Annotated in this window: 110 protein-coding genes and 2 tRNA genes (2 of these 112 cut by a window edge); 31 read left to right on the forward strand and 81 right to left on the reverse strand. The window is 54.4% G+C overall.

Annotated features, from left to right (window positions below; genetic code table 11):
- From pheT to galE, 10 genes are all read right to left on the reverse strand, one after another.
- Positions 1-929, reverse strand: partial view of a phenylalanine--tRNA ligase subunit beta gene (pheT, locus tag KSP9073_RS14200; RefSeq protein WP_108843631.1) — the beginning only. It extends 1,456 nt beyond the left edge of the window; the window shows 929 of its 2,385 coding nt (coding positions 1-929); the start codon lies at positions 927-929; its stop codon lies off the left edge, out of view.
- Positions 930-953: 24 nt separating this feature from the next.
- Positions 954-1,973 carry a phenylalanine--tRNA ligase subunit alpha gene (gene pheS, locus KSP9073_RS14205; RefSeq protein WP_108843632.1) on the reverse strand — a complete coding sequence of 340 codons (1,020 nt, stop codon included), beginning with the start codon at positions 1,971-1,973 and terminating at the stop codon, positions 954-956.
- Between the two features lie 169 nt (positions 1,974-2,142).
- On the reverse strand, positions 2,143-2,493 hold the full coding sequence (gene rplT / locus KSP9073_RS14210) for a 50S ribosomal protein L20 (RefSeq protein ID WP_086622909.1): 351 nt from the start codon (positions 2,491-2,493) through the stop codon (positions 2,143-2,145).
- A gap of 33 nt (positions 2,494-2,526) precedes the next feature.
- Positions 2,527-2,721: a 50S ribosomal protein L35 gene (rpmI, locus tag KSP9073_RS14215; RefSeq protein ID WP_086622910.1), complete on the reverse strand. Its 195-nt coding sequence runs from the start codon at positions 2,719-2,721 to the stop codon at positions 2,527-2,529.
- A gap of 94 nt (positions 2,722-2,815) precedes the next feature.
- Positions 2,816-3,361, reverse strand: coding sequence for a translation initiation factor IF-3 (gene infC, locus KSP9073_RS14220; RefSeq protein ID WP_086622911.1), 546 nt, complete (start codon positions 3,359-3,361; stop codon positions 2,816-2,818).
- A gap of 26 nt (positions 3,362-3,387) precedes the next feature.
- Positions 3,388-5,286: a threonine--tRNA ligase gene (gene thrS, locus KSP9073_RS14225; RefSeq protein ID WP_108843633.1), complete on the reverse strand. Its 1,899-nt coding sequence runs from the start codon at positions 5,284-5,286 to the stop codon at positions 3,388-3,390.
- A 261-nt stretch (positions 5,287-5,547) separates the two neighbouring features.
- Positions 5,548-6,483 carry an OmpA family protein gene (locus tag KSP9073_RS14230; protein WP_108843634.1) on the reverse strand — a complete coding sequence of 312 codons (936 nt, stop codon included), beginning with the start codon at positions 6,481-6,483 and terminating at the stop codon, positions 5,548-5,550.
- Positions 6,484-6,820: 337 nt separating this feature from the next.
- On the reverse strand, positions 6,821-7,285 hold the full coding sequence (locus KSP9073_RS14235; RefSeq protein WP_133241036.1) for a DUF2489 domain-containing protein: 465 nt from the start codon (positions 7,283-7,285) through the stop codon (positions 6,821-6,823).
- Positions 7,286-7,399: 114 nt separating this feature from the next.
- On the reverse strand, positions 7,400-8,536 hold the full coding sequence (locus KSP9073_RS14240; protein WP_108843636.1) for a glycosyltransferase family 4 protein: 1,137 nt from the start codon (positions 8,534-8,536) through the stop codon (positions 7,400-7,402).
- A 215-nt stretch (positions 8,537-8,751) separates the two neighbouring features.
- Positions 8,752-9,762, reverse strand: a complete 1,011-nt coding sequence (gene galE / locus KSP9073_RS14245) for a UDP-glucose 4-epimerase GalE (protein ID WP_108843637.1) — start codon at positions 9,760-9,762, stop codon at positions 8,752-8,754.
- Between the two features lie 199 nt (positions 9,763-9,961).
- Here galE and KSP9073_RS14250 point away from each other — a divergent pair, with 199 nt between their 5' ends.
- Positions 9,962-11,419, forward strand: coding sequence for an SLC13 family permease (locus KSP9073_RS14250; RefSeq protein ID WP_108843638.1), 1,458 nt, complete (start codon positions 9,962-9,964; stop codon positions 11,417-11,419).
- A 125-nt stretch (positions 11,420-11,544) separates the two neighbouring features.
- Here KSP9073_RS14250 and gltS read toward each other — a convergent pair whose 3' ends face one another.
- The 4 genes from gltS to KSP9073_RS17895 all read right to left on the reverse strand — a co-directional run bounded on the left by gltS (position 11,545) and on the right by KSP9073_RS17895 (position 18,535).
- Positions 11,545-12,732 (reverse strand): sodium/glutamate symporter, encoded by a 1,188-nt coding sequence (gene gltS, locus KSP9073_RS14255; RefSeq protein WP_108843639.1) that lies wholly within the window; start codon positions 12,730-12,732, stop codon positions 11,545-11,547.
- A 293-nt stretch (positions 12,733-13,025) separates the two neighbouring features.
- A complete protein-coding gene (locus KSP9073_RS14260; RefSeq protein WP_108843640.1) occupies positions 13,026-14,771 on the reverse strand; it encodes a methyl-accepting chemotaxis protein in 1,746 nt (581 codons plus the stop codon).
- 161 nt (positions 14,772-14,932) lie between these two features.
- Complete coding sequence (locus KSP9073_RS17890; protein ID WP_108843641.1) at positions 14,933-16,678, reverse strand: methyl-accepting chemotaxis protein; 1,746 nt, start codon at positions 16,676-16,678, stop codon at positions 14,933-14,935.
- A 153-nt stretch (positions 16,679-16,831) separates the two neighbouring features.
- Positions 16,832-18,535: a methyl-accepting chemotaxis protein gene (locus tag KSP9073_RS17895; protein ID WP_108843642.1), complete on the reverse strand. Its 1,704-nt coding sequence runs from the start codon at positions 18,533-18,535 to the stop codon at positions 16,832-16,834.
- A gap of 260 nt (positions 18,536-18,795) precedes the next feature.
- Here KSP9073_RS17895 and guaD point away from each other — a divergent pair, with 260 nt between their 5' ends.
- Together guaD and KSP9073_RS14280 are read left to right on the forward strand one after the other, a co-directional pair.
- Positions 18,796-20,112 carry a guanine deaminase gene (gene guaD, locus KSP9073_RS14275; RefSeq protein WP_108843643.1) on the forward strand — a complete coding sequence of 439 codons (1,317 nt, stop codon included), beginning with the start codon at positions 18,796-18,798 and terminating at the stop codon, positions 20,110-20,112.
- A 78-nt stretch (positions 20,113-20,190) separates the two neighbouring features.
- A complete protein-coding gene (locus tag KSP9073_RS14280) occupies positions 20,191-21,588 on the forward strand; it encodes a uracil-xanthine permease family protein (RefSeq protein WP_108843644.1) in 1,398 nt (465 codons plus the stop codon).
- An 18-nt stretch (positions 21,589-21,606) separates the two neighbouring features.
- Here KSP9073_RS14280 and KSP9073_RS14285 read toward each other — a convergent pair whose 3' ends face one another.
- The 5 genes from KSP9073_RS14285 to KSP9073_RS14305 all read right to left on the reverse strand — a co-directional run bounded on the left by KSP9073_RS14285 (position 21,607) and on the right by KSP9073_RS14305 (position 29,352).
- Positions 21,607-21,972 (reverse strand): hydroxyisourate hydrolase, encoded by a 366-nt coding sequence (locus KSP9073_RS14285; RefSeq protein WP_165814266.1) that lies wholly within the window; start codon positions 21,970-21,972, stop codon positions 21,607-21,609.
- A gap of 228 nt (positions 21,973-22,200) precedes the next feature.
- Positions 22,201-25,428, reverse strand: a complete 3,228-nt coding sequence (locus KSP9073_RS14290; protein WP_108843646.1) for an efflux RND transporter permease subunit — start codon at positions 25,426-25,428, stop codon at positions 22,201-22,203.
- A 15-nt stretch (positions 25,429-25,443) separates the two neighbouring features.
- Positions 25,444-26,721, reverse strand: coding sequence for an efflux RND transporter periplasmic adaptor subunit (locus KSP9073_RS14295; RefSeq protein WP_108843647.1), 1,278 nt, complete (start codon positions 26,719-26,721; stop codon positions 25,444-25,446).
- Positions 26,722-26,961: 240 nt separating this feature from the next.
- Positions 26,962-27,792: an AraC family transcriptional regulator gene (locus KSP9073_RS14300; RefSeq protein WP_165814267.1), complete on the reverse strand. Its 831-nt coding sequence runs from the start codon at positions 27,790-27,792 to the stop codon at positions 26,962-26,964.
- Between the two features lie 843 nt (positions 27,793-28,635).
- Positions 28,636-29,352: an RNA polymerase sigma factor FliA gene (locus tag KSP9073_RS14305; RefSeq protein ID WP_108843649.1), complete on the reverse strand. Its 717-nt coding sequence runs from the start codon at positions 29,350-29,352 to the stop codon at positions 28,636-28,638.
- Positions 29,353-30,306: 954 nt separating this feature from the next.
- On the opposite strand from KSP9073_RS14305, the gene KSP9073_RS14310 reads away from it, so the two are divergent.
- From KSP9073_RS14310 to KSP9073_RS14330, 5 genes are all read left to right on the forward strand, one after another.
- Positions 30,307-31,140, forward strand: a complete 834-nt coding sequence (locus tag KSP9073_RS14310; protein ID WP_108843650.1) for a flagellin N-terminal helical domain-containing protein — start codon at positions 30,307-30,309, stop codon at positions 31,138-31,140.
- Between the two features lie 469 nt (positions 31,141-31,609).
- The gene (locus KSP9073_RS14315) at positions 31,610-32,443 is read left to right on the forward strand and encodes a flagellin N-terminal helical domain-containing protein (RefSeq protein ID WP_108843651.1); all 834 of its coding nucleotides are present in this window, start codon (positions 31,610-31,612) and stop codon (positions 32,441-32,443) included.
- 106 nt (positions 32,444-32,549) lie between these two features.
- Positions 32,550-34,064 (forward strand): flagellin N-terminal helical domain-containing protein, encoded by a 1,515-nt coding sequence (locus tag KSP9073_RS14320; RefSeq protein ID WP_207771481.1) that lies wholly within the window; start codon positions 32,550-32,552, stop codon positions 34,062-34,064.
- Between the two features lie 348 nt (positions 34,065-34,412).
- Positions 34,413-34,892, forward strand: coding sequence for an OmpW/AlkL family protein (locus KSP9073_RS14325; RefSeq protein ID WP_165814268.1), 480 nt, complete (start codon positions 34,413-34,415; stop codon positions 34,890-34,892).
- A 106-nt stretch (positions 34,893-34,998) separates the two neighbouring features.
- A complete protein-coding gene (locus tag KSP9073_RS14330; RefSeq protein ID WP_108843654.1) occupies positions 34,999-36,138 on the forward strand; it encodes a GGDEF domain-containing protein in 1,140 nt (379 codons plus the stop codon).
- A gap of 75 nt (positions 36,139-36,213) precedes the next feature.
- On the opposite strand, the gene KSP9073_RS14335 is transcribed toward KSP9073_RS14330, so the two are convergent.
- Entirely contained in the window at positions 36,214-37,110 is an 897-nt protein-coding gene (locus KSP9073_RS14335) for an ATP-grasp fold amidoligase family protein (protein ID WP_165814269.1), read from the reverse strand.
- 646 nt (positions 37,111-37,756) lie between these two features.
- Here KSP9073_RS14335 and KSP9073_RS14340 point away from each other — a divergent pair.
- Entirely contained in the window at positions 37,757-38,008 is a 252-nt protein-coding gene (locus tag KSP9073_RS14340; RefSeq protein ID WP_243409266.1) for a flagellar protein FlaG, read from the forward strand.
- A gap of 70 nt (positions 38,009-38,078) precedes the next feature.
- Here the strand turns inward: KSP9073_RS14340 and fliE are convergent, their stop codons facing one another.
- On the reverse strand, positions 38,079-38,396 hold the full coding sequence (gene fliE, locus KSP9073_RS14345; protein WP_108843971.1) for a flagellar hook-basal body complex protein FliE: 318 nt from the start codon (positions 38,394-38,396) through the stop codon (positions 38,079-38,081).
- Positions 38,397-38,667: 271 nt separating this feature from the next.
- Between fliE and fliF the strand changes: the two genes are divergently transcribed.
- From fliF to fliR, 13 genes are all read left to right on the forward strand, one after another.
- Positions 38,668-40,419: a flagellar basal-body MS-ring/collar protein FliF gene (gene fliF, locus KSP9073_RS14350; RefSeq protein WP_108843657.1), complete on the forward strand. Its 1,752-nt coding sequence runs from the start codon at positions 38,668-38,670 to the stop codon at positions 40,417-40,419.
- Positions 40,406-41,410: a flagellar motor switch protein FliG gene (fliG, locus tag KSP9073_RS14355; protein WP_108843658.1), complete on the forward strand. Its 1,005-nt coding sequence runs from the start codon at positions 40,406-40,408 to the stop codon at positions 41,408-41,410. Before fliF ends, fliG begins: the two co-directional genes overlap by 14 nt.
- Complete coding sequence (locus KSP9073_RS14360; RefSeq protein WP_108843659.1) at positions 41,403-42,095, forward strand: flagellar assembly protein FliH; 693 nt, start codon at positions 41,403-41,405, stop codon at positions 42,093-42,095. Before fliG ends, KSP9073_RS14360 begins: the two co-directional genes overlap by 8 nt.
- Positions 42,096-42,122: 27 nt before the next feature.
- Positions 42,123-43,499, forward strand: a complete 1,377-nt coding sequence (gene fliI / locus KSP9073_RS14365; RefSeq protein ID WP_207771482.1) for a flagellar protein export ATPase FliI — start codon at positions 42,123-42,125, stop codon at positions 43,497-43,499.
- 61 nt (positions 43,500-43,560) lie between these two features.
- Positions 43,561-44,007, forward strand: a complete 447-nt coding sequence (fliJ, locus tag KSP9073_RS14370; RefSeq protein ID WP_108843660.1) for a flagellar export protein FliJ — start codon at positions 43,561-43,563, stop codon at positions 44,005-44,007.
- A gap of 30 nt (positions 44,008-44,037) precedes the next feature.
- A complete protein-coding gene (locus tag KSP9073_RS17700; protein ID WP_207771483.1) occupies positions 44,038-45,492 on the forward strand; it encodes a flagellar hook-length control protein FliK in 1,455 nt (484 codons plus the stop codon).
- A 273-nt stretch (positions 45,493-45,765) separates the two neighbouring features.
- Entirely contained in the window at positions 45,766-46,254 is a 489-nt protein-coding gene (gene fliL / locus KSP9073_RS14380; protein WP_108843661.1) for a flagellar basal body-associated protein FliL, read from the forward strand.
- 6 nt (positions 46,255-46,260) lie between these two features.
- Positions 46,261-47,268, forward strand: coding sequence for a flagellar motor switch protein FliM (gene fliM, locus KSP9073_RS14385; protein WP_108843662.1), 1,008 nt, complete (start codon positions 46,261-46,263; stop codon positions 47,266-47,268).
- Positions 47,261-47,770: a flagellar motor switch protein FliN gene (gene fliN, locus KSP9073_RS14390; RefSeq protein ID WP_108843663.1), complete on the forward strand. Its 510-nt coding sequence runs from the start codon at positions 47,261-47,263 to the stop codon at positions 47,768-47,770. The genes fliM and fliN overlap by 8 nt, the downstream gene beginning before the upstream one ends.
- 46 nt (positions 47,771-47,816) lie before the next feature.
- A complete protein-coding gene (gene fliO, locus KSP9073_RS14395; protein WP_108843664.1) occupies positions 47,817-48,362 on the forward strand; it encodes a flagellar biosynthetic protein FliO in 546 nt (181 codons plus the stop codon).
- A complete protein-coding gene (fliP, locus tag KSP9073_RS14400) occupies positions 48,359-49,141 on the forward strand; it encodes a flagellar type III secretion system pore protein FliP (RefSeq protein ID WP_108843665.1) in 783 nt (260 codons plus the stop codon). The genes fliO and fliP overlap by 4 nt, the downstream gene beginning before the upstream one ends.
- A 70-nt stretch (positions 49,142-49,211) precedes the next feature.
- The gene (gene fliQ, locus KSP9073_RS14405; protein WP_108843666.1) at positions 49,212-49,481 is read left to right on the forward strand and encodes a flagellar biosynthesis protein FliQ; all 270 of its coding nucleotides are present in this window, start codon (positions 49,212-49,214) and stop codon (positions 49,479-49,481) included.
- Between the two features lie 11 nt (positions 49,482-49,492).
- Positions 49,493-50,275, forward strand: a complete 783-nt coding sequence (gene fliR / locus KSP9073_RS14410; RefSeq protein WP_108843667.1) for a flagellar biosynthetic protein FliR — start codon at positions 49,493-49,495, stop codon at positions 50,273-50,275.
- A gap of 215 nt (positions 50,276-50,490) precedes the next feature.
- Here the strand turns inward: fliR and flgL are convergent, their stop codons facing one another.
- The 11 genes from flgL to flgB form a co-directional block, all read right to left on the reverse strand.
- On the reverse strand, positions 50,491-51,432 hold the full coding sequence (gene flgL, locus KSP9073_RS14415) for a flagellar hook-associated protein FlgL (protein ID WP_108843668.1): 942 nt from the start codon (positions 51,430-51,432) through the stop codon (positions 50,491-50,493).
- Between the two features lie 11 nt (positions 51,433-51,443).
- On the reverse strand, positions 51,444-53,066 hold the full coding sequence (gene flgK / locus KSP9073_RS14420; protein ID WP_108843669.1) for a flagellar hook-associated protein FlgK: 1,623 nt from the start codon (positions 53,064-53,066) through the stop codon (positions 51,444-51,446).
- 105 nt (positions 53,067-53,171) lie between these two features.
- Positions 53,172-54,305: a flagellar assembly peptidoglycan hydrolase FlgJ gene (gene flgJ / locus KSP9073_RS14425; protein ID WP_108843670.1), complete on the reverse strand. Its 1,134-nt coding sequence runs from the start codon at positions 54,303-54,305 to the stop codon at positions 53,172-53,174.
- Positions 54,305-55,432, reverse strand: coding sequence for a flagellar basal body P-ring protein FlgI (locus KSP9073_RS14430; protein WP_439330966.1), 1,128 nt, complete (start codon positions 55,430-55,432; stop codon positions 54,305-54,307). The genes flgJ and KSP9073_RS14430 overlap by 1 nt, the downstream gene beginning before the upstream one ends.
- Before the next feature lie 18 nt (positions 55,433-55,450).
- Positions 55,451-56,119 carry a flagellar basal body L-ring protein FlgH gene (locus KSP9073_RS14435; RefSeq protein ID WP_439330956.1) on the reverse strand — a complete coding sequence of 223 codons (669 nt, stop codon included), beginning with the start codon at positions 56,117-56,119 and terminating at the stop codon, positions 55,451-55,453.
- Positions 56,120-56,173: 54 nt separating this feature from the next.
- Positions 56,174-56,956 (reverse strand): flagellar basal-body rod protein FlgG, encoded by a 783-nt coding sequence (gene flgG, locus KSP9073_RS14440; protein ID WP_108843976.1) that lies wholly within the window; start codon positions 56,954-56,956, stop codon positions 56,174-56,176.
- A 72-nt stretch (positions 56,957-57,028) separates the two neighbouring features.
- Entirely contained in the window at positions 57,029-57,775 is a 747-nt protein-coding gene (locus KSP9073_RS14445; protein ID WP_108843671.1) for a flagellar basal body rod protein FlgF, read from the reverse strand.
- Between the two features lie 212 nt (positions 57,776-57,987).
- Complete coding sequence (gene flgE / locus KSP9073_RS14450; RefSeq protein WP_108843672.1) at positions 57,988-59,214, reverse strand: flagellar hook protein FlgE; 1,227 nt, start codon at positions 59,212-59,214, stop codon at positions 57,988-57,990.
- Between the two features lie 81 nt (positions 59,215-59,295).
- Positions 59,296-59,982 carry a flagellar hook assembly protein FlgD gene (locus KSP9073_RS14455; protein ID WP_108843673.1) on the reverse strand — a complete coding sequence of 229 codons (687 nt, stop codon included), beginning with the start codon at positions 59,980-59,982 and terminating at the stop codon, positions 59,296-59,298.
- Between the two features lie 23 nt (positions 59,983-60,005).
- Positions 60,006-60,410: a flagellar basal body rod protein FlgC gene (gene flgC, locus KSP9073_RS14460; protein WP_108843674.1), complete on the reverse strand. Its 405-nt coding sequence runs from the start codon at positions 60,408-60,410 to the stop codon at positions 60,006-60,008.
- Positions 60,411-60,431: 21 nt separating this feature from the next.
- Positions 60,432-60,854, reverse strand: a complete 423-nt coding sequence (gene flgB, locus KSP9073_RS14465; RefSeq protein WP_108843675.1) for a flagellar basal body rod protein FlgB — start codon at positions 60,852-60,854, stop codon at positions 60,432-60,434.
- Between the two features lie 209 nt (positions 60,855-61,063).
- Here flgB and flgA point away from each other — a divergent pair, with 209 nt between their 5' ends.
- The 3 genes from flgA to KSP9073_RS14480 all read left to right on the forward strand — a co-directional run bounded on the left by flgA (position 61,064) and on the right by KSP9073_RS14480 (position 62,687).
- A complete protein-coding gene (gene flgA / locus KSP9073_RS14470; protein ID WP_108843676.1) occupies positions 61,064-61,774 on the forward strand; it encodes a flagellar basal body P-ring formation chaperone FlgA in 711 nt (236 codons plus the stop codon).
- Between the two features lie 140 nt (positions 61,775-61,914).
- Positions 61,915-62,193, forward strand: coding sequence for a flagellar biosynthesis anti-sigma factor FlgM (gene flgM, locus KSP9073_RS14475; protein WP_108843977.1), 279 nt, complete (start codon positions 61,915-61,917; stop codon positions 62,191-62,193).
- A gap of 38 nt (positions 62,194-62,231) precedes the next feature.
- Complete coding sequence (locus KSP9073_RS14480) at positions 62,232-62,687, forward strand: flagella synthesis protein FlgN (RefSeq protein ID WP_108843677.1); 456 nt, start codon at positions 62,232-62,234, stop codon at positions 62,685-62,687.
- A 171-nt stretch (positions 62,688-62,858) separates the two neighbouring features.
- On the opposite strand, the gene KSP9073_RS14485 is transcribed toward KSP9073_RS14480, so the two are convergent.
- From KSP9073_RS14485 to KSP9073_RS14640, 32 genes are all read right to left on the reverse strand, one after another.
- Positions 62,859-63,293 (reverse strand): flagellar protein FlhE, encoded by a 435-nt coding sequence (locus KSP9073_RS14485; protein WP_108843678.1) that lies wholly within the window; start codon positions 63,291-63,293, stop codon positions 62,859-62,861.
- The gene (gene flhA / locus KSP9073_RS14490; protein ID WP_108843679.1) at positions 63,290-65,374 is read right to left on the reverse strand and encodes a flagellar biosynthesis protein FlhA; all 2,085 of its coding nucleotides are present in this window, start codon (positions 65,372-65,374) and stop codon (positions 63,290-63,292) included. Before flhA ends, KSP9073_RS14485 begins: the two co-directional genes overlap by 4 nt.
- Positions 65,375-65,443: 69 nt before the next feature.
- Positions 65,444-66,610: a flagellar biosynthesis protein FlhB gene (flhB, locus tag KSP9073_RS14495; RefSeq protein WP_108843680.1), complete on the reverse strand. Its 1,167-nt coding sequence runs from the start codon at positions 66,608-66,610 to the stop codon at positions 65,444-65,446.
- A 129-nt stretch (positions 66,611-66,739) separates the two neighbouring features.
- Entirely contained in the window at positions 66,740-67,408 is a 669-nt protein-coding gene (cheZ, locus tag KSP9073_RS14500; protein WP_108843681.1) for a protein phosphatase CheZ, read from the reverse strand.
- Positions 67,409-67,438: 30 nt separating this feature from the next.
- Positions 67,439-67,828 (reverse strand): chemotaxis response regulator CheY, encoded by a 390-nt coding sequence (cheY, locus tag KSP9073_RS14505; protein ID WP_090129602.1) that lies wholly within the window; start codon positions 67,826-67,828, stop codon positions 67,439-67,441.
- A gap of 63 nt (positions 67,829-67,891) precedes the next feature.
- The gene (locus tag KSP9073_RS14510; protein WP_108843682.1) at positions 67,892-68,953 is read right to left on the reverse strand and encodes a protein-glutamate methylesterase/protein-glutamine glutaminase; all 1,062 of its coding nucleotides are present in this window, start codon (positions 68,951-68,953) and stop codon (positions 67,892-67,894) included.
- Positions 68,950-69,567 carry a chemoreceptor glutamine deamidase CheD gene (locus KSP9073_RS14515; RefSeq protein ID WP_108843683.1) on the reverse strand — a complete coding sequence of 206 codons (618 nt, stop codon included), beginning with the start codon at positions 69,565-69,567 and terminating at the stop codon, positions 68,950-68,952. Before KSP9073_RS14515 ends, KSP9073_RS14510 begins: the two co-directional genes overlap by 4 nt.
- Positions 69,564-70,409, reverse strand: a complete 846-nt coding sequence (locus KSP9073_RS14520; protein WP_108843684.1) for a CheR family methyltransferase — start codon at positions 70,407-70,409, stop codon at positions 69,564-69,566. Before KSP9073_RS14520 ends, KSP9073_RS14515 begins: the two co-directional genes overlap by 4 nt.
- 28 nt (positions 70,410-70,437) lie before the next feature.
- A complete protein-coding gene (locus KSP9073_RS14525; RefSeq protein ID WP_108843685.1) occupies positions 70,438-72,243 on the reverse strand; it encodes a methyl-accepting chemotaxis protein in 1,806 nt (601 codons plus the stop codon).
- A 175-nt stretch (positions 72,244-72,418) separates the two neighbouring features.
- Positions 72,419-72,907: a chemotaxis protein CheW gene (gene cheW / locus KSP9073_RS14530; RefSeq protein WP_108843686.1), complete on the reverse strand. Its 489-nt coding sequence runs from the start codon at positions 72,905-72,907 to the stop codon at positions 72,419-72,421.
- 67 nt (positions 72,908-72,974) lie between these two features.
- The gene (cheA, locus tag KSP9073_RS14535) at positions 72,975-75,056 is read right to left on the reverse strand and encodes a chemotaxis protein CheA (RefSeq protein WP_108843978.1); all 2,082 of its coding nucleotides are present in this window, start codon (positions 75,054-75,056) and stop codon (positions 72,975-72,977) included.
- Positions 75,057-75,150: 94 nt separating this feature from the next.
- On the reverse strand, positions 75,151-76,098 hold the full coding sequence (motB, locus tag KSP9073_RS14540) for a flagellar motor protein MotB (protein ID WP_108843687.1): 948 nt from the start codon (positions 76,096-76,098) through the stop codon (positions 75,151-75,153).
- Between the two features lie 3 nt (positions 76,099-76,101).
- A complete protein-coding gene (motA, locus tag KSP9073_RS14545; protein WP_108843688.1) occupies positions 76,102-76,983 on the reverse strand; it encodes a flagellar motor stator protein MotA in 882 nt (293 codons plus the stop codon).
- Positions 76,984-77,312: 329 nt separating this feature from the next.
- Positions 77,313-77,876 (reverse strand): flagellar transcriptional regulator FlhC, encoded by a 564-nt coding sequence (flhC, locus tag KSP9073_RS14550; RefSeq protein ID WP_108843689.1) that lies wholly within the window; start codon positions 77,874-77,876, stop codon positions 77,313-77,315.
- Complete coding sequence (flhD, locus tag KSP9073_RS14555; RefSeq protein WP_341476567.1) at positions 77,866-78,222, reverse strand: flagellar transcriptional regulator FlhD; 357 nt, start codon at positions 78,220-78,222, stop codon at positions 77,866-77,868. The genes flhC and flhD overlap by 11 nt, the downstream gene beginning before the upstream one ends.
- Before the next feature lie 353 nt (positions 78,223-78,575).
- Positions 78,576-78,863 (reverse strand): EscU/YscU/HrcU family type III secretion system export apparatus switch protein, encoded by a 288-nt coding sequence (locus tag KSP9073_RS14560; protein ID WP_108843691.1) that lies wholly within the window; start codon positions 78,861-78,863, stop codon positions 78,576-78,578.
- Positions 78,860-79,942 (reverse strand): flagellar hook-length control protein FliK, encoded by a 1,083-nt coding sequence (gene fliK / locus KSP9073_RS14565; protein ID WP_108843692.1) that lies wholly within the window; start codon positions 79,940-79,942, stop codon positions 78,860-78,862. Before fliK ends, KSP9073_RS14560 begins: the two co-directional genes overlap by 4 nt.
- Positions 79,943-79,944: 2 nt before the next feature.
- The gene (gene fliT / locus KSP9073_RS14570; protein ID WP_108843693.1) at positions 79,945-80,295 is read right to left on the reverse strand and encodes a flagellar protein FliT; all 351 of its coding nucleotides are present in this window, start codon (positions 80,293-80,295) and stop codon (positions 79,945-79,947) included.
- Position 80,296: 1 nt separating this feature from the next.
- Positions 80,297-80,713 (reverse strand): flagellar export chaperone FliS, encoded by a 417-nt coding sequence (fliS, locus tag KSP9073_RS14575; protein ID WP_108843694.1) that lies wholly within the window; start codon positions 80,711-80,713, stop codon positions 80,297-80,299.
- Positions 80,714-80,739: 26 nt separating this feature from the next.
- Positions 80,740-82,092 carry a flagellar filament capping protein FliD gene (gene fliD, locus KSP9073_RS14580; RefSeq protein WP_108843695.1) on the reverse strand — a complete coding sequence of 451 codons (1,353 nt, stop codon included), beginning with the start codon at positions 82,090-82,092 and terminating at the stop codon, positions 80,740-80,742.
- 88 nt (positions 82,093-82,180) lie between these two features.
- Positions 82,181-83,020, reverse strand: a complete 840-nt coding sequence (cysQ, locus tag KSP9073_RS14585; protein ID WP_108843696.1) for a 3'(2'),5'-bisphosphate nucleotidase CysQ — start codon at positions 83,018-83,020, stop codon at positions 82,181-82,183.
- A 209-nt stretch (positions 83,021-83,229) separates the two neighbouring features.
- Complete coding sequence (locus tag KSP9073_RS14590) at positions 83,230-84,051, reverse strand: glycosyltransferase (protein ID WP_108843697.1); 822 nt, start codon at positions 84,049-84,051, stop codon at positions 83,230-83,232.
- A gap of 129 nt (positions 84,052-84,180) precedes the next feature.
- Positions 84,181-85,230, reverse strand: a complete 1,050-nt coding sequence (locus KSP9073_RS14595; protein ID WP_165814270.1) for a glycosyltransferase family 4 protein — start codon at positions 85,228-85,230, stop codon at positions 84,181-84,183.
- 15 nt (positions 85,231-85,245) lie between these two features.
- On the reverse strand, positions 85,246-86,304 hold the full coding sequence (locus KSP9073_RS14600) for a hypothetical protein (RefSeq protein WP_108843699.1): 1,059 nt from the start codon (positions 86,302-86,304) through the stop codon (positions 85,246-85,248).
- An 11-nt stretch (positions 86,305-86,315) separates the two neighbouring features.
- Positions 86,316-87,218 carry a glycosyltransferase family 2 protein gene (locus KSP9073_RS14605; RefSeq protein WP_108843700.1) on the reverse strand — a complete coding sequence of 301 codons (903 nt, stop codon included), beginning with the start codon at positions 87,216-87,218 and terminating at the stop codon, positions 86,316-86,318.
- Positions 87,219-87,231: 13 nt separating this feature from the next.
- Complete coding sequence (locus KSP9073_RS14610; protein ID WP_108843701.1) at positions 87,232-88,734, reverse strand: lipopolysaccharide biosynthesis protein; 1,503 nt, start codon at positions 88,732-88,734, stop codon at positions 87,232-87,234.
- A gap of 9 nt (positions 88,735-88,743) precedes the next feature.
- Positions 88,744-89,904 (reverse strand): glycosyltransferase family 4 protein, encoded by a 1,161-nt coding sequence (locus KSP9073_RS14615; protein ID WP_108843702.1) that lies wholly within the window; start codon positions 89,902-89,904, stop codon positions 88,744-88,746.
- Positions 89,904-90,722, reverse strand: a complete 819-nt coding sequence (locus KSP9073_RS14620; protein WP_133241037.1) for a hypothetical protein — start codon at positions 90,720-90,722, stop codon at positions 89,904-89,906. Before KSP9073_RS14620 ends, KSP9073_RS14615 begins: the two co-directional genes overlap by 1 nt.
- A gap of 160 nt (positions 90,723-90,882) precedes the next feature.
- Complete coding sequence (locus KSP9073_RS14625) at positions 90,883-92,169, reverse strand: exopolysaccharide biosynthesis polyprenyl glycosylphosphotransferase (protein WP_108843704.1); 1,287 nt, start codon at positions 92,167-92,169, stop codon at positions 90,883-90,885.
- Positions 92,170-92,239: 70 nt separating this feature from the next.
- Positions 92,240-94,474 carry a polysaccharide biosynthesis tyrosine autokinase gene (locus KSP9073_RS14630; RefSeq protein WP_108843705.1) on the reverse strand — a complete coding sequence of 745 codons (2,235 nt, stop codon included), beginning with the start codon at positions 94,472-94,474 and terminating at the stop codon, positions 92,240-92,242.
- A gap of 129 nt (positions 94,475-94,603) precedes the next feature.
- Entirely contained in the window at positions 94,604-95,722 is a 1,119-nt protein-coding gene (locus KSP9073_RS14635; RefSeq protein ID WP_108843706.1) for a polysaccharide export protein, read from the reverse strand.
- Between the two features lie 629 nt (positions 95,723-96,351).
- The gene (locus tag KSP9073_RS14640) at positions 96,352-96,735 is read right to left on the reverse strand and encodes a histone-like nucleoid-structuring protein, MvaT/MvaU family (RefSeq protein WP_108843707.1); all 384 of its coding nucleotides are present in this window, start codon (positions 96,733-96,735) and stop codon (positions 96,352-96,354) included.
- 439 nt (positions 96,736-97,174) lie between these two features.
- Here KSP9073_RS14640 and dinB point away from each other — a divergent pair, with 439 nt between their 5' ends.
- The gene (gene dinB, locus KSP9073_RS14645; RefSeq protein WP_108843708.1) at positions 97,175-98,218 is read left to right on the forward strand and encodes a DNA polymerase IV; all 1,044 of its coding nucleotides are present in this window, start codon (positions 97,175-97,177) and stop codon (positions 98,216-98,218) included.
- A 30-nt stretch (positions 98,219-98,248) separates the two neighbouring features.
- Here the strand turns inward: dinB and purU are convergent, their stop codons facing one another.
- The gene (gene purU / locus KSP9073_RS14650; RefSeq protein WP_108843709.1) at positions 98,249-99,103 is read right to left on the reverse strand and encodes a formyltetrahydrofolate deformylase; all 855 of its coding nucleotides are present in this window, start codon (positions 99,101-99,103) and stop codon (positions 98,249-98,251) included.
- A 123-nt stretch (positions 99,104-99,226) separates the two neighbouring features.
- Between purU and KSP9073_RS14655 the strand changes: the two genes are divergently transcribed.
- Entirely contained in the window at positions 99,227-100,873 is a 1,647-nt protein-coding gene (locus KSP9073_RS14655) for a ribonuclease J (protein WP_108843710.1), read from the forward strand.
- Between the two features lie 92 nt (positions 100,874-100,965).
- On the opposite strand, the gene KSP9073_RS14660 is transcribed toward KSP9073_RS14655, so the two are convergent.
- The 12 genes from KSP9073_RS14660 to KSP9073_RS14715 form a co-directional block, all read right to left on the reverse strand.
- The gene (locus tag KSP9073_RS14660) at positions 100,966-101,256 is read right to left on the reverse strand and encodes an H-NS family histone-like protein (RefSeq protein WP_108843979.1); all 291 of its coding nucleotides are present in this window, start codon (positions 101,254-101,256) and stop codon (positions 100,966-100,968) included.
- A gap of 125 nt (positions 101,257-101,381) precedes the next feature.
- Positions 101,382-102,371 carry a GTP 3',8-cyclase MoaA gene (moaA, locus tag KSP9073_RS14665; RefSeq protein ID WP_108843711.1) on the reverse strand — a complete coding sequence of 330 codons (990 nt, stop codon included), beginning with the start codon at positions 102,369-102,371 and terminating at the stop codon, positions 101,382-101,384.
- A complete protein-coding gene (moaE, locus tag KSP9073_RS14670; RefSeq protein WP_108843712.1) occupies positions 102,368-102,820 on the reverse strand; it encodes a molybdopterin synthase catalytic subunit MoaE in 453 nt (150 codons plus the stop codon). Before moaE ends, moaA begins: the two co-directional genes overlap by 4 nt.
- Before the next feature lie 22 nt (positions 102,821-102,842).
- The gene (gene moaC, locus KSP9073_RS14675; RefSeq protein ID WP_108843713.1) at positions 102,843-103,646 is read right to left on the reverse strand and encodes a cyclic pyranopterin monophosphate synthase MoaC; all 804 of its coding nucleotides are present in this window, start codon (positions 103,644-103,646) and stop codon (positions 102,843-102,845) included.
- Positions 103,643-104,878, reverse strand: coding sequence for a molybdopterin molybdotransferase MoeA (locus KSP9073_RS14680; RefSeq protein ID WP_165814271.1), 1,236 nt, complete (start codon positions 104,876-104,878; stop codon positions 103,643-103,645). The genes moaC and KSP9073_RS14680 overlap by 4 nt, the downstream gene beginning before the upstream one ends.
- On the reverse strand, positions 104,871-105,437 hold the full coding sequence (mobB, locus tag KSP9073_RS14685; RefSeq protein ID WP_108843715.1) for a molybdopterin-guanine dinucleotide biosynthesis protein B: 567 nt from the start codon (positions 105,435-105,437) through the stop codon (positions 104,871-104,873). The genes KSP9073_RS14680 and mobB overlap by 8 nt, the downstream gene beginning before the upstream one ends.
- A 73-nt stretch (positions 105,438-105,510) precedes the next feature.
- Positions 105,511-106,092 (reverse strand): molybdenum cofactor guanylyltransferase MobA, encoded by a 582-nt coding sequence (mobA, locus tag KSP9073_RS14690; RefSeq protein WP_108843716.1) that lies wholly within the window; start codon positions 106,090-106,092, stop codon positions 105,511-105,513.
- An 8-nt stretch (positions 106,093-106,100) separates the two neighbouring features.
- Positions 106,101-106,730 carry a uracil phosphoribosyltransferase gene (gene upp / locus KSP9073_RS14695; protein WP_108843717.1) on the reverse strand — a complete coding sequence of 210 codons (630 nt, stop codon included), beginning with the start codon at positions 106,728-106,730 and terminating at the stop codon, positions 106,101-106,103.
- A gap of 150 nt (positions 106,731-106,880) precedes the next feature.
- Positions 106,881-107,582, reverse strand: a complete 702-nt coding sequence (gene ung / locus KSP9073_RS14700) for a uracil-DNA glycosylase (protein WP_207771485.1) — start codon at positions 107,580-107,582, stop codon at positions 106,881-106,883.
- A gap of 2 nt (positions 107,583-107,584) precedes the next feature.
- Positions 107,585-108,073 (reverse strand): xanthine phosphoribosyltransferase, encoded by a 489-nt coding sequence (gene gpt / locus KSP9073_RS14705; RefSeq protein ID WP_108843718.1) that lies wholly within the window; start codon positions 108,071-108,073, stop codon positions 107,585-107,587.
- A gap of 44 nt (positions 108,074-108,117) precedes the next feature.
- A complete protein-coding gene (locus tag KSP9073_RS14710) occupies positions 108,118-108,669 on the reverse strand; it encodes an adenine phosphoribosyltransferase (protein WP_108843981.1) in 552 nt (183 codons plus the stop codon).
- A 126-nt stretch (positions 108,670-108,795) separates the two neighbouring features.
- On the reverse strand, positions 108,796-109,404 hold the full coding sequence (locus KSP9073_RS14715; protein ID WP_108843719.1) for a riboflavin synthase subunit alpha: 609 nt from the start codon (positions 109,402-109,404) through the stop codon (positions 108,796-108,798).
- Positions 109,405-109,681: 277 nt separating this feature from the next.
- Between KSP9073_RS14715 and KSP9073_RS14720 the strand changes: the two genes are divergently transcribed.
- From KSP9073_RS14720 to KSP9073_RS14735, 4 genes are all read left to right on the forward strand, one after another.
- Positions 109,682-110,725: a methionine ABC transporter ATP-binding protein gene (locus KSP9073_RS14720; RefSeq protein ID WP_108843720.1), complete on the forward strand. Its 1,044-nt coding sequence runs from the start codon at positions 109,682-109,684 to the stop codon at positions 110,723-110,725.
- Positions 110,706-111,359 carry a methionine ABC transporter permease gene (locus KSP9073_RS14725; RefSeq protein WP_108843721.1) on the forward strand — a complete coding sequence of 218 codons (654 nt, stop codon included), beginning with the start codon at positions 110,706-110,708 and terminating at the stop codon, positions 111,357-111,359. Before KSP9073_RS14720 ends, KSP9073_RS14725 begins: the two co-directional genes overlap by 20 nt.
- Before the next feature lie 117 nt (positions 111,360-111,476).
- Positions 111,477-112,295 carry a MetQ/NlpA family ABC transporter substrate-binding protein gene (locus KSP9073_RS14730; protein ID WP_108843722.1) on the forward strand — a complete coding sequence of 273 codons (819 nt, stop codon included), beginning with the start codon at positions 111,477-111,479 and terminating at the stop codon, positions 112,293-112,295.
- A gap of 67 nt (positions 112,296-112,362) precedes the next feature.
- Entirely contained in the window at positions 112,363-112,845 is a 483-nt protein-coding gene (locus KSP9073_RS14735; RefSeq protein WP_108843723.1) for a free L-methionine (R)-S-oxide reductase MsrC, read from the forward strand.
- An 83-nt stretch (positions 112,846-112,928) separates the two neighbouring features.
- Here the strand turns inward: KSP9073_RS14735 and KSP9073_RS14740 are convergent.
- The 4 genes from KSP9073_RS14740 to KSP9073_RS14755 form a co-directional block, all read right to left on the reverse strand.
- Positions 112,929-113,005 (reverse strand) — tRNA-Val (locus KSP9073_RS14740).
- Positions 113,006-113,051: 46 nt separating this feature from the next.
- Positions 113,052-113,128, reverse strand: a tRNA-Val gene (locus KSP9073_RS14745).
- A gap of 249 nt (positions 113,129-113,377) precedes the next feature.
- A complete protein-coding gene (gene glpK / locus KSP9073_RS14750; RefSeq protein ID WP_108843724.1) occupies positions 113,378-114,886 on the reverse strand; it encodes a glycerol kinase GlpK in 1,509 nt (502 codons plus the stop codon).
- Between the two features lie 52 nt (positions 114,887-114,938).
- Positions 114,939-115,343, reverse strand: partial view of an MIP/aquaporin family protein gene (locus KSP9073_RS14755; protein ID WP_207771486.1) — the 3' portion only. 324 nt of this gene lie beyond the right edge of the window; the window shows 405 of its 729 coding nt (coding positions 325-729); its start codon lies off the right edge, out of view; its stop codon occupies positions 114,939-114,941.

The following is a 115,343-nucleotide window of genomic DNA, read 5'->3' on the forward strand; positions in this document are numbered from 1 at the left end:
CCCTCTGCATCGGCAATCAGGAGGGTATTGTCTTCAAGCGCCACCTTCTGTCCATCAAGCAGGGTCAATGACTCACCGGCGCGGGCATTACGCACTTCGATATGGCCCTGGAGTCGATCCAGATCGAAGGCATGCATCGGCTGTCCCAGCTCAAGCATCACGTAATTGGTAATGTCCACCACAATATCGATGGAGCGCAGGCCGCAGCGACGCAGATATTCTGTCAGCCACAGAGGAGAAGGCGTACTGACATCAACATCGCGGACAATACGCGCACTGTAGCGTGGGCATGCACTGGCATTGTCCAGACGAACCTCAAAGCGCTCATCGACCTGCGCTGCCACGGGCGCAACCCCGGGCGTTTTGACTTCAACCCGATTGAGCACACCAATCTCGCGTGCAAGCCCCATAACACTCAGGCAGTCGCCACGATTGGGGGTAAGATCAACATCGATACTGTGGTCGTCCAGCCCAAGCCACTGCCTTAAATCTTCGCCTATGGGTGCATCGTCCGGCAGCACCCAGATGCCCGGAGACTTTTCCTCGACCAGGCCAAGCTCTGACTCGCCGCAGATCATGCCGTGAGAGGCCACACCCCTGAGCCTGGCTTCCTTGATGGCGAAGTCGCCGGGCAGTACAGCACCGGGCCTGGCCAGCGCCACCTTCTGACCGGCGGCCACATTGGGCGCGCCGCACACGATTTGTTGAAGCTGGCCGCTGCCGTCATCGAGCTGGCAGACGCGCAAACGATCGGCATCAGGATGCTGAGCGGCCTCTTTAACCTGTGCAACCACGACGCCTGAAAACGGGGCGGATACCAATTCAATGGCATCCACTTCCAGCCCTGCCATGGTGATCTGATCGGCAATCGCCTGCACATCCTGCGCCACATCAACCCATTGACGCAGCCACTGTTCGGAAACTTTCATCTTGCCTCGCTATACCGAAACGAATTACTGGAACTGGCGGAGAAAGCGCAGATCGTTATCGAAGAAAAGCCGCAGATCATTGACGCCATATCGCAGCATCGCCAGACGCTCGACGCCCATACCAAAGGCAAAACCGCTGTAGCGCTTCGAATCTATATCGACGTGGTCAAACACATTGGGATGCACCATGCCGCAACCCATGACCTCAAGCCAACCGGTATGAGAACACACCCGGCACCCTTTGCCACCGCAGTTAACGCACTGAATATCGACTTCTGCCGAAGGTTCGGTAAACGGAAAGTAGGAGGGACGAAAGCGAACATCGAGCCGGTCACGTTCAAAAAAGGCTTTCAGAAAAGCTTCAATGGTGCCCTTGAGATCGGCAAAGCTGACGTTCTCGTCTACAAACAGTCCTTCTACCTGATGGAACATGGGGCTATGAGTGAGATCGGAATCGTTACGATAGACACGCCCTGAACACACCAGTCGCACTGGCGGCTCCTGATGCTCCATGGTGCGGATCTGAACCGGAGACGTGTGCGTGCGCAAGACATGGCGCGCATCGAAGTAAAAGGTGTCATGCATGGCGCGGGCAGGATGATGCGCCGGGATATTCAGCGCCTCGAAGTTATGATAATCGTCCTCGATCTCGGGCCCTTCGGCGATGTCATAACCAATATTGGCAAAACACTGCTCGATACGACGCAGCGTCTGGGTAATGGGATGCAGACCACCCGACGACTCCCGCCGACCCGGCAGGGTGACATCCACCTTCTGTTCTGCAAGCCTGGCCGCCATGGCACTGGCTTCCAGCGCCGTCCTTTTGGCATCCAGTGCGGCTTCAACCTGTTGCCTTGCCTGATTGATCACTTCCCCGGCGGCGGGTCGCTCCTGCGCCGGCAGTTTTCCCAATCCTTTCAAAAGGGCCGTCACCTCGCCCTTCTTGCCCAGATAGCGGACACGAATATCTTCCAGTGCCCTGATATCTTCGGCAGCGTCAATGGCTTCGACTGCCGTCGCTACTACTGTGGAGAGATGCTCCATCCGTCTTGCTCCATGAAAAACGGCAGATTGCAGATACCAGGAAAGCTCTGCACGTTGATCCTGTTATCAGGGATCTGACGATAAATTGTTGCCACACAAAAAAACAAGGGAAGAGCGACGGCTCTTCCCTTGTAGCACTTCGGCAGGTGACATCAAGTCACCAGCACCATCAGGCAGCCTTGGCTTGCTCGACGATGGAACCGAAAGCCTGCTTTTCGTGAACGGCCAGATCAGCAAGGATCTTGCGGTCGATCTCGATACCGGCCTTTTTCAGACCGTTAATGAAGCGGCTGTAGGACATGCCATGAGTGCGAGCTGCAGCGTTGATACGTGCAATCCACAGCGCACGGAACTGACGCTTTCGCTGACGACGGTCACGATAGGCATACTGACCTGCCTTGATAACCGCCTGCTTGGCGACACGGAAAGTACGCGAACGAGCACCGTAGTACCCTTTAGCCTGCTTCAAAATCTTCTTGTGACGACGACGAGCGACGACACCACGCTTTACACGAGCCATGAAAACCTCCTGACTTCAGTTGTTTAAATCGACTTAGATATAAGGGAGCATGCGCTCGATCAAACGGCGATCGGCATCATGGATCTGCTTCATACCGCGCAGCTGACGCTTACGCTTGGTCGATTTCTTGGTCAGGATATGGCTGCGAAAGGACTGCTTGTGCTTAAAGCCCTTGGCAGTGCGTTTGAAGCGCTTGGCCGCACCGCTGTTGCTTTTGATCTTCGGCATGAGAATAACTCCGCACGATATTTTTTAGAAAACCCGAGGCCGACATGTTGAGCCATCCATGATGGCTCAACATGCCCGTTAAACTGCCCACGGATCACTTTTTCCTGGGGGCCAACATCATGATCATTTGCCGGCCTTCCATCTTCGGACGCGATTCTACAACAGCAAGGTCTTCCAAGTCATGTTCTACACGCTCCATGAGCTTGCGTCCGATGTCCTGGTGCGCCATTTCGCGACCACGGAATCGCAACGTGACCTTGCCCTTATCGCCTTCCTCAAGGAAACGCGTCAAATTCTTGAGCTTGACCTGATAATCACCTTCGTCAGTGGCCGGCCTGAATTTGACTTCCTTGATCTGAATCTGCTTTTGCTTCTTCTTCTGAGCAGATTTCTGTTTTTTCAGTTCGAACTGATGCTTGCCGTAATCCATGATCTTGCAAACGATCGGATCGGCATTGGATATCTGCACGAGATCAAGCCCAGCTTCTTCAGCCTTGGCAAGCGCCTCATTCATGGGCACAACACCCAGCTGCTCGCCCTCGCTATCGATAAGCCGAACTTCATCCGCACGAATACGGTCATTTATGGGTGCGCGCTTTTCCTGAGGGCGCCCACGTTGGTTATTTCGCTTGATCGTCAAGTCTCCATTGCTGAAAAGAAATGCTGCTATCTACGCTCGGTATCGAGTCTGGCAAGAAATTCGGGAACTGTCATCGTTCCCAGATCCTCACCGGTCCGCGTTCGGACAGCAACGCTATTTGACTCCACTTCCTTATCACCAACTACCAGCAGATAAGGCACTTTCTGGAGTGTATGCTCACGAATTTTAAAACCGATCTTCTCATTCCTCAAGTCTGACTTGACACGAAGACCCGCTTGTTGCAATTGCTCGGTCAGCGCCGAGGCATAAGACGCCTGCGCATCGGTGATATTAAGCACAGCGATCTGCTCTGGAGAAAGCCACAGAGGCAAGGCGCCTGCATGATGCTCCAGCAGGATACCGATAAAGCGCTCGAAGGAACCGATGATGGCACGGTGCAGCATGACCGGTGTATGACGATTGCCATCTTCACCTACATATTGCGCACCAAGACGGCCGGGCATCATGAAGTCAACCTGCATGGTACCTACCTGCCACTCCCGGCCCAGACAGTCACGCATATGGTACTCGATCTTGGGGCCATAAAAGGCACCCTCTCCCGGCAGCTCCTGCCAGGTGACGTCACAGGCCGTCAGTGCCGCCCGCAGCGCGCCCTCGGCCTTGTCCCAATCTTCATCACTGCCGATACGCTTTTCAGGGCGCAGCGCAATCTTGACGTCGATATCGCTAAAGCCAAAATCTTCATAGACCTTGAGCGCCTGGCGGTGGAAATCGGTCACCTCAGGTTCAATTTGACGCTCTGTACAGAAGACGTGACCGTCGTCCTGGGTAAAGGCACGCACCCGCATGATGCCATGCAACGCGCCCGAAGGTTCGTTGCGATGACAGCCACCAAACTCGCCGTAGCGAATGGGCATTTCGCGATAGCTGTGCAGGCCGGAATTGAATACCTGAACATGTCCAGGGCAGTTCATCGGCTTGAGCGCGTACTCGCGCTTTTCCGACTCGGTAAAGAACATGTTTTCCGAATAGTTGTCCCAATGACCGGACTTTTTCCAGAGACTGACGTCCATGACCTGCGGGCAGCGAATCTCCTGATAGCCGCCGCTGTGATACACGCGACGCATATACTGCTCGACTGCCTGCCAGATGGCCCAGCCTCGCGGATGCCAGAACACCATACCGGGCGACTCTTCCTGCTGATGGAAGAGATTGAGCTGTCGGGCAAGCTTGCGGTGGTCGCGCTTTTCCGCTTCCTCAAGCCGCTTCAGATAGGCATTCAACTGCTTCTTGTCCGCCCAGGCCGTGCCATAAATGCGTGTCAGCATGGTATTGGAGGCATCGCCGCGCCAATAGGCGCCGGCCAGCTTTAAAAGCTTGAAGGACTTGAGATGCCGGGTATTGGGAACGTGAGGTCCCCGGCACATGTCCGTGTATTCCTTGTGATGATAAAGGCGAATGGTCTCGCCTGCTGGAATACGGGAAACGATATCCTGCTTGTAGGGTTCGTCTCTGGCGACAAAAGCCTCCATGGCCTGATCGCGGTCGACGTACTTCCTGTCAACGTCATACCCTTCGTCGATCAGTTCGCGCATGCGCTTTTCGATCTTTTCCAGATCATCGCTTGAAACAGACTGCCCAAAATCGATGTCGTAATAAAAGCCGTCATCAATGACAGGACCAATGGCCATTTTGGCTTCGGGGTACAGCTGTTTGACGGCATGTCCAATGAGATGCGCACAGGAGTGGCGAATAATCTCGAGCCCTTCCTGGTCCTTCGCAGTCACGATGGCAACGGTTGCGTCATGGTCGACAACGTCGGCCGTATCGACCAGCTGTCCATCTATTTTGCCGGCAATGGCCGCTTTTGCCAGACCGGCACCGATGGACTCGGCAATTGCCATAATGGATACGGGAGATTCGAATTGACGCTGGCTACCGTCAGGAAGCGTGACGATGGGCATAGGAGTTCCTTCCTTTTTCAGTGGTGACCGCTACCAGGAGTCACTTGAGGTATTACATTGTCAGCACGACACAGGGAATGCGTCATGGAACTGGCAGGCGTGAGGCAAGCTATAAGCCGGCATGCAAACTAACAAAGAGTGACGAATGACGTCCAGCTAATAACTGAACATTGCAACAGTCGCTGGCATCTGACACACAGCATTTATATAAAAAAGAGGGCGCCGAAGCGCCCTCTTTTATCAGATCCAGATCAGCAGGATTTACTGATTGCTGGAACCGTTCTGGCCGGTACGATCCATCACCTTACCGTCATCACCCAGCGGATGAACTTCAGTACGGCGGTTTTCTGCACGACCTTGAGCAGTATCGTTACTGGCTACCGGATTCTGCTCGCCGAAGCCGAGGGCTTCCATGCGATCAGCTGATACGCCCTGAGAAATCAGATACTGGCGAACGGATTCTGCACGACGCTGAGACAGATCCTTGTTGTAGGAATCGCTACCGACGGAATCGGTATAACCTTCCAGGCGAACGCGAACCTGTTCATTGCTGTTGAGCTTCTCGGCAACATCATTAAGCGTTTGTTCTGCATTGGACTTGAGCTTCGCAGAATCAAATTCGAAGTTGACGTCGCGCAGTACCAGCGATGCCGGGCAACCCAGTGCATTGACCTGAGTACCTGCCGGGGTGTCCGGGCACTGATCCTGATAGTCCGGTACGCCGTCACCATCGGAATCCAGCGGGCAGCCGCGTGAATCGACTTCTACACCAGCCGGGGTACCCGGGCACTGGTCGAGATAGTCCGGTACGCCGTCACCATCAGTATCGATCGGGCAGCCCTTGGCATCAACGGCAACGCCGGCAGGTGTACCCGGGCACTCATCACGAGAATCCGGCACGCCATCGTTGTCAGAATCCATTTCACGGCTATCGCCGCCCGAGCAAAGCAGGGCACCTGCTGTTGCACCGGCAGTTGCGCCGACGGCAGCACCAGTCTCTTCATCGTCATTGCTGCTGACACCGTAACCGAGGCCACCACCGATCAGGCCACCAGCCAGACCGCACACGAAAGGAGAAGAGTACCAGGAATCGCCGCTGGAAGAAGCGCCAGAGGATTGAGAACCTGAGCTGGCGCAGCCAGCGAGACCCATTACGAGAGCAGATCCCAGCAGCAAGCCAGTTGTTGATTTATTCATGCAAGACTCCTTCTTTTTTGCAACGCTAGGGCAACGATGTTGTTACTAAGCGGTTCCGAGTATAGGCAACGCCAACAGCTCTAGAAAGTTTTTCTTCTACTGCCAGAAAAAGCACCCAAGAGGCATTGGAGCACGCTATTGACCACCCTGCTTTGGTCATTTGGGACAACTACACGATGCCATGATGAAAAACGCGTCACCGGCAATCCATTGTGACGTATTCGAACACTGTTTTCGCACTGAAAGCGATGAAAGTCAAACGCTGTTTATTGCATTGATTAAATTTCAGGTTAATTGTTTCTAACTTTAAAAAAATAAATCCTGCCCTGAATATACTTTATCGATGCGCCAAAACGTTATCCGTTCGACCTACCAACTTGCGCGCAGCCTGAAGAATAGCCGTTTCGTGTTCGCTGACAACCTGCAGCCTATGCCGGTCTTCCTGCATTCTTTCGCGCGCCGTCAGTGCCGAGCGGGCCTGATGGGTATGCAAATGAGAGGCGCTATCGCTGACCTTCGCAATCACTGCCAGTTCATCATCCTTCCACCAGCCGGTATCAAGAATATCGATAATGACTCGGGCACGCAGACACCCTTCCATCAGGTCCATCTGGCCTTCCTGCATGGCCCGACCTATAACGTTGAGATTGGACAGGCACTGATATTCGGCTTGTGCCTGCTCCTGAAGCTGATGTTGCCGACGCCGACTCAGCTCGCGGGACATGCGCCAGATGATCAGCAGCAAAACGCCGACAATCACCAGCGCCATACATAAAAGCGTCATTGCCCAGATGTGTGACACGATAAATATCACTCCTCGGTATTGGTCCGCCGATAAATCTCATGAAGACTGCATTGATGGGCATGCATTCGAAGGCAAATAGTCACAGGAGAACAGTATTGGCGACACGTCCGTTTATTCAGCGCCTAACGCCTTGAACTCGGCGATCAGCTTTTCCTGCTGCTGCTTGTGGGAATAGTTTTTTGCAAGTGCTGATAATTCCTCGCTCAACACATGGCGCCTATCACTATTTTCAAGAAGCTCACGGGCATTTTGTGACCATTTGCGAGTATCCATGGCATTGAGGACAAGTTCAGGATAGCGATTTTCCAGAATCTCGGCACACCCGACGCCAGATGAAAGCATGACTGGCGTACCGCACGCCATGGCCTCCAGTGCAACGCGTCCAAATTCTTCAATGTGCGCAGGCAACATAAAAATATCCAGGGCGCCATACAGTCTTTCTACTTCGCTTACGGTAGAGCGCCAGATAAATCGCCCGGCGATACCAAGCCTTTGAGCCAAATTCTGGTATGAAGACGCATCATCCTTGCCAACGACTAGAAAGCGACAGCGATCAGGCAGCATTTGATCAAGCTCGGCGGCCAGCTTCACAAAGCCTTCCACGTTGCGTTTTGTAAAATTGCCCGAAGTGACCACCCCGACCAGAAACTCATCAGGCATCACGCCCAGAGACTGACGAATGTCTTCTCTGCCAGCATGGGCTCGCTCTGGATTGAACTGAACGGGATCATAACCGGGATAACTGATATCGATTCTGTCAGACGCGATGTCATAACGGGTCGTCAGATCGTTGCCCATCATTTTTGAATTGACAGCAACTCGACGAAAGCGCTTGCCCCTGAGCACATGATCATGGATGGCAGCCACTTCATGATGCTCTGGAAGCCCATGACCATGTATGGCCTGGCTCGCCAGATGCACACAGTTATGCAGATACACCACATCAGGTGTTTCCACATCGCCATGGCTGATCAGCAGAGCCGGTGAATGTCGGCTCACCCATGCCTGGACACGACGATTGAACCAGAAACGACGGCGCGCCCCCTTGAATGGCCAACGCCAGGTTTTCACCAGTTTTGCACCCGCGCGCTCTACCAGAGCGGCATTACCTCGCTCAGCAATGATCACGACCTGATACCCCAGGGCGATCAATGCCGCCGTCTGTTCAAGTGCATTGCGACTGGCACCGGTACTCTTTTCTACCTGGCGGATGGCTACGGCGGCCAGAGGTCTTGCATGTTCCGTCATTTAAAAGGCACTCAAACAGCATTATCAGCGAAGATGTTTTCACTGGCAGTAATGAACATCCACCGCGCCGACACCTACGTCAGCGCATTGGCGCCAGTATTCGGCCACTATGCATGACCGGTTAGACATCATGATAACACCAGGCTTTTCCCGGACCACTAATCCCTTGTTACCGCAGTCTGTATCACCTTATGGGCACCCGGATCATGCGGGCTTTAATCACTGTACCCATTGGGATTTTTCTGTTGCCAGCGCCAAGTGTCTGCCATCATTTTTTCAATACCAAACTTGGCTGCCCAACCAAGTACCTCTTCGGCATGAGCCGGGTCGGCGTAACAACGTGCGATATCACCGGCACGCCGGGGATAAAACTCATAGCCAACCTTCCGGTCGCTTGCCTTTTCAAAGGCCTGCACGACTTCAAGTACGCTGTAGCCCTTGCCGGTTCCAAGATTGAAGGTATGCACACCATCATGTCTGCACAGATACGCGAGTGCCTTCAAATGCCCTTGTGCCAGATCCGTGACATGGATGTAGTCGCGAACGCCCGTGCCATCGATAGTGTCATAATCATTGCCGAATACAGCCAGCACTTCGCGGCGACCGATCGCCACCTGGCTGACAAAGGGCACCAGGTTGTTGGGAATGCCGTTGGGGTCTTCGCCGATCATGCCGCTGTCATGGGCACCTACCGGGTTGAAATAGCGCAGTACGGAAATGCGCCACTGCGGATCCGAGACAGCAAGGTCCTGCAGGATCTCTTCGACCATCAACTTGGAGCGGCCATAGGGATTGGTCGCCGCAGTGGGGAAATTTTCCTGAATAGGGACCGATGCCGGATCGCCATAAACGGTGGCAGAGGAGCTGAACACCATTTTTCTGACGCCAGCACGTGACATGGCACCGCAAAGGACAAGCGTGCCGTTAACATTATTGTCGAAATAGTCGAGCGGCTTTTGAACGCTTTCCCCTACGGCCTTGAGCCCGGCAAAGTGAATGACCGAGTCAATCTCGTGCTGGCTAAAAACATCATCGAGCAGTGCGGCGTCCCGAATGTCCCCTTCAATCCAATGCACTTCTCTGCCTGTCAGCACGCTGACTCTTTCCAGAGATTTTTTATTGGCATTACAAAAATTATCCAATACCAATACGTCCTGACCTGCTTCCAGCAGTGCCAAAACCGTGTGTGAGCCGATATAGCCGGCACCTCCGGTGACAAGAATCATTTGTCTTCCCCTTGATGTGTGAATCACTAAAACGGCTGGGTGCACATTATTGTGCATAAAAATTCGATGGCTATGGTCGACGAAAGGCGCAAATACAATCGTCTTATACTTCATTATAAACATTAATAAAGTCGAGGGTTTATGCTGATCCATCGGTTATCTGTACCCAAAAACTCAACTCATGAAATCGGGAAAAAAGATGCCTGACAAGACGACGGATACCGACCAGCCATCCCCTCCGGGCAAGGCACCTGTTATCGGCCTTTGGCTGGGTCTACTATGGGTTTTGATGGTGTTGATTATACCCGCGCCACAAGGCATGTCGGGTAGCGCCTGGCACTGTATCGGTCTCGCGCTTCTGATGGCCACGTGGTGGTCTACAGAGGCCATTCCCATTCCGGCGACTTCACTGCTGCCCATCATTCTGGCCCCTGCCATGGGCATTGGGAGCCTCAAAGACGTCACTTCAGCCTATGCAGATCCCATCATTTACCTCTTTTTGGGTGGCTTCCTGCTGGGTCTGGCCATGCAGCGCTGGAATCTGCATCGTCGCATTGCATTGCGAATCCTGATTATTGTGGGATCTGACCCCAAACGCCAGATTGGCGGATTCATGCTGGCCACGGGATTTATCAGCATGTGGGTTTCCAATACGGCAACAGCCATCATGATGCTGCCTATTGGCACCTCTGTCATCGCCCTGCTCTCTACCAGCAATGAAAGCGAAGTACGGCGATACGCAACGACCCTGCTGCTGGCAATCGCCTATTCCGCCAGCATCGGCGGCGTCGCCACATTAATAGGCACGCCGCCCAATGCGCTACTGGCCGGCTATCTGTCCAATAATCAGAATATCGATATTGGCTTTGCTCAGTGGATGATCGTTGGCTTGCCGGTATCCATTGCCATGATGCTTCTGGCCTGGTGGTGGTTGACCCGAGAAGACTTTGATCTTGGACAGGGTGACGCCGGCGACAACCTTTTGAAAGAAGAGCTGGCCAAATTGGGCGCCATGAGTTCGGCCGAAAAACGGGTCGGCATTGCCTTTCTGGTCGCCGCTGCCGCTTGGATTGTTCGCCCCCTTCTCAACAACCTTGGTCTTGACTGGCTCAGCGATACCACCATTGCCATGACAGTGGGCATTGGCCTCTTTTTGACGCCATCGGGCACCAGCAAAAAAGAAAAACTCATGGACTGGGAAAGCTCTTCATCGCTTCCCTGGGGCGTATTGCTGCTGTTCGGGGGGGGGCTGGCGCTGGCCGGCATTATTCAGAGCTCAGGACTTGCGTCATGGATTGCAGAGCAGCTTTCACTGTTTTCGGTTTTCCCGCTGGTCGGGCTGATTGCCGTTGTCGTGCTGGTGATCATCTTCCTGACAGAAGTCACCTCCAACACCGCCACCGCTGCTGCCTTTTTGCCGTTGCTGGGTGCACTGGCCATTTCTCTGGGGCTCTCGCCACTGCTCATTACTGTACCAGCGGCGATCGCCGCAAGCTGCGCCTTCATGATGCCTGTCGCAACCCCACCCAACGCTATCGTGTTCGCAACCGGCCAGATGAAAATTCAATCCATGATTCGCGCCGGCCTGTTTTTGAATCTTGCCGGCACCGTCATCATCACACTGCTGGTATATATGCTGGTGTCCCTGCTCTGGTAAGCGCCTGAGTACCCAATCAAAAAAACCGTCTGCTGCTGGCAGACGGCTTTTTTATATGACAGCTTTTATTATTTTTAGAAACAGACATTCACTCCCTTTTGCCGCGGGCGCAAAAGCAAGTCATTTCACGTAAAGAACAGGAACCCCTTTATGATCAAGGCATTGGCAATATCAATCAAAAATCCGCCGACAACCGGGACAATAATGAAGGCAAGCCGTGAAGGGCCGAATCGTTCGGTTACCGCCTGCATGTTGGCAATGGCGGTGGGCGTCGCGCCCATGGCAAAACCGCAGTTGCCTGCCACCAGAACAGCAGCATCATAACCGCCCCCCATGACCCTGAAGGTCACCTGCGTGGTATAGAAAAAGACCAGTGCCACCTGCACTATCAAGATGACCAGCATGGGCAGGGCGAGATTGGCGAGATCCCATAGCTTGAGGTTCATCAGCGCCAGCGCCAGAAACACGGAAAGCGCCACGTTACCGACCGTGTTATTGGCATCATCATTGACATGATAAAGACGACTGATGCGAAGCACATTGCCGATAATCACGCAGGAAAACAGCACCCATACAAAGGTCGGCAGACTGAACGGCGTATTTTCAAGAACGCCATGAAAAAAGGTACCGGCCACAAGCCCCGCAAAGAGACAGCACAGCACACGAATCATGCTGCCCACGTCAGTTCGTTCATCCTTGCCAGCAAGATCAGCGACATCGGCCTGATCATCGCTTTCAATTTTCATCCCCTTCTTCCGGGCCCGTCGAATCAAAAATGACGCTGTAGGCCCGCCCACCAGAGAGCCGAACACCAGCCCGAACGTTGCCGCGGCCATTGCCAGCGCCATGGCACTTTCAACCCCATAATTGTTGGTAAACACCTCGGCCCATGCCGCCCCGGTGCCGTGCCCTCCGGACATGGTGATCGAACCACCAAGCAGCCCCATCACGGGTGACAAGCCAAACAGGGTAGCGATACCGACCCCTACGATGTTTTGCAATACCAGCAGGCCCACCACGAGCGCAAAGAAAATCAGCAATTTCGAACCACCGGCACGGATCAGGCCAAAATTGGCGGAAAGGCCGACCGAGGCGAAAAAAACCAGCATGAAGGGTTCCTGAAGGCCATCAAAAAAGGTGATTTCAACCCCAAACCCCCGCAATGCGGTGACCACTAGCGTGGCAAGGAGGCCACCGACCACCGGTACGGGTATGTTGAATTCACGCAGAAAGCGCACATGCTTGACGCACTGCTGACCAAGCACCAGCACCACAATGGCGATAAAGAGCGTCGTTATGGGACCCGGCGTCATAATGATTCCTGTAAGTTATTGATGTCATACACTGCAACGCCAGAAAGGCAGGCCCGAGTATAAGTCATCCGCCCCTTTCGGACCCAGCCTCATGGATGATCCCCGCGGTTTCGAGATTCTTCACTCCATGCCAAAACAAAATCATGATTCGATTAAACCTTTGCCTTCAGGTTACAGGGTCTCTCCTTGTTAAATACAATATTGATCATATTCATCGGCTAGTCATGACATGAAAAAGGATCGCCGCTTGCGCGGCGATCCTTCTATTCATTATCTGTCAGCAATCACACCTGCTAAAAGGTTTCCCACTCATCAGCATCACTGGTCGCCGCGGGTGCCTTGTAGCTCTGACTCTTTGCCGGTGTTTTAAGCTCGGTAGAAGCCCTAGGAGCCGTCGAATGCTTTGAGGCAGCCGATGTCGACGGATTATGGCCAACCGACCTTTCCATGATGCGGCTGGCGACCGGCACGGCGGAATGCCCCATCGCCCCGCCACTGGAGACCTTGAAGAACGCCACCTGCTCGCGCAGGACCCGCGCACTGTGCTCCATGGAACGGCTCGCTGCGGCCGCCTCTTCCACCAGCGCGGCGTTCTGCTGAGTCACACTGTCCATCTGTGAGATGGCCTGATTGACCTGATCGATACCGGTCGACTGCTCGCGGCTGGCCGCGGCAATCTCGGCGACGATATCGGTCATCTTGTTGATGCTTTCAACAATCCCCCCCAGCGTCTGGCCCGAGCGGTTGACCAGCTCGGCGCCGTTGGCCACCTTGGCCACGCTGTCATTGACCAGCGTCTTGATCTCACGAGCCGCATCAGCACTGCGGCTCGAGAGCGTGCGTACTTCGCTGGCGACCACAGCGAAACCACGGCCCTGCTCGCCGGCACGGGCGGCTTCGACCGCCGCGTTAAGCGCCAGCAGGTTGGTCTGGAAGGCGATCGAGTCGATCAGCCCGACAATCTCGGCAATCTTCTGACTTGAGGTGCTGATTTCGTTCATGGCAAGCGTCGTCTGCTCAACCACCTGACTACCATCACGGGCCTGCTGACGAACGTTGAGCGCCAGTTGATTGGCCTGAGCGGCGTTGTCGGCATTCTGCTTGACGGTCGAGGTCATCTCTTCCATGGAAGCCGCCGTTTCTTCAAGGCTTGCCGCCTGCTCCTGGGTACGACGGGAAAGATCATCATTGCCTGAAGCGATCTGGCTGGACGCCGAACCCACCGACTCGGCATTGACGCGGACATCGCTGACCACATGGGCGAGCTGCTTTTGCATGGCGCCCAGGCTTTGCAGCAGAGTGGCGAACTCGTCGCGCCCCGTCACCTTGATATGATTGTCCAGCTCGCCCTGGGCGATGGATTCGGAGACTTCACTGGCACGCTTGAGTGGCGCCATGATGCCGCGAATCAGTACCCAAGCAATGGCCGTCATCAGGACAAGGGCCACGATAATTGCAGCAATAATGATGCCGATCGACTGCGAAGCCGCTGCGATGCCATTGGCGTAAGACTGTTCGGCCTGTTCGGCATTGATTTTCAGAAGGCTTTCAAGCTCTGTTGATAAGGCTTCGAAATTCTCACGCGTTTGCTGAATGGTCGGGGTAAACCCGAACTCCCCCTGACTCATGTCGCGGTTTACCTGCTGATACAGTGTCCAGTAAGCCGTCAACAAGGGTGCGAGCCTATCTGCGATAGCTCTTTCTTCCGGCGATGTCACCTGTGTGGTGTTGTACGTCTGCCAGAGTCGATCCGTGTCGTTTTTATACTTTTGTTCATACTCACTCAAAACCGTAACTCCGCTTTGAGGATTTCTGTCTGCGCGCACCTTGAAAGAGTCGATCCGGGACCAGCTGATATTTTTTCTAATAGTGGCAAGATTTTGCAATGGCAGGACGTTGGTCTTGTAGACCGCTTCCAGATTGCTGTTGCTGAGTTTCATACCGAACACACCAGCAGCGCCAATAACTACCATGAAAATGCCCATGACGACCATGGTCGCCACAAGCTTGTATTTCACACTACGATTTAGCCCAAACATTTGGACCCACTCCCCGATGGCTTCGAAAGGTTAATAACGACCTGGTGGGTCGAGTGACCTCTATAACGGCAAAATCCAGCGTAACCTGAGGGCTTTAAAATCCCTTTTAAAAAAAGGCCGCCCGAAGGCGGCCTCTGATATTGGACTGTATCTGCTATCGGCTAAAAGGTTTCCCACTCATCAGCATCACTGGTCGCCGCAGGTGTCTTGTAGCTCTGGCTTTTTGCCGGTGTTTTAAGCTCGGTAGAAGCTCTGGGTGCCGCCGAATGCGTTGAGGCAGTCGATGTCGACGGTCTATGGTCAACCGACCTTTCCATGATGCGACTGGCGACCGGCACGGTAGAGTGCCCCATTGCCGAGCGATTGGAGACCTTGAAAAACGCCACCTGTTCACGAAGGACCCGCGCACTATGCTCCATCGAGCGACTGGCTGCGGCCGCCTCTTCCACAAGCGCAGCATTCTGCTGAGTCACGCTGTCCATCTGTGAGATGGCCTGGTTGACCTGATCAATACCGGTGGACTGTTCACGGCTGGCCGCGGCAATCTCGGCCACGATGTCGGTCATCTTGTTAATGCTTTCAACGATACCGCCCAGCGTCTGACCCGAACGGTTGACCAGTTCGGCACCGTTGGCCACCTTGGCCACGCTGTCATTGACCAGTGTCTTGATCTCACGGGCAGCGTCGGCGCTGCGGCTCGAAAGCGTGCGAACCTCGCTGGCAACCACCGCAAAACCGCGCCCCTGCTCACCAGCACGAGCCGCTTCCACCGCCGCGTTGAGGGCCAGCAGGTTGGTCTGGAAGGCGATCGAGTCGATCAACCCCACAATTTCGGCAATCTTTTGGCTCGACGTGCTGATGTCATTCATGGCCAGCGTTGTCTGCTCGACCACCTGACTACCGTCGCGGGCCTGCTGGCGCACATTAAGTGCCAGCTGATTGGCCTGAGCGGCGTTGTCGGCGTTCTGTTTGACGGTCGAGGTCATCTCTTCCATCGAAGCCGCCGTTTCTTCAAGGCTTGCTGCCTGCTCCTGGGTACGACGTGACAGGTCATCATTGCCGGACGCAATCTGGCTGGACGCAGAGCCCACCGACTCGGCATTGACGCGGACATCGTTGACCACATGAGCGAGCTGCTTTTGCATGGCGCCCAGACTTTGCAGCAGAGTGGCGAACTCGTCGCGCCCCGTCACCTCGATATGATTATCCAGCTCGCCCTGGGCGATGGATTCGGAGACTTCACTGGCACGCTTAAGCGGTGTCATGATGCCGCGAACCAGTACCCAGGCAATTGCCGTCATGAGCACCAGTGCCAGTACAATGGCAGCAACGATGACCCCGATGGATTGCGAAGCCGCTGCGATGCCATTGTTATAAGAAAGCTCTGACTGCAGGGCGTTAATCTTCAGAAGATTTTCAAGCTCTGTCGATAAGCTCTCGAAATTATCGCGAGTCTGCTGAATGGTCGGCGTAAGCTCGAAAGTCCCCTGACTCATATCGCGCCCAACCTGCTGGTAAAGCGTCCAATAAGTATTCAGCAAGGGGCCCAGCCTGTCAGCAACAGCCTTCTCTTCTGGCGAAGTGACTTGAGTGGTGCTGTAAGTCTGCCAGAGGCGGTCCGTATCATTTTTATACTGCTGCTCATAACTGCTTAAAAGTGTGGCGGCAGTCTGGGGATTTCTGTCAGCCCGGGCCTTGAAGGAATCGATTCGAGACCAGTTAATATTTTTTCGAATGGCGGCGAGATTCTGCATGGGCAAAACGTTGGTCTTGTAGACGGACTCAAGATTGTCGTTGCTGCGCTGCATGCCAAATACGCCGGCAACACCGATAATGACCATGAACACCCCCATGACAATCATGGTGGCCACAAGCTTGTATTTCACACTTCGATTCAGGCCGAACATGCTGACCACTCCCGAGTAATCAAAAGGGACGGCCTGAAGGCCGCTTGAGACTTATAACGGCGGCAGAAAAGGCTTCTGAAGTTAACCTGGCGTTCTTTAAGAAAATAAGGCCGCCCATGTGGGCGGCCCTGGCCAAAGAAGGTTTCGAATCGTTTAAAAGGTCGCCCACTCATCTTCGTGCTCGACTTCAGTCTTGCGAGGCGCAGCTGTTTTCTTCGCAGCGATGGCTGGACGCTTTAATGGCCCTTGTGCTTTATCGGCATAGTCATGGCTCAAAAGGGCTGGAGCCGATGCCAGAGCATGTGTTGCCTGACCCTGATCCACCTTGAAGAATGCGACCTGCTCACGAAGCACCCGCGCACTGTGTTCCATCGAACGGCTCGCTGCGGCGGCTTCTTCTACCAGCGCGGCATTCTGCTGGGTCACGCTGTCCATCTGCGAAATGGCCTGGTTGACCTGCTCGATACCGGTCGACTGTTCGCGACTGGCCGCGGCAATCTCGGCCACGATGTCGGTCATCTTGTTGATGCTCTCGACAATACTGCCCAGCGTTTGACCCGACCGGTTCACCAGCTCGGCGCCGTTGGACACCTTGGCCACGCTGTCATTGACCAGCGCCTTGATCTCGCGGGCAGCGTCGGCACTGCGACTTGAAAGCGTGCGAACCTCACTGGCCACGACCGCAAAGCCGCGCCCCTGCTCACCGGCACGAGCCGCTTCCACCGCCGCATTGAGGGCCAGCAGGTTGGTCTGGAAGGCAATCGAGTCGATCAGCCCGACAATTTCGGCAATCTTCTGGCTCGAGGTGCTGATGTCATTCATGGCAAGTGTCGTCTGCTCGACCACCTGGCTACCCTCACGTGCCTGCTGACGAACATTGAGCGCCAGCTGATTGGCCTGGGCAGCGTTGTCGGCGTTCTGTTTGACCGTCGAGGTCATCTCTTCCATCGAAGCCGCCGTTTCCTCAAGGCTTGCCGCCTGCTCCTGGGTACGACGTGACAGGTCATCGTTGCCGGACGCAATCTGGCTGGACGCAGAACCCACTGACTCGGCATTGACGCGGACATCGTTGACTACATGGGCAAGCTGCTTTTGCATGGCGCCCAGACTATGCAGCAGGGTGGCGAACTCGTCGCGCCCCTTCGCCTCGATAAGATTGTTCAAATCGCCCTGCGCAATGGACTCCGACACTTCACTGGCCCGCTTGAGCGGTGCCATGATGCCGCGAATCAAAAGCCAGGCGATCCCGCCCATGGCCAGAAATGCGACCCCGATCACCACCAGGATTGAAACAAAAGACACATGCGAACTTTGATTGCTGGCGATATAAGACCCTTCTGCTTCTGACACGTTGAAGCTGAGGGCACTACCGACGCCACTGGCGGCCGTTTGGAAGGTATCGCGGAACTGGGTCATATCCTCAGGAGTAGGAAAGACGCCGCCAGCCATGTTACGCAGAAACTGATCATAGTTTTGCCAGTAAACAGCCATTGCTGGTGTCGTAGTGGCTTCAAAAGCCTGCTCTTCAGGAGAGTCGACAAGATTTGTGTAGTTTTTCCACAGCTGATTAATCCTGTCTCGATGATCGCTGCCATAACGAGAGAGCAGCACCTGTGCATCGTCAGAGCTTTCATCAATCTGAATGCGCATAAAATCAACCCGCGAGGCATAAAGGCCCGCACGAATGTTTGCCAGAATCTGCATGGGAAGAACATTCTTGTTATAGACGAACTCCAGATTTTTATCTGCCGACTTCATGCCAACAATACCGGCGACACCAATGACCAGCATGAAAAGCGCTGTCATGATGACATTGCCTATCAATTTATATCTGACGCTACGATTCATGCCCAGCATGATAGGATTCTCCAGGAAAGAGGGGGGGTGCCTCGGATGCTGTAATCCCTATCGACCTGCTGGCAGCGCCGCTTGATCAAACGGGCTATATTAATATTAATTAAAATAATAACCCTGATAGCTTTATCAAGGAGGCTGCTGAGGTAAACGTTGTAACGTTTGACAGCTCACCACTGGATTTAAAGCTCCCCGAGCTAACCGGCCTGGCCTCATGCCGTAATGCTTTTTTTATCGACATTAAAAACAATGGACAACATGAAATGAGCAGCCTTCACGCACTCAGGGGCATGACCCTGCACTTCAATGATGATCCAGGTACAAGCGATGAGCCCCGTGCAGGCAGTTTGGAATACCATCAGGATGGCCTGATCCTGATTCAGGAAGGACGCATACTCAAAAGCGGCCCGGCGCAGGCGCTTCTGGAAACACTGCCCGCGGGTACGCCTATCGAACAATGGCCGGATCAACTGATCATGCCGGGCTTTATCGATCCCCACCTTCATTACAGCCAGCTGGATGTTACGGCCTCCTACGGCCGCCAGCTGCTGGACTGGCTCGATACCTACACGTTTCCGGAAGAGTGTCGCTTCAGCGACCGTGCCTACGCCGATGAAATCGCCAGGGCCTTCATGGAACAGCTGCTTGCCAATGGTGTCACCACGGCTCTGGCTTTTTGTACCAGCCACCCTTCCTCCGTTGATGCCTTCTTCAATGCCGCTCTTGAGCGCAACATGCGCATGCTGGGCGGCAAGGTGATGATGGATCGCAACGCCCCCGAAGCGCTTTGCGATACACCCGAGACCGGCATTCGTGACAGTCGGCGACTGATCGAGCAGTGGCATGAGCGTGGCCGCCTTGAATATGCCATTACCCCCCGTTTTGCACCGACGTCAACGCCTCAGCAGCTGGCCGCCACCGGGGAATTATTGAGTGACTACCCCGGCATGGTGATGCAGACCCACCTCTCCGAGAATCGCCAGGAAGTTGAATGGGTCGCGTCACTGTTTCCTGAAGCCCGTGACTATCTGGATGTCTATTCGCGCTATCAACTGGTGCGGCCGCGGGCGATTTTTGCCCATGGCATTCATATTGATGATGATGTCCGTCAGCGACTGGCCGATGACGGTGGCGCCATCGCATTCTGCCCCAGCTCGAACCTGTTTCTGGGCAGCGGTTTATTTGACTGGCATCAGGCACGCGAGCAGGAAGTCCGCGTCGGTATTGCCAGTGACATTGGCGCCGGTACCAGCTTCAGCCCTTTTCAGACCCTGCAGGACGCCTACAAGGTGGGGCAACTTTCCAATCAACCGCTGACGCCATGGCAGGCCTTTTATGCCCACACGCTGGGTAATGCCCGCGTGCTCGATATTGATCACCATGTCGGCAGTCTGAGACCCGGCATGGAAGCCGATATCGTGGTGATCAATCCGCGCGCCACACCCATGCTGGACCGCAAGGAACGACACGCCCCCACGTTAATGGAGCGGCTTTTCAATCTGATGATTCTGGGCGATGAGCGCTGCATCAGTGCCACCTATGTCATGGGCAAAAAGCGCCATGAGAGCCCCTCTCATTGATTTCTCGGCGACCGTCACGGTCGCCCTCTTTCCATCACTTGCGCGTGCGCGCCATGAATGACCCGCGGAACACACTGCATGCATGACAATGAGTTGATTTTTCGACACGGCGACCGCCCGCCGTTTCATACGGCCTTTCTGGTCGCCTTCCAGCATGTGCTGGCCTGTTTTGTCGCTATTATTGCCCCCACCATCATTGTGACCGGCGCGCTGGGACTGCAGAGCGAAGCACCCTATCTGATCAGTCTGGCGCTACTGGTTTCCGGAATCAGTACGCTGATCCAGACCCAACGCCTTGGCCCGCTGGGCTCCGGGCTACTGTGCGTACAGGGCACCAGTTTTTCCTTTGTCGCAGCCCTTATCTCGGCAGGGCTGATCGCTCGCGAACGCGGCGCCAGTGATCATGAAGTGCTGGGGGTGCTGTTTGGCATCTGCATTGCCGGCAGCCTGATCGAAATGGCCCTGGGCAGTGTATTGCACCACCTGAAACGCGTGATCACACCGACGGTAACTGGCGTGGTGGTGACCCTGATCGGCCTGAGCCTGATCAGCGTCGGGGTGACCGACATTGCCGGGGGCCATGGTGCCGACAATCCCGGCGATCCCATGAATCTATTGCTTGCAGTGATCGTGATTGGCGTCGTGCTGACGTGCCAGCTCAGCCGTCACCCCATGCTGCGCGTGGGCTCCGTTTTTGTCGGGCTTTTGGCGGGGTGCATTGCAGCAGCTCTGATGGGGCGACTGGATCTGAGTGGCGTCGCCCAGGCCCCGCTTTTTCAGTTCCCTCAACCGTTACGCTATGGTCTGGGCTTTGATATTGCCGCTTTTATACCGGTCGCATTCATCTTTGCCATCACGGCCATCGAGACCGTTGGCGACCTGACCGGCTCGTCGCGCGCCTCGCACCTGCCCACAAGTGGCCTCGAGTATCAAAAGCGCATTCGTGGCGGCGTACTGGGTGACGGCTTCAACTCACTGATCGCGGGCGTTCTCAACACCTTCCCCAACACCACGTTCAGCCAGAACACGGGCATCATCCATTTAACCGGGGTCGCCAGTCGTCATATCGGGCTGTTCGTGGGCGGTATTCTGGTCATGCTGGGGCTGATCCCCGCCATGGGGGCAGTATTGCAGTCGATCCCGCAGCCGGTTCTGGGCGCAGCCACCACGCTGATGTTCGGTCTGATCGCGGTGTCAGGTATTCGAATGCTGGCCGAGCAGCGTATGACCCGCAAACGGGTCATGATCATCGCGCTGTCCCTGGGTGCCGGGCTGGGTGTGGAGCTCGTGCCTCAGGTACTTTTCGGGCTGCCGGAGCTCGTTCAGAGCGTGCTCTCCTCCTCTATTACCACCGGCGGGCTGCTGGCCATCCTGATGCATCTGGTTCTGCCGGAACATCAGGCTACAGAGGAGGATCAGGCCATGGCAGAAGATCAGGCGCACGCGTCCACTCGGCAGGCAACCGATACGCAATAATCTGAAGGGGCTAAATGTTCAGCGCCTGGCGGGTACCCGTCCACCGTGGCAGCTTCGGCTGTCACGATGAATGCTGTATCCCCAGGGGCTTACCAGCAATACGATGACTTCACTGGTACCACTTGAAAGTGTCAGTTCAACCGGTACCCGGTCAAAGAGCGGGCAGTCCACGCCCTGACCGAGAAAATAGTCACGCACGTGGTAGACGAGCCGGTAGTGTCCGCCACTGCCCTCCTGCAACAGGACGTCTTCAAGCTCTCCGCAGACATTGGTATGAAGCGTCGTAATGGGCTCCTCCTCCCCGTACGCCTCAAGCGACACCACCATCCCCTTTACTGCAATACCGTTGTATTGATCCAGTACTCGAGTCGTCAGCGTTGCCATGTCCGCCTCCTGAAAACATGCCTTTCCCTGCCTTGAACATTGCATCGAAGCCGGGCATCGATACTGCCTGATGCTTCCACCGCCCATGCACTACTGCAACGGCCTTCATGATACTGCGAGACAGCAGAGATCGGGGCCATCACTTTCGTCCAGGCCAGTACCACCACGGCTAGCGACCAAAAAAAAACCGCACCCGAAGGTGCGGCCCTTGAATCACCACAGCATCCATCAGCTGCGATTGTCCTCATCGGAAGCATGCGTTGAGCGCCCGGTAGACGCCTGTGCCGCACCATCCTGCCCTTCTTCCTGCTTTTGACCAATGCCCAGCTTGCGACTGGCCCACTGCGAGCCCTGCATGATGAACACATAGGTCGCCGGCACAAAGAGGCTGGCAAAAATCGTGATGGTGATCATGCCACCCACTACGGGTGTGCCGATATGATGACGGCTTGCCTCACTGGCGCCGCTGGCCAGTGCCAGAGGCAGCGTACCGCCAATGAAGGCTAGAGACGTCATCACGATCGGGCGGAAACGCTGCTTTGCAGCATGCTTGGCAGCCTCCACGATCGACAGCCCTTCATGCGCTCTCTGCTGCTGGGCAAATTCCACGATCAGAATGGCGTTTTTCGCCGCAAGTCCCACCACGACCAGCATCCCGATCTGCAGATACACACTGGTATCAAACTGCCGCAGCCACACCGCCAGCACCGCACCAAGAAAGGCAAAGGGCACCGAGGCGATAACGGCCAGCGGCAATGTCCAGCTTTCATACTGCGCTGCCAGAATCAGGAACACCATGACGATACCGAACACGATGGCAATGACCGCCGCGTCGCCCGCGTTCTCCTGCTGATAGGCCTCACCGGTCCACCCCATTGAATAGTCACTGCCCAGCTGATCCTGAACGATCTTGCGCACGGCCTCTATTGCCTGACCATTACTGTAGCCGGGAGCGGCTGCGATCTGGAACTTGGCAGCCGGATAGACGTTATAACGATCAAGCGTCGTAGGCGCCTGCTCACGCTTCATCGTGACCAGAGCCGACAGCGGAATACGCTGACCATCGCCGCCCCGAACATACACCTGATTCAGGTTTTCCGGCGACTGACGGAACTCGTCTTCGGACTGCAGATATACTTGGAAGTTACGACTCTGACGCGTGAAGTAGTTCACAAACGCACTACCAAAGGTACTGGAAAGCGTCGTATTCAAATCGCTCAGATCAACGCCCAGACTCTGTGCCTTTTCTCGATCCACCGTGGCGTGATAGGTCGGTACTGCCGTATTCAGGGTTGTGAAGGCCTGAGCAATGGCCGGGTCCTGATTGGCCGCCTGCATGATTTTCTGGCTCGCCTGGGCGAGCTCCTGAGAATCGGCACCGCCAAGCGACTGCAAATAGCCAGTCAGGCCTCCAGTCGGAGATAGCCCGATGATGGGCGGCAAATTGAAGGCCATGGCCTGCCCACCCGGGATTCCGGCAGCCGTTTTCATGACCGTACCGATAAGCCCATCGGCGGTGATATCGCGCTGTGACCAGGGTTTCATCGAAATGAACATGGTGCCCTTGGCCGTATTGGCCGCCCCGGACACAAGATCATAGCCGGGGATGGAGGTGGCATAATCCACTCCATCGATGGTCTCAAGCTTTTTTGAGAGCTTTTGCATGTACTCATCGGTGCGCTCCACCGAAGAGCCGGCGGGCAGATTGACCGCCGCGAGCACGATGCCCTGATCTGTCGACGGTATCAGCCCCTGCGGAAGCTGCGAATACAGCCACCAGGAAAGTACACAGCAGCCGGCAAACATCGCCATGGTGATGAAGAAGTGCCGGATCAGAAAGCCAACACAGGCCAGAAAGACATTGGTGACCTTGTCAAAGCCGCGGTTGAACCATACGAAGGGCTTTTTGACGATTTGTAGCCAGCGAGGCTCTTCACCTTCCTTGTGGCGCTTGATGAAAATGGCACCCATGGCCGGTGTAAAGGACAGCGCCACCAGCGCTGAAATGCCCACCGAGATCGCAATGGTAATCGCGAACTGACGATACATCTGGCCGGTCATGCCGGAGATGAAGGCCACGGGAATAAAGACGGACGCCATGATAAAGGAGGTCGCCAGCACCGGGCCGGTTACCTCCTTCATCGCCTTGAAGGCAGCATTCATGGGTGTTGTATCGGGCTCTTCCTCGAGTATGCGCTCGATGTTTTCGATGACCACGATCGCGTCATCCACCACGATCCCGATGGCCAGTATCATGCCGAAAAGCGACAGCAGGTTGATCGAGAAATCGAGCAGATACATGCCACCGAAGGTCCCCACTACCGAAATGGGCACCACTGACATGGCCACCAGCGTTGAACGCCAGTTCTGCAGGAAAACAAACACGATGATCGCGACCAGCAACAACGCCTCGATGAAGGTATGTTTGACCGACTCGATCGAGGCATCAATGAAGAGCGTCGTATCATAGGGGATGACGTAGTCCAGACCCGCCGGGAAGCGCTGCTTCATGTCAGCCAGCGTCGTCTTGACCTCTTTGGCCACGTCCAGTGCGTTGGCGCCGGGCTGCTGATAGATGGCAATCGGTGCAATGGGTGAGCCATTGACGCGGCCGATAACACCATAGCTGGACGACCCAAGCTCGACTCTGGCCACATCGCTGAGCTTGAGTGATGATCCGTCTTCATTGGTCCGCAGAATAATATTGCGGAAATCGCTGGCAGAGGACATGCGCCCCTGGGTGGTCACCGTATAGGTGTAGGCGCCCGGTTTACGCTGGGGCGCACCGTTGAGCTTGCCTGCTGAAACAACGGTATTTTGCGCCCGAATGGCCGAGGAGACTTCAGAAGGGGTCAGATCATACTGCGACAGCTTGTCCGGATTGAGCCAGATACGCATGGCGAAATCCTGGTTGCCCAGCACTTCGGCATTCCCCACACCCGGCAGACGCCTGATTTCATCAAGGATATTGATGTTGGCATAGTTGTTCAGGAAAAGGCGATCATATTCGTTATTGGGCGAATAGAGCGCTGTGAACAGCAGGATACTGCTGGATTGCTGCTCAACGGTAACCCCCTGATTCTGCACTTCGGTTGGAAGCTGGGAGAGCGCTCGTTGTACACGGTTATTGACGTCAATGGTGGCCTGATCCGGATCGGTCCCGATACGGAAATAGACCTGCATGCTCAGCTGGCCGCTGTCGGCGCTGGTGGACGTGATATAGATCATGTCCTGAACGCCGTTGATCTCCTGGGTCAGTACGGAGGCAACCGTTTCCGACAGCACCTGGGCACTGGCACCCGGGTAGGCTGCCGACACCGAAACGGTAGGCGGTACCACCTGCGGGTACTGCTCGACCGCCAATCCTCTTACCGACATGAATCCGATCAGCGTAATGATGATCGAGATGACGGTGGCGAAGATCGGCCGATTGATGAAAAAGCTCGAAATATTCATCGGCTCAAATCGCCCTTAATGGTTGCTGCTGCGTTCATCAGCACTGGTTTGATCGGAGTCACCGCTAACACCAGTACTCTGCCCCGGCATGTTGCTCGCGCTGCCACCGTCCTTGCCGGAAGGGTCTCCAGGCGTCTCGTCCGTGTTGCCATCGAAGGGCTGAGGATCGATTTTATTGCCGCCCGAAATACCACCGAGATTACTGACGATCACGCGATCACCAGGCGCAATGCCTTCGGTCAGGATGACCCAGCCCCGAGCCTGTTCTCCCATCGTGACAAAGCGGCTTTCGGCTTCATTGTTATCGTTGAGCACAAAGATCTGAGGACCCTTGAGCCCTTCGGTGACCGCCACTTCAGGTACGGCCAGCACATGGAACCGCATCAGATTTTTCAGCTTGACGCGGACAAACTGTCCGGGCAGGAAAAGATTCTGAGGATTTTCGAATACGGCGCGTGACTGCACGGTACTGGTGCTCTCATCGACACGGTCGCCAAGAAAGTCGAGATCACCTTCCAGTGAGGTGTCCGTGGTAGCGCTGTCCTGACCATAAGGAAAATCAAGTTCGACGCCCACTTTGGGGGCATCCTCCATATGACGCTGACGGCGCAGCGCAAAGGCATCGTCCTGAGGCAGGGAGAAACGCACTTCAAGCGGGTCAACCGGGGTGACCTCTGCCAGCTCGGTCTGGCGCGCCACATAGTTGCCGACATTGACCTCATTAAGACTGACCTGCCCTGTTACGGGCGCCTTGACATCCGTGTAATCGAGGTCAATCCGGGCACTTTTCAGGGCAGCCTGTGACTGCGCGACGGCGGCTCTGGAAGTATCACGCTGGCTGAGTGCCTGATCCCGCTGCTGCTGGCTGATCGAGCCATTTTGATAAAGACGCTGATAGCGCTCGTAATCACGCTGCGCTTCATTGGCACTGGCTCGCGCGCTCTGCAGGTCGGCCTGTGCCTGCGCCACAGCAGCCTGGTAGGTATCCTTTTCGATCGTGAACAGGATATCGCCCTTTTGCACGATATCTCCGGCCCGATAATGCTGCTGCTCCAGCGTGCCATCCACGCGCGCGATGATGTCGACCGAGCGGTCGCTGCGCACCATGGCCGGATAGGTCTTGTCCATCTCCAGATCAAACGGTTTAAGCGTCTGTACCTGAGCCTGCTTGGGCGGTGGTGCCTGCTGCCCTTCGTCTTTTTTATCATCGTTACCGCCGCAGGCGACAAGCAACAGCGAGAAGACTCCAATCAGACTCCACCCCTGGATCCGTCTGGCAAACTTCTGATTCATCTGGAGGATATCCGTCGTTATTAGGTGATCAACTGACGCTTTTTCAAGAGCGCGCGATGAGGGTCAAACCGAGAATGAAGCCAGTTTAGATGCATTCCTGTATGTATGTAAATTAATGGTGGTCGATAGTGCCTACCATTTAAGCCTGGTGTTCGAACCTGCCGGACAGAAGGTCAACAATAACAACAAGAACGCCCCGCATGGCGGGGCGTTCAGAAATATTCTGCTCTCTTTCGTCAATCAATCAAGAGGAACACGCAGCTCAAGACTTTTCATGCCGGCATCACGCAGGCCTTCATGATAGATAACGCGTGAGTGATCAACACGAATCTGCTCGTTATGCTCTTGCGCCCAGCGGATCGCCATGTGCTTGAAGCACTGCTCGCGATCCTTTTCACTGCCCAGTGTGGCACTCATCGAACGGCCGGCCGGCACCGTGACCCAGCGCAGCGGCAGCGGCGGATTCCAGGTCGCACGACGTGTCATGCGATAACCAACATCCTTGCGCATGCGGTGCGTCGGCGTAATGTTTGGATCATCATAATAAAAGCAGACAGATTCAACGATGGACTCCTTGGCATGCTGCGGACACATGGACAGCAGCATCTGACGAAGACTCTCTTCACTGTTCTTGTCATCACCAAAAGAGCGCATGACCAGGAAATATTCCTCATCGTGTTCGACCACATTGACCGGTGTCGCATCGTCACGCACCAGACCGTTGGTGGCGATCTCCATACGCATGCTTTCACGATAGCCGCGCGGTGAGCTGCCGAAGTGACGTCGAAACACACGACTAAAGGCAGCATGATCCTGGTAGCCGCACTCAAGTGCGACTTCCATGATGGACTTGCGGGTATAAATCAACAGCATGGCAGCGCGGTCCAGACGGATCGCTGCATGATAGTCAGTGGGCGTTACGCCGAAGGACTGTTTGAACTTGCGACGAAGATGCGAGCATGAAAGACCGACCTGCTGAGCCACCAGCGTCATGGGCATCAAAATGTTGGTGTGCTCATGAAGGATGACTTCAGTTGCGGCGACGTCAAATTCTCTGCTGTCCATCATCATATCCATTCCCTCGGCAATAACGCGTTGTGTACGGCACGGCGCCTCTATGCGCCAGAATCTTTAGGACTGAAGGCAGCGGCGTTGAATGCAACAAGGCATGGGCGCGGCATCAGGACCTTCAAATCAGTAACCGTTTTCAGTGAGCAGCACGATTGTCGAAACATGGCGGTCGCGATATCAGGTTGTGATAAAAAAACGCATAACCTGCTGTCTGCATGACGACAATATTTCAGTGCTGACTTGCTGAAAGTTGTACGCAGAATAAGGGAAGGGCTGATCAAGTAAAGTATGAAACTGTCAAAGATTATTAAAATCGCGCTTTGATACATTAATCGTGCAGTCAAAAGCTAAACTATGAAGAACTACAAAACATAATAAAAAATGTTTTTTATTATTAAATAAATAATACCAATTTAAAATTTAGTACTAGAAAACTAATACTCATGCTCAGATAGGCCTTGTTTATCCAGCCTTTTTCAGCATCACCCCCTGCAGCTCATCAATTTTTTACAGCCATAGGAATGACAATAGTGTGGCCGAAAGTGAATATATCGATGACATACCCATCCTTTAATCATACGAACTTCTGAAAGCTGCAAGCCATTGATTGCAATGAAATGTTTCTGTAGGTAACCGCCAATAAATATCAAAACTGTGCCTGTCTATGCAATAAAACGACATATGCGCTAAAGCCGTTAAATTATATTAACTCCCGAAAAGAACCGTTTCCTCATGAACCAGAGTCGTGGCGCCGAAACAGGCTCCCCCTCGAACCCACAAAAGAAAAAGGCGCCCTTGAAGGCGCCTTGAACAATATGGGTCACTTGACAGTTTAGAAATGTTTCAATCGTCTATGGAAACCAGTGCTGCACGAAGCCTTGCTACCGCCTGACCATGAAGCTGGCAAACACGTGACTCACTCACCCCCATGACAGCGCCGATCTCCTTGAGGTTCAGCTCTTCCTGATAATAGAGCGCCATCATCAGTTTTTCACGCTCGGGCAACGCTTCAATAGCCGCCATCATCTCATGGCGTTCAGCACCGGCAATCCACGCATCATGCGGGTCAAGTGAGGTTTCAACACTTTCCGACAGACGCGAAGCCTCTGCCTCATCGGAGCTTGAGTCCTCATAGGTCATCAGAAAGCCATTATTGGTATCGCTAAGCACCTGTTGATACTCGCGCAGCTCGATACCCAGCTCGGAAGCCACCTCACGCTCTGTCGGGGCTCGCCCGTCGCGCTGCTCAAGCTTCCAGATGGCCCGGTCGATATCACGGGCACTGCGCCGGACGCTTCTCGGCAGCCAGTCACGTGAGCGAAGCTCATCGATCATGGCGCCGCGAACTCGCTGAGACGCGTAGGTCGAAAACGTTGCGCCCTGATCGGCGTCAAATCGCTTGAAGGCGTCCAGAAGACCCAGCATGCCTGCCTGTATCAGATCATCCAGCTCCACACTGGCCGGTAGACGCACCTGCATCGAAAGTGCCTGACGTCGAACCAGTGGCATATAGTCGTCCAGCAGTTGCCTCTGATCGATTCTGCCTTGAGCCGTATACATGCCCATATCCTGAAATCCGTTTGATGAGGGGACACACGATGTGTCCAGCCTGTCTTGTGCACACATTATTGACAGAACACTACAAAAACGAATGGGAAAAGAGCCACGAAAAGTACGGCTTTCTTTAGGGATTGATGTTCCTGCCAAAAACTGACGCCATCAAAAACCTGCCATGGGACTGGAGCACTACGCGTGGTGTCGATTTTTTCTGTCCATCAACACCATCAGTGGCCCGGCACTAATGCCGTGACACACAGTCAAGATCAACAGACTCAGGCTGATCACGGTTCAAGCCATTTCAGTCTGATCAATGCCCACCTTATTCGGAGCATGGGCCCGTCTCCTGATGTGCGCTCTCCTGTACCCGGCTCTTCTGGCCGGACGCAGCTCGGCGCCGCGTCAGCTATCAAGCATGCAATACAAAAGCCCACTGCAATGCAGACAACAGATAGTAACGGAAGCCTCCGCTTGATCGTAAGCAGCAAAACAGGGTTACCACCCAGCACCTTATATACCCACCCATTGCGTTCGATGATTACAGCCATGGATAGCACATTAGCAGTACGTCTTGAATGGGTTTAACACGTGCGGGGAGCTACTGGAGACAAAATGGGTCGCAGATCATCAAATATTGTCTGCTTAGACGAATTTAAAAATGCCTTATTAATCAAGATATTTTTGGCGTTTGCGAGCAATAGATCATTAACTTGATAAAAAATAAGTCGACGCCAACTAAAGCATTTCCCTACCGAGTCGTTAACAGATTTGCAAGCACGGTGAACCGAATAACACAGCGTGCAACGATAAGTGGCTCAGGGCTGCAACCACTTCAACAGGAGAAATATTTCCTGAAGCGCCCAACACAGTAACGATAATTGCATCGGGCGGCAGATGCCGCGAATCACGGCTCACAGAGTCGCTTCCTTTTAGAAAGACCTATAGGAAATCGCACACATGGCAATGGTCATCAACACAAATGCTCTGTCGCTTAACGCCCAGAACAACCTGAACAAGTCTCAGCAGTCCCTGAACACCGCCATCGAGCGTCTGTCTTCCGGTTCGCGCATCAACAGCGCCAAGGATGATGCCGCAGGCCTGGCCATTTCCAACCGCATGAATGCTCAGGTCACCGGTCTGAACCAGGCCAACCGCAACGCCAATGACGGTATCTCGCTGGCACAGACCGCTGAAGGCGCCATGGGTCAGGTCACCGACAACCTGCAGCGTATTCGTGAACTGACCGTACAGGCTGCCAACGGCACCAATACTGATGCCGACAAGACGTCCATTCAGGATGAAATCGGTCAGCGTCTGGAAGAGATCAACCGCCTGGCCGGTCAGACCCAGTTCAACGGCAAGAACCTGCTGGATGGCAGCGCTACAGACGTCCGTATTCAGGTCGGTGCCAACGATGGCCAGACCATCGATCTGACTCTGTCAGACGTGACCACTGCGACTCTCTTTGCTGGTGGTAGCGGTGCCGAGCCTGATGTGACTGCCGCTAACTTTGACACTGGTTCCGCTCTGGCCGATATCGACGCTGCCCTGCAGCTGGTTGACAGCTCGCGCAGTACTCTGGGTGCCCAGCAGAACCGTCTGCAGTCGGTTGTCGAAGGTAACGCCACGACTTCGACCAACCTGTCTGCCGCCATGTCACAGATCAAGGACGCCGACTACGCGACCGAAGTCTCCAACATGTCCAAGGCACAGATCCTGCAGCAGGCCGGTACTTCGGTACTGGCTCAGGCCAACCAGACCACTCAGGGCGTCATGTCCCTGCTGCGTTAATCGCAGACCGATTGAAAGCATCAGAGTTAAAAGTATCAGGGGCGCCCTCGGGCGCCCTTTTTGTGGTTTTGCCTGGTGCCAGCGCTTCAGAGCATTTGTGTTGACAGCGTGACTCTCCCCTTCCTCTCTTCTCTTTTACGACCCGCCGTTGCAAGGCTTGCCTATTGCTGGCAAGCGTCGTGGCCCATCCGCTTTTCATTTTCAAGCAATATCAGCAAAACCTTCCGCTGTAACTAAAGCATTCCCGGCTGATGCCGTTAATGAATGGGCAGGCACGATGAACTGCCCAGGGCAGCGTGCAGGGACAGGTGGCCCACAGCGGTAACCACCTCACAGGGAATAGAAAAACCTTCCCAGGCAGCTAAAGAAACGAACATGCAGTACCGATAATTGCATCAGGCGGCAGATGCCGCGAATCACGGCTCACAGAGTCGCTTCCTTTTAGAAAGACCTATAGGAAATCACACACATGGCAATGGTCATCAACACAAATGCTCTGTCGCTTAACGCCCAGAACAACCTGAACAAGTCTCAGCAGTCCCTGAACACCGCCATCGAGCGTCTGTCTTCCGGTTCGCGCATCAACAGCGCCAAGGATGATGCCGCAGGCCTGGCCATCTCCAACCGCATGAATGCTCAGGTCACCGGTCTGAACCAGGCCAACCGCAACGCCAATGACGGTATCTCGCTGGCACAGACCGCTGAAGGCGCCATGGGTCAGGTCACCGACAACCTGCAGCGTATTCGTGAACTGACCGTACAGGCTGCCAACGGCACCAATACTGATGCCGACAAGACGTCCATTCAGGATGAAATCGGTCAGCGTTTGGAAGAGATCAACCGCCTGGCCGGTCAGACCCAGTTCAACGGCAAGAACCTGCTGGATGGCAGCGCTACAGACGTCCGTATTCAGGTCGGTGCCAACGATGGCCAGACCATCAACCTGACTCTGTCAGACGTGACCACTGCGACTCTCTTTGCTGGTGGTAGCGGTGCCGAGCCTGATGTGACTGCCGCTAACTTTGACACTGGTTCCGCTCTGGCCGATATCGACGCTGCCCTGCAGCTGGTTGACAGCTCGCGCAGTACTCTGGGTGCCCAGCAGAACCGTCTGCAGTCGGTTGTCGAAGGCAATGCCACGACTTCGACCAACCTGTCTGCCGCCATGTCACAGATCAAGGACGCCGACTACGCGACCGAAGTCTCCAACATGTCCAAGGCACAGATCCTGCAGCAGGCCGGTACTTCGGTACTGGCTCAGGCCAACCAGACCACTCAGGGCGTCATGTCCCTGCTGCGTTAATCGCAGACCGGATGAAAGCACCAGAGTTAACAATATCAGGGGCGCCTTCGGGCGCCCTTTTTGTGGTCTTTATTACAGGTTTTCAGTTCAGTCATTGGCTCAACTCATGCCACATCCGGCCGATATAACAGGCACATTCTCGCGTTTGAGAGCGTTCATGTTCTCGATATCGTCATCTCCCTCTTTCTCCACTGCAACTCAGCTGGACAAAAATCAGCGCTCGTTAAACCAGGCCATCGAACGTTTATCCAGCGGTCTACGTATCAACACCGCCAAAGACGACGCAGCAGGCATGGCCATTGCCAATCGACTTCAGGCCAATCTGAATGCTGATACGCAGATCACTCGTGGCGTGAATAATGGCGTCAGCCTGATCCAGACGGCTGATGGTGGTCTTGAAAACATCAATGACCTGCTACAGCGCTCACGTCAGCTCGCCGTACAAGCTTCCACTGGCACCCTTTCAGATTCGGACAGAGCTGCCCTGCAGCAGGAGTTTACTCAGCTGCGTACCGAGATTGATCGTATCGCCACTGAAACCACTGTCTTTGGCAAGGCACCGCTGGCACCGGCAACCCCACAACCGTTACCGGTAAAACTCGGCGATACTCTCCCGGCCAGTGAAGTCCTCGAGCCTCAATTCCGACCTTATGCTTCAGGCGTCAAAAGCGTGGCTTACCTTCCAGCTGGCACACAGAATTTCAGGCTGGAAATGGATTCTCTGGCCTATGACGATGATATTCAGCTATTCACCACGGATGGACGACATCTGATTGGCACTCCCCTTGCAGGAGAGAACCCCGATCATGTCTGGCAACACCAGAATATATCGAGCGAGGCAGATGCCAATCTTCTGCTCATGAACCCCTCGGAAGGTTTCAAGTCTGGCGCTCAATATGACGGTAGTGGTCTGCAGGATGGCACGGGCCAATACAATACCAATAACCTGCCCGTGACGGCCGATTACAACGGCATGCAGATCCAGTGGTCGGGGGATGGCGATCGCCAGTATCCCGACACGGCCGGTCAAAGCGGCTCCAGCTTCAATAATGGCCGCATCGATGATCAGAAAAGTCAGCTTGAAGTTCTTGCCGTTAATAACGTCACTGAAGACCTGCTAATCTTTGTGGTTGGAGAGGGAAATTTTAATGCCTCGGCCACCTGGGACCACATGCCGCTTGAGTACACCCCACCACCGCCTCCCCTGGGCCCGGTCAGTACCGATACGGATATCGTGGTAGGTGCCGATTTTGACAGCGCCATGCAACAAGTCACCATCAAGGCAACGCCTTCGGACAGTGAGACACTGGGGCTCAGGAATACGAGCCTCGACCCTATAGAACAAGCGCAAGCGGCCCTGGGAGATCTTGATCGTGCCATGGATCGCGTCAGTGAATATCGTGGAAGTTATGGCGCGCAGCAAAACCGGCTTGAAGGTGTCGCAGAGGCAGCTGCTGATAAACGGACGATCACTGCTGGCGCCATGTCACGCATCATGGATGCCGATTACGCCGTTGAAATTTCCAACATGAGTCGCGCACAAATCACACAGCAGGCGGGTACCGCCGTGCTGGCACAGGCCAATCAACGACTCGATAGCGTGCTTGCACTACTGCGTTAAGCCCCACTACTCAGGCCGATAGACAGGGCGCTCTTACGGCGCCTTCATGGTTGCTTTTCATCAGCCCGGCCAGCCACCGTCTGGAACATCAAATATGTCCTGGCAGCCTCTATCCCCATGGGGCCAGCCTGTTATTGATAGTATTTCCATATCTTCATCATTGTTACAGCACGTTAAAGAGTGGCTTGTGAGACGCCGTTACTACTATTGGCTCCTCATAAAACTGAGACCTCCCTTTCGTTGCGGCCTTCAGCCTTTCTGAGCTGACAGGCTTGCAACAGGGCGACTGGCTGATACGACTAAAAGCCACCGGCGTAATTCCGGTGAATAAAAGCAGCGAGCCCCCCATTGGGCGGCCGGCTGGAAACCTCTTCACAGGTTTTGCCAACGCTGGATATCAGTTATTTCCTGACTGATCACTGGTCAATAGAAGCGACGACTGGCGTCATCCCAACGGATGGCCGCTTGAAAAAGAGCCAACAGGGCGATTTCAAGGTCAGCCATACCAGAAGCGGTACGGCTTCACTGGTCGCTCACTATAACTTTCTCCTCGACGCCGCTCTGAATCCATGTCTGAGGGCAGGTGTTAACCATACCTGGTTCATTAGCGTTGAGTTTGCCACGGGCGTGCCAGAGATAACGATGGAATCCATTACCAGCCCGCTTTTTGACGCCGGACAGGATTACCGCCTCTTTGAATACTGGTATGCGACCGCCAGCGTTCGCTATGTGATAACGCCTGCGCAGCATTTCAACGGGGATGGTTTTAATGCCAAAAGCGATATCGATGTGCTGGTACTGGGCGCAGGCATGGGCCTGCGTTTTTAAGCTTTGAAGGACTGGGTCAGAGAGGCGCCGCAACGCACGACAGGCTCCTCAAAACGTCACCGGCAGGATTGAAAATGCCGGGTATTTACGGGGATACGCCAACTCCATGCTTGATCTTGCAACGCTAAGCTTTTCCAGTACGGTCAGCCGGGCCGCCTATTTCGCAGTGTTCCTGATCCTGGCATTGCGTCAGCGGGAAAAGTCCTACCTTTGGCACTGGCTGGGGGCAATTATGGCCTCCCTGCTGGGCGCCATGATGCTGGCCAAAGAGCCTACTAATCTGACGCTGCCAATGCTGGAAAGCATGCAGATCTTTACCCTTTATATGGCCAGCCTCGTATTGTCGTGGAGCGGACTAAGGCGTTTTTACGGTCTTCATTTTCATATATATGCCATTGTGGCAGTGGTCATCCTGACTGTAACGCCTGCACTAGCCTGCCTGCTGGTGCCATGGTTTGGCATTGCGAAAACTACCGTCGCGAGCATTTACTTCCTCTGTGCGACCGTCGTTTCCGTCATGGTGGTCGTCGAGATCCTGATTGCCAGACGTGAAGATCTCTGGTCCCAGATTGTGGTGGCCGTTGCCTTTGGCATCTATGCCCTGGGCTTTGCCTTGTCTGCCGGCATGCTGATATTGACAGATCTTCAGATATCGACAGAAACCGCTCGTGTAACGATTATTTTTGATCAGATCAATAGCGTTCTGGTGTATGTCGGGTATGTGGCGATGAGTGGAGAGCGAGCCAATCTACAGCTCAGACATCAGGCCGACACTGATGCGCTAACCGGGCTTTTTAATCGGCGTGGCATTCAGCATGCACTGACAAGGCTTGATTTAAAGAATCCCGGTAGCACGGTATGCGTGCTTTTGGGCGATCTTGACCATTTCAAAAGAATCAATGACACGCTGGGCCATGAAGGCGGAGATGCCGTATTAAAAATCTTTGCCAAGCGTTTGAAAAACCTGATGCGCCGCGATGATATCGCTGTACGCTGGGGCGGGGAGGAGTTTCTGGTCGTACTGACTCATACCACCATTGACGAAGCAGGTGCTTTCGCAGAACGATTGAGAAAGCATATTGAGTCCGAGCCTTTTGTGATTTCTGCACAAGCCATCAACGTGACCATCAGTATCGGCGTTGCTGAAATTGAAAGGCCTCAGGAGACGTTTGACAAGGCCATTGGACGCGCTGACGACGCCCTTTATCAAGCCAAGCATGACGGACGCAATCGCGTCTGCCGCTAGTGTTGCAAACCTGCAGAACAAGGCTCATTGCAGTGCAGGTTCACTCGAGCCCCTTTCCTTATTGAGACCCTCTCCTCAATACCGATTACCTTCCATGTCTTCATAGCCAAAGTCTTTGGTCATCGGACGATGATCGAACAGCTCGCCCCAGGCCAGATCATGCGCTGCTGACCGGAAGTTTTTCATGCCGCCGGTAGGTGTAAAGGTAATTTCGCCGAAATAGATTGCATCGCGCATCAGATAGAAATCAACGCGTGCAAACCCAAAGCCTTCAGACAGCTTGAGGGCCATTTTCATGGCGCGATCCAGCTGTGCTGGTTTCTCGATCGGACAGTCGGTATTGAAACGCTCGTTGACGACATCCACGAGATTCCAGTCCTGATCATAGTAATCGACATGAAAGTCGGTGAAACGGTCATGCGTGACTTCAATAAAGACTTTGGGCGCCTGCCCTTCTGCACGAAAACAGTAAAACTTGTAGTCCTTGGGAATCTTGCCGTTTTCGTCGAGCAGCAGCTTTTCACACATCAAGCGCGGGGTGATGCTTCGGTAGTGAAGCTCTCGGCTGTCACGATAGAAGTTGCTGGCCAGCCAATGGTCGCTAAGCCGCCGTATCAGATCAAAACTGTACTCGGCCTTGTTACGCACCACCAGGTTATAGCCAGAGCCATGATTGGCCTTGAGTACAAAGCTACTGGGAAGCCTGTCGTAATCGTGCTGGGTAAAGGGCTGGGAAATTGGATACAGCGGCAACAGGGTCTCATTGCCAATCTTCTGGCGAACGTAGTCACGCACCAGCAGTTTGTCACTCAGCGGTGAGAAAATGGGCTCTGGATGCAGGCGCCGATAGCATATTTTTTCGTTGAAGGTTTCAGGATTGACCAGGTTGGGCCTGACGCCAAAATGCTTCTGGTAGCGGTGCGCAATATAAAGGCGATCCGGTATCCAGCGTGAAATACTCCTTCGCATCATGCGCAGCAAGCTTTGGCGCCTTTGGGGAAGAAGCTGTTTTTTATCCGTGTCAAAACCCTGCATCTCTGCTTTGGCGTGCTGACTTGTTGTTGGAAAAACGTGTAATTCCGCCATTGCCGTCCCCTGCGAGGTCAATTGATATTTCAATAAGTAACTTTGACTACGCAAAAGGTAAAACGAGTAACAAAAAGAAAGTGTGCTGTAGCGCGCATGCTCCCTGGTTCTATCTGATCTCGTGGCGGGCTGACGAAACGAATGGCTGACAGGGTGTCATGAGTCAGGGTTGTAAACGACTCAGCTTCAGCCTGACATCAAGCAAGCAACTAACACATTGTTTTAATTAAAATTAATGAAAAATAAAACCTGGAAAAGAACTGGTGTGTTGCTTTTTATAGTGCAAAACACCTTGTTTTTGTGGCTTAAAAGAAGCCTTGAAACTATGAGCCATCAGGTTCCAATTCATATTCTTCATGATTTATTGTATCAGAGCTTTTTTATATAAAAGCGATTTAGCACAATTTTTGTTAGCAGCTTTGACAGCAACCCCGAAAAGGGAGCATCACCATGATCATTACCCCCCACCATTTTGATCGCCGCCAGTACGTCATTATCCAGCAGGGCCGTTATGGCCACGTCGGCGGCAATGATGCCGATATCCGTGACTTCAACGCCGCCGAGTAACACTGCGGGCCTTGAAAAGGCCGTGACACAGCTGAACCAGGGTTTCACATCGATTGGCATGGAGTTTGATATTCATGACGATAGCGGTCAGGTCGTAACGCGCGTAATCGATAGAGAAAGTGGTGATGTGAGTCGTCAGATTCCAACGCAAGAGGTACTTCATATGGCACGTCTGGCGACGTATCAGAAAGGCCGGCTGCTGCAGACCACAGCCTGATTCCAAAAGAATCAAAATGATGAACATGCACGGGCGATGGAAAAGCGCCCGTGCACTGCCTTCTTGAGGCTTATACCTGCATGCTCATGATCTCGCGATAGGCGCTGAGAACACGGTTGCGCACCTGAATGCCCATCTCCATGGAGACACTGGCCTTTTGCATATCAACCATGACATCGTTGAGTGCCACATTGCTGTCACCGCGTGAAAACGCCACAGCCTTGGCTTCAGAAGCCTGCTTCAGACCATCAATTCGGTCGATCGCCCCCTTGAGTTCCCCCGCGAAACTGAGCCCGCCTGTCTGCTGGGCAGCATTGTAATGACCGCCTGCCTGCTGCGCCACGCTCTGCATCTGCTGAACCAGGGCCTGAAGGCCCGCTGCTGCCACTGACATTTGAGTAACCTCAAGAGAGTAAAGGTAACTGAAAGTAAATTTTGTCACCGAATGCAGCGCAGCTTAAAGACAAAGTGCTCCTGTCGATTGTTCTAAATAGTGAAAAAAACAACGGCTATTCGGTCCTTCAATCTTGTTACTTCCCGTAATAATGACGCCACTCCCGGTATAGGGCGCCACCGTTCCCGGCGCCCAGCGCATAAAAGAGTCTGCCGATGCCCATCGAGCTGAACCCGCGTAACCCCAATAACTCTGAGGCGATGTGATGAGTGCTCAAGCAACACAAGGCACCGATCAGAAGCTGTCCGGACTGATGGATCGCCTCAAGGCCAATCCGCGTCTGCCCCTCATTGTGGCTGGCGCTGCTGTCATCGCGATTCTGGTCGTGCTTTTTTTATGGGCGCGTGCACCCGATTATCGCGTGCTGTTTTCCAATCTGAGTGACAGTGATGGCGGTGTCATCATCGCTCGTCTGGATCAGATGCAGGTGCCCTATCGCTTTTCGGAAGGCGGTCAGGCCATTTTGATTCCAGCCGAAAGCGTTGAGCAGACACGGATGGCACTGGCCAGCGAAGGGCTTCCCAAGGGTGGTGGCGTTGGCTTTGAACTGATGGATGGCCAATCCTTCGGGATCAGCCAGTTTGCCGAGCACGTCAATTATCAGCGAGCCCTCGAAGGCGAGCTGGCCCGTTCCATTGAATCAATCGATTCCGTGCAAACGGCGCGCGTCCATCTGGCGCTGCCACAGGAATCGGTTTTCGTCCGGGACCGCCGCCAGCCGTCGTCCTCGGTCATTTTGACCCTGTATCGCAATCGGGCCGTCAGTGAAGGTCAGGTCAACGCCATTACGCATCTGGTCTCGGCCAGCGTCTCGAACCTGCCGGTCAACCAGGTCACCGTGGTGGATCAAAACGGTAATCTGCTGTCACAGCCGGCCGGCAACGATACGCGCAACCTCAACGATGCCCAGCTCAAGTACACCGCTCAGGTGGAAGAAAGCTATCGCAAGCGCATTGAGAACCTGCTTTCAACGATCGTGGGGCATAGCAATGTCCGCGCTCAGGTAACTGCCAGCATCGACTTCTCCGTTGGAGAGCATACGCAGGAAACCTACGATCCCAATCAGGATCCCAATCAGGCCAGCGTGCGCAGCATCCAGTCCAGCGAGAGTGAGCAAAGCGGCAGCAGTGGTATTGGCGGCGTTCCCGGGGCGCTGAGCAACCAACCCGCACCCACCGTGCCCTCGCCGGTCGAAAACGCCGCAGGTAATGGGCAAAACCAGAACAATGCGCAGCAAGATAATGGTCAGAATGAGGATGGTGAGGAAACTGCTACCGCTCAGGCACCGACCGGACCACGCTCTACCTCACAAAGCAGCACGACCAACTATGAAATCAATCGTGTCATTCGTCATGTACAGGAAGATACCGGTCAGGTTCAGCGTCTTTCCGTCGCGGTAGTGGTCAATTACCGCAATCAGACAGGCGAAGATGGACAGACCGAGATGATTGCCCTCTCCGAGGATGAGATGGCCCAGATTCAGCGTCTGGTCCGCGAGGGGATGGGCTACTCCGAAACACGCGGAGATTCGCTGGAAGTGGTCAATGCTGCCTTTAGCCAACAGGCCGAAGCACAGGCACCGACGCTTGCCTGGTATGAAAACCCCGAGATTATCTCGCTGGCCAAAACGCTGGGTCGCTATCTGCTGATTGCCATTGTCGCCTTTATCCTCTGGCGCAAGCTGCTCAAGCCGCTGGTAGAACGTCAGCAGGCCATGCAGGCACCAGCAGGCGCCACGGCCACTGGCAGCAACGGTACGCTACTGGCGACCGCCGGGGATGACGAAGAAGAAGATGAAACGCCGGAAGCCGATATCGCCGAGCAGATCGCGAAAAAGCAGAAGCGACGTCAGCGCATTGAACATGAAACCCTGTTGAGCACGGTCCGCGACCAGGCTCAGAAAGACCCCAGAATGGTCGCAATGATTATCAGAGGCTGGATCAATGGCAAAGACTGAAGGCAATGAAGAAGGCATCGAGCGTAGTGCCATTCTCATGATGGCGCTGGATGACGATACGGCTGCCGAAGTCTTCAAGCACATGTCACAGCGTGAGGTTCAAAAGGTAGGTCTGGCCATGGCCGGACTCACCCAGCTGACCAACGAACGTCTGATGGAGGTGCTCCGGCAATTTGATACCGAGATAGAGGAACTCGGTGGTCTTAACCTGCAATCGAGCGACCATATTCGCTCGGTGCTGGTCAAGGCGCTGGGTGAGGAACGGGCCTCCAGCCTGCTGGAAGATATTTTTGAATCCGGCAACGATTCCGGTATCGATGCTCTGAATTTGATGGAACCCAGCGTGGTCTCTGAAATGATCCGCGATGAGCATCCTCAGATCATTGCGACCATCATGGTTCACCTGGAGCGCCACCAAGCCTCGGAAGTACTGTCACGCTTTGATGAAGGGCTGCGCAACGACGTAGTACTGCGCATTGCCACCTTCAGTGGTGTACAGCCGGCCGCGCTTCAGGAGCTGACCGAAGTCCTCAGCGGTCTGCTGGACGGCCAGAACCTCAAGCGCAGCAAGATGGGCGGCGTAAGAACGGCAGCCGAAATCCTCAACCTGATGAACACCACTCAGGAAGAGAGCGTTATCGAAAGCGTGCGCCACCACGACGACTCTCTGGCACAGCAGATCCTGGACGAGATGTTCGTCTTCGAAAATCTGGCCGATATCGACGATCGGAGCATCAAGCGTATTCTGCAGGATGTCGACAGCAACTCGCTGGTCATTGCCCTCAAGGGTTCGCCGGAAGAGCTCCGCGACCGCTTCCTGTCCAACATGTCCTCGCGTGCCGCGGAGCTTTTGCGCGAAGACATGCAGATGCGTGGACCGATTCGTCTGTCGCAGGTCGAGGCCGAGCAGAAAAACATCCTGCAGCTGGTACGCCGTCTGGCCGATGCCGGCGAAGTAACCCTTGGAGGCGGCGACGACGCCTATGTCTAAATCGAACGATCACTCATCTTGGCAGCGCTGGGAAATGGATCGTCTGGAAAGACGTGAGGCAAGACAGCCCGCACCTGAGGTACTGGAGAAGCAAAACATTCCCCAGCGCCGGGCAGAAGACGACATACGCCGCGAAGCTTTCGAGAAAGCCCGCAAGGAAGGTTTTGAACAGGGTCGGCTCGAAGGCCATGAGGCCGGATATGCCGCAGGGCTGGAAAGTGCCCGGGAACAGGCACATCAGGATTATCAGCTCGAGCTTGAGTCGCGCCTGCACGAAGCACTGGCGCCGGTGGCCGACATGGTTCATGCCTTTGATACGGCTGCCGGCAAACTCAAGGACGATATTGCCTATACCCTGGTCGAACTGGCGCTGGAGACCGGCCGCCAGCTGGCCGGGCGGTCGCTGGAGCTGGCGCCCGAACATATTCTTGATGATATCGAAAAACTGATGATGGAACACCCGACCCTTGGGGGCTCACCGCGTATCTGTGTCCACCCCGATGATCTGGTCATGGTTCAAAAGCAGCTGAGCACCCTTCTCGGTGATGTTGGCTGGCAGCTTAAAAGCGATGTCTCCCTGTCACGCGGTGACTGCCGACTGGAAACCGATCAGCTTGAAATCGATGCCACCCGAGACGACCGATGGGAACGTCTTCGTCACGCCGTCGGCCATGGCAAGCATTGATGCACCCAAAGACAGGAGGCAGCGCTTATGTCATCAAATAGTGATGCCATGCTCAACCAGTGGAAGCGCACGCTGGAAACAGCCACTCGACGTGTGCAGAAACTGCCGACCAATCGCGAACGTGGTCGGCTAACGCGCGCCACCGGGCTGGTACTGGAAGCAGTCGGCCTGCGCCTGCCACTGGGATGCAGCTGCATGGTCGAGCTGGCCGATGGTCAGGGAGAAACCGAGGCTGAAGTGGTCGGCTTCAATGGTGATCGTCTCTTTTTGATGCCCTTGGTCGAAACCAGTGGGCTGGTGCCCGGCGCCCGTGTCTGGCCGGCCAACCCTCGCCCGGGTGCCGGTCAATCCCAGAGCAAGCAACTGCCGGTTGGGGATGCCCTGCTTGGGCGCGTCGTGGATGCCCGTGGTCGGGTACTGGACGGCCGTGGACCGCTGATCGAACCGGATAACGTCTCGCTGAATTCCCCAACGCTTAATCCGCTACAGCGTGCTCCCATCGAGGAAGTACTCGATGTTGGCGTACGCGCCATCAACGCCCTGCTGACCGTCGGGCGCGGTCAGCGTCTGGGCCTGTTTGCAGGCTCGGGCGTGGGCAAGAGTGTGCTGCTGGGCATGATGGCCCGCTACACCCAGGCGGATGTCATCGTGGTCGGCCTGATTGGCGAGCGCGGCCGTGAGGTCAAGGACTTCATCGAAAACATTCTGGGCGCCGAGGGTCAGCGCCGCGCTGTGGTCGTGGCCGCTCCGGCCGACATGTCACCGCTGCTGCGTCTGCAGGGGGCCGCCTATGCCACACGTCTGGCAGAAGACTTTCGTGACCGTGGCAAGAACGTACTGCTGATCATGGACTCCCTGACACGCTATGCCATGGCCCAGCGTGAAATTGCACTCGCCATCGGTGAGCCGCCGGCGACCAAGGGGTATCCGCCCTCGGTTTTTGCCAAGCTGCCTGCCCTTGTAGAACGTGCCGGCAACGATGCCCCGGGCAAGGGCTCGATTACCGGATTTTATACCGTCCTGACCGAAGGCGATGACCAGCAGGACCCGATCGCCGACGCGGCGCGCGCCATTCTTGACGGCCACATTGTACTGTCCCGAAAGCTTGCCGAAGCGGGCCACTACCCGGCCATCGATATTGAAGCATCAATAAGCCGTGCAATGACGGCGCTTATCGACGAACCACATTTCGAGTGCATCAAATACTTTAAGCAGATGTTGTCACGCTATCAGCGCAACCGCGATTTGATCAGCGTAGGGGCCTATGCCGCAGGCAGCGATCGATTACTGGATGAAGCCATCAGGCTCTATCCGGCACTGGAAGCCTTCCTGCAGCAACGCATGAGTGAACGCGCCGATGTCGAGCATTCCGTAGAGGGGCTCAAGTCGCTTTTGACCTCATAGCGTCCGGGAGACCGCACACAAGCCAGCCACCAGGCTGACTGCCACTGATACTGAGGGGACCATGTCCAATCATTCATCACTTGAAATGTTGATCGAGCTGGCCGAAGGCGATCGTGATGCTGCGGCCAAACTGCTGGGCCAGCTGCGCTCGGCCCATCAGCAAAGCCATACACAGCTCGAGATGTTGAGTGATTATCGCAATGATTATCTGCGCCGCTTCGAGCAGGCCATGCAGCGTGGACTGACCATGGCCTCCATTCAGAACTATCAGCGCTTTTTATCGTCGCTCGATCACGCCATCGAACACCAGCGCCAGCAGGTCAATCAGCATGAGGGCCGCATCACACGTGGCATGACGAACTGGCAGCAGCAGCAAAAGCGGGTGAATTCCTATGACGTCCTGATCAGCCGGCGCCGTCAGGAAGCAGAACACCGCATGAACAAGCTCGAACAGCGCCAGAGTGACGAATATGCCAGCCGGGCAACGTCTGCGCTGGGTGGGTTCTAACCACGTTTTTTCTGTCAGGAAACATGACACATGCTGACGCCAGTCAACGCTCAGATCACCTCCCAGGGCTCTGCCAGCGCCACCCAGAAGGGCAGCGAGGGCGATAGCGGTTTCGGTGCCCTTTTAAACGATACAAAAGCACGTCGTCAGGGCGATACCGAGTCCTCAAAAGCAGGCCCGGACGACCGCACCTCCACGGTCTCCCGGCAGCAGACTCGTGCCGATGACGCGGGCTCAGATCCAAAAGGCGCTGCGCTGCGCAAAGACAGTGGCGCCAGCATCGCCGCCGATCAAAAATCGCTGCCGGCGAGCAATGCCCGTCAAACGTTGTCCAGTGCCCTTGAGCAGCTTCAGGGCAATCGTCTTGAAAGCCGTGAGCGTCTTGATGAGGCTGCTGTGCAGCGGGGCACTGACCGAGCTCGTGCGACGCTGGCCAATCAGAAAGGAGGTGATGAATCACGCCAGGCAAGGCTTGCAGCGTTGTCAGGCGAGCGCCAGCCTCTTGAGTCGTTAAAGGCTGAGCGCGCCGTTAGTCCCCTTTCGAATATCGGCAGGTCAATTGCCAGCCGCACTGACAGCCAGGCCGATACGCTCGATGAAAAGGGCAAGCGCCTGACCCAGCGTGATCAGACAGAAGACGCCAGCACGCTCTACGCTCTGGTCGATACCGGTCTGATGATTCAGACGCCGCAGGCCCAGAAGCCAGGCGCCGGTCGTGAAGGTGGCCTGCCCGCTCGGGGCGTCATGCTCGAGCAGGGACTGCGGGGTCGTGACAGCTCGAAAGCGGATACCACGCTGGCCTTGTCTGGCGGCCGTGATCAGGACAGCGTCAGAAGTGACCGCCTGTTTGGCGAGATTCTTTCGCAGCGCGACGGATCTGCTTTCCGAGTGTTTGGATCGAGCTCTGATGCAACGGTGGGTACTCAGGCAACAACGCCTTTGACCAACGACAGTCCGCTGAACACTCTGTCTGCCCTGACGGGTCAGTCAGGCGCCAACTCGATGGCGCCTGGAATAGCCCAGGCCGTTACAACGGCCACGTTGCCTGCCATGGACAGCGATCAGTGGAGCTCGGCATTTGAGCGCCAGGTCATCAATCTCAGCATGCGTGGTGGCGGTGAAGCGCGACTGAACATGAACCCGCTCGAGCTGGGGCCGCTGTCCATTTCGCTGAAGATGGGCGAGCAGAGCGCTCAGCTGCATATCGCCTCGCATCATGCACAGGTTCGTGCCGCCATTGAAGCCGCCCTGCCCCAGCTTCGCGAGGCCTTTAGTGCCAGCGGCATTGAGCTGGGTCAGGCCTCGGTCAGTGATCAGGGCAGTTTTCAACAGGGTGGCTTCCAGCAGCAGGAACGAACGCCCGGCACCCTGGCCTCACGTGACGACTCAAGTGCTATTACGGGCATTGATACCGATGCCGAGGTGATCTCGATCAGCACCCTGCCGGGACGCTCGCTCAACGGCGGCATCGATCTTTTTGCCTGAACGTCCTTCAAGGATCGACTCAGGCGTCCTTTAAAGGTCGAATAGAAGGTCCTTTCGGGCCGCACTGGTATCTGCCAGCGCGGCCCTTTTATTTCATTGATTGTTTACAACAGACACGGCCCTGAATTTCAAAACGTTGAGATAACCGTCTGAGACCGCGCTATTTGATCCATCGTTTGGCGCGCCAATCCGTACCATGGCATCAACCCGAACACATGATGTTACGGATTAACGAACAAGTGTTCTCAACCCTCACTGGATTGATCTGACGCCATGACGACCTCTACCGCAACGCCTCCGGCCAAGACCGGCAGTAAAAAACTTCTCTGGATCATCGTCGCGCTGCTGGTCATTTTGGTAGGCCTGGTGTGTGCTGGAGGTGCCTGGTACTTCCTCAAGGGGGATACCTCCGCTGAGGCACACGTGGCCGAGCAGGCGGCATCGGCGCCCGTTCCGGTGTTTGTTGAGCTCAAGCCCTTTACCGTCAACCTCAACGATGGCAGTGGCCGAATTCTTTATATCGGTATCACGCTCAAGGCAGAGGGCGAAGAAGCCGCTGCAACTCTGAGAGAACAGATGCCCGAGGTTCGCAACCGTATTTTGATGGTGCTGACTGGCCAGCAGGGCGATCAACTGACCACGCCCGCCGGCAAGCAGGCACTGGCACAAGCATTGATCGGTGCCTTCGAGCAGCCGTTCAATGGCGATACAAGCAGCGTCGCGGTAAGCGATGCCCTGTTCACCGATTTCATTGTTCAGTAGGTCCCCATGGCAGATGACATGCTGTCCCAGGAAGAGATCGACGCGCTACTCAAAGGGGTAAGCGGCGAGGAAGAAGAGACGCGCTCCGGGGACATTGGCACCAAGCGTATTCGCCCTTTCGATCCAGCCAATCAGCAGCGTGTGGTACGCGGTCGCCTGCAGTCGCTCGATATCATTCATGAGCGCTTTGGTCGCCGCTTTCGCATGGCGCTGTTCAACCTGATCAGACGTACGGCGGACATTACGGTAGGCCCGGTCAAGATTCAGAAATACAGCGATTTCACGCGCAATCTGCCGGTGCCCGCCAATATCAACATGATCGCCATCAAGCCCCTCAAGGGCAATGCACTGATCGTGTTTCCGCCTAACCTGGTTTTTCTGGTGGTGGACAGTCTCTTTGGCGGAGATGGCCGTTTTCTGACCAAGTCGGAAGGCCGGGAATTTACCCATACAGAGCAGCGGATTATCCGGCGTCTTTTGAATCTGACACTGGAGAGTTATGCCGAGGGCTGGCAGTCCATCTACCCGGTGGAACTTGAGTACCAGCGCTCGGAGATGCAGGTGAAGTTCACCAACATCACCAACAGCTCCAATGAACTGGTGGTGAACACCACTTTTCACGTCGAGGTGGGCGCCTTTGGCAGTGATTTTCATATCTGCATGCCCTACTCGATGATTGAACCCATTCGCGAGACGCTTTCGGGGCCGCTGCAGCGCAACGACCCGGAAGAAGACCGCGAAAGAATGCAGCGCCTTGCCGGTGAGGTGAAATCCTCAAGCGTGGAACTGGTCGCGGACTTTACGACGATCGAGACCACTCTGAACAAAATCTCGAAGCTGTCGGTGGGTGATGTTCTGCCCATCGATCTGCCTCAGGACATTAACGTGCGCGTCGACGGTGTCCCGGTCATGGCCTGCGATTACGGCAGCCTCAATGGCCAGAAGGGTCTGCGCGTCAAAAGATTGATCGACCATCGTCCCATCGATGCCCACAGGAATACGCATCATGACTGATCCCAAAAATCCGGATTCACCCAACGACAAGTCTGACGAGATGCCCGATGACTGGGCCAGTGCCATGCAGGAGCAGGGTGCTGCCAGCGATGAAGACGATATCGACTGGGGCTCGGCTTTTGCAGAGACCGGCGAAACCCCGGAGCATACTCTGGAAGAGACGCCTCCTGTGGCTGCGGCACCACCTGCCAGCGATCTTATTTTTCAGCCCCTGTCGGGTACTGACGCACACGGCCAGTCGCGCGAGCTGGATGTCATCATGGAAATTCCGGTCACGCTGTCGGTCGAGCTGGGCCGTACCCGCATGACCATCCGCGAACTGCTGGACTTGGCCAAGGGATCGGTCGTCGAACTTGACGGTCTGGCCGGGGAGCCCATGAACATTCTGATCAATGGCTATCTGATTGCGCAGGGTGAAGTGGTTGTGGTGGAGGACAAATATGGTATTCGTATTACTGATATCATTACGCCCTCCGAGCGCATTCATAAGCTTAATCGTTGAAGCTTTGCCTCGCTCGTGCTAAGTCGTGTCCCTTGAATGAAACGATATGAGTCATCCCATGACCGACAGCCACACGCGCGAGGCAAGCACCTCGCCTTTTCTGGAAAGCTCAGGTCACGCAGCCGATGGCCCGCTTGACGCCACGGCTTTAAAAAGCGCCCATCAAATTGGCAGCGCGCACGTCGCTGTTGAGCCTGCAACGTCATCTCCTGCCTTTGCTCAGGACAATGGTCTTGGCATGGAGGGACTGGGTAAAACGGCGCTGGGTCTGGCACTGGTGCTTTTGCTGATCTGGGGACTGGCCGCCATCATCAAGCGGCTCGGGCCGGGGCGACGCCTGCAGGGACAGTCTCTTCGTATTGTGGCCAGCCAGAGTGTCGGCGCGCGCGAGCGCGTAGTGGTTGTGGAAATAGAAAACACCTGGCTGGTGCTTGGCGTGACCCCCGGCAGCGTTAATCGCCTTCATAAGATGCCGGCAAAAGCTCAGGAACCTCTGAACAGTGCCGGCACTTCTGTCGATCAGGCCACACGTCCTGCCTTTTCCGAAAGCTTCAAGCGTGCGCTGTCACAGCGCTTTGATAGGCGCCCATGACTCATTCTGCCCTGCCCCGTCTGTCTCACCGGATTCGACACGCTCTGCCGGTATTGCTGCCAGTACTGGCCACGCTGGTATCGCTGCCGACCCACGCTTCGGCCGAATTCCCGGCCATGACCAGCCAACCGCTCAACGGTGGCGGCCAGTCCTGGAGCCTGTCTGTCGAAACGCTGGTGCTGCTGAGTTCGATGGCCTTTCTGCCCGCAGCACTTTTAATGATGACCGGCTTTACCCGCATCATCATCGTGCTGGGGCTTTTGAGAAGTGCACTGGGCACCCAGTCGTCACCGCCCAATCAGGTATTGGTCGGACTGGCGCTGTTTCTGACCTTTTTTGTCATGTCTCCGGTCTTTGAGCAGATTTATGAGACGGCCTGGCAGCCGCTGTCGGAAGGCAATATAGGCATGCCTGAGGCCATCGAAGCCGGCAGCCAGCCGCTGCGGGAATTCATGCTGCACCAGACACGTGAAACCGATATCGCCATGTTTGCCGGCATCGCCAATATGCCGCCGCTTGAGGGCCCGGAAGATGTGCCCATGCGCCTGCTGCTGCCCTCCTTTGTCACCAGTGAACTGAAAACTGCCTTTCAGATCGGCTTTACGATTTTCATTCCCTTTTTGATTATCGATCTGGTCGTGGCCAGCGTTTTGATGGCGCTCGGGATGATGATGGTGCCGCCTGCCATTGTGTCGCTGCCCTTCAAGCTGATGCTCTTTGTACTGGTCGATGGCTGGGGGCTTCTGATGGGGTCACTGGCGCAAAGTTTTTACATGTAGGCATGCCAGTGACAGGCAGGCGTTTTCGAGGCAATGGTCTCGTAGTATCCCGACTTCAAGGAGTGGCCCCATGACACCGGAAATGGTAATGAGTCTGGCCTATCGCGGTATGATGCTGACGCTGCTAATTGCAGCGCCGCTGCTGCTGGTCGCATTGACCGTTGGCCTGCTGGTGAGCCTTTTCCAGGCCGCCACCCAGATCAACGAAATGACACTTTCCTTTATTCCCAAGATTCTGGCGGTCTTTACAACGCTGATCATTGGCGGGTCCTGGATGCTGGGGACGCTCTCCGATTTTACTCGAGAGCTTTTTAACAATATCCCCGCCATGATCGGCTAGAGGGCCTTCCTTTGCTGGAGATTACTTCCGCCCAGCTCGATGCGTGGCTAACGGCATTTCTCTGGCCCTTTGTCAGAATTCTGGCGTTCATCGGCGCCGCACCCATCTTTGGCGAAAACGCTTTCCCTCGAACAGCCAAGGTAGGGCTTGCCTTTGCCCTGACCGTGGTCGTGGCCCCTGTACTGCCCCCCATGCCGAATGTTCCCCCGGCGTCCTGGGCGGGTATCATGATCATTATCCAGCAGTTTCTTATCGGCGCAGCACTTGGGCTGGTCATGCGGGTGGTGTTTGCCGCCATCCAGGCCGCCGGTGATTATATTGCCCTGCAAATGGGCCTCTCCTTTGCCTCTTTCTACTCGCCTGAAGCCCAGGGAACGACCACTGTGCTGGCTCGTTTTCTCAACATGATTGCGATTCTCATGTTCATGGCCCTCAATGGTCATACCATCATGATCCGGCTTTTGATCGAGACCTTTACCCGCCTGCCGATCGGTCAGACTGGACTTGAGCCGGCCGGCTTCGATGCGATCGCACGCTGGGGCAGCTTTATCTTTTCGGCCGGCTTTTTGATGGCCCTGCCCATAGTGACAGCCCTTTTGATCATCAATATCTCGATGGGCATTCTTAACCGCGCGTCACCGCAGTTCTCGATCTTCTCTGTGGGCTTTCCCATTACCTTGACGACCGGGGTCATACTTCTGACCTTCATGACGCCGGAACTGGGCACGATCTTCCAGCGGATGTTTGAAAGTGCCCTCAATCAGATGGTCAACATCACGGAGCTTTTTTCCTGACGCTATTACCCTCTGAACCTGCCATCCGACGTTCATCCCTTTGCTGCACACCTGCCAAGGCCTTTAACAGCATCATCTGAAAGCCACATGTCTCTTGCTTCCAGACGCCATATCCCCTTTGGAAAACCATGTTGCTTTCAGAAGATGGTCAATAAAAAACCCCGCGCTGATATTCAGCGCGGGGTTTTTCGTATATGAACGTATTACATGCGGCGTTATCTGATCAGGCTGAACAGTGAAGTCTGCTGTGTCTGCATGAACATCTTCTGGGAGGCCTCAAGTCCGATCTGACCCAGCGTATAGCGGGAGATGGCTTCGGCGTAATCCAGATCCTCCAGGTCAGAGATGGCCGTCTTGTTGCTGATGACACGTGTATCACCAATATCACCCAGCACATCCAGTTCGTTGAGCTTGCTGCCGATCGCAGAACGCACGCTCAGAACGTTGTTGCTGCCACTGTCGATCTGACGATTAACCTGATCCAGCGTGGTCCGAAAATCCCCCTGGTTATCAGCCGTCTGCGGAATTCTCAACGTATCAATAGCCGTTTTAAACACCTTAAAAAGATCGCTCGGCGCATCACCACCGTTGGTAGCAGGTACATTGAAGACTTCCGAACCAGCCGCATTAACGTTCATCGTACGGGAGGCATCAACCTGCAGGTTCAAGGACAATTTATCCCCTGCGTAATCCTGAAGAGTACCGTCAGGAGCCGTTTCATAGGGCTTGACGTTACCCTTTGATCCGGAAAACATGTAGAGGCCACTGCTGTCCTTGGTATTGGCCAGCCCCTGCATCTGGTTGTAGAGGCCTTCGAGTTCCGTGGCCACCGAGGCACGGTCGCCATCCGTATAAGTGCCGTTACCGGCCTTGACGATCAGCCCCTTGGCACTGACCAACAGATCAGACACGCTATCCAGGGTGTTTTCCTGCAACGACAGCGTACTGGTTGCCGTAATCCGGCTGTCCTTATACTGCTCCTGCACGGCCTGGTCCTGCTTGACGATCAACGCCTGTGAGGCAGCACGTGGATCATCAGAAGGCGAGACAATGCGCTTGCCATTGGCCACCTGCTCGCCCACCTTCGACAGATCGCTCTGGCGACCCTGCATGGCATTCTGACTACGCTCGAACATCATTGAAGTACTAATACGCATTTTTACGCCCCTTAACGCATGATGCCGATCAGCGCGTCGAACATCTCCGAGGAGGCCCGGATCATCTGCGCACTGGCACTGTAAAGCTGCTGATATTTGAGCATGTTGGCCGCTTCTTCATCGATATTAACTCCCGATACCGACTGCTGCGCGCTTTTAAGCTCCTGGGAAATCTGGGTTTGAGCAGCGTTGCTGCTCTTGAGTGTCGCCGTCTTGTTGCCGACATCACTGACCATCGAGGCATAGGCCGTATTCAGGCTGGTGCTGCCGTTGATCAGCTTTTCACTTTGAATATTGGCCATGGCCAGCGCGTTGCTGTTGCCACGTACGCCCTCACTCATGCTACCGCGTGCAGCAATGCCTTCCGGCGTCATGTCGCTACTGACACTGAGTTTGCTGGCAGCGTTATCCAGCGGCTTGATGACGAAGCTGTCGCCAGAGGAAAGTCCCGCTGGCAGTTCAATATTGAGGCCGGCATCGGCAGCATTGACTGCCTTTCCGCTATCCAGACGCGTCAGTGAATAACCGTCACTGGTCACCGTCAGCTTGTAGTTGCTGGCCGCTACCTTTGAAATATCGTCTGTAAAGGAGACCGCAGGCATGCCATCGCTGCTGTTGGCCCTGCTGGCCACGACGGACGGTTCACTGGTGGTGAACAGTGCCTTGCCAGCAGCATCATCCAGATCAAACCCATTGGTCTGCAGATCATTGACGCTAGTGGCCAGCGCATGTGCTATCTGGTCTACGCGCAGCTGCGTGGGTTCGAGCGACTGGCTGCGAAACTGCACCAGTCCGCCCAGTGTGCCGCCGGTAAGCCTGCTTTCATCAAGCTCGAACAGGTTACCGTCGCTAGCCTTGAGCGCCACCACCTGACGAGTCGGATCATCTTCCGAGGCGACCATTTGCAGTGACTGTACCTGCTTGCCCGCCACCAGCGTCTGACCGGTCGACAGCGACACCATATACTGACCGTCCTGGTCGACGACGGAGACGCCCACCAGACTACTCATTTTGGCGACCAGCAGATCACGCTGATCCAGCATGTCGTTGGGCGGTGTACCGGTTTTGGCCTGCGTCTGGGTAATCTGAACGTTGAGCGTGGCGATCTGCTTTGAATAACTGTTGATCTCATCGACCGCACCGCCCATCTGCGCCACGGTATTGTCCGACATGTTTTTCAAATAACTGTCGGTGGCGCGAAACTGTGCCGTCATGCTTTCGGCATTGCCCAGCATGGCCTGGCGCGCCGAAGTATCGGCAGGATTGTTGGCCATGGTCTGCACGCCCTTGAAAAAGGACTGCATCTGCTTATTGAGGCCGGCGTCGCCATCACCCAGCAGGTTATCGATCTGGGATATCTGGGCCAGGTGCGACTTGCTGGCGCCCAGCTCACTATTGGCTTCATTGAGCTGGGTGCTGAGATACTGCTGATACTGGCGCTGTACGCCGGTTACACTCACGCCACTACCGGCAAAAAGACCACTGGCGCTGGTGCCCTTTGATTCTGCAAGCCCGGTAATCTGGCGGTTGTAGCCTTCGGTATTAACGTTTGCAACGTTATTGCTTGTGGTATTCAGGCCGATCTGGGCTGCTCGCAGCCCGCTCAACGCTGTCCCCATCAGTGAACCGGACATGGTGTTTCCTCGCACGCGCCCTTAAGGGTGTTATCTGTCATGTACTATCGGCCGAACGCCGGGAAATTTTAGGAAAACATGCCCTGTTCACAGGGCATTAATCGATCAAAAAATTCTGCTGGCTTCATTTTCAACGGCATAGGCCATGGCAGCCCGTCGTTGGGTTACCGCTGATATATCACCATCCTGGCGACCCTGTGTGCGCGAGGCATACAGCGACTGAGGTGCAGCTGCCTCGTCATTCGGCATTTGCGACATGATGGAGACCAGTTTTTCGCCATAGCGAGGGTCTGTCGCATAGCCACATTTTTGCAGCGCATGCGCCGCCGCCTCGGGCGTGCGGGCATCCAGTACCGGTTGATAGCGCGGGTTATCGGTCAAAAGACGCGCATAGTCGGAAAACGCCGCCTCATAAGAGTCATATACGCGAAAGGCCGCCCGCTCCTTGTGAGCGGTGCCCGCTTCAAACTCAGTGGTCATGACGCTTGCCCGATCGCCCTGCCAGCCGCCGGTTGCCTTGATGTTGAAAAGGTTGTGACTGGCCTTGCCATCATCAGTGCGAATTTCCTTCGCGCCCCAGCCGGTTTCAAGGGCCGCCTGGGCCAGAATTAACTGATGCGGGATTCCCGTACGCTCACTGACAGCCCGTGCTGCCGAGCCCATTTTCGAGACAAAAGAAGAGACATGCGGGGCCACATCCGCCATCATTTTCTGATGGTCGACCCGGTCCTGTAGACCGCCACCCAGCGAGGTGTAGCCTTCAATCAGCGGCCCGCGCTTTTGCTCGGCGGGCTTGACCACATGACTGCCTGAATCGAGGCGCGCGTTGTATTTCAACTGCTCGTCGCTCAACGGAATGGCCAGCGCTGAGGGGATATTGCGGGACTGCGCCGTCAGCGTTTCAAGCGAATCATTGGGTGACTGGCTAGCGGCCTGAGCACTGTCCTTGTTCGACAGTTGCTTGATCATCATGTCGGACAGACCGATCCCTTGTTCGGAGAGGTTCTGCGCCCACTGCTGATCCAGCATTTTGGTATAGGTATCCATGCTGTCGCTTTTGAGCAGATCGCTTTTGGGCATGGCATCGCGCATGCTTTTCAGCATCTTTTGCAGAAACAGCGCTTCAAACTGCTGCGTGGTTTCCTTGAGACTCTCCTGAGGATTGTCACGCGCGCTGTACTTGAGCTTCGACAACCCCTGCACATCGAGCGCAAAACTTCCCCGACTGTCCATTGCCATTAGATGATCTCCAGATCCGCGTTGAGCGCACCGGCCGATTTCAGCGCCTGAAGAATGGCCATCAGGTCATTGGGAGTGGCGCCCAGACGATTCAGCGCATCCACTACCTGACTCAGGTCCGCCTCGCCACTGACAATACTCAGCGCTCCGGACTCTTCCTGTACGTTGATGTCGGCATTGGGTACCACAGCAGTTTGCCCGCCTGACAAGGCATTCGGTTGGCTGATAATGGGGTTGGAATCTATCGTAATCGAGAGATTGCCATGAGCGATCGCCGCTCGGTTAAGCGTGACGCGAGTGTTCATCGCCACCGAGCCCGTGCGAGCATTCATGATGACCTTCGGTGTCACCACGCCCGGGTCCACATCGATGTTCTGTACACGCGCCATAAAAGAGACCTGGGAGGCACTATCCAGCGGTGCCGCCAGCGAAATCACGCGTGAATTCTGGGCCACGGCAATTCCCTGACCCATGGCATTGTTGATGGCATTCATGGTACGCAGGGCCGTATTGAAATCGGCGTCCTTGAGCTCCAGATCGATACGCCCCTGCTCGGCCATCTGAACCGGCACCGTACGCTCGATGATCGCGCCGCCCGGAATACGACCGGAAGACGTCTGGTTGACTTGTACGCTGCTGCCGGCGGCCTGGGCACTGATGCCCGGGATGACCATATTGCCCTGCCCCAGCGCATAGATCTGACCATCCGCGCCCTTTAGCGGCGTCATGAGCAGCGTGCCGCCCCGCAGGCTGCGGGCGTTACCAACCGAGGACACGGTGATATCAAGCCTCTGTCCCGGGCTTGAAAATGGTGGCAGCTCGGCAGTAACCATGACGGCGGCCACATTCTTGAGCTGCATATTGGTGCCGGCCGGTATCGTGACCCCAAGCTCTGAAAGCATGTTGGTGACAGATTGCCCGGTAAAGGGCGCCTGCATGGTCTGATCCCCCGTGTTGTCCAGACCCACGACCAGGCCATATCCCACCAGCGGGTTTGAGCGCACGCCTGCAAAGGTGGCAATGTCGCCCAGCCGGGCTGCCTGAGCCTGACAGGCCAGGCCCATCAGAACGCAGCCGCTCAACAGCAGCGCGGCGCCATGAAGGGAGACGGATTTCAACATTGCCATCATTGTGAAATTCCTCGATTAAAACGGTGAAATATTGAGGAAGAAGCGCTGCATCCAGCCCATGGTCTGCGCCTCGTTGATATACCCATCGCCGTAATACTCAAGTCGTGCATCGGCCACCTGGGTCGACGGTACTGTATTGAGCCCGGTAATCGTGCGCGGGTTAACGGTGCCCGAAAAACGGATGTACTCGGTGCCCTGATTAATGCCGATGCGCTTCTCGCCGGCGACCTGGAAGTTACCGTTGGGAAGCACATTCATGACCGTGGTGGTAATGGTGCCGACAAAGGTATTGGAGGCATTCGCGCCTCCCTGTCCCTGAAATGTATTGGTGCCGGAAAGACTGGTCGTCTGACCGTCCAGCAGCCCACCGATGACTCGTGGTGCGGCTTCAAGGCCAAGCGCCGTAGAACCGTTTCGGGTGGCGTTGGCCGCCGAGCTCTTGGTGGCGCTGACATTTTCATTGAGCACGATGGTTAAAATGTCGCCTACGCCGCGTGGTCGACGGTCCTCAAACAGGGGCCGGGTATAGTTGCTTTGATAGATCGAGCCGTTGGCGACCGGCATCGGCGGAAGCTGAGGCGGTGCAGTGGTCGGCCCTTCCACCACGTTTTGGCGTGGGATCTGGGCACAGGCCACCATCATCATGGCCATACACGCCACCAGAAACAGCTTCCACAAACGCATGTATCGCATCATTGATCCCCGGTTAACCCTGCACACGTGCATCAATCTTCCCTGTCAGAGCTGAGTCAGACGCGCCAGCATCTGGTCTACGGTCGATACGGCCTTGGAGTTGATCTCATAGGCACGCTGTGTCTCGATCATGCTGACCATCTCCTCCACGACATTGACGTTGGAGGTTTCCACAAAGCCCTGATAGATCGTGCCGGCACCGTTATTGCCCGGGATACTGTCATTACGCGGCCCGGAAGCATCGGTTTCGAGATAGAGGTTGTCGCCAATGCTTTCCAGACCGGTCGGATTGATAAAGGTCGTCAACTGAAGCTGGCCAACCTGCTGGCTGGCTGCAGCGCCCGGCACTGTCACCGAGACCAGACCATCATTGGAAATCGATACCGACAGCGCGTTGGCCGGGATCACGATACCCGGGTCGATCGGAAAACCGTTGGCGGTGACCAGCTGCCCGTCCTGGTTGACCTGAAAGGCGCCATCGCGGGTGAACGAGTTGGTGCCATCAGGCATCTGCACCGCAAAGAAGCCATCGCCACGGATCGCGACATCCTTGGTGTTACCGGTCTGCTCCAGGTTGCCCTGGGTATGCAGACGCTCGGTGGCCACGGCGCGAACACCGGTACCGATCTGAAGGCCCGAAGGCAGATTGGTCTGCACCGACGACATCGAACCGGGCTGGCGCAGGTTCTGATACAACAGATCCTCGAACACCGCGCGCGAGCGCTTGAAACCATTGGTCGAGACGTTGGCCAGGTTGTTGGAAATGACATCCATGTTGGTCTGCTGAGCATCAAGACCGGTCTTGGCAATCCAGAGTGCATTAATCATCGTTTTCTCCATTCACCGGCAATGATCCGGTGACGTCATGTGCCTGGTCAGAGCCGTCATGGCCCGGAAACATCAATTCATCGACAGCAGCGAGTTGGCACGCTGATCATTCTCGTCAGCGGTTGTCAGTACTTTCATGTTCATTTCAAAGCGCCGGGCCGTATCGATCATGGACACCATGGCTTCGGTCGGATTGACGTTGCTGCCCTCGAGCGTACCGCTGATGACCTGAACAGTTTCATCACGCGGCAGGGCGGCCATCGGACCACCCTGTGCATTCCAGGCACCGAAAAGACCGTCTTCACGTCGCGCCATGCGCCCATCGGGATTGCTGGCCAGCATCAGTCGACCCACTTCTGCCTGCGCCTGGGTACCGGCTTCTCGAGCGGAGATGGTGCCGTCACCGGCGATCGAGACTTCGGCATTGAGCGGCAAGATAATGGGGCCGTCTTCTCCCATGACCGGCCGTCCCTGAGACATCAGCATCCCGGTAGGGTCGACCTGCAATCCACCATTGCGGGTATAGGCGGTGTCACCGTTGTTGGCCTGCACCGCCAGCCATCCTTCACCGTTAATGGCCACATCCAGCGCGCGACCGGTGGTGCTGAAAGAGCCGGCCGTAAAATCGGAGCCCGGGGTGGAATCAACCGTAATGGCGCGCGTGGCGTAGCCTGCACCGTTGACCGGCACCGCCCGAGCGGCACTGAGTTCGGCACGAAAGCCGCTGGTCGAGACGTTGGCCATATTGTTGGCAACGGCAGACTGCCGTTCCAGACTCTGCTTGGCGCCCGACATGGCGGTGTAGATGATTCTGTCCATGACCCGCTCCGAAAAGCTTGAAGAAGTATCCCGGCCGGCACTTTCAGGTGTAACTGAATGCCTGCCCTTTGTGACGCCTAGTAAACACGCAAAGGCGTCTTCTCAAAGTCACAAGAAAGGCATGAGAAAGGTCGTATTTCGTCAGCTGCGATATTGCACATAAAAAAAGACCGGCCCTGAGGCCGGTCGTCTTACTGCAGGGAGAGAACGGTTTAGCGCAGGTTGACCATGGTCTGCAGGATCTGATCCTGCGTCTTGATGGTCTGAGCGTTGGCCTGATAGTTGCGCTGCGCCACGATCATGGTCACCAGTTCAGCGGCCAGATCAACGTTGGAATTCTCAAGTGTTTGCGAACGCAGCGAGCCCAGCTGTCCTGTACCGGCACTGCCCAGAAGCTCCTGACCGGAGTCAGTCGTTGCCAGCCAGGCGTTGTTACCGTCGGGCTTGAGTCCCTGCTCATTGGTAAAGCCGGCCAGCGCGACGCGGCCCAGTGCACGACTCTGGTTGTTGGAATACTTGCCCAGTACGTCGCCGTTGTCGGCAATGGAGACACCCGTCAGGCTACCTGCAGCGTAACCATTTTGCCCGGCCGCCTTGACCACGAAACTCCCACTATTCTGGGTAATGCTGGAGAGATCAATAGTAGCATTGATCCGGTTAGCTCCATTCTGCGGGTCAAGATCCAATGCCAGATTGCTATCGCCGGTAATTTTTCCATTGGGATCAAAGCTCAGCGTTTTAGGCCCTCCTCCCGAGACGATTTCAACGCCTTTGTTCAGAGCATGCACATCCCAGGTATTGGGCGTTTCCGATTTCACAAAATACAGGTTGACCTGCTGAGCATTGCCCTGCGAATCATAGGTCGTCAGTGAGGTCTGCCAGTTGTAGCTCTTGGGATTGGTAGCATCAAAAGCAATGGGATCGCCGGCGGCGTTCAACTTGGCCGTGTCGGTCGAATCAAGGTTAAAGGTCATGCTGCCGCTGGTCGTGGCGCTGGCATCCAGATCCCCTTGGGCCACCTGCAGGGCCACCGGCTGGGCACCCGCCAGCACCACCGGATTGGCAGATGTCGGGTCATCCACCGGATAGCCCATCAGCCTGCCGCCAGTGTTGTTGACCAGAAAGCCATTGGAGTCCATCTGAAACTGGCCGTTGCGTGAATAGCTCACCTGCTGACCGTCGGTCAGACGAAAGAAACCACCGCCCTGAATGGCCAGGTCAAGATCACGGTCGGTGCTTTCCATGGCACCCTGGGAAAAAGCCTGTGTGATGGCTGAGACCTGCACACCAAGGCCTGCCTTGGCACCGGCATAAAGATCGGCAAACTCGGTACGGCTTTTCTTGAAGCCGACGGTCTGTGAGTTGGCAATATTGTGGCCGATGGTATCCAGCTGGCTGGATGCTGCATTAAGACCACTAACGCCCTGTGTAAAAGCCATGATTCATCCCCTGATTAAAAGTCGTCTTACCGGCCTTTGCCGGCTGGATCATAGGACGCGCAACACCGCGCCCGGTGTGCGTTAAAGAATCTGTTTGACGTCGTTGAAGGCGACACTGCCCATGTTGGGCCCCAAATCCAGCCTTGTAGCGTTACCGCCGGTCATGACGCCGCTGACATAACCGTATTGCAGCGCACGCGAGGCAACGGCTCGACCGCTGCCATCGGTGGCTGCAATGGAGACCTGATAGGTACCATCCTCAACGCGAGCATTGCTGGTGTCCGTGCCATCCCAGTTGAAGGACTGCACGCCGGCCTTGATCTCGCCCAATTCATATTGATTGATGGTCCGGCCCGAGGCATCCGTAATGGTGGCGGTGACCTGGGCGGCATCGTCGTCAAGCTCGATACCAAAGGGCAGCACAGTGTCCTTGCCCACCTGAACCTTGTTCCCTTCCACCAGCACGCCGCGGCCAACCATGGCGCCGGCCTGCAGTTTCTGGGAGGCATCAATCTGACCGGTAATGCTTGAAAGCGTGTCGTTGAGCTTGTCGATGCCGCTGACCGTATTGATCTGCGCAATCTGTGAGGTGAACTCGGAGTTCTCCATCGGATTGAGCGGATCCTGATTATTGAGCTGTGCCACCAGCAGACTCATGAACTCTTCACCCAGTTCACTGGCGCTGGTCGCGCCCATACCGCTGTTGTTCGTGCCGGCGGTGTTACTGGTACCGTTCACACGGCTCACCAGAGCGTTGTCAAATGCCATGATTTACTCCTCGATGATCCGGTTTACTGACCCAGCGTCAGCGTCTTGAGCATCAGTGTCTTGTTGGTATTAAGCACTTCAACGTTGGCCTGATAGGAACGCGCCGCCGAAATCATGTTGACCATTTCAGCCGTGGTATCCACGTTGGGCATGCTGACGTAACCCTGATCGTCGGCTGCCGGATTTTTCGGATCAAAAAGACGTCGAAATTCGCTCTGGTCTTCACTGATTCCCGCCACGCGAACGCCGCCAATCTGCTGACCGGGCTCGCCGGCCATTTCAAAGGTCAGCTGCCTGGCACGATAGGGCTGGCCATCAGGGCCTGCCACACTGTCTGCGTTGGCCAGGTTACTGGCGGTCACGTTCATGCGCTGTGACTGCGCCGACAATGCCGACCCTGAAATATCGAAAACGCTGAAAAGACTCATTGACTGTTCTCCTGTCGGTTATCAGGACTCGCGCTGCATGGCGTTTTTCAGGCCCTGCAATCGACTGGTTAGAAACTGTACATCGGCCTGGTAGTGAACGGTGTTATCGGCGAAGTTGACGCGCTCCATATCCATGTCGACCGTATTGCCATCAAGGCTTGGCTGGGTCGGATTGCGATACAGCATGTCTATGCCGCCTGCACTGCCATTGGCCTGAGCCGCGATATGCCGACTGGAGGTCATGCTCAGTGACAGTCCGCTCTGCCCTTCTGCCCGCCCTTGATTAACGACACGATCCAGTTCGGTTCTGAAGTCAAAGTCGCGCGCCTTGTACCCGGGGGTGTCGGCATTGGCGATGTTGGCTGACAGTACTTCCTGGCGCTCGGCACGCAGGTTAAGGGACTGCTGCAAAAAGTTGAGTGAGGCGTTGAGCCGGTCGATCATGGAAGGTCACTCCATTGCGCCATGAATCATTAAGACAACAAAGGTTACTTTCTTTTACCTTTTGGAATGAGCGCAGCATAGAGAGCCTGCAACCCTCACCATTGAATGAAAAGGCCGCTTTTTAGGGGTCATTTCGCGCACTGTTTTTTTGAGCACCTGTCTAGAATGCACAGCATCCATGTAACCGTTTGATAACAACAGGCCACGTCATGTTGCTGCCCTTCATACGCTCTTACCGCAGGCACTGCCGCCATGGCGCCACCTTGTTACTGGTGGCGGCAGGGCTGGTCTGTGCCCCGGTTGAAGCCAATGAACAGGTCATTTATGACGTCATTGAAGGGTTTCTGCTGGAACAGACGGCGAGTGAAGATGGTGAAGTCACCATTGAACTCACACTGTCGCCGGCGGCAGCCATGGTCTGTCAGGCGCCTTCTCCTTTTTTGCCCGGGCGTGGCGGCAAGGTATCGGGCCGCACCTCGGTTGGCGTGCGTTGCCCGGGCGATGCACCCGAGACGAGATACTTTCAGGCCTATGTGCATATCAACGGACAGTACCCGGTGGTCAACCGCAATATCATGCCGGGCGATGTCATTGAAGAAAGTGACCTTGACTGGCAGGAAGGAGATCTGACCCGGCTGTCCAGTCGTCTGGTCACCGATGCCTCTCAGCTGGTGGGACAGGTATCGCAGCGTCGTATTGCAGCGGGTCAGCCGTTTCAGACAGGCATGGTGAAGGCGCCCGTACTGATCCAGCGCGGTGCCGAAGTTGCGCTGCTGGTTCAGGGTAATGGTTTCATGATCACCAGCAGCGGGAAGGCGTTAAATGACGCAGGGCTTGGTGAAAGTGTTCGAGTTAGAATGCCCTCCGGCAGCATTATCAATGGTGAGGCAAGTCGCGAAGGAGTAGTGGAGGTTCACTAGTCCAAAAGGCAGTCACATTACGCACTGATATCCATTCGATACCTTTCGTTACCAGAACGGGTTAAAGAACCTGCCCGTGATGTCGATAATGGATACAACAGCGCTTGCCTGCGCCCCTTTATCAGCTCACCCGAGAGAGCATGACAATGAAAATTGACAGCAACAACGGTTCCATCAACCGCATTGCCAGCCCGGTACCGGCATCACGCGTTGCTACGCCTGAAGCCGCAAAGACCGAGCAGAGCGCCGCAACGCGCTGGGTCCCTTCCAGCGCTCAGGATGGCTCGCAGGATATTGATACGGCACGTGTCAACGAACTGCGTCAGGCCATTCGCGATGGCAGCTTTGAGGTTGATACCGGAAAAATTGCCGACGGTCTGATCGCAAGCGCGCAGGAGCTGCTTTCGAGCAAGGGCTGAGGCATTCCTCTGTTTGAACGCCTTTGGAGAACACGTGGATGAACGATTACGCCAACATCCTGAATCAGATCGATGAGGCCCTCGGGCGCTTCATTGATTTACTCGACCATGAGGCCGAGATTCTGGACAGCCATCCGGTTGATATTGAAGCCCTGCTGCAAGCCTGTGAGCACAAGGGCACCTCAATGGTTCGACTGGATCAGCTCGAGCGCGCCCGAAGTGCCCTGCTTGAAAGCCGCGGTCTCGGTTCGGATCGCGCCACAAGCGACCGAGCGGCCATCAAACTCGAGCTCAACGAGCTATGGCAGCGTATTATCGAGCGCACCGAAGCGGCCGCGCAGCGTAATCGTCTCAACGGGTTTGTGATTGGTCGACGTCTGGATTTCCATAGTCGTGCCCTTAACTTCCTTCAGACCGCAGCCGGCATGACCATGTACGGCCCCAACGGTCGCCAGCACAATATCGGCCGTTCCAGTACGCATCTTGTGGGCTGAGCGCAGATTCGACACTCAAGCATTAAAAAGGCCGCACCATGATTATGGCGCGGTCTTTTTGATTGTGCATTTGGCGCTTTACTCGAGCAAGTAAACACGGTCCCGGATCTGAATGCCTGTCAGGCAAAACCCTTTTCATTACCCTGCCGAATAGCCTGCAGCAGGCGTGATTTACTGGTCCTGCAGCCGATAGTTGACGAATACCTGGGCGGCCCCGCCCCGCACCGGATGCTTGAGCATGCCCTTGCCGGGCAGCACAAAGTGAAGTGACAGCGGCGTACTGGCCGGCAGCCCGGCAAGGGCGTCCGTATTGCCGTGAGCCATATTCAGTGCCACGCATTCTGATGGCGTACACAGCGAAGCCTCGGGCAGCACATCCCCCGGGCCCAGCTCATAGCGCCAGAAAAGCTCGGTGAACCGGCTGCCAGCGGGCGCATTCTCGGCATTCGCCAGCGCCACCCGGTACTCCCATCCCTTTTGCGCCATGTCAGGAAGATTGACCTGAACGGGAATGGCGCCCCCCGCTGCTTCAGCACAGGCCGCCGGCAATGCCCATGCGGCGGCGATCGTGAACCATGATATCGGCCGAGCCTTTATCTTTATCATGACTGCGATCCGATAATGGCCGTCACACGAATCTGGCGCTCTTCAGGGATCTCTGCCTGAGAGAGCACCACCAGACGCGGCAGGCGTCGACGCAAAAACCGCGACAGCAGCGAGCGCACGCCATGCTGTACCACCAGTACGGCCGGCAGCCCGCGCTCTTCCTGGCGCTGAACAGCGGTTTCTGCCTGTTGAATCAACGTATCGGCAAGACCAGGCTCCAGCGCCCCGCCATTGTTGAGCGCCTGCATCAGCATTTTTTCCAGATCGACATCAAGGCTGATCACTTCGGCAGGCTCCTGCCCGGGGAAATACTGCTGCGTAATGGCACGGCCCAGCGCCAGTCGCACGGCGGCGGTCAGCTCCATGGCATCAGTGGTATGGCCACCATGATCGGCCAGGGTGTCAATGATGGTGCGCATATCGCGGATCGACACATCTTCCGACAATAGCTGCTGCAGGATTCGGGTCAGTGTGGTCATTGAAATCAGCTTGGGCACGACTTCCTCGACCAGGCTCGGCGATTCCTTCGCCAGTCGATCCAGCAGCTTCTGGGTTTCACTACGGCCCATCATTTCACTGGCGTGCTCACCGAGCAGGTGATTAAGGTGCGTGGCCACAACCGTGCTGGCATCGACCACGGTAAAGCCCTGCATCTGGGCCTGATCACGCTGCGTGGCCTCAATCCAGGTAGCGGGCAGACCAAACGCCGGATCTTTCGTGACACGGCCCTCAAGATTGCCCATCGCCTGACCGGGATCAATGGCCAGATACTGTCCGGGCCATGCCTCTCCTTCGCCAATCAGAACGCCATTGAGCGCGATGCGATACTGCTGTGGCTGCAGGGACAGGTTGTCGCGAATATGAACCACCGGCGGCAGGAACCCTACCTCCTGGGCAAACTTCTTGCGCAGACTCTTGATGCGCTTCAAAAGCTCGCCGTCCTGGTTCTGATCCACCAGCGGAATCAGGCGGTGGCCAACCTCAAGACCCAGCGGATCAACCAGCTGAACATCGTCCCAGCTGGCTTCATGGCTGTCCGTGGTGGCCGCCGGGGCCGGTTGCGTTTCCTCGACAATGGCCGCTTCCTGCTTTTTCTTGTTCAGATACCAGCCCAGGCCGCCCAGCATGCAGGTGAACAACAAAAACACGATATTGGGCATGCCGGGAATGATACCCAGAAGACCGACAACGCCTGCTGTCAGATAAAGAACACGTGGATTGGTAAACAGCTGGCCCAGCAGCTGCTGACCCACGTCCTGCTCGGTGTTAACGCGCGATACGGTCACACCGGCCGCAGTAGAAATGATCAGGGCCGGAATCTGGCCGACCAGGCCATCCCCGATGGTCAACAGCGTATAGGTGTGGGCAGCATCGCCGACCGAAAGCCCGTGCTGAGCCACGCCTACTATCAGCCCGCCCACGATGTTGATGACCATGATCAGGATACCGGCGACGGCATCACCGCGTACAAATTTGCTGGCACCATCCATGGAACCGAAAAATTCGGCTTCCTGAGAGATCTCTTTACGCCGTTCACGCGCGAATTTTTCATCGATCAGACCGGCATTGAGATCGGCATCGATGGCCATCTGCTTGCCGGGCATGGCATCCAGAGTAAAGCGCGCGCCGACTTCAGCAATACGGCCCGCACCCTTGGTGATAACCATGAAGTTGATAACGACCAGAATGACGAACACCACCAGACCCACGGCAAAGTTACCGCCGACCAGAAACTCGGCAAACGCCTCGATGACCTTGCCAGCAGCGTCACCGCCGTTATGCCCTTCCAACAGCACCACACGCGTCGAGGCCACGTTGAGCGACAGCCGCAGCAGCGTTGAAAACAGCAGCACCGCCGGGAAGGCAGCAAACTCGAGCGGTTTGGTGGTGAACATGCTCACCAGCAGCACCATGATCGACAGGGCAATATTAAAGGTAAACAGCATGTCGAGAATAAATGGTGGCAGCGGCAGCACCATCATCGACAGAATCATCAGAATCAGGACCGGGCCGGCCAGAAACTTCAGCTGGCTGCTCTGAGTCAGACCGCCCCGGGAAAACAGTGCACTCAATGCATTCATGTCAGCGATGACCTGTCATGGTGAATAGGTTGTCCGGCGCCTTTAATGGGCAACGCAGCGCCCCGGGCATCATTGTTCATTGTTGTCCTCGTCATCCGAGGGTGACGGGGTATAGGCCATCTCTTCAGGCACCTCGATATGGCCGGGTCGTTTTGGCGTTTTACCCCCCTCGCTGCGATGGCGGCGCAGCTGATACACCCAGGCCAGCACTTCAGCAACGGCGGTATACAGTGCGGCAGGAATTTCCCGGCCCAGCTCACCGTGTCGATACAGTGAACGCGCCAGCGCCGGGGCCTCCAGAAAGGGAATACGGTTCTCCTGACCCAGCTCGCGAATTTTGGCAGCCACGGCATCAGCCCCCTTCGCCACCACCCGCGGGGCCCCCATCTCGTCGTCCTTATAGGCCAGCGCCACGGCAAAATGGGTCGGGTTGGTAATAATGACGTCGGCCTTGGGCACCTCACTCATCATGCGTCGGCGTGCGATCGCCTGCTGCTGCTGGCGAATACGGCCCTTGACGTGTGGGTCCCCTTCGGACTCCTTGTGTTCCTGGCGAATATCTTCCCGGCTCATGCGGAGCTTTTTGGTGTGGCTCCAAAGCTGATAAGGCACATCGATAAGGATGACAAAGATGAAGGACAGCAGGATCAGGGCGCAGCAGAACACCACCAGCAGCATCATGTGACGCATGGCCGACTGGATGCTTTCTCCGGCAAGCCCCAGCAACTCGCCCTGGTGGGTATAGATAAAGTAGGCCGCGACCAGCGCTATCAACAGTGACTTGGCAATGGTCTTGACCAGCTCTGCCAGCGCCTGACTGGAAAAAATACGCTTTAGACCAGCACCCGGATTGAGCTTTTTGATATCCACCTTGATGGACTTGGTCGAAAACAGCCAGCCACCCAGCGCCATGGGCGCCATCAGCGCAACCACACCCATGATGCCCATGATTGGCGCAATGGCCAGCAGTGCCCGACCACCCAGCGCCGAGACATTGATCATCATTCGAGTGGGATCACGGGCGACTTCCGAATCAAAGGTGAGCCCGTCCATCATGACGTCTGACAGCGTCTCTCCCATCCAGCTCATGCACAGCGCAAGGCCGGCCGCCCCGACGCTGAGCATCAGGAAGGTGGTCAACTCACGTGAACGGGCAACCTGGCCCTCTTCACGGGCTTTTTCAATGCGTCGTGCCGTAGGCTCTTCGGTTTTTTCTGCGTCGCTGTCGCCGGACATTTCGACCCCATGAAATCATGTAGAGCATCGTGCTCACTGGGCGACATTGTGCGAGGAAGGAGGGGAAAACAATCGCTCGAATAGCCCGCCCGAGGGAGAGCTATTCGACACATAAGCAGGAAATATGAACTAGAACCCGAGGCTGTCGAGCAGATCGTCGACCTGAGACTGATCGGTCACGATATCGGTGCGCCCTTCCGTCTTGATCTGGGGCCCGTTGAGCAGGCCTTCGGGGGTCTTGCTGGTGCTCTCCCTTGCACGCTCGCGCATGGCTTCAGAAGGCATATTGTCGATCAGCACCTGCAGGAGTTCACGCTCGATCTCGCGGATGACCTCCATCATTTTCTTGATGACCTGACCGGTCAGATCCTGAAAGTCCTGGGCCATCATGACTTCCATCAGCTGACTCTGGGTCGCACGGGTCTGTGCCGGCACCCATTCAAGATAGGCGCGGGTGTCCCCGACCAGATCACGCGCTTCGGCCTGCTCAAGCGGCTTGTCGAACCACTGATCCCAGCGCCCGGCGAGCTCGGCCGACTGCTTTTCAATGTTGTCCTGAATGGGCTGAGCAATTTCGATGGCATTGAGCGAGCGCTCGGCGGCCTGCTCGGTCATGGAAGCAATGTAGCTCAGGCGATCGCGGGAATCGGGAATGGCCTGCGCGGCCTTCTCGACTTCCTTGTCCAGACCCAGCTCTCGCATATTGTCACGCAACGCACGCGTCAGATGACCGATTCTGGCAATAAGGTCCGGCGGGATCGCATCTTCTGCGTTCTGCGGTTTGGCATTGGCTGTCATGTCGTTAACTCCCGATGGCTATCCGCAGACTTATTTATCGAGCTTTTCGAAGATCTTGTTCAGCTTTTCTTCGAGCGTCGCGGCGGTAAAGGGTTTCACCACGTAACCATTGGCGCCGGCCTGCGCTGCCGCAATGATGTTTTCCTTTTTGGCTTCTGCCGTGACCATCAACACCGGAAGATGCTTGAGGTTGTCATCGGCACGAATCTGCTTGAGCATTTCCAGCCCGTCCAGGTTCGGCATGTTCCAGTCAGAGACCACAAAGCCAAAGCTGTCACTGCGAAGCTTTGCCAGACCATCGACGCCGTCTTCGGCCTCATCAACATTGTTGAAGCCAAGCTCCTTGAGGAGGTTGCGCACGATACGACGCATGGTGGGAAAGTCGTCCACCACCAGGATGTGAATGTTCTTGTCAGCCATGTCTGCCATTTCCTTTTCAAATAAGTGCGCTTGCGCGCGAGTCAACGATTCAGTGGTGCTGCGCTAGACGCGCAGCGCCTGACGATTATTGCCACCCAGCTGTGCCAGCGCTCGCTCGCACATGCTGGTAATGGGGACGATTTCACATGCAGCACCCAGAGCTATGGCTTCACGCGGCATGCCAAAGACCACACAGCTGGCTTCATCCTGCGCCAGCGTCCAGGCACCGGCTTCGCGCATCTTCAAAAGCCCCTGAGCACCATCCTTGCCCATACCGGTCAACAGCACGCCAATGGCATTCTTGCCTGCGCTGATGGCGGCGGATTCAAACAGCGCATCAACGGAAGGCCTGTGCCGATTGATGGGCGCTTCATGGTCCAGTGAAATCACATAGTTGGCGCCGCTTCGAATCAGACGCAGGTGCGCTTCACCACCGGGTGCCAGATAGGCATGACCGGGCAGCACGCGCTCGCCATGCACGGCTTCGCGAACGCTGATGCGGCAAAGACTGTCCAGGCGCGCAGCAAAGGATTTGGTAAACCCGGCCGGCATGTGCTGGGTAATCAGTATTGCCGGGCTGTCCGAGGGCAGCGGCATCAAGAATTCTCGAATCGCCTCTGTTCCGCCCGTTGAGGCACCAACGATCAGAAGCTTCTCGCTGGAATACAGGGGTGCACGAAGGGCCGCCGGCGCAGTCGTTGACGACGGCTGAGCCACCTTGAGCTTTGCCCTGGAGGCCGCTCGGATCTTGTCGGTAATGGCATGAGCGTATTCGGCCATGCCTTCTCGAATGCCAAGCTGTGGCTTGGTCACGAAATCCACCGCGCCCAGCTCAAGCGCCCGCATGGTAATTTCCGAGCCGCGCTCTGTCAGGGAAGAGACCATGACGACCGGCATGGGCCGCAGGCGCATGAGCCTTTCCAGAAAATCCAGACCATCCATGCGCGGCATTTCGACATCCAGTGTCAGTACATCGGGATTGGTCCGTTTGATCAGATCACGAGCCACCAGAGGATCCGGGGCCGTGGCAACCACTTCCATGTCCGGTTCCTGATTGATGATTTCGCTGATCAGGCTGCGAATCAGTGCCGAATCGTCAACACACAATACCTTGATCTTGCTCACCGTCCTGCTCCTTTCATGCCTGCTGCAGCTGCGACCAGCGGATTAACAGCCTCGCCTACCAGCGCCTCGATCAATGTCTTCTCACGACTGCAGACCGTGGCACTACCGTTGAGACGCCTGACCCTTACCTGGCCGGTCCCCGGCAGATAGTGCACGCGACGCGCATGGCTACCGTTGAGGTCCTGCGCGAGGACACGAATGTTTTCGCGATCAAGCCACGCCATGACAAACTCGGCATTGGCAAACCCGATGCGTGATGCCATACCGGCAATGACCATGCCGCCCCCGAATACCTTGGCTTCCAGCCGGTCGCGACGTCCGCCCAACCGACATATTTCCTCCACCAGTGTGCTCATGGCGTGCTCGCCGTAACGAAGACGTGGGCCGCTGGTATCGTGACTGCCATCACCGGGCAGCATGTAATGATTCATGCCGCCCACGCCTGCCGCGCTATCACGGATACACGCAGAGACACAGGAACCCAGCACCGTCGACAGCACCATGGGTGATGACGCTACGTAATACTCGCTCGGCAGCAGTTTGACGGCGTCAAGACTGTCATCGCGATCGAAGTAAAAGTGGTCGGCCAGGCCTTCCTGCTCGCGAGACTTCATGACCGTGAACCCGGGTTTGACGCAAGGCCATAGACGGTATGTCCCTGCAAACGGAAGACATCGGTCAAATAGGTAAAGTTCTCGGAGTGCCCGGCAAAAAGCAGTCCATTGGGCTTGAGCAGCGGCGCAAACCTTTCCAGAATTTTCTTCTGAGTGGGCTTGTCGAAATAAATCATGATGTTGCGACAGAAGATGACATCAAACGGACCTTCAACTTCCCATCGCGCCGCCAGCAGATTCAGCTGGCGATATTCCACCATGGCCGCCAGCGCCGGATTGACCCGTGCCACGCCGGATTTGGCTCCGACTCCGCGCATGAAAAACCGCTTGCGCTGCTCCATCGACAGCTTCTCGATCTGAGCGATCGGGTAGATACCGGCCGCCGCCGTGGCGAGCGCCTTGGTATCAATATCGGTGGCCACAATTTTGGCGCTTTGCGCCTTCGACCCGAGCGCCTCGGTCAGCGTCATGGCCAGCGACCAGGGCTCTTCGCCGGTAGACGCCGCGCAGCACCACACCTTGACGCTGCCGCTCTGGGCGCGAACGTGATCGGCCAGAATCGGAAAATGATGCGCTTCACGAAAAAATGACGTCAGGTTGGTCGTCAACGCATTAACGAAATGTTCCCACTCCGAGGACTCTGCATGACCATCCAGCAGATCCAGATAAGCCTTGAACTGATTAAGCCCAAGGGTGCGCAGGCGACGTGCCAGACGGCTGTAAACCATCTCTTTTTTATGCAATGCCAGTGCAATACCTGCACGCTCATGGATCAGGCGCCTTACACGCTCGAAATCCTCATGCGTCAGTTTTAAATCGCGGCTTTCAACGACTTCTGTCACGTCTTTTACTCCGCATCACCCGAGGTGATTAAAAGGTTGTCCAGTCCTCGTCTGCTGCTTCAGACGCTGGCTCACCGCGTGGGCGAGCGACTTGTGCTTTGGCTTTGGCAGAGACGGAGGTGGCGGCTTTGCCGGACTCGGTACGTGACGACGTCGAAATGTGCCTGTCCGATTCACTGCCGTGGGCCTTACCCCCATGCTTCATTGAAGAAGCAGTCCTGTCTGAAGCTATTATCGGCGCCCGAACGCTTTCCTTGATCCTGAAAAGACTGACAATTTCATTAAGATGATCGGCGTTTTGACGCATCGACTCGGAGGCTGCCGAAGACTGCTCGACCATGGCCGCATTTTGCTGGGTCATTTCGTCCATGCGCTGAATGGCCTGACCGATCTGTTCGATGCCATTTTTCTGCTCACGGGTGGCTGACGAGATTTCCTGCATCAGCGTCGTAACCCGATGCACCCCGCCGACGATATCAGTCATGGTGGTTTGTGCGCGGGCGACCAGCTCACTGCCGGCATGCACTTCAACCGAAGACCTGTCGATCAGCTCACGAATTTCGCGCGCCGCCTGGGCACTACGACTGGCCAGGGAACGTACCTCATTGGCAACCACGGCAAACCCTTTGCCCTGCTCACCGGCACGTGCAGCTTCCACCGAGGCATTGAGTGCCAGAATATTGGTTTGAAAGGCGATGCTGTCGATCACGCCCACGATATCGGAGATACGTGCAGAGGCCTGGGTAATGCCCTCCATGCGCGTGACCACATCGCCCATTTCGTTACGACCCCGTTCGGCCACGGTCGATGCCTCATGCGCCAGCTTCGAGGCGTCACTGGCATGCTCTGCATTATGGCCGACCGTTGCGGTCAGCTCTTCCATACTGCTGGAGGTCTGTTCAAGTGATGCTGCCTGTTCCTCGGTGCGCCGGGAGAGGTTCTGGTTGCCAGTGGCCAGCTCACTGCTGGCCGGCGAAATGACACCAACACTGCCCTTGACATCACGCACGACGCATAACAAGCATTTGCGCATGGTATCCAAGGCAATCATTAACTGATCATCGCCTTGGTTACTCATCTCGAGATCACCGCTGGCGATCTGGCGACAGAACAGCAGTGCCTGATCAAGTGATCCCTGTACACGCCTTGCCAGCAGGGCGCTGGCAACGGCACTCGCACTGGAAAGGAACGCTGCGCCGAGGGTGAGTACGCTCATGGTGACGGGCAGGGATTGCTGTGTGGATAATATTTCGTAATCAGCCACCAATAGCCCCAGCAGCCCCAGTAGCCCCATCGATGACACCGCACAGGTCATGCCCGCCCAACCCGCACGGCGCGAGTCTGTCATGCGTTTGAGACGATTGCCCCAGCCGCGCGGTCCCGCAGGTGTAATCACACCCTGCACCAGAGTCCAACGCTTCCCCTGACCGCTATTGATCTGTCGATAAACATCGTCGGCGTGAGCAATGGCGGCATCATCAGCCTTGACTCGAACCGAGGCATAGCCCTTGAGCTGGCCCTGCTCGACAATCGGCATGACTGTGGCCCTGACCCAGTAGTAGCCTCCGTCCTTGCGTCGATTCTTGACCATGCCGGTCCACGTCTCTCCGTCGCGCAGGGTCTTCCAGAGATTGGCAAAGGCCACTGGTGGCATGTCCGGATGGCGCACAAGGTTATGGGGTGCGCCAATCAGCTCATGGCGCTCAAACCCACTGACCTCGATAAACGCCGGATTGGCATAAACGATGTTGCCATCCGTATTGGTCTGGGAGATCAGGAACTGCTGCTCATCCAGGACATAATGTTTGTCATTGACCGGTTGGTTATTACGCACGCATGGATCTCCTGAGATGAACTCGGTGGTCGGCGATTGCCAAAATGTCTGTGCACATCAAACTATGTTTTGAATAAAGTAAAACTAGGATTAGCGCAGGTTAAAGTACGCTGTTCGTGCAGACACAAAAAAAGCGCCGGCAGATGCCGGCGCTTTTGAAAGCAAAAGCGATTGATTACGCAGCCTTGTCAATCAGGGCCATCTCTTCACTGCTCATCAGCTTTTCAATATCCACCAGAATCAGCATGCGATCATCCAGACTGCCCAGCCCCATCAGGTAATGGGTAGACAGCGTTGAACCAAACTCCGGTGCCGGTTTGATCTGCTCACCGGTCAATGCCAGAACATCGGAGACGCCATCCACCACCACGCCCACGACCCGATGACCAATGTTGAGCACGATCACGACGGTTTGCGCCGTGTAGTCGGCATTGCCCAGGGCAAATTTCAGACGCAGGTCAACGATGGGGACGATAACGCCACGCAGATTGGTCACGCCCTTGATAAAGGAAGGTGCGTTGGCAATGCGCGTTACGCCTTCATAGCCGCGAATTTCCTGCACACTCAGGATATCGATGCCGTACTCTTCAGCACCCAGTCGAAAGACCAGAAACTCGTGACCTTCCCCTTCCAGCTGTACCTTGTCGATAGCAGAAGCTTCCATTGTCTCAACTCCCATATGCCCGACCCAGCGGGCAGAATTAAAGATGGCTGTGCGTTATGCAACTGAATCAGTGCAGCGCGGCAGCACTACGATGATGACCCGCGTGACTGCCTTCACGATCCTGAGGCGCACGTGACAGTGCCGGAATATCCAGGATCAATGCCACGCTGCCATCGCCCAGGATGGTGGCGGCAGAGATACCCGGGACACGTCGATAATTGGTTTCAAGATTCTTGACCACGACCTGGTGCTGCCCGATCAGTTGATCAACCTGCAGGGCAAAGCTGCGACCTTCGCTTTGCACGATCATGACAATGCCCTTGGTGACATCCTGCTTCGCATCGGGGATGTCAAAAACGCGGTAAAGCTCGACCAAAGGCAGATATTCACCTCGAACGTGCAGGACACGATCATTACCGGTGACGGTGCTGATATCTTCCGGCCTGACCTGCATGGACTCCTTGATGGCCCCCAGCGGCAGGATATAAACCTCTCCTCCGACACGAACCGACATGCCGTCGAGAATGGCCAGCGTCAGTGGCAGCACGATTCGCGTGGTAGTGCCCTGCCCGGTACGGGAGAGAATTTCCACGTGGCCACCCATCTGCGCAATATTACGCTTGACCACATCCATGCCGACGCCACGGCCTGATAGATCGGTTACATGCTCGGCGGTCGAAAAACCCGGAGCAAAGATCAGCTGCCAGACATCGTCGTCGCTCATGGCATCCGACACGGCCAGACCATTCTCACGAGCCTTGCTCAAGATCCGGTCACGGTTCAGGCCTGCACCGTCATCACTGATTTCAATCAGGATGTTGCCGCCCTGATGACTTGCAGACAACGTCAGCTTGCCCGCGGCCGGTTTGCCCGCGGCCAGGCGTCGATCAGGCGTCTCGATGCCATGATCCAGACTGTTGCGAACCAGGTGGGTCAGCGGATCAACGATGCGCTCGATCAACCCCTTGTCGAGTTCGGTAGATTTGCCCACCGTTTCAAATTCAACCTGCTTGCCCAGCTTGCCGGCCAGGTCACGCACAAGCCGCGGGAAGCGGTTGAAAACCACGTCCATGGGCATCATGCGAATCGACATGACCGCTTCCTGCAGGTCACGAGCATTACGCTGAAGCTGGTTCATGCCACTGAGCAGATTGCCGTGGATGACCGGATCGAAATCGGATGTCCCCTGCTCCAGCATGGACTGGGTAATGACGAGCTCACCGACCAAGTTAATGATCTGGTCAATCTTTTCAATCGATACGCGCAGAGAGGCATTTTCGCTGCTGGCCGCAGCCCGCTCGGCCTTTTTGGCAGCAGGCGCGGCGGCCCTGGCCGGCTCGGCCGGCGCCGCAACGCTAACCGGTTCCACCGGGGTCACCTTTTCCGCTTCAGGTGCCTTTTGCACCATCTCTTCCTCGGCGGGCCACTCCTCAACTTCGGCGGGCCATTCATCGACGGATGTCTCTACGCCATTGTCAGCGGAGGCGGCTGCAACAAGCTCGAACGTGATCTGATCATCGTCGACCACGAAACAGAGCACGGCGCGGATATCTTCCTCGCCCGTGGCGGTTTCAAGGCGCACGGTCAGCACATCATTGGCATGCTGCTGTTCCAGTACGGTACCGAACAGTGCCATCTCTTCTGCAAGACTGGTGGCATTATCTGCGGCAACCCCGGCAATCCGGATAATCATGGCACTGCTTTCAGCAGCGCCGGATGCGGAGGTCTGAGCTGACGATTCAGAAACAGCACCACTTCCATGACCCTTCTCTTCGGCCAAGGCTTTCAGAGTGTTACAGATACGCTCGTAGGCGGCGCTGTCCGGCTCGGTCTGTTGACGGTAGGCATTGAGCTGATCGCTGAGCATATCCTTGGTTTCCAGAAATATGTCGATAATGGTCGGGTCAAGGGTCAGTTCACGATGACGCGCCTTGTCGAGCAGGTTCTCGAACAAATGCGTGGTTTCCTGAAGCACGGTAAAGCCGAACGTACCCGCGCCACCCTTGATGGAGTGTGCCGCTCGAAAGATGGCATTGAGCTGTTCGCCGTCAGGATCGCTGGGATCGATCTGCAACAGCTGCTGCTCCATATCGCTGAGCAGCTCCTCGGCCTCTTCGAAAAATGTCTGGTAGAACTCGGTAATGTCGATGCTCACGCCTGATGCCCTGCCCTGCTTCTGGATTCGGTCAAACGCTCGACTCGAGCGTGCGCGAAAGTGTTTTCAAAACCTGCCGTCATGGTGCTCATGGCTGTGTCATCTGTTCTGACGCCTCCGGAGTGTCCAAGGCACTGCCGCTCTGGGCAAACCCCTCGATGGAAAGCGGGACCTTGTCACCATCGATGATGGCCGGCGTGGTAGGTGCCATGTTTTCCTGTTCCATCATTTTCTGTGCGCGACTGTTGAGCACCAGAATGCTGATACGACGGTTGAGCGCACTGTCTTCCTCATCGGGCATGTTCATGGTGTCCGCCATACCGATGACTCTTAGCAGCTTCTCGGGCTCAAGCCCTCCTGCTACCAGTTCACGCCGTGATGCATTGGCGCGATCCGTTGAAAGCTCCCAGTTGCTGTATCCCTTGAGACCAGCGGCAAACGGAAGGTCATCCGTATGGCCTGACAGGGTCAGCTTGTTGGGCAACTCATTAAGCAAAGGGGCAATGGCCGTGAGTATGCGGTGCATATAAGTCGCCACACGTGCACTGCCTACCTCGAACATGGGCCGTCGCTGGCTGTCCACAATCTGAATTCGAAGTCCCTCGGGAGTAAGATCAAGCCGCATCTGTGATCGTAAATCCCGCAGGGCCGGGTCTTCCTGCATCAGTGCTTCAAGGCGTGCCTTGAGCCTGCTCAGCGCCGACATATCAGTGGCCATGCTACTGTTTTGCTCAATGGTGATCCGGGAGCGTTCTCCCTCACTGTGCATGACGTCATCCCCGCCTCCAGGGATAGCGCTGTTGCTGGCCGAATTACGATCCCCACCAGCCAGCGCCACTTTTAAAGGGGTACGAAAATATTCACTGATCTGCTCAAACTCGGCTTTTGATGTTCCGGCCAGCAGCCACATCACCAGAAAGAAGGCCATCATGGCCGTCATGAAGTCGGCGTAGGCGATCTTCCAGCTGCCATGCGAACCATGATGGGCGGCGGCTTTCTTGCGACGTATGACAATGGGGCGACGGTGCTGGCTCATGGTTTAACCCTGACTATTGCCGCTGGGCTGTGAGCGTACGCTACGTACATGCTCTTCCAGCTCGCTGAAACTGGGACGCTCGCTTGAATAGAGCACCTTGCGACCGAACTCGACTGCGATCGGCGGCGCATAGCCATTCAGATTGGCCAGCAGCGTGACCTTGATACACTGCAGCATCTTCTCCACTTCACTGATCTGATGCCGGATGTGCGTGGCCAAAGGTGTGACAAAACCGTAAGCCAACAGGATCCCCAGAAAGGTACCCACCAGTGCAGCCGCGATCAGGGGGCCTACTTCTTCAGGCGTCAGCCCTTCGGCACCCAGTGCATGCACCACGCCCATGACTGCCGCCACGATGCCAAAGGCAGGCAGGCCATCGCCGACACCTGAAATGGCGTTAACGGGAATTTCCGCTTCATGCTGAAAGGTCTCGATTTCATGATCCATCAGCGACTCGATCTCGAAGGCATCCATGTTGCCGCTGATCATCAGGCGCAGATAATCGGTCAAAAACTCCATGAGCAATGGATCTGCCATCAGTTTGGGATAGCGTGTAAACAGCGGGCTTTCCGCAGGGGTTTCCACATCACGCTCGAGCGCCATCATGCCCTCCTGGCGGCCCTTGGCCAGCAACAGGTATAAAAGCGCCATGAGCTCCATGAAAAGCTCCTTGTTGTACTTGACGCTTCCCTTGAGCTTGGGGACGACTTTCAGTGTTGCCTTGATTGCCGTGCCGTTGTTACTGGCGACGAAGGCACCTATGGCAGCACCACAGATGATGACGATTTCGGCCGGCTGAAACAGCACAGCCAGATGACCACCTACCATCATGTACCCCCCGATTACCGAGGCAACAACAGCAACATATCCAAATAATATCAGCACGGTAATTCCTCAGTATTCAGGATCTGGAGATAACATCGGCCAAAAGTGGCCAGGCTTGAGAGCCCATCTCATCAGATTCATCGGGGAAAAAGGGATATGACGTCTGCAGCAATACCGAGCTCGTCTGCTGATCAATGATGACGATATTAAAACCTTCCATCGCTTATCAAAGGCAGGACTAGCTTCCAAAAAAGGGGCCATATTTTCTGTTTGAAAACGGTTGCGGCAGGATCTTCAGACAAGAAAAAACCCTGAAAGCGAGCGCTGTCAGGGCAAGGGGAAAATCATGGCAATAACGGGGGGATCAAACGAGGGCGTACGTTGCCTTATCAGTATTCGCTACCACTTTCCTTTCTAATGCGCTCTCTTTCGGCAGCACGTCGGGTTTTGCCGGCACGAGACGGCGGCTGGCAGATCCCGCACACGAAGTCCTGATCAAGGCTGTGGGCATGGTTAACAAACCTGCCACTGCATGAGGTGCATGAGGATAGCTGCATCATGTCGCTTTCAAAAAAGCGTACCAGTGTCCATGCGCGAGTCAGACCCAGCACGGCCTCACCATCTTCAAGCATGGAGATTTGCTCGAAGTAAAGTCGGTAGGCCTTGATAATGGCTTCCATCCGGTCACAGCGGCTCTGTTCGCGCAGGGAAAGATAAATATTATAAAACAGTGACGAGTGAATATTGGGAAGCCATGTAATAAACCAGTCTGTCGAAAAGGGCAGCATCCCCTTCGGCGGTGAAACGCCCCGGACTTCCTTGTAAAGACGAATCAGTCGACCACGAGAAAGATCCGTCTCGGTTTCAAGCACCTGAAGTCTTGCACCCAGCTCAATCAACTCGATTGCCAGCTGAATATCACGCACTTCATTGATGACGCTCTTATCGGCCATGATGGCGCCCCTTTTTCAGCACCACCTCCTCCTCGTCATCACGCATGCTACCAGCAAGCAGAATGGCAGCGTGGGTGCGCTTGAGATCGTCTTCTCGCTGCTGGGTGGTCAGCGAAGACAGCTGTGAAGGGTCTACCAGAGCAAAATGACACAGGAGCTGATTGGAGTTGGCAAGTTTTGCAAGCTGGGAAATGGGCAATGAGGCCAGAGTATCCGCCATCTGTTCGTTCAGCTTCAGCCTGAACATGGCAGAAGAACGATCTTCGTTCAGAAGCCGCTGTACCAAAAGCAGATAAGACAGATTGACGTTGCGAATATCGTCCAGCAGATGGCTTGTGGTCATCATGTTCCCTTCCCCTCGTCTTGAAGATTTATCCCGTATTACGACAGGTGCAGCGGCGATTGTTCACGCTCTTGACCGATTTTCGTAACAGGTTCATTGCCAGGCAGGGCGACATTCAGTCAATTTAATGTAACGCCCCGTTACCTTCTGCAATATTGGCACATCATACTTTACTACCACAACCCTTTTTTTGATTAGTACGAAAACAATGTTTTCTCATGGCATGTCTTAAGACAATAGCAGAAAATTTAGTCAATAAAATCAACGTCAGACGAAAAGGGCCCAAAAAGGGCCCTATTTCAAAATAATAAAAAAATAATTTGTATCTTTGGGTTAACGGATGGTTTTTTGACGTATCACTGCACAGAGGCTGCATCCCGCTCCAGTTCGTGTATCCAGCACAACAGTTCTGCCAATGCCAGATACAACTCTTTCGGAATACGGTCATCAAGGTCCACGTGCAGGAGAAGATTGACCAGCTCTGCCGATTGATGCACATGGATACCACTTGCATGCGCCTTTTCTATGATGGCATCGGCAGTTGTGCCATAGCCCTTGGCCACCACACGAGGCGTCTCATTGACATCATGTGCAATGGCCACAGCGCGCTGGCGTTGAAAGGAATGATCATTGGAAGATGTCATGCTGTTTCACCCTCATGATCATTCCCGTTCTGAGGCGAGAAGTGTAATGCCGCCAGTTGAAGGCCTGCCCCTGTGAACCGTTCATCAAGATGCTGCCCCTGCACAGTCATCCATGCCAGATAGGGACCTTCTACCCTGCCACTGACCTTGATGGTCTTGTCCTGCAGGCTGATCTCGAGATCAACATGCCCCAGGGCAGGGAGCGTCAGTCTCAATTTTGAGCGCCAGATCCTTGAGGCCTCTTCTCTCTTCTCATCGGTATCGGCCTCGGGTTCCTGCTCGATTTCCCATTGCACCGGTATCTGGGGCGTCAAAAAACCTTCCCATCTCACCAGCGGAGACGTCATGAGCTCCAGCTGATGACGCAAAATGCCCTGTAGATCATCCTGGGCAGAGGACATATCAGGCGTTCCGGCCTCTCGACCAGCAAGGCTGCCAGCGGATTGCGCAGCGTGTCGTTCACGCATGACCGCAGTGAGCGCGCTGTATGCCTTGTCCGCCTCCGCAGTAGCCTGGTTTCCCGTCGAAAGTGCCTGTAAAAGCCTGTTCTGAGGCTCCTTGAGCAATTCCTGTGAATCATACTGCCCCAGAAGCCATTGACGCAGGTGCGACTCATAGAAAAGGCCGCTATGCCTGATCTGTCCGGCAAGCACGGACGAAAGCACTAAAGGCCTGGGCGATTCCTCGTCTGCCAACAGAACGACATCCGTGCTGACCACAGGTGCTGTGGCCGGAAATTTTTCCAGAATCCGGGATATGGCTCTGGCTTCGGCACTGAAATGCGTGGTGGAAGATTTGGGCAGGCTGCTTGAAGGCGTGTCTTCAACAAAAGGATTGCTACCTGATGGCGTCACTCGAGCGGGTATCCTGTCAGGCGATTTGGCTCTTGCAGCCGCATCCTCGCCATGGCGCTCAAGCGTTTCATCCGGTGTGTCCGAGGTGCCATGACGCACTGCCGGTGTATAGGTCACACCCCCCAACGGCAGATCGGGTTGCCTTGAAGCAACCCGATCCAGATCCGCGCGACGTCCCAGGACGTTGTGAAGCAAGGTATCCAGCAGTGGTGTAATGGCACTCATGACTACTCCCCCATTGGGGCCGATACCGCACTATAGGCACGATTGACCTGCTGCTGTACCCGGCTCTTCTCCATCAGATGACTGAGTTCGTCGAGCCTTTGCTGTAGCAACACATGAAGCTGATGGTCGTTTTCCAGAAGCTGCGCCAGAATTTCCTTCTTGTATGCCTGACGCTCACTATCCAGCGTTATTTGTTCATCACGCACTCGAAGACGATCAATTTCACACAGATAATCATGCTCAAGTTCAATCAGCTTTTGCCACTGGCCTGCACTGGCATGCTCAAGCATTTGCTGGCTCACCCTGAGCGCTTGCTCATAGCCATGGATGATCAGAGTACGTTTTTTTTCCATATCAGGCCTGAGCCGCTGCAGTGGGTTGCTGGGCAGACGAACCGATTTCCTTCCATGCACCGGCAATATCACTCAAAAGACTTTCTACATGCTCTACCAGTGTCTTGTCGTTCGACACATTGGCTTTCAAAAGAGAGCGTGACATGTATTCATAAAGCGATGACAGACGCTCTGCCAGCTCTCCCCCGCGCGTCATGTCCAGACTGGCTCGCAGTCCGCCATCGATGATATCGATGGCCTTTGAAATGGCCATGCCCCTGCCGGCAATATCGTTGTGATCCATGGCCCACTTGGCCTTGAAGATGGCAGCCATGGCGCCGTCAAACAGCATGACGATCAGTTGATGTGGAGAAGCGCTCATCACGCCCGTCTCTACACCCACTGACGCGTAGGTACTTGCCCCTTTTTGTGCATACATAATTAGTATCCGCCGCTATAAAACGATTAATCTTTCGAAGCGCCGTTAAGGGCTTCCAGCTGCTGGCTAAGGTAAGACTGTGTATTGTTAAGCTTGGACATCATTACATCGAGCTGTTGAAACTGTTTCTTGTAGCGTTCTACTGTCGTCTCAATGGTGTCCTGCATTCTCAGACTGCGGGCTTCAAGGCTTTTGACCGAGCTTTCAAGGCCGGCTTTGGCACTACCCACGGCGCCGTTATCTTTTAGCATCTGGGTAATACTGGTATCGAGTCTGGCCGCAATACCTGTTTTTCCATCTCCAGAAAACAGGCCCTTCATACCATCAAGGTTGTTGGCCAGGGCATCATCGAGCTTTTTCTCATCGCCGACTTCAAGCTTGCCATCCTTTGTAAAATTGATGCCGGCTTCGAATAGATAATTCATTCCCTCACCGGCCGCAGCATTGCTCATGGCATCACGCAGTGTGCTCTGAACCGATCGCACAGTGCTGTTGCCTGTTAATGAAGCGCCCTTGACGCTATCTCCTTCGCCGCTGACTTTAGTTAGTGATGTAATCTTGTCAGCCAAAGCGTTATAGGCTTTTACAAAATCTTCAACTGCTGTTTTAACGCTTTCCGTGTCCTGGCTAACAGTCAGCTTTGTGGAAGCTCCCTCCGCTGTCGTCTCAACAAGATTGAGCGTGACGCCCTGAATGGCTTCTTCAATGGTATTGGAGGCACTTGTGATGGCGAGGCCATTCACCGTCAGAGAAGCATCTGATGCAGCGACTGTTTCAGTAGTACCGGAAAAAAGCGCCCCGAGATCACTGTTGTCACTTGAAAAGGACATTGTTGACGCAGCGCCGGTAGCCTGGGAGTTCAATACCAGTCGGTAAGGGGTACCACTACCATCATTGACAATAGATGCCGTTACACCCGCATCAGCTTTGTTGATGGCATCGCGGATACCGGCCAGAGAACCATCAGTAATATCAATGGCCGTGGACTTGTCGCCCACATTGACGGTCAGCGATCCTGTTCCAATAGCGCTGGTCGTATCGGTACGTCCGGCCGTAGCCAGAGACTGTGCCGTTGCCAAAGAGTTGATCTTGATATCGTAGCTGCCAGCAGCTGCCGTACTGCCGGCAGTAGCCGTCAATGCCGAACCGCTGACATTGGTCGCAAACCCTTTATATAGCTCGGAACCATTGAGCTTTTGAGCAGCCTTTTGAAAGCCTTCAAGCGAACTCTGCAACTGTCCAAAGCCCGACAACTTGGCGTTGGTCGACGCAAGCTTGGTAGTGATAGGTGCAAGCTTCGCCTCTTCTGATTTCTTGAGACTGGACAGTAGCGACGTTAGATCAAGATTGGAACCAACACCCAGTGATTCGATAGCCATCTGTAACACTCCGGAATGGGGAATCCTGGCAGGCAAAAACGGATTCGTTGTTCTCTCTGACACACTATCGGCAGCTGCCGTGGAATATTTAAGGCGCCCTGCTCACAGAAACATTTAAAAACCCGGGATAACGCCATTTTTCATCAAGCCCTCGTCCAAAGGCGATGAAATCAGGGTTTATCAGTGAATCGCGCTGGTTATATCGAAGCCTTTCTCCTGCCTGCAGGGTATTTGTATCCAATTGAAGCACCGTACCGCCGGCTTCTTCCAGAAGGATATGAGCAGCACCTGTGTCCCACTCACACGTGGCACCAGGTCTTGGATAACAATCGGCAGCGCCTTCCGCAATACGACAAAACTTGAGAGAACTTCCAACGCCTTGCAGGTGGCATGGCGGCATGGCCTCCAGCAAACGCGTCATCTTGTCATTGCCATGTGAGCGACTGCCTACAATCCGAAGCAACCGATCAGGATGCCATGCCGCAGAAGCAATGCGCTCTTCTGGTTCGCCTGAGCATTGACGCCATGCTCCCTTGCCCTTCGCGGCATACCACATGGTGCTTAAAACAGGCGCAGCAATCACACCAAGAATCGGGTTGCCCTCATGTATCAACGCGATATTGACCGTGAACTCGCCATTTCGGTTAATAAATTCCCTTGTACCATCCAGAGGATCAATCAACCAGAAGGTTGACCATGACAGTCGGTTTTCAATCTCATCAACGTCAGACTCTTCTGAAAGCAGCGGCCATGAGGGCGTCAGACCAGATAGCCGCTGCTGGATCAGTCGATGTGCTGCCAGGTCAGCCTGGGTCAAGGGGCTATTGTCAGATTTATCGGTGACTTCTATTGAACCCTGATAGATTTCCATAATGGCGCCGCAGGCGTCCCATGCGATTTTTTTTACGGACTCAAGCAGCTCTGTCATTAGTCTATTTCCTTTACGCCATGACTTTAACACTATACCCCGCGCGTCAGCAGCAGCCGAGCCTGCCGAGGTGGTTTGCATAAGCCGAGCAACGAGCGTTTTAAATCGTTTATCTCTCTATCAATGTCTGAAAATCAAAAACCCCGGTATAGGCTTTTGACCTATACCGGGGCAAACGTACTGCTAATCGACTCAGAGAGCCGACAATCTCAGGCAGCCGGCTTTTTCCTCAAAATGCCCTGATAGACCGCAGCAAGCAGTTTTTCGGGCATAAGACGCAAGGGGGCTCTCTTGAGGATGTTCATGTACATGGTCCCCGATCCAACAAATCCCATATCGTGAAACTTTTTCTGAAGCTTCACATCCTGCTTGAAATAATGCCAGCCCCGACGCCTTGCCAGCATCCCGTTACCCACACGAGCATTAACCAAGATATCGCTGACATTATCGATATGACTGCCCTGACACAACAGACGAGCCCATAGATAATAATCTTCGATACCCAAAAAATGCTGATATCCCCCGGCCTTGAGGATGGCTGCACGACGGAACATTACCGTCATGTGATTGACCGGGCATCGTGAGCGTGCAAACCGCGCTACTTGCTCTTTGCCTGTGGGTAGCTCACGAATGGCGTGTGGTTTTGTCGGGTCTTCATTGAACTCTGCAATGGCCCCTCCAAGCATATCGACCTCGGGATGGGCGATCATGTAATTGACCTGCAGCTCGAAGCGGCCAGGGCAGCAGTGATCATCCGTATCCATTCTGGCGACCAGATCATTACGGCAGTGCTCAAGGCCCGTGTTGAGCGCCTCACCCAGTCCCTTGTTCTCGGGAAGTCTTACGGAAACAATATTCAATGTGGGGCGGTATTCATCGAGCGCTGCATGCAGTTGATCATTGATTGGACCATCTTCAACAATGACAACCTCATCAGGCTGCACGCCTTGTGTCCTGATGCTTTCAAGGCACTCACGTAAGAAGCGTGGCGATTCCTTGTCATAAACGGACATCAGCACCGAAAATTTCATTTTAATCTTTTCCTGCCTGTAATTTAGCGATCAAGTCATGTGCCATGACTCTCATATCAATTAATTGATACAGGAACCAATGGCGTTGACACACTGGCCTTCGGATAAACACTGTCATCCATCAATAAACTACCGATGCCGAGACACTGCTTTCTCGTAAAATTCGGCATATGCATAGCCCATGGCTTCACCCGTAAACTTCTGCAGGTACCTCCTGTAACCGCCTTCAGCCAATGCTTCACGGTGATCAAGCGCAAAATGAACGGCACCCTTGAGAGAAGCCGAGTCTTCAAGCGTAAAAAAGGCGGCCTGTGTACCCATGATTTCCTTGAAGACATTAATATCACTGCATATACAGGGCAGTCGGACCTGCATCGCCTCCAAAAGCGCAAGGCCAAAACCCTCGCTTCGACTGGGCATGATGTAAGCGTCGTAATGGGGCAGAAAAGCAGCAATATTATTGCGATAACCCGTAAACCAGCATCTTTCAGAAACCCCCAAATCCTTTGAGAGCTCCATTAAAGCTTGCCGGTAAGAGCCATCGCCTACAACGACCAAAGCACAATCGGGCATATCGACCAATGCTTTAATCACCTGATCGATGCCCTTGCGCTTAATGAGATGCGCATTGGTTCCCAGTATATGATACTGACTCGACAGTTTTTCCAGTTCAGCGCGATCATCATCATCAAGCGGGCTTATCTGCGGTAGCTCACCAATACCGTTATGAACCACATGCAGTTTTTCGGCTGGCAACGTACTCGAATAAAATTCTCTGGCATCTTCCGTCAATACTGCCAGAGAGCTCATGCGTCGCCATGTCGCCATCCATACAGGGGTTGCCAGCATGGCGACTTTCGAGCCGTAGATATTAAGAAGCTCATCTCTTGCATAGTTGTGCAACGTAGAAACATGCACTGCCTTCCTGCTGAAAACGCCTGCACATGCAGACAAAAGATCGGGCCTGATGCCATGAGAGTGAACAATATCGAATTTTTTAAGTACACTGGCATCACGAAAGCTTATAGGCTGAATATTGCAGTTTGCCTCAAGCGTTGATGGTCCGCGAAGATAAAAGATTGTCGATTCCATGCCCGCCGGTAGATTATCAACAATGTTTTTGACGACATATCCCGGACCGTTGGGCTTGAACTCAGTAATGATCTGAGCAATTTTCAATATTTTCTCCATGCTTTAGCCGATCTGACGTGAAGCAGTGGTAAGAAAGTTGAATGCCGAGCTGAACAAAAACGTTGGCGCGATGCCTACCAGAACAAACAAGACCCTCATTAGAATCCGTTCGCTCTGAGTTTTCATGGCACGATCAAGATTCATGGCAAAAATCGGGACAATAACCACCAAAAGCATCATGCCAATTCTTTCTGCCTGAGCCCCACCAAGGGCGGGGATAAATGCCACAAAGGTAAATATGGCATACGCGAGCGAAATATTGTTTTTCAAAAACCGATTGAAATTAAAGTTTGAAATCAGGAAAGCTATAAACGCCATAGCCATAAAGACCATCAAGTAAGCATAGGTCAATGGCAGACCTGTTGTGCTTGACGATTTAGCAAACTCGCTATCTGCCAAAGAAGAGTAATACACGCCTCCCAGCATCAACAAATACAGGGAGGAAAATACGCCCTTGTGAAAAAAGCTGAGTCTGGGTTTCGTCATTCCTTTGGTAACTGCAAAGAGATACAGCAAAGGCATATAAACAATTGAAGCATTATGCGTAAACAGCGCCAACAAACCAAAGATGCCGGCCAGAAAAAGGTTTCTGACACCAAAGAAAGCATACAATATAAACATACAGGCGATCAGCTGCCGATATACATTTTCATAGCCCATCAATACTGGAAAAAACACAAGCATGAAAGGCGCCACATATAGAGGTATGCTCAGGCTTTGCTTACGATTGCCTACTGCATAAAACAGAAGAGACAACCAGATAAGGTCGATGACCCAAAGCGTCGTGACATCATCACGAATCCATTCATATAGATATCCCGAACCAAACCAGTACACAAATTCGCGCGTGTAGTAGGTTGATGCCGTTGCAAAATCCAGAGTACTGGAAAGATACTTGGCATAGCCTGCCATGTCGTAATCAAACCCCGAATTACGCACAATCCAGAGGTAAAAAAGGGCAATACCATAGGTAACCACAACAAATGGCGTTCTTTTATTAAGAAAACAATAAAAGAACGAGAAAACGCACAACACAAGATACCATGCAAGCTCAGCAGTCATATACTAACCCATCAAGATTTTTTTAATCTGGCTATGGCTTTATAGGTGCCAAGCAAACGAGGCAACAAACAGAACAAACCAATCCTATCAAGCGCATCCCCCGCCAGCTTGATCGTTTTGAACTTTGGCTTTAAAAGCTCAGGCATAATACGATCTGAAAAAAAGCGATAGGCGCCATGATCTTTTAACAAGGCTGCAAGCACGAAATGGCGTTTGGCAAAACCACTGATATGCTGAGGATCTACAAGATATTTGTTCATGAACACCTTGCTGGCCTCCATATTCATTGAGCCACTCATACGTCCATCGCGATCGCAATTCAAGCGGACCCCAGGCACCGGATCGTATCCCCATGACCTGCTATGCTCGGCAGTATCAATCAGAAAACCCCAGTCCTGATGTTTATTCAGGCTTTCGTTAAAGCGAAAGGTTTCCTTTCGCTCAGCCAGAAAACTGATCGTGGAGGTTCTTATGTCTTTATCTTCTATAAAGAGATAGTGTCGGGGATCACGGATATCAGGTTGCTCGATGAAATCTCTTTCACCATCGATTGAAACATCGGTATAGGCGCCAAAACAGAAATCATGATGATGCCGGCGCATAAATCTCAGGCGTTCGTTAACGTAATCCAATGTAAAATGATCATCAGAATCAAGCAAAAAAATATGGCTACCAGAAGCCTGTTCAATGCCAATGTTGCGCGATACTGCTGCGTTTGACTTCTGCCCCTTTCTTACCAGGGTAGTATTAGGTGATTCAGCAACGATTGCCGCCAGAGCTTCTATATCATCAGAACAGTCATCCACCAGAATGATTTCATAATCGTGATCGCGCGCAGATTGATGAACGCTTTCGAGCGTGTCCTTGATGAAGCTACTGCTACGATAAGTTGGAATGACTACTGATAGTTTCATTGTTTAAACTCGATTACCCTGAAATCAATTTCATTTTTCTTAAAGGCTTTTGAAGTATTTTGGCAAAAAATGTTGCCGATTCATTTTTTAAAATGATGCCTGCCACCAAAGCCACAATCAATTGCACAACACCAAAAACCACCATATCGCAAAGATTGGAAAGCGTTTTATTTGACATAAAGCCAAAGGGCGACGGCATTAAATATACTGCAAAAAACATGACCAGCAGAATAAAGATGGAAAGCAATGCTGTCGCAGGCATACCCTTTAGCATGGCACTCATCCTAAAGTTTTCATTCTTGGCATGTAACAACCAAAAACACTGCATGAAATTAAGAATACTGGCTGCTGAAAGCAGCAAGGCAACCAGATAAAGATTTCCCAAATATACGCCTATCGAAATAGCCGACACGCTGGTGACAGAGGAAAAAACGCCACAATAAAACAGAGATCGTGTTTGCCCCAAGGTTTGCCATATGCCACCAGTCGTTGCGAGAACAATCTGAAATATTAAAAAGGGAGTTAAACATTGTAGAATTACAGAAGACTGCTCCCAACCAGCCCCATAAAGAACATATATAATTTTGTCCGAGAAAAGCACTATATAGATAGCGACAAAGAAACCAAGAAAAAATATTTTATTGATGAGCCCGTTATAACTTTTAGCGATTTCTTTCTGGCCAAAGGTACTATATACCGGCTGAAGTGCCGCTGTTGCAATGCCAGAGATATTCTGGATAGGCAGCATCATAAGGCGATATGCCATATCGTAGAGCCCTACTGCTGCCTCACCAATAAATTTGGAAATTAAAATCTTGTCTGAATTTCTGGAAAAGTAGTTCAAAAAGTTAAACATGAACTGGTAAGTGGAAAACCCCAATACGGTTTTAAATCCGGTCAGGGCAATTTTACCGATAAGATTACGCCATCCAGCATACACACAGACTAGAACGAATCTCATACCTGTGTAGACAATGGATTTCCAGACCAGCGCATAAACGCCATAACCACGATAAGCCATGACGCAGGCAATGGCTCCAGAAACCAGTGCACTAATCAGCGTAATAATGGCAACGACGCTAAATCTTTTTTCCCGCCTCAATAAGGTTTCAGGCACAATTGAGACAACTGAAAACAGAATCATGGCGCCAATTAACGGCATGACACCATAGTAAATATCGTTATTAAAAAAATCGACAGCCAGATACGAACCCGCTGAAAATATAAAATATAGCGCTATGCCTACCACAAAACAAATAAGGAAAAGGCCGCGTATTTCTTTGGCTGTCAACTCCTTGTGATAAATAATGGCAGGTCCGAGCCCCATTTCTCCCAAAAGGTTAAAGAAAAAAATGATCACCATGACAGTTGCGACAACCCCGAATTCACTCGGCGTTAAAAACCTTGCCAACACCATGGTGACAACAAATTGTACGATCAGGTTTGAGTATCTTTCGATGAAGCCAAAGACGAAACCGGATTTGAGATCCCGATTCATTGTATCCGTATTACTCATTTGACTTCCTTATACACCGCGATATAGATCAAGCATTTTTTCACGGTTGCTATCTGTACTGAAATTTGACAGCAGCTCGTCTACCTGCTCCTTCTTGAGCGGCGGATGTTCACTTTCAATAATATCGATTACAGCCTGATAGATGGCCTGACTGTTTTTAGCTTCGATGATCTGAGTCATTGGCTGATAGGGTGCCGCACAGATTGTGTCAGGCAGACCGCCACTATCAGTGACTACCACCGGCAAACCTACAGATATAGCTTCAAGCACTGCAATTCCAAAACTCTCTTCCTGGCCAGTCTCTTCATCCTGGATAGAAGATTGAATATAGATATCACTGGCTGATAGCTCTTCAAATATCTTTTCACGTGACAGATCAATTTTGAAATCAACAGCGCTTTCAAGACCCAGATTAATAGCCTGCTGCCGCAACATATTCTCTAGAGGGCCGAATCCGATCAATTTCAAGGTAACTTGCTTATATCCATTTTCATGAAGCATGGACAATGCATCGATCAGATAAGTTTGCCCCTTGAAACCTACGAATCGACCAATATTGACAATAGAAACCTCTTTTCCGGAATCAACCTTTTTCTCTTCGAAATCTGCCATTGAGATATTGACGCAATTGGGCAATACAATGATTTTTTCGCCCGGAATTCCGAATATATCCTGTAATTTTTTTTTCAGATAATGAGAAGGGGCTGTAAAATATATATTGTCATGCTGCTGGCAACTGTAAACCTTTTCTACGTACTGGGGCTGTCCATACAACTTATTACTGACAACATCAATACCATGCGTAGATATGATAACGCGCCCTTGGAAGCCATTTTCTATCACATCATGTATGTTTTCAAAAAAATAGTTAAAATGACTATGCAGCACATCAGGCTGAATATCATCAACAACCTTTTGCAACTTTTTTTGCTCAAACACATGGTAATCGTTAAAAATCTTCCGACGCCCACGCTTTGATATTTTTTCAAAAATATTCCGGCGATCTATATCAAAACTGATAACCCTGCTAAAGGGCCGCTCGATCTTGTTGATATGACGATTGGTCACAACATGATTTTCCACCCCCATTCCTTCCATATCTACAATGAGATCATAGATAAAGGTTTCGGAAGAATTGGAGAAATCAGAAACAAGATGAAGTACTTTCATCAAGATATTTCCTTATTGACGGTTTCCCTATACCTTTGAAGCTCTTGATCATCGCCGTGCTGAAAGTAACCGTATTTATCGTCAAAATTGACTGGTTTTGCACGACCAAACCCAAAGGGAAACACGTCATAACCTCTGCCATATTTAAACAGCCAATACTGCAGCTTATTTATCAGCTTGTTTTTGAAAGTACTATAGTCTCGCTGGTGGAATAATTTTTCAGGCAACCACTGAGCTATCTTCGTTGACGCTATAGCAAATTTCATTTCAGGGGTGATGACTTCATCAGTTGCCTTGATTTTCGCATAAGCATTTAAAAATCCAGGGATTGCAGGTTTGCGAATAATCATCATCGACTGTTGTAATGGCTGAGGTGTATTACCTCTATCACCAAACATGAAGTCAGAGGTCATGCTATCGATGGCGTGCTCAATAATGCCCTCGCCAAACATCAGTGCATCCTGCTCAACGTATACCCAGTAGTCAGCCTCGCTTGCATAGGCATATGCCAACCCCACGATAAAGCACCTGGTGCAGCCAGCGTATTTCCCCAAATGACTCGTGGAATGACCGCCATTCACATCCATACTGATAAATTCCATACGATCATCGTCTGGCATTTCAGGGATGGTGGGCGAAGCAGAATCAACCACTATAATTTTGGTTGGTGAAGTATGACGATTTACCGACTCATACCATTCGCGAAAAAAAGCGACGCCTCTTATTTCACTTGAGCCATATTCAACTCTTTTGTCATTTTCAGGTGTTTTTTCACCGCACCACCACCCAGAGTTGATTATATAACTATATTTAGACATGCTTATCCCACACAGTACGAATCGTTTTGTCTCAAGGTATTAACCGATACCTCAAGACACGTCATAAACTATTTTTAATTTGGGCGAATCGATCACCCTAAAATAAAATTCTGAGCATCAACTTGATAGTTAACGCCCAGAAAAATGGTTACTAATAATATTATCTGGCGCCAAAGCCTGTCAGCATTGTCTTTATAGTGCGAATGACAATAAGAACGTCCAGCCAGAATGAAAAATTCTTGATGTAATAAAAGTCATGCTCAAGTTTTTTAGTCATGCCTTCTACTTCGGCAGCATAACCCAGCTCAACCTGCGCCCACCCGGAGATGCCAGGACGCACAACATGGCGATAGTTAAAAAATGGCACATCTCGTTCATACCATTCGGCCAGATTGCACGATTCGGGCCTTGGGCCAATCAGACTCATGTCGCCCTTGAGCACATTAAAAAGCTGCGGCAGCTCATCAATACGGTATTTTCTGATGACCTTGCCTACTCGCGTAATGCGAGGATCTTCGCCCTCGGATGTAAAGCCAAGACCGTCATGATTCATATACATGCTGCGAAACTTGAACAGTTTGAACGGGCGACAACGGAATCCCATGCGCTGCTGATTAAAAAATGCCGGACCCGGATCGTCTCTTTTGATAATAATCATTGTTGCAAGCATGATTGGCAGGACAACCGGCAATACCAGCAGAACACCAAAAACATCAATGATACGCTTGGCGAATTCATAGTTTTCGCTGGGTGTTAAACTGCCGAACTTGTTCTCGTACAGGTGGTCAAGATGCACGCGGCCAGTAATGGACTCATGGATCTGTCTGGCGTTGAATACCGGAATACGATGTATCGTGCAGTCGGCCAGAAATTTTTGCCAACCATCATCCAGATCCGCACGCAAATCTGCAACGACCCCGTCTACCCGCATGGTTTCAAGGTCGGGCTTCTCCAGCCAGCGCCAGTCAACACTTTGGTCATGGCAAAATTCGTGTACGCGGCCAAAAGGCACTACAGCAAGCTTGCGTGTTCTATATCTGGTACTGATCTGATAGCCAAGCGAGCAATAAAGTACGGCGATCAGATAGGAAAGCACAATCTGCGTGGTTGCAATTTCGATGTGCAGACTCAGCAAGACAGCTACCATTACAATATAAGACATTGTAATGAAAGGAATAATATATAGAAAAGCCTTGGTTCTGGGAAAATTAACGAGGCTGTGTACAGCGACGATGGCTACCAGATAAGCCAGAGCTGTGCCCAGCAATGTAACACATCGCTCGGCCTGCCACTCCGTGACAAGATTCCAGTTCCACTGAAACAGTGCTGGAAACAGCACAGCGATAATTAGTCCCAGCGCCTGATTAAAGCGATAGCTTAAAAGAAGTTTTTCATACCACCGGGAATGGCGACGATTGTGTTCCATGAAATTTGTGAACGTTTCCATGTTGCTGTTCTCACTTCCGATATGGCCACTCTACCTGAAGCAGAGTGGCCACGAGACGGTCTTTTAATCTTTACGACTTTTTGCCATAACTGTAATGGTAATTACCGTAGTTGCCGCCATAGCGATGGGATGCTGTCTGTTCTATACCATTAAGAACAGTTCCCTTGATCTCAACACCACTGTGCTCAAATCGACGCCTTGCCTGTTCAATTTCAGCAGGAGGATTTACGCCATATCGTGCCAGCAGCATGTTGGTGCCTGCCTGCTTACCGATAATTGCAGCATCCGTGACGGCCAGAATCGGCGGGGTATCAATGATGATCAAGTCATAATGCTGATCAGCCCAGGCCAACAGTTCGCTGAATCCGGCACTCATCAGAAGTTCAGCAGGATTCGGCGGCGCGGCACCTCGGGAAATAAAGTCCAGCCCATCAACGCCACCGGAGCGTACCACTTCAGAAGCCGTGGTCCTGCGCGCCAGAATATCGCTCAGTCCCTTTTCTGACCGGCCCTTGAAGACATGATGAAGATGTCCCATACGCATATCAGCGTCAATGACCAGCACTCGCTGCCCTGCCTGAGCACAGACCACGCCCAGATTTGACACTACGAAGCTTTTGCCGGCGCCCGGGCTGGCACTGCTGATCATGAGCCGCGCATTGGGAGCTTCCATCATGGCAAAGTGCAGGCTGGTGCGCAGGCTACGTACGGCTTCAACAGCCTGGTCATCAGAGTTGCGCAGAGCCAGAACACCGGTATCCACCGTATTTCTTGCACTCTGATTGCGCCCGATACGCAGATTGCGATTTCCACGCGTTCTTTTTACCAGGCCGCTCTGGTTACCGCTTAACGGTATAGAGGCGTAAACGGGCATACCGATCTGTTCAAGCTGCTCGGGGCTTTCGATGCCACGATTCATGATGCGACGGATCAAGACCACAATAATGGCAATCACCAGGCCGAGCACAAAAGCGATAACCGTGACAAGAACCTTGCGTGGTGCTACCGGGCTGTTCTGCAGGGTGGAGTCATCGATGATGCGAACGTTGCCAACGGCACCCGCTTTTGCAATGTTCATCTCCTGCATGCGGTTAAGCATCTGAACGTACATTTCCTGATTGACGTTCACATCACGCTGAAGCCGTAGAACTTCCTGCTGTGTTTCAGGCAGGCCGTCAACACGCTTTTGCAGTCTCTCCTTCTCGGCATTGAGCTCTTCACGCTTTTGCAGCAATGCCTGATATTGGGGATGACTCTTGTTAAAACGACGTGACAAGTCCGCTTCGTCAAACTTGAGCTGGTTAAGCTGATTATCGAGGTTGACGATTTGATTCAGTACTGAAGAAGTTTCCTGATCAAGGTCAACGGAATCCTGATTCACACGATAGTTATTCAGCTTGTTTTCGGCTTCAACCAGGCTGTCACGAACACGTGGCGCCTGCTGATTCAGGAAGTCGAGACTTTGCTGCGCTTCAGCAGACTGCCTTTCAATATTTTGCGTGATGTAAATATCAGTAATGGCCTTGAGGCTGTTACGGATTTCATCTCGATCAGTACCGTTTAGCGTCAGTTGCAGTATGCCCGTTCCGGAGCGGCCCACTTCTTCAACGTCAAAACCGGCGCGCAGGCTGTTGATTGCTGACAGACGTGAACGCTTGACGACAGTAAATTCAGCGCCTTGACCTGCCGTCATGTCCATGACGCGCATTTCAACATTGCCATCACGTGATTGCGCCAGCTGGCCTACCTGACCTTCCAGAACCAACTGCCCATCGTCACGAAGCTCATAGCGATCGTTACCCAGCGACTTGATGGTCAGCGGGCGGTTGATCCAGCTGTCAGGAACAACAAAGCGGGTAACATTGATGCTTTCTCCGGCCCATACCGACGACCAGCCTTGAGCAAAGGAAGGACGCTCAATCCCACGACGCGCCAGCGTATCTCCCAGAATCGGAAGGCCGTCGGGCGTAATGCTCAGCTGGAGATTAAGGCGATCAGCCGCCTGACCCAGGACCATTCGCGACGTAAGGATCTGCATTTCGGCGGTTGATCGTGGGGTGTCCCCAAAAACGCCGAGATTTTGCACCGGATTGCTGGCCGGATTGGCACGCCCTTCTATTTCGAGAAGGGCATCACTTTGATAGACCGGCGTTTTAAAAGTGACATATAAAATCCCGAGAAACGTAAACACGCATACGATCAGGGCGATCAGCCACTTGTTATCAATCATCAGACCGAAAAGCCGACCTAGATCAAGCTCTTCGCCGGAATCGGCTGACTGATATTTTTCAGTATTCGAGGCCATATTGATTTATCACTGATTCCATTTACGAAATGGTACATGAGCATCTCTGTCAGTTTTATACAGCGCTCATTTCCGATACTGCCGACTCAAGGGGCGCGCTATCCAGATGCCCGGATAGCGCGGGCTCCGTTAGAGGTCGTTATAGTCTCTGACCGAGCCAACCGATTGACGAGTAAGGTTTGTGGACGGCAGCAACTGGCTGATCACGCGGTTCCAGCGGCTGATCGGCGCGGTCGTGACATAGACAATGTCTCTCGGCTCAAGCTGGAACTCTGTACCAATGACATAGGCTGCAGCATTACTGGCATCAAGCTGATAAACCGTTGCCTGCTTATCGCCCGGGCCACCCTGTCGGATAACGAAAATACCCGATGCACGTGCCTGAATTTCATCAATGCCGCCCGACTGGCTCAGGGCATCCACCAGATTAAAGCGGTGTCCACCCATCGGCAGATCCTGCGGTCTTTGAACCTCACCAAGCACATAAACCTTTTCATCACCAACATCAGGTACGTGCAGCACATCGCCATCATGAAGCAGGCGATTCTGGCTGATCTGGCCATTTTGCAGCATGTCATAAACGTTGATGATTTCTTCCTGACCATTATGGGTCAGGACCACATGTCGCCAGTCAGCGTTTTCGTTAAGACCACCGGCACTACTGATTGCATCCAGCACCGTGAGTGGCGTATTAGTAATGGGCTGCTGACCGGGGTTGGATACCTGCCCGCTGACATAGGCCTTCTGGGACTGGAAACTGGCAATATTGACTTCAACCTGCGGCTCGGCAATGTAATCGGCCAATGCAGCAGCAATCTGGGTACGGACATCGGCGACATTTTTGCCGGCGACATGGATACGGCCCACATAGGGATAGAAAATGGTGCCATCACCATGCACCACGTTCCCGGTCTCAACGGAGCTTCGCTCTCCTCCTGCCGGAATGGTAAGTTCAGGATGGTCATAAACGACAATATTGAGAATATCGCCCTTGCCTATACGATACTCATAATCGCTGGCGTCGAACTTCATCTCATCAGAGGCCTCTTTCAAGCCTTGCTGAGAGCTGAACTCCTTGCGGGCTGCGTTTTGCGCCTGCACAAGGCCAAAAGTGATGGGCTGCACATCTACCAGATCATCAATGGGTGGCCCCGAATTTTCGTAGGGCATATCACTACCGGGAGAAAGAACACAGCCTCCCAGAAAAAGGGAGCTCCCCAACAAGGCACAACTCAGCAGCCGCTTCATTAACCGCTTACTCCTGTCAAAATTATTCCGGCGTCTGGACACGCTACCGCCACGGAATGTCGATACTGGCGTGTTTCCGAGGCCATAAAATACCGCCGATGTTGCTGTTCTACTCGGCGCTGGCCGAGCGGTATCGCATGATGCAGCAGTCCATGACTACAAGTCGAATCGACGCCTCAATAGCATGACCTGACCCTATTAAAGGAATCGGCAAAGATGCCGGCGGTCTTTAATTAAAGGTCAGATAAAATTATTCAGACTTCTGGATTGCCGCTGATGCTATCAGACCCCCATTGGCGAGGGTATGCTGCTTTGCGCATCATTATTTCGAGATTCTACAGCACCAGCATCTCACCCGCCATTAACCACCCGGGGCTTTTTACAAACCATCATGTCACGGCGTGTTACAAAACCCCCTTGATAAGACGATAGATCACCCCGTCAATGGCCTTCGAATATTTTAAACGGTTATTGTTTTGACGCTTGTGCAGAAAACACATGGCCTGAAGCCAACACTAAATATTTTGGCAGGACATGTCATGGAAGATGCTTTTTTGTTGGCAAACAACTCTAAAATAAAACCCTAGGCATAAAAAAGGGCCGCTTGGCGGCCCTTCGAAGGGAGAAACTTACTCAGTACGCTCAAGCCACTGCTCAACCGTATCGTTACCGTACTCTTCCTTCCATGCCTTGAGCGTTTTCTGATTACCACCGCGAGTCTCTACAACCTCACCGCTATGCGGGTTGCGATATACCTTCAACTTGCGCTTGCGCCGGCCTGCGCTCTGGCTGTCAGACGAAGAGGGCTGCCTGGTAGCGGACTGCACGTCATTAGGATCAAGAATATCAATGACATCAGCGGCTGTCTTGTCATGGGACTGCATAAGCTGCTCAAGCTTTTCCTTGAACTCGAGCTCACCCTTGAGCCTTTGATCCTGCTCAAGTTGCTGCAATTCATCGCGCAGCTGCTTGAGCAGTTGTTCTTTTTTCATATATTCATTTAACAGTGACATTACCAACCTCTTCAGCTAATACACATCTCTTCCCGAGATGCTGACCCTGCGGTCTATTAAAATAGTTTTAACCTTTGGTTGCGCCGATAATACTTCAAAAAAAGAGTGTTTTAAAGCGAAAACCAATTCCTTTGGCCATGCAAGGCACGTTAAACGATATATAACTGTGCCACATCTATCATTATTAATATTAGAAAGCCCTTTCAAAACATTTCTGCTAATAAAAAAGCACTAATTGATTCCTGATCCCTTAACTGCCTACAACCTGTGCGCCCGCATCGTACTCAGGGCCCTGGCGAAATCTGAAACCCGTCAAACTCTATATGTGAAAATGGTTTTCAGCCATTCAAAATCCGACCCACTGTCGAGAGGTCATGAAGGATTTATAGTGCAAGTAAGCTATAGTAGGCATACTCATATAGCTTCCCCAAGACCTGTGATGCGCAAGATACTTCACGCTGACTGCGACTGCTTCTATGCAGCGGTCGAAATGCGCGACAACCCCTCTCTTCGACACATACCACTGGTCATTGGAGGGAAAACGGAAAGCAGGGGGGTTGTGGCCACCTGCAACTACCCGGCTCGTGACTATGGCATACACTCGGCCATGTCGATGGCCCATGCCCAAAGACTTTGCCCTCACCTACACCGACTGAGCCCCGACTTTGACAAATACCGGGAAGCGTCGCAGCAGGTGCAAACCATATTCAGCGAGTTGACGCCACTGATCGAGCCACTGTCTCTTGATGAAGCCTTTCTGGATGTCACCCATGTCGAGCGCATGAAAGGAAGTGCCACGTGGATGGCGCAATGGCTCAAGCAGCAGGTACAAGAGCGTGTAGGCATTACCATCTCTGTCGGCGTCGCCCCCAACAAATTTCTCGCCAAAATTGCCAGCGACTGGCAAAAGCCTGACGGCCTGTACACCATCACCCCTGACCAGGTGAGCGATTTTCTGGATCAGCTTTCCATTACAAAACTTCATGGCGTGGGGCCGGCGACCGCGAAAAAGCTCGAAGCCCAGGGGATCCATACCTGCAAGGAGTTGAGAGCCATTGAGCTGACGATACTTCTCGAAGAGTTTGGGAAGTTCGGCGTGCGGCTACATGAATTGGCACGTGGTATAGACGAACGGCCAGTCAAGGTAGAAAGAGAGCGAAAATCGATTAGCGTGGAAACCACGTTTGATCGAGACCTTCCCAGCATGACTGTCTGTCGTGAGGAAATAACCGATCTCGTCATGCGTCTGGAAGAGCGTATGGCTCGCCACCAACATCCAGCGATCAACAAGCTTTTCGTCAAGATCCGTTTTGACGATTTTTCGATCACGACCATGGAGACTGCAGGGAGAACGCCGGAACTTGAAAGCTTTCTACCGCTTTTTGACACCGCATGGCACCGGGCAGAGCGACCGGTCAGGCTGCTTGGTGTGGGGGTAAGACTTGTATCCGAGGATGCACAGCGACAGATGGGGCTTTTTTGATCTACTCCCGCTTCGTCGCTGCTCTTGTTCTCAGGAAAAGACGACGGTCTTGTTACCATCGATCAACACGCGGTCCTGCAAGTGCCAGCGCACACCTCGGGCCAGTACCGATTTTTCTATGTCCCTTCCCAGACGAACCAGATCACCGGTCGTATGGCAGTGAGTGACGCGTTGAATGTCCTGCTCGATGATCGGTCCGGCGTCCAGCTCCTGAGTCACGTAGTGACAGGTCGCCCCGATCAGCTTGACCCCACGAGTATGGGCCTGATGATAGGGTCTGGCGCCAGCAAAGGAAGGCAGGAAGCTGTGATGAATATTGATGATCTGTCCGCTATAGCGCTCACACAGTGAAGGCGGAATGATCTGCATGTAACGTGCCAGCACAATCGTATCGGCCTGACTGTCTTCAATCACCCTTTCCATGGCTGAAAAGGCAGGTGCTTTGTCATCAGCAGACACCGGAATATGGTGATATTCGATACCGTGCCATTCGACCACACTGCGCATGTCGTCATGATTGGAAATGACGCCTGCGATATCACAGTCAAGCTCACCAGCCGTCCAGCGATATAGAAGATCTACCAGACAGTGAGACTCACGCGACACCATAATCATCAGGCGCCGACGCCGTTGCTCGCCATCACGCCACTGCCATTGCATATCGAACTCTTCGGCAATCCGTGCAAAGGCCTGACGAAAGGCATCGCTATCGGCAGTCATGTTCCGGGTCTCGACTTCATAGCGCATGAAAAAGCGCCCGGTTTCCAGATCGGAGTGCTGATTGGCTTCGGTAATAGAACCGCCTTGCTCGGCGATAAACGACGAAACACGCGCCACAATACCAACACGATCAGGACAGGTTACCACTAGACGACAAAGGGACATCGGGATCACGCTACTCGGTCAAAGACAGGAATTGTAGCGAATTCAGATGCTTTTGAGCAGTGTTCGTTGTGACCACATGATGCGTTGCGTATAGTTTGATATCAAACTAACGCCGGACCTGCCATGGATCAGACACGCGTACAAGTTCGTCCCCGTCGCCGCTCTGAGATTGAAATACTACCGCTTGGTGGCTGTGGTGAAATCGGCATGAACCTGATGCTTTACGGCTTTCAGTCTCGATGGCTGATCGTCGATTGCGGTATGGCGCTGCGTCAGGACCTTCACGACACCCCCTTGCAGATCCCGGACGTCTCTTCACTCGCAACGCTTGGCATCCAGCCTGAAGCCATTGTCATTACTCATGGGCATGAGGACCATCTTGGTGCTCTGGGCTGGCTATGGCCGCGTTTTGGCTGCCCGATATATGCAACACCACTGGCAGCAGGCATTGCACGGCAAAAGCTGGTTGAGCAAGGTCTGGCAACCGATGCGATCCGCACCTTTACGCCGGGCACGCGTTTCAATGCAGGGCCCTTTTCCATACAAAGCATCAATGTTGCTCACTCTATACCGGAAAGCGTGTCTCTACTGCTCGAGGTAGATCGCCATCGCATCCTGCATACGGGTGACTGGAAAATTGATCCTCACCCCGTACTGGGAGCAAAAACACGAGAAGAGGATTTCACCAGCATTGCACCGGTTGATCTTGTGGTGGGTGACTCTACCAATGCCATGGTAGAAAACCATTCGCACAGCGAAAGCGAGGTGGCAGCCACCCTTGAACAGCTCATGGGAGGCTGTGAAGGACGCATTGTGGTCAGCTGCTTTGCCAGTAATCTGGCGCGCATTCTGGCCACAGGGCTTGCTGCCCGGCGCCATCACCGACGCATTGCCCTGCTGGGCAGGGCAATGGAAAAAATGGTGCGGCTGGGACGCGAACTCGGTTACCTGGATGATTTTCCGGATACGGTGCCCTTGTCCGATATTGGCTATCTGCCTCCGGAAGAAATTCTGATACTTGCTACCGGCAGCCAGGGGGAGCCTCGAGCAGCCCTCTCTCGGCTGGCGGCCAATCAACACTCGGCACTTGAAATCGAGCCCGGTGATTGCATCATTTTTTCTTCGCGCGCCATTCCGGGTAATGAAAGGGCCGTGATGCGCCTGCAGCAGGCATTCACGCAAAGAGGCGCCCATGTTTACAGTGATGAGGCGCACCCGGGACTACATGCTTCAGGCCACCCTGGGCGTGATGAACTACTCAGCATGTATCAATGGGTCAAGCCTTCTTACCTTCTGCCCGTGCATGGCGAAAACGCGCATCAAAAAGCCCATTGTGAGATTGCCGCCACGCTGGGTATTGAAAGTTCGATCCTGCCGATTAATGGCCAGTGGCTACGCTGGAATGGCAAACGCATGACGCTGGAAAGCACACTGACGCTTTCCCCGGTCATCATTTCTCAGCGTAAACGAGCGAAAAAGCCTTCAAATCGACACAACAATACGGTCATTGTGCTTCCCGTTATTTATCAGGCAGATACGGAGCAGTGGCAGCGCGTTGGCAGAATACTTATCGATAGCCAGGTCGATACTTTCGTAGATGAAGAGACACTGGGAGACTGGGTGGACATCACGCTTGAAGGGGTCACCGCTCGTTCTTCAAAAGTGCTTTCTCATCTATTGGAGGAGCGTGCCAATCACTGGCTCAGAGAGCAGCTAAGACAATCCTCCAGAATCACGATCGATATCGTTGACACAACGCTGCGCGAATAGAGATGCGATCATGATAAAAGCCGTGCAGCCATCACGGCTTTTAAAGCAAAGATGATGCGCACCCAGGGATACTACTGGAAAGCCGGAAAGAATCAGGCACTGGCATCCTTGGGTGGCCGACCACGACGCTTTCTTGGCTGCTCGTTGCCCACCAGATCATTAACGGATAACCCGGCGTCCGTCATGGCCGCGCGAATTTCAGCAAGCTTTTGTTCCTTGCTGGCTTCTTCCTGCCGGCGTCTTTGTTCTTCTTCCTGCTTTTGAGTCATGACCTCATCAATGATTTCGGACAGTTTGCTCAACTGCTCCATGCTCAATTGACGCGCTGCAGCCCTGGCCACATTCTTGTTGCGGGCAATCTTTTCCAGCGTCTCTGTCGACATATCCAGCACTCCAAATAAAAGACATATGCCTCGAGTAGTATATACCCTGAAAAAGGGTTAGCAATTATTCACCATAAAGAAAAGGGCCAACATGTGTTGGCCCTTTTTCAGCAAAACAGAATCCCCTAGCCCCCTGTCATGTTCATGAACCTGACAATCTGAACATCTCCATCGGTCGTGAAATGATGGCGATGTGGCTTGAGAGACATGGAGTCGCGAATTTTCTGTTTCAGCGGTTCAATTTCGCCCGGGTACTGCCGAATGACGGCCCGTAAATCCGTGGAGTGCTCATTACCAAGGCACAATAACAACCTGCCTTCACAGGTCACGCGCACCCTGTTACAGCTATCACAGAAGTTATGGCTATGCGGGGAAATGAACCCGATCCGGGAATTGCTATCAGCCATGCGATAATAGCGCGAAGGCCCGCCCGAGTTTTCCGCAGAATGAAGCAGCGGATATCGGGTTTCAATCATTGAGCGCACTTCATCGCTGGAACAGAAGGTTTCCTGACGCGAGTGCTCTGAAACGTTCCCCAACGGCATTTCTTCGATAAAGCTGATATCGACTTCTTTATCGCGAGCGAAATCGACCAGATCCAGTATCTCATCATCATTTCGCCCCTTGAGGATCACGGCATTCAGCTTGATACGCTCAAAGCCTGCCTCTTTTGCAGCCCGAATACCGTCGATGACCTTATCGAGATTACCGGTCCGGGTAAGCTCCCTGAATCGCTCGGGGTTCAGGGAATCAAGACTGATATTAAGTCTTTGCATGCCTGATTGGCGCAGTGACGACGCATAGCGTCTCAGCTGTGCGCCATTGGTGGTCATGGTAAAGTCGCGAAGACCTTCCAGCCTACCTATGTTGCTCACCAGCTCATCAATATTGCGACGGACCAGCGGCTCCCCACCGGTCAAACGAATCTTTTCCACGCCCAGCTCGGTAAATGCTCTCGCCACAAGCGAGAGCTCCTCGATCGACAGCACCTGATCACGCGGAAGAAACGTCATCTCTTCACCCATGCAATAGACACAGCGAAAATCACAGCGGTCCGTTACAGAGATGCGCACATATTTGATACGACGATCAAAATCATCAATCAATTCACTCATTGCTGCTCCCAGCGCTTCAACGACGCCAGATCGCTTTCACGCTCGCTGACCCAGTAATCCCCACTGCGGGTATGTTCTTTTTTCCAGAAGGGAGCACTGGTCTTTAAAAAATCCATGATAAAAGCGCAGGCTTCAAAGGCGGCATGGCGATGCGGTGTACTCACAAGCACTGCCACAATATCGTCTCCAGGGGTCATGTAACCGATACGATGAACGATAATCACATCATTGACCTGCCAGCGACTGCGTGCACGCTCGACAACGCTCTCCAGCGCCCTTTCGGTCATGCCAGGGTAATGCTCAAGCGTCAGCGCCGTGACTTCCGGCGATTCATTGAAGTCTCGTACACGGCCGACAAAACTGACCACGGCGCCGGTTGCATGCCCACCCTGTGAAAGACGCTTGTGAAGATTACCAATATCGAAGGGTTCGTACTGTATCGTAATCATGCATCCTTTCTGACGATCATGATCAGCCTCCGGTAACGGGCGGGAAAAAGGCAACCTCATCGCCGGGATTGATCGTGACATCTCCCTGCACCATGTCATGGTTGACCGCACAGAGTAAGCGAGGCTGATCAAGCACCTGAGGTGCCTCAACCTGCGACCTTATCCACTCCTTTAATCCCATCAGTGTAGGAGACGATAGATGCCCTGGTAAAACACTCAATTTTTCGATGCCAAGCCGCTCTCTTAACTCGGCAAAGAAACGTATTTCAACAGGCCTTTCATTCGTGTTATCTAACGTATTCAGCGCTGCGGTCTCAGCCGTTACCGATTCATTGACGTCCATTGCCGAGGGTGCCTTTCTCTCCCAGACGCCTGACTGTCCACCGCTTTTGCGATCAAGGCGCACATCCATGATTTCCATGCCACGATCCACGGCTTTGCACATGTCATAAAGTGTCAGGCAGGCCACCGAGACCGCCGTGAGCGCCTCCATCTCGACTCCGGTACGCCCTTCCAGACGGCAAAAGGCGGTCACTCGCACACAGTGATTGGCGGTATCGAGTTCAAAATCCACTGCCACCTTTGAAAGCATCAGCGCATGACACAGCGGAATCAGTTCGTGCGTACGCTTGGCCGCCTGAATGCCGGCAATACGTGCCGTCGCCAGAACATCCCCCTTGGGCATGTCACCCTCGGCGAGAAGTTTCAATGTTTCGGGCTGCATGACGATACGACCGGTGGCGACAGCTTCACGGTGGCTGCTTTGCTTGTCCGATACATCGACCATGCTGGCCTCGCCCCTTTCATTAAGGTGGGTCAAGGTCATATCAATTCTCCAAGCGGTTGTATGCTCACGGGCGTGCCGGTATCACACTCTGCCAGGCTGGCTGGCAACTCTATAAGACAGTTGGCATCGTAAAGGGAGCTCAGCCGGTGCGACCCCTGATCTTTAAGAACACTGACACTGATAACGCCCTGCGCATCGACATGATAGCGGCCTCTTAAAAGATCCAGCCGACCACGACGTCCTTTCAGGGGCTGTTCACAGATGGCGTACCATTTTACCGGCGCCCAGTGACGCCATCCGCTCAGTTGCCGAAAAAGCGGCTGCACAAACTGCATAAGGGTAATCAACGCGGCTACGGGGTTACCCGGCAGCCCAAAAAACGGCACCTGCTGGATATGACCAAACGCCATCGGTTTACCGGGTCGCATGGCGACACGCCAGGAGGTTATCTGCCCGAGCTGCTGAGTGGCCGCACGGATCAGATCTGCCTGACCGGCTGACACACCGCCTGAAGTAATGATCAGGTCAGCCTGTTTGCTGGCACTTGAGAGCTGGGCAACACTCGCGTCAAGACGGTCAGGTAGTATATCGGTCATGACAATTTCTGCCCCCCACCGCTTTAAACAGGCAGCAAGGCTAGAGGCATTGGCATCGAAAAGAGAGGATGTCGTGTCATCTGCAGCGCCGGCACGTCGAAGTTCGTCGCCACTGGAAAAAATAGCCACTCTGGGGCGGCAATGCACCTCGAGGTACTCATGGCCGAGTGAGGCTGCCATACCAAGCTGGGCCGGCCCCAACAGGGTACCCGGCTTGAAAACATGATCCCCGATGGCAATTTCTTCACCAGCGTGGCGAATGTTTTGTCCCGGTCTTACGGCATCGGGTCGGAAAAGCTCGACATCCTCTCCACTGGCAACAATATCCTCGGCCATGACGACTGTATCGCACCCGACCGGCAGCGGCGCGCCCGTTGTAATCGATACTGCCTCGCCCGGTGCCACAACCCCATCAAAGGGATGCCCAGCCAACGCCTCCCCGACCAGCCTAAAGCGCGTTCGGCCCTGACCGTTGAAGGCGATACCATCCATCGCAGAGGCGGTATAACGTGGCAGGGGCAGCGTGGCCACCATTGGCTCGGCGAGTATCCGATCAACAGCGTGTGTCAGCGCTACGCGCTCAAGACCAACTGGCGCCGGTGTAGCCGCCCGGATATGAGCCAGCATCTCGTCAACGTCAAGCAGTGTGTCGCTGATCTCAAAACAATCACTCATGACGCGGCCCCTGAGCCATGCTCGGCCATCGGACGGGCCAGGCAACCAACCAGTCAAGCAACGCACCGTGATCATCCAGGTCCAGACGCTCCACATTGGAGGGCAATGTCACCTCATCGGTCGTGGCCACCGCCCGTACCCAGGGATCGTCAAAGGCGCGCAGGGATTTACCCACGGCGTCACGATAAAGCTCGAGCTTCGGCAGCGGCCACTGTTTGAACCCTTCGATCAATACAAGATCCGGCGACAGCGACAGCACCTGGTCCAGCAGTGTCGCCAGACAGGGCTCCTCCTGGCCCGGCGTTTCCATCATCAGTGCAAAACGCTTTCCGGAAGCCACCAGCATCGGTGCCGCCCCCGCCTTTCTTAGACGATGGCTGTCCTTGCCGGGGATATCGACATCAAAGTCGTGATGGGCATGCTTGATCACAGCCACGTTGAGACCGCGGGCGCGCAAGGCAGGCAGCAGGGCTTCCAGCAGCGTTGTCTTGCCCGTACCGCTCCAGGCGGCAATGCCCAGAAGCGGGGTTTCGATATCGGAAAGGCTCAGCTGCGTCATGGTCCCTGCCTGAGTAAAACGACACGGTTACCGGCCGGCGGTCAGATTAGGCCCCGTATGACCTGTGACATGATCATTGGCCAAAGGCATCCCGGTCATTGGGTGTATTGATGTTGATAAAGGCCCGGGCATCGTTGAACTGACAGGCCGCATAAGGATGACGGGCATACCACTGATCAATCTTGCGCCCCCCACCAATCAAATACTGTTCCAGATCATCAACCAGATCGCGCTTTAAAAGCGCGACCGTGGGATGAGCACGCTCATGATCGCTGGCATGAACAATGTCTACATCAAGGCTTGCCAGGGTCGCCTGAAGTGAGGCCACAAGTGTCCTGGGCAGTGACGGCGTGTCACACGGCACCATCAGCACCAGTGGTGTTGACGCGGCCTTGAGCGCGGCATGAAACCCCGCCAACGGCCCGGCGCTGCCCGGAAAAAGATCGGAAATGACGGGATAACCCAGCGCTGCATAGACGTCTTGATGGCGATTGGCATTGATCATGACCTGCGACACCTGTGGTGTGATCGATGCCAGTACATGGCTGACCAGTGACCGACCGGCAAGCTCGACCAGCCCCTTGTCGACACCACCCATGCGCCGCCCAAGACCGCCTGCCAGCACCACTCCGGTAATGCATGCCCGGTTATCCATGATCGCCCCTAGCGGGTTCCGAACAGCTTGTCGCCGGCATCACCAAGCCCGGGCACGATATAGCCCTGACTGTCGAGACCTTCATCGACGGCTGCCGTATAAAGCTCGATTTCGGGATGCGAACGCGAGACACGCGCAATGCCTTCAGGCGTGGCCACCAGTACGATGACCTTGATCTGACGGCAGCCCTTGGCCTTGAGCATATCAAGCGTCGCTGCCATGGAACCGCCCGTCGCCAGCATCGGATCAATCACGATTGCCAGACGCTCGTCCAGATCCTGCACAAATTTTTCGAAATAAGGGACCGGTTCCAGCGTCTCTTCGTTACGGTATAGCCCGACAACACTGATACGCGCACTCGGCAAAAGCGTGGTGACACCATCAAGCATGCCAAGACCAGCCCGTAGAATCGGCACGACCGTGACCTTTTTGCCCTTGATCTGCTGAACCTTCAGCGGCTTGCCGCTCCAGCCTTCGATGGTCTCATCACCCAGCTCGAGTCCCTTGGTGGCCTCATAGGTCAAAAGGGTCGACAGCTCGTTGGCCAGCTCGCGAAAGTGCTTGGTACTGATCCCTGCACCTCGCAGTAGTCCAAGCTTGTGCTTAACGAGAGGGTGGTCAATGGTATGAACATTCATGATGGGTATACGGCCTGATAGAAGAATATCGCTGCCCCTTTATCGTGGGGACAGCGCAAGTGCCCCCTATTCTACTCCGGCGTACACAGACGCGTTAAGCATCCATGTGCCGACAATAGAGGACATATTGACACATTGCCACGACGCCAATTAAACGTCGGGCAGTTGCTCGAGAGGAGGCAGGCGCCAGTCGATGGGTGCCTCGCCCTTTTGCGTTAGAAAGGCATTGGTCTGCGAGAAGTGATGACAGCCAAAAAAGCCTCGATGCGCGGCCAGCGGTGAAGGATGCGGTGCGTGCAGCACCAGATGCTTCGTTCGATCCACGAAGGCCGCCTTTTTCTGGGCATAGCTGCCCCAGAGCAGAAACACGACATGCGAGCAGTGTTCGTTGATGACTTCGATGGCACGGTCCGTGAAGGCCTCCCAGCCCTGCCCGCGATGTGCTGCCGCCTGACCGCGCTCGACGGTCAATACGCTGTTGAGCAACAGGACACCCTGGCGGGCCCAGCTTTCCAGAAACCCATGGTTGACCGGCTCAAAGGCCACATCATCGCTTTTCAGCTCCTTGTAGATATTGACAAGGGACGGCGGAATAGCCACTTCCGGGCGTACTGAAAAACACAGGCCGTGCGCCTGGCCCGGGCCGTGATAGGGATCCTGCCCCAGGATAACGACCTTGACGCTTTCCAGTGGCGTCAGCTCAAAGGCACGAAACCAGTGCTCGGAGGCCGGGTAGATGACCTTGCGCTGATCCTTTTCATGGCGCAAAAAGGCCTTCAGCGCCTGCATGTAGGGCGCATCCACCTCGTCGCCAAGGTAACGATTCCAGCTCTCGGGCAGCGGCAGGGCCATGATTACTCCTTGCGGGTACGAAGCTGATCCACCAGCGGCTCGACAAAGGAGACGCCCATGTCCCATGGGAACTGGATCCAGGTGTCCTGCGCCACTTCCGTCAGGTACTGATCCACCATCGGCCGGCCTTCCGGCTTGGCATAGATGGTCACGAAATGCGCGCGCGGCAGCATTTCCCGTACCGCCCCGGCCGTCTTGCCGGTATCGACCAGATCATCGACCAGAAGCCAGCCGTCGCCATCGTGGTCGATGCCCTTGAGCACGTTGATGCCGCTTTGCTCCATGTGCTCATAGCTTTTGATGCAGACCGTATCGATCAGGCGAATATCGAGCTCGCGCGCGATCAGAGCCGCCGGAATCAAACCGCCACGGGTGACCGCCACAATGCCCTTGAAATCACGGCCAACAAGCTGATGACACAGCATGCGTACATCGCGGTGCAGGCGATCCCATGAGATCGTGAACTGGTTATGATAGCGCTCGGTACTCATTGAAATATCCTGTGCGTCAGGGGAGACACGCATGTCTGCCCTGCCTATTCGTCTTCGGTAAAGGTACAGGCTGAGAAGACGCTGTAGCCTTCAGCACGAATCATGTCGCCGCCACCCAGTTCGGGAAGATCAATGATGGCGGCGGTTTCAACAATGATGCCGCCACTGCGCTCGATCAGCCGGGCAGCTGCCAGCATGGTGCCTCCCGTGGCGATCAGGTCATCCACCAGAAGAATCCTGTCGCCCTTCTGGAAGGCATCGGAATGCAGCTCCACGGTCGACTCACCGTACTCGAGGCTGTAGGTCTCGCTGATGGTTCGAAAGGGAAGCTTGCCCTTTTTACGCACCGGCACAAAGCTGCAGCCCAGCTCGTAGGCGAGTGGCGCGCCAATGATAAAGCCACGCGCATCGATCGCCGCAATCGCATCAATATCAAGTTCCTGATATCGATGGACGAAACTGTCGATCAGTTTTCGAAAAGCAGCACTGTTTTGCAGCACCGGCGTAATGTCGCGAAAGTTGACACCGGGTTCCGGCCAATCCCTCACGGTACGAATCACCGACTTGATATAGTCGCCGTAAATACTTGTCGCCACGTTCAATCTCTCGTCGACCCATATGCAAAACGACCGGCCATTGCCGGTCGTTTTATATAAACGGTGAACATTTTACCCAATGGTGCCCGCGCAAGCGACCCGCACAGGCCACATCGGCATGCAATTTCATGCTCTGGTAGCCAGAACACGCTCAACGGTCTCGACAATGGTCTGAGTTTGAGGGTCAATTTCGATATTGACGCCCTCACCGATTTCCCGAGTTCCGATCACGGTACGCGCAAGCGTATCGGGAATCAGGTTGACGCAAAACCGGTTGTCCTGCACTTCACCGATGGTCAGGCTGATGCCATCGACCCCGATGTACCCCTTGTCGAACAAAAACCTTGCCCACTGCTGCGGCAGCTCGAACCAGAGCCGGCAGTTATTGGGCGCATCCTCACGGGAGATGAGCGTGGCCATACACATCACATGTCCTGACATGGCGTGGCCACCAACCTCATCCCCCAGCCGCGCAGCCCGCTCCACATTCACGTAATCTCCAACCTCAAGCACCCCCAGGTTGGTCAGCGCCAGCGTTTCCCGCATGAGATCAAAGCTGACGAGCGACCCTTCAATGCCTGTCACACTCAGACAGCAGCCGTTATGGGCGACCGACGCGCCGTGGGCCAGCCCCTTCAGCAAGGGTTCGGGCAGGTCAATCACATGACGATTGAGCCCTTCCAGGCGTTCGATAGCTACCATCCGGGCCATGCCCTGTACGATACCGGTAAACATGATGGCCTCTTCGATTGCTAAAAATGACCATATTCGCCTGTTCGGGGCGCGCTGTCACCCGGCCCTGCCTCATACCCTGCGGGCCCAACCTGCCCCGGCCGGATCGATGCGCTGCCCATATAGCGGCACTATCGGGTACTTATGACGCGTGCGCGCGCTGGATCAAGTATACTGGCGCGCCTTGTGCCCAGCGCACTTTTCACGACGAACACACTCACCACGTCAGGTACGCGCCCGGTGGTACACGACCCAACTGTATTTAAGACATTCCAATCCGATGATTCGACTTGAAAATGTGACCCGAGTGTACGGTCAGGGCGCCAAAGCCGTGACGGCACTCAAGGACGTCAACCTTGAAGTGGCTGCCGGCAGCATCACTGGTGTCATCGGCGTTTCCGGTGCCGGCAAGAGCACCCTGATTCGATGCGTCAATCTGCTGGAGCGACCTACCCGGGGGCGAGTATTCGTGGCCGGTCAGGAGCTGACGACCATGAACAAGACTGAGCTGCGAAAGGCGCGTCACGGCATCGGCATGATCTTTCAGCACTTCAATCTGCTGGAATCACGCACCGTACGAGGCAATATCGGCCTGCCCCTTGAGCTGATCGGCACCCCGCGCCGCGAGATTGATCAACGCATCGACGAACTTCTGGAACTGACCGGTCTCAACGAACGGGCCAGCGCCTATCCCGCCGCGCTCTCCGGCGGACAGAAGCAGCGTGTGGCCATTGCCCGGGCACTGGCAAGCAATCCGCAGGCTCTGCTGTGCGATGAAGCCACCTCGGCGCTCGACCCTCAGACCACCAGCGCCATCCTGGCGCTGTTAAGAGACATCAATCAGCGGCTGGGACTCACCATCCTCCTGATTACCCATGAAATGGAAGTGGTCAGAACGATCTGTGATCAGGTCGCCCTGATCAGTGGCGGCGCACTGGTAGAAACGGCCCCGGTAGGCGATTTCTTCACTCGCCCCGCCACCGAGGAAGGCAGGGTGTTTCTTAACGATTTCCTGCAGCTGGCGCCGTCAAATACGCTTTTACAGCGCATGTCAGACAGCTCCAAAGACACCGGCCTGCCGGTCGTACGTCTTGTCTTTCGTGGCCAGGCCCTGTCCAGCGAACTGATGACGCATCTGGAACAGCACTTCGGGATTCGACTGCGAATCCTGCAGGCGCGCGTTGAAAACATTCAGGGCCGCACTCTGGGGCTGATGATCGCGGAATTCGACGGCGGCCGGGACACGCTGGGCGCCGCCATGGACCATCTACACACGCTTGACGTTCAAACGGAGGTACTTGGCCATGTCCAGCGCCATGATTGATCGTATTCTCGATGCCGTGATTGACACCTTTTATCTGGTCATCTGCAGCGGCCTAATTGGCATTGCGCTGGGCATCATCATGGGCGTGGCGCTCTACGTCACCCGTGAAAACCGCATCATGGCCATGCCGGTACTCAACCGCGTCATCAGTCTGATCGTCAACGTCGGCCGCTCTGTACCCTTTATCATCCTGATGCTGGCTCTGGCCCCCTTTACCCGCTGGCTGGTGGGCTCCTATATCGGCACCACTGCCGCGCTGGTACCACTGAGCATTGCCGCCATCCCCTTTGTCGCCCGCCTGGTGGAGGGCGCCCTCAATGAGGTTCCTCATGGCCTGATCGAGGCAGCAGAATCAATGGGCGCCACCCCTTGGCAGATCATCACCCGTGTTCTGTTACCCGAAGCGAGAGGCGGGCTGATCACGGCCGCCACCATTACCATTATTGCGCTGATTGGCTACAGCGCCATGGCAGGAGCTATCGGTGCCGGCGGTCTGGGGGCCGTGGCCTACAACTACGGCTATTCCCGCTACAACCCCATGGTCATGCTGGTCACCGTGCTGATCATGGTGATCATGGTGCAGGGCGTTCAGATGCTGGGCGATTTTTTTGTGCATCGCAGTCGTCATCGCTAGGCAAACCCCCTGAAACAACGTCTTCAAAACAATAACGACAACATCACAGGCGCTGATAACGGCGCATCAAACCCTGTCGACAGCACTCCTGTCGAATTCATTGCAAGGAGATAACGCATGAGAATTTCACCCAAGGGGCTGGGCACTGCCCTGGCACTGAGCGCCAGCGTCATGATCGCCGGCTGTGGCAACCAGAGCGACGATGAAAACACCGTCCGCGTCGGTACCATGGCAGGCCCTGAAACGGCCCTGATGGAAACCGCCGCGGAAGTGGCAAAGGACAAGTACGGACTCGACGTTGAAATCACCGAATTCAACGATTACGTCTCTCCCAATGCCGCGCTTGATGATGGCAGCATCGATGCCAACGCCTATCAGCACCAGCCCTACCTGGACAGCATGATGGCGGATCGCGGCTTTGATTTTGTCGCCGCAGGCAAGACCTTCGTGTATCCGATTGGCGCCTACTCCGACAAGTACAAGAGCATTGACGAGCTGCCGGACGGCGCCACCATCGCGGTGCCCAACGACCCTTCAAATGAAGCACGTGCCCTGCTGCTGCTGGCCCGTGAAAACCTGATCGAACTGCGCGACCCGCAGAGCCCGACAGCCACGCCGGACGACATCACCGAAAACCCGCACAACTATCAGTTGCGCGAACTCGACGCCGCCCAGCTCACGCGCGCCCTGCCGGATGTCGATATGGCCTTTATCAACAGCACCTACTCGGTTGCCGCCGACATGACCGTTGATCAGGCGCTGATCGTTGAAGATGGCGACTCTCCCTACGTTAACCTCATCGTGGTGCGCCAGGGCGATCAGAACAGCGAGAAGATCCAGCACCTCGTGGACGCCTTCCAGAGCCAGCAGGTCGTCGACAAGGCGGATGAGCTTTTCAAGGGTGGCGCCATCGCCGGCTGGGAAAAAAACCAGTAAGCCCCCATATTGCTGATCGGGGCCGGCCTGTGCCGGCCCTTTTTTTATCCATGCAGTGAGACGATTCATGAGCAACACACGACCCACGACCGATTACGCCATGCTCAAGCGCCAGCTGATGGCACTGCTCGACACCCGGGACTGGGTGACCAACACCGCACAGATGGCCGCCTTTATTTTCCAACAGGTTCCCGATCTGAACTGGGCAGGCTTTTATATACAGCGGGAAGAGCGTGTTTTGCGCCTTGGCCCCTTTCAGGGACAGCCGGCCTGCAATCCCATCGGATTCGAAGACGGGGTCTGTGGTGCGGCAGCACGCACGGCAGAAACCCAGCGGGTGGAAGACGTGCACGCCTTCCCCGGCCATATTGCCTGCGACGCCGCGTCGCGCTCGGAACTGGTTGTCCCGCTGAGCATTGGTGACAGGCTCTGGGGCGTGCTGGATCTGGACAGCCCGCTGCCCGGTCGCTTCGGCATTGAGGATCAGGAAGGGATTGAAGCGCTGTGCCAGGTACTGATCGAACAGACCGACCTGCCCGACCGGGTGTAATTGACGCCCCGCTCCAGAAGCGCCTACGCATAACAAACAGCAAAAAAACCCGCCACGGAGACCGTGGCGGGTTTTTAATATTCTGGTAGGACCGAGCGGATTTGAACCGCTGACCTCCACGATGTCAACGTGGCGCTCTAACCAACTGAGCTACGGTCCTGCAAATCGATACGTGTCAAAAAAGCCTGCGTTTATACCTGAAGCAATGGTAGGACCGAGCGGATTTGAACCGCTGACCTCCACGATGTCAACGTGGCGCTCTAACCAACTGAGCTACGGTCCTGCTTCAATGGCATACAAGTGCCGTTTCAACGCTGCGCTATTGTACTTATTTTCTGTTCGAGCGCAACCGTTTACGCCACTGTATTGTTATAAAACATGTCTTTGCATGCATCAGTCGCCTGTTTACCTATGCTCTGCAGCCGTCAAGACCTTTTACTACAGCCACTGACAGTCAGCGCCTTAAAAAAACCGGGCCTGCCGATATGACATCAGCAGGCCCGGGCCTTGTCTCAGCGGCGTTTTGCCACGATCACGACTCGACGCGGAACCCCATGGTGGCCTCAACGGCCTGCTTCCAGCCGTCATAAAGCTCGTCGCGCTGCTTCTCGCTCATGGTCGGTTCGAACTTGCGCTCCAGAGCCCAGTACTCGGCGATCTCGTCACGCGACTTCCAGAAACCGACCGCCAGACCGGCGAGGTAAGCAGCACCCAGCGCCGTGGTTTCGTTAACCTCACAGCGCAGCACATCAACCCCAAGAATATCGGCCTGGAACTGGGCGAGGAAATTGTTGGAGATGGCGCCACCATCGGTACGCAGTTCGGTCAGCGCGATATTGGCATCGTTTTGCATGGCATGCAGAACATCAGCACTTTGATAGGCCAGCGACTCGACCGCGGCACGAATGAAATGCTCCTTGGTCGTGCCACGCGTCAGGCCGAACATCGCTCCACGCACGTTGGAGTTCCAGTAGGGCGCACCAAGACCGGTGAATGCCGGCACCATATAAACGCCGTCATTGCTGCCGGCACGTTCGGCGTAGGCTTCAGAATCAGACGCACGACCCAGCATCCTCAGACCGTCACGCAGCCATTGAATCACCGAGCCCGCGACGAAAACGCTGCCTTCCAGTGCGTACTCCAGCTTGCCTTCCACTTCCCAGGCAACGGTCGTCAGCAAGCCATTTTCGGAAGGCGTTGCTTCAGTACCGGTATTCATCAGCGTAAAGCAGCCGGTGCCGTAAGTGTTCTTGGCCATACCGGGCTTGAAGCAGGCCTGACCAAACAGCGCAGCGTTCTGATCGCCCGCCATGCCGGCAATCGGCACTTCGTGGCCAAACAGGTACTTCGGCAGCACATGGCCGTACACTTCGCTGTTGGACTTCACCTCGGGCAGCATGCTCTCGGGCACGCCAAACAGCGCCAGCAGTTCGGGGTCCCACTTGCGCTCACGAATGTTGAACAGCATCGTGCGTGAGGCGTTGCTCACATCGGTCACATGTACTTCCCCGCCGGTCAGATTCCAGACCAGCCAGGTATCAATGGTGCCGAACAGCAGTTCACCTCTTTCGGCCTTCTCCCTGACGCCTTCAACATTGTCGAAGATCCACTTCAGCTTGGTGGCAGAGAAGTAGGCATCGATGACCAGACCCGTCTTGTCACGGATCATGTCTTCATGCCCGGCATCACGCAGCTCGTCACAGATTTCAGCCGAATGGCGTGACTGCCAGACGATGGCGTTGTAAACGGCGTGCCCGGTTTTCTTGTCCCAGATAACGGTGGTTTCGCGCTGATTGGTGATACCGATCGAGGCAATCTCGCGGACATCAACTTCCGAGTTATTGATGACCTCGGCCAGCGTGGTCAATACGCTGGTCATGATCTCGCGCGGATTGTGCTCGACCCAGCCCGGACGCGGAAAGATCTGCTCGAACTCGCGCTGGGCGATACCGGCGACACGACCTTCATGATCAAACAGCATCGAGCGTGAACTGGTCGTTCCCTGATCGATTGCGAGAATGTACTTTTTCTGATGACTCATGAGTATTGACTCCTCGATTGAAGACGAGCGGAGGTATGAAACCGATAATGACTTAATAGATGTGGGCAGCCAGAGCAGCCAGAACACTACCAATGATCGGACCAATCACCGGCACCAGCGCGTAGCCCCAATTGTTGCTGCCCTTGTTTTTGATGGGCAGCACGGCGTGCGCGATGCGCGGACCAAGATCGCGCGCCGGGTTAATGGCGTATCCGGTCGGCCCACCCAGTGACGCACCGATCGATACTACCAGCAGCGCCACTGCAAGGGGCCCAAGGCCGCTGGGCGTATTTCCAAACATGATGATCACAAAGATCAGTACGAATGTCCCGATGATCTCGGTCACCATATTCCAGCCATAGGACTTGATGGTCGGTCCGGTCGAAAACGTGGCAAGGATGGCACCGGCATCTTCGGTCTCATCGTACTGCTTCTTGTAAGCCAGATAGCACACCAC

The sequence above is a fragment of the Kushneria phyllosphaerae genome (genome assembly GCF_900312995.1).
GTDB lineage: Bacteria > Pseudomonadota > Gammaproteobacteria > Pseudomonadales > Halomonadaceae > Kushneria > Kushneria phyllosphaerae.

What these genes read in the sequence shown, in the direction of transcription:
- pheS (WP_108843632.1), bottom strand. Translation starts at nt 1,973, where the DNA reads ATGGAGCATCTCTCCACAGTAGTAGCGACGGCAGTCGAAGCCATTGAC.
- rplT (WP_086622909.1), bottom strand. Translation starts at nt 2,493, where the DNA reads ATGGCTCGTGTAAAGCGTGGTGTCGTCGCTCGTCGTCGTCACAAGAAG.
- rpmI (WP_086622910.1), bottom strand. Translation starts at nt 2,721, where the DNA reads ATGCCGAAGATCAAAAGCAACAGCGGTGCGGCCAAGCGCTTCAAACGC.
- thrS (WP_108843633.1), bottom strand. Translation starts at nt 5,286, where the DNA reads ATGCCCATCGTCACGCTTCCTGACGGTAGCCAGCGTCAATTCGAATCT.
- KSP9073_RS14230 (WP_108843634.1), bottom strand. Translation starts at nt 6,483, where the DNA reads ATGAATAAATCAACAACTGGCTTGCTGCTGGGATCTGCTCTCGTAATG.
- KSP9073_RS14240 (WP_108843636.1), bottom strand. Translation starts at nt 8,536, where the DNA reads ATGACGGAACATGCAAGACCTCTGGCCGCCGTAGCCATCCGCCAGGTA.
- galE (WP_108843637.1), bottom strand. Translation starts at nt 9,762, where the DNA reads ATGATTCTTGTCACCGGAGGTGCCGGCTATATCGGCTCACACACGGTT.
- KSP9073_RS14250 (WP_108843638.1), top strand. Translation starts at nt 9,962, where the DNA reads ATGCCTGACAAGACGACGGATACCGACCAGCCATCCCCTCCGGGCAAG.
- gltS (WP_108843639.1), bottom strand. Translation starts at nt 12,732, where the DNA reads ATGACGCCGGGTCCCATAACGACGCTCTTTATCGCCATTGTGGTGCTG.
- KSP9073_RS14260 (WP_108843640.1), bottom strand. Translation starts at nt 14,771, where the DNA reads ATGTTTGGGCTAAATCGTAGTGTGAAATACAAGCTTGTGGCGACCATG.
- KSP9073_RS17890 (WP_108843641.1), bottom strand. Translation starts at nt 16,678, where the DNA reads ATGTTCGGCCTGAATCGAAGTGTGAAATACAAGCTTGTGGCCACCATG.
- KSP9073_RS17895 (WP_108843642.1), bottom strand. Translation starts at nt 18,535, where the DNA reads ATGCTGGGCATGAATCGTAGCGTCAGATATAAATTGATAGGCAATGTC.
- guaD (WP_108843643.1), top strand. Translation starts at nt 18,796, where the DNA reads ATGAGCAGCCTTCACGCACTCAGGGGCATGACCCTGCACTTCAATGAT.
- KSP9073_RS14280 (WP_108843644.1), top strand. Translation starts at nt 20,191, where the DNA reads ATGCATGACAATGAGTTGATTTTTCGACACGGCGACCGCCCGCCGTTT.
- KSP9073_RS14285 (WP_165814266.1), bottom strand. Translation starts at nt 21,972, where the DNA reads ATGGCAACGCTGACGACTCGAGTACTGGATCAATACAACGGTATTGCA.
- KSP9073_RS14290 (WP_108843646.1), bottom strand. Translation starts at nt 25,428, where the DNA reads ATGAATATTTCGAGCTTTTTCATCAATCGGCCGATCTTCGCCACCGTC.
- KSP9073_RS14295 (WP_108843647.1), bottom strand. Translation starts at nt 26,721, where the DNA reads ATGAATCAGAAGTTTGCCAGACGGATCCAGGGGTGGAGTCTGATTGGA.
- KSP9073_RS14300 (WP_165814267.1), bottom strand. Translation starts at nt 27,792, where the DNA reads ATGATGATGGACAGCAGAGAATTTGACGTCGCCGCAACTGAAGTCATC.
- KSP9073_RS14305 (WP_108843649.1), bottom strand. Translation starts at nt 29,352, where the DNA reads ATGTATACGGCTCAAGGCAGAATCGATCAGAGGCAACTGCTGGACGAC.
- KSP9073_RS14310 (WP_108843650.1), top strand. Translation starts at nt 30,307, where the DNA reads ATGGCAATGGTCATCAACACAAATGCTCTGTCGCTTAACGCCCAGAAC.
- KSP9073_RS14315 (WP_108843651.1), top strand. Translation starts at nt 31,610, where the DNA reads ATGGCAATGGTCATCAACACAAATGCTCTGTCGCTTAACGCCCAGAAC.
- KSP9073_RS14320 (WP_207771481.1), top strand. Translation starts at nt 32,550, where the DNA reads ATGCCACATCCGGCCGATATAACAGGCACATTCTCGCGTTTGAGAGCG.
- KSP9073_RS14330 (WP_108843654.1), top strand. Translation starts at nt 34,999, where the DNA reads ATGCTTGATCTTGCAACGCTAAGCTTTTCCAGTACGGTCAGCCGGGCC.
- KSP9073_RS14335 (WP_165814269.1), bottom strand. Translation starts at nt 37,110, where the DNA reads ATGATGCGAAGGAGTATTTCACGCTGGATACCGGATCGCCTTTATATT.
- KSP9073_RS14340 (WP_243409266.1), top strand. Translation starts at nt 37,757, where the DNA reads ATGCCGATATCCGTGACTTCAACGCCGCCGAGTAACACTGCGGGCCTT.
- fliF (WP_108843657.1), top strand. Translation starts at nt 38,668, where the DNA reads ATGAGTGCTCAAGCAACACAAGGCACCGATCAGAAGCTGTCCGGACTG.
- fliG (WP_108843658.1), top strand. Translation starts at nt 40,406, where the DNA reads ATGGCAAAGACTGAAGGCAATGAAGAAGGCATCGAGCGTAGTGCCATT.
- KSP9073_RS14360 (WP_108843659.1), top strand. Translation starts at nt 41,403, where the DNA reads ATGTCTAAATCGAACGATCACTCATCTTGGCAGCGCTGGGAAATGGAT.
- fliI (WP_207771482.1), top strand. Translation starts at nt 42,123, where the DNA reads ATGTCATCAAATAGTGATGCCATGCTCAACCAGTGGAAGCGCACGCTG.
- fliJ (WP_108843660.1), top strand. Translation starts at nt 43,561, where the DNA reads ATGTCCAATCATTCATCACTTGAAATGTTGATCGAGCTGGCCGAAGGC.
- KSP9073_RS17700 (WP_207771483.1), top strand. Translation starts at nt 44,038, where the DNA reads ATGCTGACGCCAGTCAACGCTCAGATCACCTCCCAGGGCTCTGCCAGC.
- fliL (WP_108843661.1), top strand. Translation starts at nt 45,766, where the DNA reads ATGACGACCTCTACCGCAACGCCTCCGGCCAAGACCGGCAGTAAAAAA.
- fliM (WP_108843662.1), top strand. Translation starts at nt 46,261, where the DNA reads ATGGCAGATGACATGCTGTCCCAGGAAGAGATCGACGCGCTACTCAAA.
- fliN (WP_108843663.1), top strand. Translation starts at nt 47,261, where the DNA reads ATGACTGATCCCAAAAATCCGGATTCACCCAACGACAAGTCTGACGAG.
- fliO (WP_108843664.1), top strand. Translation starts at nt 47,817, where the DNA reads ATGAGTCATCCCATGACCGACAGCCACACGCGCGAGGCAAGCACCTCG.
- fliP (WP_108843665.1), top strand. Translation starts at nt 48,359, where the DNA reads ATGACTCATTCTGCCCTGCCCCGTCTGTCTCACCGGATTCGACACGCT.
- fliQ (WP_108843666.1), top strand. Translation starts at nt 49,212, where the DNA reads ATGACACCGGAAATGGTAATGAGTCTGGCCTATCGCGGTATGATGCTG.
- flgL (WP_108843668.1), bottom strand. Translation starts at nt 51,432, where the DNA reads ATGCGTATTAGTACTTCAATGATGTTCGAGCGTAGTCAGAATGCCATG.
- flgK (WP_108843669.1), bottom strand. Translation starts at nt 53,066, where the DNA reads ATGTCCGGTTCACTGATGGGGACAGCGTTGAGCGGGCTGCGAGCAGCC.
- flgJ (WP_108843670.1), bottom strand. Translation starts at nt 54,305, where the DNA reads ATGGCAATGGACAGTCGGGGAAGTTTTGCGCTCGATGTGCAGGGGTTG.
- KSP9073_RS14430 (WP_439330966.1), bottom strand. Translation starts at nt 55,432, where the DNA reads ATGGCAATGTTGAAATCCGTCTCCCTTCATGGCGCCGCGCTGCTGTTG.
- KSP9073_RS14435 (WP_439330956.1), bottom strand. Translation starts at nt 56,119, where the DNA reads ATGCGTTTGTGGAAGCTGTTTCTGGTGGCGTGTATGGCCATGATGATG.
- flgG (WP_108843976.1), bottom strand. Translation starts at nt 56,956, where the DNA reads ATGATTAATGCACTCTGGATTGCCAAGACCGGTCTTGATGCTCAGCAG.
- KSP9073_RS14445 (WP_108843671.1), bottom strand. Translation starts at nt 57,775, where the DNA reads ATGGACAGAATCATCTACACCGCCATGTCGGGCGCCAAGCAGAGTCTG.
- flgE (WP_108843672.1), bottom strand. Translation starts at nt 59,214, where the DNA reads ATGGCTTTTACACAGGGCGTTAGTGGTCTTAATGCAGCATCCAGCCAG.
- KSP9073_RS14455 (WP_108843673.1), bottom strand. Translation starts at nt 59,982, where the DNA reads ATGGCATTTGACAACGCTCTGGTGAGCCGTGTGAACGGTACCAGTAAC.
- flgC (WP_108843674.1), bottom strand. Translation starts at nt 60,410, where the DNA reads ATGAGTCTTTTCAGCGTTTTCGATATTTCAGGGTCGGCATTGTCGGCG.
- flgB (WP_108843675.1), bottom strand. Translation starts at nt 60,854, where the DNA reads ATGATCGACCGGCTCAACGCCTCACTCAACTTTTTGCAGCAGTCCCTT.
- flgA (WP_108843676.1), top strand. Translation starts at nt 61,064, where the DNA reads ATGTTGCTGCCCTTCATACGCTCTTACCGCAGGCACTGCCGCCATGGC.
- flgM (WP_108843977.1), top strand. Translation starts at nt 61,915, where the DNA reads ATGACAATGAAAATTGACAGCAACAACGGTTCCATCAACCGCATTGCC.
- KSP9073_RS14480 (WP_108843677.1), top strand. Translation starts at nt 62,232, where the DNA reads ATGAACGATTACGCCAACATCCTGAATCAGATCGATGAGGCCCTCGGG.
- KSP9073_RS14485 (WP_108843678.1), bottom strand. Translation starts at nt 63,293, where the DNA reads ATGATAAAGATAAAGGCTCGGCCGATATCATGGTTCACGATCGCCGCC.
- flhA (WP_108843679.1), bottom strand. Translation starts at nt 65,374, where the DNA reads ATGAATGCATTGAGTGCACTGTTTTCCCGGGGCGGTCTGACTCAGAGC.
- flhB (WP_108843680.1), bottom strand. Translation starts at nt 66,610, where the DNA reads ATGTCCGGCGACAGCGACGCAGAAAAAACCGAAGAGCCTACGGCACGA.
- cheZ (WP_108843681.1), bottom strand. Translation starts at nt 67,408, where the DNA reads ATGACAGCCAATGCCAAACCGCAGAACGCAGAAGATGCGATCCCGCCG.
- cheY (WP_090129602.1), bottom strand. Translation starts at nt 67,828, where the DNA reads ATGGCTGACAAGAACATTCACATCCTGGTGGTGGACGACTTTCCCACC.
- KSP9073_RS14515 (WP_108843683.1), bottom strand. Translation starts at nt 69,567, where the DNA reads ATGAAGTCTCGCGAGCAGGAAGGCCTGGCCGACCACTTTTACTTCGAT.
- cheW (WP_108843686.1), bottom strand. Translation starts at nt 72,907, where the DNA reads ATGGAAGCTTCTGCTATCGACAAGGTACAGCTGGAAGGGGAAGGTCAC.
- motB (WP_108843687.1), bottom strand. Translation starts at nt 76,098, where the DNA reads ATGAGCCAGCACCGTCGCCCCATTGTCATACGTCGCAAGAAAGCCGCC.
- flhC (WP_108843689.1), bottom strand. Translation starts at nt 77,876, where the DNA reads ATGGCCGATAAGAGCGTCATCAATGAAGTGCGTGATATTCAGCTGGCA.
- flhD (WP_341476567.1), bottom strand. Translation starts at nt 78,222, where the DNA reads ATGATGACCACAAGCCATCTGCTGGACGATATTCGCAACGTCAATCTG.
- KSP9073_RS14560 (WP_108843691.1), bottom strand. Translation starts at nt 78,863, where the DNA reads ATGACATCTTCCAATGATCATTCCTTTCAACGCCAGCGCGCTGTGGCC.
- fliK (WP_108843692.1), bottom strand. Translation starts at nt 79,942, where the DNA reads ATGAGTGCCATTACACCACTGCTGGATACCTTGCTTCACAACGTCCTG.
- fliT (WP_108843693.1), bottom strand. Translation starts at nt 80,295, where the DNA reads ATGGAAAAAAAACGTACTCTGATCATCCATGGCTATGAGCAAGCGCTC.
- fliS (WP_108843694.1), bottom strand. Translation starts at nt 80,713, where the DNA reads ATGTATGCACAAAAAGGGGCAAGTACCTACGCGTCAGTGGGTGTAGAG.
- fliD (WP_108843695.1), bottom strand. Translation starts at nt 82,092, where the DNA reads ATGGCTATCGAATCACTGGGTGTTGGTTCCAATCTTGATCTAACGTCG.
- cysQ (WP_108843696.1), bottom strand. Translation starts at nt 83,020, where the DNA reads ATGACAGAGCTGCTTGAGTCCGTAAAAAAAATCGCATGGGACGCCTGC.
- KSP9073_RS14590 (WP_108843697.1), bottom strand. Translation starts at nt 84,051, where the DNA reads ATGAAATTTTCGGTGCTGATGTCCGTTTATGACAAGGAATCGCCACGC.
- KSP9073_RS14600 (WP_108843699.1), bottom strand. Translation starts at nt 86,304, where the DNA reads ATGACTGCTGAGCTTGCATGGTATCTTGTGTTGTGCGTTTTCTCGTTC.
- KSP9073_RS14605 (WP_108843700.1), bottom strand. Translation starts at nt 87,218, where the DNA reads ATGAAACTATCAGTAGTCATTCCAACTTATCGTAGCAGTAGCTTCATC.
- KSP9073_RS14610 (WP_108843701.1), bottom strand. Translation starts at nt 88,734, where the DNA reads ATGAGTAATACGGATACAATGAATCGGGATCTCAAATCCGGTTTCGTC.
- KSP9073_RS14615 (WP_108843702.1), bottom strand. Translation starts at nt 89,904, where the DNA reads ATGAAAGTACTTCATCTTGTTTCTGATTTCTCCAATTCTTCCGAAACC.
- KSP9073_RS14620 (WP_133241037.1), bottom strand. Translation starts at nt 90,722, where the DNA reads ATGTCTAAATATAGTTATATAATCAACTCTGGGTGGTGGTGCGGTGAA.
- KSP9073_RS14625 (WP_108843704.1), bottom strand. Translation starts at nt 92,169, where the DNA reads ATGGAAACGTTCACAAATTTCATGGAACACAATCGTCGCCATTCCCGG.
- KSP9073_RS14630 (WP_108843705.1), bottom strand. Translation starts at nt 94,474, where the DNA reads ATGGCCTCGAATACTGAAAAATATCAGTCAGCCGATTCCGGCGAAGAG.
- KSP9073_RS14635 (WP_108843706.1), bottom strand. Translation starts at nt 95,722, where the DNA reads ATGAAGCGGCTGCTGAGTTGTGCCTTGTTGGGGAGCTCCCTTTTTCTG.
- KSP9073_RS14640 (WP_108843707.1), bottom strand. Translation starts at nt 96,735, where the DNA reads ATGTCACTGTTAAATGAATATATGAAAAAAGAACAACTGCTCAAGCAG.
- dinB (WP_108843708.1), top strand. Translation starts at nt 97,175, where the DNA reads ATGCGCAAGATACTTCACGCTGACTGCGACTGCTTCTATGCAGCGGTC.
- purU (WP_108843709.1), bottom strand. Translation starts at nt 99,103, where the DNA reads ATGTCCCTTTGTCGTCTAGTGGTAACCTGTCCTGATCGTGTTGGTATT.
- KSP9073_RS14655 (WP_108843710.1), top strand. Translation starts at nt 99,227, where the DNA reads ATGGATCAGACACGCGTACAAGTTCGTCCCCGTCGCCGCTCTGAGATT.
- KSP9073_RS14660 (WP_108843979.1), bottom strand. Translation starts at nt 101,256, where the DNA reads ATGTCGACAGAGACGCTGGAAAAGATTGCCCGCAACAAGAATGTGGCC.
- moaA (WP_108843711.1), bottom strand. Translation starts at nt 102,371, where the DNA reads ATGAGTGAATTGATTGATGATTTTGATCGTCGTATCAAATATGTGCGC.
- moaE (WP_108843712.1), bottom strand. Translation starts at nt 102,820, where the DNA reads ATGATTACGATACAGTACGAACCCTTCGATATTGGTAATCTTCACAAG.
- moaC (WP_108843713.1), bottom strand. Translation starts at nt 103,646, where the DNA reads ATGACCTTGACCCACCTTAATGAAAGGGGCGAGGCCAGCATGGTCGAT.
- KSP9073_RS14680 (WP_165814271.1), bottom strand. Translation starts at nt 104,878, where the DNA reads ATGAGTGATTGTTTTGAGATCAGCGACACACTGCTTGACGTTGACGAG.
- mobB (WP_108843715.1), bottom strand. Translation starts at nt 105,437, where the DNA reads ATGACGCAGCTGAGCCTTTCCGATATCGAAACCCCGCTTCTGGGCATT.
- mobA (WP_108843716.1), bottom strand. Translation starts at nt 106,092, where the DNA reads ATGGATAACCGGGCATGCATTACCGGAGTGGTGCTGGCAGGCGGTCTT.
- upp (WP_108843717.1), bottom strand. Translation starts at nt 106,730, where the DNA reads ATGAATGTTCATACCATTGACCACCCTCTCGTTAAGCACAAGCTTGGA.
- ung (WP_207771485.1), bottom strand. Translation starts at nt 107,582, where the DNA reads ATGGCCCTGCCGCTGCCCGAGAGCTGGAATCGTTACCTTGGCGACGAG.
- gpt (WP_108843718.1), bottom strand. Translation starts at nt 108,073, where the DNA reads ATGAGTACCGAGCGCTATCATAACCAGTTCACGATCTCATGGGATCGC.
- KSP9073_RS14715 (WP_108843719.1), bottom strand. Translation starts at nt 109,404, where the DNA reads ATGTTTACCGGTATCGTACAGGGCATGGCCCGGATGGTAGCTATCGAA.
- KSP9073_RS14720 (WP_108843720.1), top strand. Translation starts at nt 109,682, where the DNA reads ATGATTCGACTTGAAAATGTGACCCGAGTGTACGGTCAGGGCGCCAAA.
- KSP9073_RS14725 (WP_108843721.1), top strand. Translation starts at nt 110,706, where the DNA reads ATGTCCAGCGCCATGATTGATCGTATTCTCGATGCCGTGATTGACACC.
- KSP9073_RS14730 (WP_108843722.1), top strand. Translation starts at nt 111,477, where the DNA reads ATGAGAATTTCACCCAAGGGGCTGGGCACTGCCCTGGCACTGAGCGCC.
- KSP9073_RS14735 (WP_108843723.1), top strand. Translation starts at nt 112,363, where the DNA reads ATGAGCAACACACGACCCACGACCGATTACGCCATGCTCAAGCGCCAG.
- glpK (WP_108843724.1), bottom strand. Translation starts at nt 114,886, where the DNA reads ATGAGTCATCAGAAAAAGTACATTCTCGCAATCGATCAGGGAACGACC.